Source organism: Kouleothrix sp. 19917 (genome assembly GCF_057073505.1).
In genome coordinates, this window is sequence record NZ_CP097099.1 from 980293 (window position 1) to 1095635 (window position 115343).

At 62.7% G+C, this 115343-nt stretch carries 93 protein-coding genes (2 of these 93 only partly in view); 48 read left to right on the forward strand and 45 right to left on the reverse strand.

Going from position 1 to position 115343, the window contains the following annotated elements; all coding sequences use genetic code 11:
* The 12 genes from M1P90_RS03880 to M1P90_RS03935 form a co-directional block, all read left to right on the forward strand.
* Positions 1 to 1534: the 3' portion of an efflux RND transporter periplasmic adaptor subunit gene (locus M1P90_RS03880; protein WP_483701337.1), read on the forward strand. 224 nt of this gene lie to the left of the window's left edge; 1534 of the gene's 1758 nt are visible here — the last part of the coding sequence; its start codon lies off the left edge, out of view; it ends in the stop codon at positions 1532 to 1534.
* An 88-nt stretch (positions 1535 to 1622) separates the two neighbouring features.
* Positions 1623 to 2351 (forward strand): ABC transporter ATP-binding protein, encoded by a 729-nt coding sequence (locus M1P90_RS03885; protein ID WP_483701338.1) that lies wholly within the window; start codon positions 1623 to 1625, stop codon positions 2349 to 2351.
* Positions 2352 to 2489: 138 nt separating this feature from the next.
* Positions 2490 to 3740: an ABC transporter permease gene (locus tag M1P90_RS03890; RefSeq protein ID WP_483701339.1), complete on the forward strand. Its 1251-nt coding sequence runs from the start codon at positions 2490 to 2492 to the stop codon at positions 3738 to 3740.
* A gap of 87 nt (positions 3741 to 3827) precedes the next feature.
* Positions 3828 to 5078, forward strand: a complete 1251-nt coding sequence (locus M1P90_RS03895) for an ABC transporter permease (RefSeq protein WP_483701340.1) — start codon at positions 3828 to 3830, stop codon at positions 5076 to 5078.
* Positions 5079 to 5598: 520 nt separating this feature from the next.
* A complete protein-coding gene (locus M1P90_RS03900) occupies positions 5599 to 7389 on the forward strand; it encodes an alanine--tRNA ligase (protein ID WP_483701341.1) in 1791 nt (596 codons plus the stop codon).
* A 285-nt stretch (positions 7390 to 7674) separates the two neighbouring features.
* Positions 7675 to 7887, forward strand: coding sequence for a heavy-metal-associated domain-containing protein (locus tag M1P90_RS03905; protein ID WP_483701342.1), 213 nt, complete (start codon positions 7675 to 7677; stop codon positions 7885 to 7887).
* Between the two features lie 72 nt (positions 7888 to 7959).
* A complete protein-coding gene (locus M1P90_RS03910) occupies positions 7960 to 10599 on the forward strand; it encodes a heavy metal translocating P-type ATPase (protein WP_483701343.1) in 2640 nt (879 codons plus the stop codon).
* A 96-nt stretch (positions 10600 to 10695) separates the two neighbouring features.
* A complete protein-coding gene (locus tag M1P90_RS03915) occupies positions 10696 to 11211 on the forward strand; it encodes a DinB family protein (RefSeq protein ID WP_483701344.1) in 516 nt (171 codons plus the stop codon).
* 211 nt (positions 11212 to 11422) lie between these two features.
* A complete protein-coding gene (locus M1P90_RS03920; protein WP_483701345.1) occupies positions 11423 to 11800 on the forward strand; it encodes a DUF7475 family protein in 378 nt (125 codons plus the stop codon).
* Between the two features lie 350 nt (positions 11801 to 12150).
* On the forward strand, positions 12151 to 13131 hold the full coding sequence (locus M1P90_RS03925) for a carbohydrate ABC transporter permease (protein ID WP_483701346.1): 981 nt from the start codon (positions 12151 to 12153) through the stop codon (positions 13129 to 13131).
* On the forward strand, positions 13128 to 14000 hold the full coding sequence (locus M1P90_RS03930; protein ID WP_483701347.1) for a carbohydrate ABC transporter permease: 873 nt from the start codon (positions 13128 to 13130) through the stop codon (positions 13998 to 14000). Before M1P90_RS03925 ends, M1P90_RS03930 begins: the two co-directional genes overlap by 4 nt.
* 109 nt (positions 14001 to 14109) lie before the next feature.
* Positions 14110 to 15714, forward strand: coding sequence for an ABC transporter substrate-binding protein (locus tag M1P90_RS03935; RefSeq protein WP_483701348.1), 1605 nt, complete (start codon positions 14110 to 14112; stop codon positions 15712 to 15714).
* 616 nt (positions 15715 to 16330) lie between these two features.
* Here M1P90_RS03935 and M1P90_RS03940 read toward each other — a convergent pair.
* Together M1P90_RS03940 and M1P90_RS03945 are read right to left on the reverse strand one after the other, a co-directional pair.
* Positions 16331 to 16756: a hypothetical protein gene (locus M1P90_RS03940; protein WP_483701349.1), complete on the reverse strand. Its 426-nt coding sequence runs from the start codon at positions 16754 to 16756 to the stop codon at positions 16331 to 16333.
* Positions 16757 to 17042: 286 nt separating this feature from the next.
* Positions 17043 to 18266, reverse strand: coding sequence for a glycoside hydrolase 5 family protein (locus M1P90_RS03945; RefSeq protein ID WP_483701350.1), 1224 nt, complete (start codon positions 18264 to 18266; stop codon positions 17043 to 17045).
* Between the two features lie 186 nt (positions 18267 to 18452).
* Here M1P90_RS03945 and M1P90_RS03950 point away from each other — a divergent pair, with 186 nt between their 5' ends.
* From M1P90_RS03950 to M1P90_RS03960, 3 genes are all read left to right on the forward strand, one after another.
* Entirely contained in the window at positions 18453 to 18629 is a 177-nt protein-coding gene (locus tag M1P90_RS03950) for a hypothetical protein (RefSeq protein WP_483701351.1), read from the forward strand.
* A 64-nt stretch (positions 18630 to 18693) separates the two neighbouring features.
* A complete protein-coding gene (locus M1P90_RS03955) occupies positions 18694 to 19611 on the forward strand; it encodes an NUDIX domain-containing protein (RefSeq protein ID WP_483701352.1) in 918 nt (305 codons plus the stop codon).
* Positions 19608 to 20972: a winged helix-turn-helix domain-containing protein gene (locus M1P90_RS03960; protein ID WP_483701353.1), complete on the forward strand. Its 1365-nt coding sequence runs from the start codon at positions 19608 to 19610 to the stop codon at positions 20970 to 20972. Before M1P90_RS03955 ends, M1P90_RS03960 begins: the two co-directional genes overlap by 4 nt.
* Here the strand turns inward: M1P90_RS03960 and M1P90_RS03965 are convergent.
* The 7 genes from M1P90_RS03965 to M1P90_RS03995 all read right to left on the reverse strand — a co-directional run bounded on the left by M1P90_RS03965 (position 20953) and on the right by M1P90_RS03995 (position 35954).
* Positions 20953 to 23475 carry a caspase family protein gene (locus M1P90_RS03965; protein ID WP_483701354.1) on the reverse strand — a complete coding sequence of 841 codons (2523 nt, stop codon included), beginning with the start codon at positions 23473 to 23475 and terminating at the stop codon, positions 20953 to 20955. The genes M1P90_RS03960 and M1P90_RS03965 overlap by 20 nt on opposite strands.
* Positions 23472 to 28256 (reverse strand): GAF domain-containing protein, encoded by a 4785-nt coding sequence (locus tag M1P90_RS03970; RefSeq protein ID WP_483701355.1) that lies wholly within the window; start codon positions 28254 to 28256, stop codon positions 23472 to 23474. The genes M1P90_RS03965 and M1P90_RS03970 overlap by 4 nt, the downstream gene beginning before the upstream one ends.
* Before the next feature lie 42 nt (positions 28257 to 28298).
* On the reverse strand, positions 28299 to 30509 hold the full coding sequence (locus M1P90_RS03975) for an ATP-binding protein (protein ID WP_483701356.1): 2211 nt from the start codon (positions 30507 to 30509) through the stop codon (positions 28299 to 28301).
* Between the two features lie 319 nt (positions 30510 to 30828).
* Positions 30829 to 33396 (reverse strand): DEAD/DEAH box helicase, encoded by a 2568-nt coding sequence (locus M1P90_RS03980; RefSeq protein WP_483701357.1) that lies wholly within the window; start codon positions 33394 to 33396, stop codon positions 30829 to 30831.
* 247 nt (positions 33397 to 33643) lie between these two features.
* Positions 33644 to 33922: a hypothetical protein gene (locus tag M1P90_RS03985; RefSeq protein WP_483701358.1), complete on the reverse strand. Its 279-nt coding sequence runs from the start codon at positions 33920 to 33922 to the stop codon at positions 33644 to 33646.
* Positions 33923 to 34072: 150 nt separating this feature from the next.
* Complete coding sequence (locus M1P90_RS03990; protein WP_483701359.1) at positions 34073 to 34981, reverse strand: PAS domain-containing protein; 909 nt, start codon at positions 34979 to 34981, stop codon at positions 34073 to 34075.
* A gap of 217 nt (positions 34982 to 35198) precedes the next feature.
* Complete coding sequence (locus M1P90_RS03995) at positions 35199 to 35954, reverse strand: hypothetical protein (protein ID WP_483701360.1); 756 nt, start codon at positions 35952 to 35954, stop codon at positions 35199 to 35201.
* A 489-nt stretch (positions 35955 to 36443) separates the two neighbouring features.
* On the opposite strand from M1P90_RS03995, the gene M1P90_RS04000 reads away from it, so the two are divergent.
* Positions 36444 to 36971, forward strand: a complete 528-nt coding sequence (locus M1P90_RS04000) for a VOC family protein (RefSeq protein ID WP_483701361.1) — start codon at positions 36444 to 36446, stop codon at positions 36969 to 36971.
* Between the two features lie 149 nt (positions 36972 to 37120).
* On the opposite strand, the gene M1P90_RS04005 is transcribed toward M1P90_RS04000, so the two are convergent.
* The 4 genes from M1P90_RS04005 to M1P90_RS04020 all read right to left on the reverse strand — a co-directional run bounded on the left by M1P90_RS04005 (position 37121) and on the right by M1P90_RS04020 (position 42105).
* A complete protein-coding gene (locus M1P90_RS04005) occupies positions 37121 to 38050 on the reverse strand; it encodes an HpcH/HpaI aldolase/citrate lyase family protein (protein ID WP_483701362.1) in 930 nt (309 codons plus the stop codon).
* A gap of 82 nt (positions 38051 to 38132) precedes the next feature.
* Positions 38133 to 39470, reverse strand: a complete 1338-nt coding sequence (locus M1P90_RS04010; protein WP_483701363.1) for a substrate-binding domain-containing protein — start codon at positions 39468 to 39470, stop codon at positions 38133 to 38135.
* 550 nt (positions 39471 to 40020) lie between these two features.
* The gene (locus M1P90_RS04015; RefSeq protein WP_483701364.1) at positions 40021 to 40674 is read right to left on the reverse strand and encodes an SGNH/GDSL hydrolase family protein; all 654 of its coding nucleotides are present in this window, start codon (positions 40672 to 40674) and stop codon (positions 40021 to 40023) included.
* A 123-nt stretch (positions 40675 to 40797) separates the two neighbouring features.
* Positions 40798 to 42105, reverse strand: a complete 1308-nt coding sequence (locus M1P90_RS04020) for a DUF2254 domain-containing protein (protein WP_483701365.1) — start codon at positions 42103 to 42105, stop codon at positions 40798 to 40800.
* 145 nt (positions 42106 to 42250) lie between these two features.
* On the opposite strand from M1P90_RS04020, the gene M1P90_RS04025 reads away from it, so the two are divergent.
* Both M1P90_RS04025 and M1P90_RS04030 read left to right on the forward strand, forming a co-directional pair.
* The gene (locus tag M1P90_RS04025; RefSeq protein WP_483701366.1) at positions 42251 to 42601 is read left to right on the forward strand and encodes a hypothetical protein; all 351 of its coding nucleotides are present in this window, start codon (positions 42251 to 42253) and stop codon (positions 42599 to 42601) included.
* A gap of 307 nt (positions 42602 to 42908) precedes the next feature.
* Positions 42909 to 44903 carry a DUF5054 domain-containing protein gene (locus M1P90_RS04030; protein WP_483701367.1) on the forward strand — a complete coding sequence of 665 codons (1995 nt, stop codon included), beginning with the start codon at positions 42909 to 42911 and terminating at the stop codon, positions 44901 to 44903.
* 72 nt (positions 44904 to 44975) lie between these two features.
* Here M1P90_RS04030 and M1P90_RS04035 read toward each other — a convergent pair whose 3' ends face one another.
* The 3 genes from M1P90_RS04035 to M1P90_RS04045 are packed head-to-tail and all read right to left on the reverse strand — an operon-like array spanning position 44976 to position 48746.
* Positions 44976 to 45950, reverse strand: coding sequence for an FAD binding domain-containing protein (locus M1P90_RS04035; protein ID WP_483701368.1), 975 nt, complete (start codon positions 45948 to 45950; stop codon positions 44976 to 44978).
* Between the two features lie 3 nt (positions 45951 to 45953).
* Positions 45954 to 48254, reverse strand: a complete 2301-nt coding sequence (locus tag M1P90_RS04040) for a xanthine dehydrogenase family protein molybdopterin-binding subunit (RefSeq protein ID WP_483701369.1) — start codon at positions 48252 to 48254, stop codon at positions 45954 to 45956.
* Between the two features lie 3 nt (positions 48255 to 48257).
* On the reverse strand, positions 48258 to 48746 hold the full coding sequence (locus M1P90_RS04045) for a (2Fe-2S)-binding protein (RefSeq protein WP_483701370.1): 489 nt from the start codon (positions 48744 to 48746) through the stop codon (positions 48258 to 48260).
* Between the two features lie 111 nt (positions 48747 to 48857).
* On the opposite strand from M1P90_RS04045, the gene M1P90_RS04050 reads away from it, so the two are divergent.
* Entirely contained in the window at positions 48858 to 49793 is a 936-nt protein-coding gene (locus M1P90_RS04050) for an aldo/keto reductase (RefSeq protein WP_483701371.1), read from the forward strand.
* Between the two features lie 250 nt (positions 49794 to 50043).
* Here M1P90_RS04050 and M1P90_RS04055 read toward each other — a convergent pair whose 3' ends face one another.
* Entirely contained in the window at positions 50044 to 50586 is a 543-nt protein-coding gene (locus tag M1P90_RS04055; protein WP_483701372.1) for an MOSC domain-containing protein, read from the reverse strand.
* An 86-nt stretch (positions 50587 to 50672) separates the two neighbouring features.
* Between M1P90_RS04055 and M1P90_RS04060 the strand changes: the two genes are divergently transcribed.
* Together M1P90_RS04060 and M1P90_RS04065 are read left to right on the forward strand one after the other, a co-directional pair.
* Complete coding sequence (locus M1P90_RS04060) at positions 50673 to 50942, forward strand: hypothetical protein (RefSeq protein ID WP_483701373.1); 270 nt, start codon at positions 50673 to 50675, stop codon at positions 50940 to 50942.
* A gap of 162 nt (positions 50943 to 51104) precedes the next feature.
* Positions 51105 to 51416 carry a phosphoglycerate mutase family protein gene (locus M1P90_RS04065; RefSeq protein WP_483701374.1) on the forward strand — a complete coding sequence of 104 codons (312 nt, stop codon included), beginning with the start codon at positions 51105 to 51107 and terminating at the stop codon, positions 51414 to 51416.
* A gap of 19 nt (positions 51417 to 51435) precedes the next feature.
* Here M1P90_RS04065 and M1P90_RS04070 read toward each other — a convergent pair whose 3' ends face one another.
* From M1P90_RS04070 to M1P90_RS04085, 4 genes are all read right to left on the reverse strand, one after another.
* On the reverse strand, positions 51436 to 52203 hold the full coding sequence (locus tag M1P90_RS04070; protein WP_483701375.1) for an alpha/beta fold hydrolase: 768 nt from the start codon (positions 52201 to 52203) through the stop codon (positions 51436 to 51438).
* Positions 52204 to 52409: 206 nt separating this feature from the next.
* On the reverse strand, positions 52410 to 52805 hold the full coding sequence (locus M1P90_RS04075) for an AMIN-like domain-containing (lipo)protein (protein WP_483701376.1): 396 nt from the start codon (positions 52803 to 52805) through the stop codon (positions 52410 to 52412).
* Positions 52806 to 52835: 30 nt separating this feature from the next.
* A complete protein-coding gene (locus M1P90_RS04080) occupies positions 52836 to 53099 on the reverse strand; it encodes a hypothetical protein (RefSeq protein WP_483701377.1) in 264 nt (87 codons plus the stop codon).
* 62 nt (positions 53100 to 53161) lie between these two features.
* Positions 53162 to 53653 (reverse strand): hypothetical protein, encoded by a 492-nt coding sequence (locus tag M1P90_RS04085; protein WP_483701378.1) that lies wholly within the window; start codon positions 53651 to 53653, stop codon positions 53162 to 53164.
* A gap of 668 nt (positions 53654 to 54321) precedes the next feature.
* On the opposite strand from M1P90_RS04085, the gene M1P90_RS04090 reads away from it, so the two are divergent.
* Positions 54322 to 55065, forward strand: a complete 744-nt coding sequence (locus tag M1P90_RS04090) for a sulfite exporter TauE/SafE family protein (RefSeq protein ID WP_483701379.1) — start codon at positions 54322 to 54324, stop codon at positions 55063 to 55065.
* Positions 55066 to 55171: 106 nt separating this feature from the next.
* On the opposite strand, the gene M1P90_RS04095 is transcribed toward M1P90_RS04090, so the two are convergent.
* From M1P90_RS04095 to M1P90_RS04115, 5 genes are all read right to left on the reverse strand, one after another.
* Positions 55172 to 59278 carry a DUF4011 domain-containing protein gene (locus M1P90_RS04095; RefSeq protein WP_483701380.1) on the reverse strand — a complete coding sequence of 1369 codons (4107 nt, stop codon included), beginning with the start codon at positions 59276 to 59278 and terminating at the stop codon, positions 55172 to 55174.
* A gap of 206 nt (positions 59279 to 59484) precedes the next feature.
* On the reverse strand, positions 59485 to 59577 hold the full coding sequence (locus tag M1P90_RS04100) for an LPXTG cell wall anchor domain-containing protein (protein WP_483701381.1): 93 nt from the start codon (positions 59575 to 59577) through the stop codon (positions 59485 to 59487).
* Positions 59578 to 59801: 224 nt separating this feature from the next.
* Entirely contained in the window at positions 59802 to 61418 is a 1617-nt protein-coding gene (locus M1P90_RS04105; protein WP_483701382.1) for an ATP-binding protein, read from the reverse strand.
* A gap of 359 nt (positions 61419 to 61777) precedes the next feature.
* Positions 61778 to 62695 (reverse strand): carbohydrate kinase family protein, encoded by a 918-nt coding sequence (locus tag M1P90_RS04110; RefSeq protein WP_483701383.1) that lies wholly within the window; start codon positions 62693 to 62695, stop codon positions 61778 to 61780.
* 98 nt (positions 62696 to 62793) lie between these two features.
* A complete protein-coding gene (locus M1P90_RS04115) occupies positions 62794 to 63420 on the reverse strand; it encodes a V4R domain-containing protein (protein ID WP_483701384.1) in 627 nt (208 codons plus the stop codon).
* Positions 63421 to 63747: 327 nt separating this feature from the next.
* On the opposite strand from M1P90_RS04115, the gene rsmI reads away from it, so the two are divergent.
* The 5 genes from rsmI (at position 63748) to M1P90_RS04140 (ending at position 69117) form a co-directional block, all read left to right on the forward strand.
* Positions 63748 to 64464 carry a 16S rRNA (cytidine(1402)-2'-O)-methyltransferase gene (rsmI, locus tag M1P90_RS04120; protein ID WP_483701385.1) on the forward strand — a complete coding sequence of 239 codons (717 nt, stop codon included), beginning with the start codon at positions 63748 to 63750 and terminating at the stop codon, positions 64462 to 64464.
* The gene (locus M1P90_RS04125; RefSeq protein WP_483701386.1) at positions 64457 to 65581 is read left to right on the forward strand and encodes a tRNA-ribosyltransferase family protein; all 1125 of its coding nucleotides are present in this window, start codon (positions 64457 to 64459) and stop codon (positions 65579 to 65581) included. Before rsmI ends, M1P90_RS04125 begins: the two co-directional genes overlap by 8 nt.
* A gap of 162 nt (positions 65582 to 65743) precedes the next feature.
* Entirely contained in the window at positions 65744 to 66151 is a 408-nt protein-coding gene (locus tag M1P90_RS04130; protein WP_483701388.1) for a VOC family protein, read from the forward strand.
* Positions 66152 to 66366: 215 nt separating this feature from the next.
* Positions 66367 to 67047 carry an RHS repeat-associated core domain-containing protein gene (locus M1P90_RS04135; protein WP_483701389.1) on the forward strand — a complete coding sequence of 227 codons (681 nt, stop codon included), beginning with the start codon at positions 66367 to 66369 and terminating at the stop codon, positions 67045 to 67047.
* Positions 67048 to 68742: 1695 nt separating this feature from the next.
* Entirely contained in the window at positions 68743 to 69117 is a 375-nt protein-coding gene (locus M1P90_RS04140; RefSeq protein ID WP_483701390.1) for a hypothetical protein, read from the forward strand.
* 113 nt (positions 69118 to 69230) lie between these two features.
* Here M1P90_RS04140 and M1P90_RS04145 read toward each other — a convergent pair whose 3' ends face one another.
* Together M1P90_RS04145 and M1P90_RS04150 are read right to left on the reverse strand one after the other, a co-directional pair.
* Positions 69231 to 69599 carry a transposase gene (locus M1P90_RS04145; RefSeq protein ID WP_483701391.1) on the reverse strand — a complete coding sequence of 123 codons (369 nt, stop codon included), beginning with the start codon at positions 69597 to 69599 and terminating at the stop codon, positions 69231 to 69233.
* Positions 69600 to 69816: 217 nt separating this feature from the next.
* Positions 69817 to 70092: a GlsB/YeaQ/YmgE family stress response membrane protein gene (locus M1P90_RS04150; protein WP_483701392.1), complete on the reverse strand. Its 276-nt coding sequence runs from the start codon at positions 70090 to 70092 to the stop codon at positions 69817 to 69819.
* A gap of 312 nt (positions 70093 to 70404) precedes the next feature.
* Between M1P90_RS04150 and M1P90_RS04155 the strand changes: the two genes are divergently transcribed.
* Positions 70405 to 72159 (forward strand): aldehyde dehydrogenase family protein, encoded by a 1755-nt coding sequence (locus M1P90_RS04155; RefSeq protein ID WP_483701393.1) that lies wholly within the window; start codon positions 70405 to 70407, stop codon positions 72157 to 72159.
* Positions 72160 to 72423: 264 nt separating this feature from the next.
* Here M1P90_RS04155 and M1P90_RS04160 read toward each other — a convergent pair whose 3' ends face one another.
* Both M1P90_RS04160 and M1P90_RS04165 read right to left on the reverse strand, forming a co-directional pair.
* A complete protein-coding gene (locus tag M1P90_RS04160) occupies positions 72424 to 72615 on the reverse strand; it encodes a hypothetical protein (protein ID WP_483701394.1) in 192 nt (63 codons plus the stop codon).
* Between the two features lie 1032 nt (positions 72616 to 73647).
* Positions 73648 to 74586 (reverse strand): LLM class flavin-dependent oxidoreductase, encoded by a 939-nt coding sequence (locus M1P90_RS04165; protein WP_483701395.1) that lies wholly within the window; start codon positions 74584 to 74586, stop codon positions 73648 to 73650.
* 949 nt (positions 74587 to 75535) lie between these two features.
* On the opposite strand from M1P90_RS04165, the gene M1P90_RS04170 reads away from it, so the two are divergent.
* From M1P90_RS04170 to M1P90_RS04185, 4 genes are all read left to right on the forward strand, one after another.
* Positions 75536 to 75904, forward strand: coding sequence for a hypothetical protein (locus M1P90_RS04170; RefSeq protein WP_483701396.1), 369 nt, complete (start codon positions 75536 to 75538; stop codon positions 75902 to 75904).
* A 268-nt stretch (positions 75905 to 76172) separates the two neighbouring features.
* Positions 76173 to 77381 (forward strand): type IIL restriction-modification enzyme MmeI, encoded by a 1209-nt coding sequence (locus M1P90_RS04175; protein WP_483701397.1) that lies wholly within the window; start codon positions 76173 to 76175, stop codon positions 77379 to 77381.
* A gap of 44 nt (positions 77382 to 77425) precedes the next feature.
* Positions 77426 to 78640, forward strand: coding sequence for an IS701 family transposase (locus tag M1P90_RS04180; protein WP_483696970.1), 1215 nt, complete (start codon positions 77426 to 77428; stop codon positions 78638 to 78640).
* Positions 78641 to 78692: 52 nt separating this feature from the next.
* On the forward strand, positions 78693 to 80252 hold the full coding sequence (locus M1P90_RS04185) for a class I SAM-dependent DNA methyltransferase (RefSeq protein WP_483704600.1): 1560 nt from the start codon (positions 78693 to 78695) through the stop codon (positions 80250 to 80252).
* 217 nt (positions 80253 to 80469) lie between these two features.
* On the opposite strand, the gene M1P90_RS04190 is transcribed toward M1P90_RS04185, so the two are convergent.
* The 4 genes from M1P90_RS04190 to M1P90_RS04205 form a co-directional block, all read right to left on the reverse strand.
* Positions 80470 to 81726, reverse strand: a complete 1257-nt coding sequence (locus tag M1P90_RS04190; RefSeq protein WP_483701398.1) for a cysteine desulfurase-like protein — start codon at positions 81724 to 81726, stop codon at positions 80470 to 80472.
* A 151-nt stretch (positions 81727 to 81877) separates the two neighbouring features.
* Positions 81878 to 82105 carry a DUF2630 family protein gene (locus M1P90_RS04195; protein ID WP_483701399.1) on the reverse strand — a complete coding sequence of 76 codons (228 nt, stop codon included), beginning with the start codon at positions 82103 to 82105 and terminating at the stop codon, positions 81878 to 81880.
* A gap of 413 nt (positions 82106 to 82518) precedes the next feature.
* Positions 82519 to 82716, reverse strand: coding sequence for a hypothetical protein (locus M1P90_RS04200; protein WP_483701400.1), 198 nt, complete (start codon positions 82714 to 82716; stop codon positions 82519 to 82521).
* Between the two features lie 569 nt (positions 82717 to 83285).
* Positions 83286 to 83576: a hypothetical protein gene (locus M1P90_RS04205; RefSeq protein WP_483701401.1), complete on the reverse strand. Its 291-nt coding sequence runs from the start codon at positions 83574 to 83576 to the stop codon at positions 83286 to 83288.
* Between the two features lie 322 nt (positions 83577 to 83898).
* Between M1P90_RS04205 and M1P90_RS04210 the strand changes: the two genes are divergently transcribed.
* The 3 genes from M1P90_RS04210 to M1P90_RS04220 all read left to right on the forward strand — a co-directional run bounded on the left by M1P90_RS04210 (position 83899) and on the right by M1P90_RS04220 (position 87284).
* Positions 83899 to 86031, forward strand: a complete 2133-nt coding sequence (locus M1P90_RS04210) for a M1 family metallopeptidase (protein WP_483701402.1) — start codon at positions 83899 to 83901, stop codon at positions 86029 to 86031.
* Positions 86032 to 86364: 333 nt separating this feature from the next.
* Positions 86365 to 86790: a hypothetical protein gene (locus M1P90_RS04215; protein WP_483701403.1), complete on the forward strand. Its 426-nt coding sequence runs from the start codon at positions 86365 to 86367 to the stop codon at positions 86788 to 86790.
* Between the two features lie 41 nt (positions 86791 to 86831).
* Positions 86832 to 87284 (forward strand): hypothetical protein, encoded by a 453-nt coding sequence (locus M1P90_RS04220; protein WP_483701404.1) that lies wholly within the window; start codon positions 86832 to 86834, stop codon positions 87282 to 87284.
* An 8-nt stretch (positions 87285 to 87292) separates the two neighbouring features.
* Here M1P90_RS04220 and M1P90_RS04225 read toward each other — a convergent pair whose 3' ends face one another.
* The 3 genes from M1P90_RS04225 to M1P90_RS04235 all read right to left on the reverse strand — a co-directional run bounded on the left by M1P90_RS04225 (position 87293) and on the right by M1P90_RS04235 (position 90153).
* Entirely contained in the window at positions 87293 to 87964 is a 672-nt protein-coding gene (locus M1P90_RS04225) for a CAP domain-containing protein (RefSeq protein WP_483701405.1), read from the reverse strand.
* The gene (locus M1P90_RS04230; protein ID WP_483701406.1) at positions 87961 to 89280 is read right to left on the reverse strand and encodes a sensor histidine kinase; all 1320 of its coding nucleotides are present in this window, start codon (positions 89278 to 89280) and stop codon (positions 87961 to 87963) included. Before M1P90_RS04230 ends, M1P90_RS04225 begins: the two co-directional genes overlap by 4 nt.
* Before the next feature lie 165 nt (positions 89281 to 89445).
* The gene (locus tag M1P90_RS04235) at positions 89446 to 90153 is read right to left on the reverse strand and encodes a response regulator (RefSeq protein WP_483701407.1); all 708 of its coding nucleotides are present in this window, start codon (positions 90151 to 90153) and stop codon (positions 89446 to 89448) included.
* Between the two features lie 657 nt (positions 90154 to 90810).
* On the opposite strand from M1P90_RS04235, the gene M1P90_RS04240 reads away from it, so the two are divergent.
* The 4 genes from M1P90_RS04240 (at position 90811) to M1P90_RS04255 (ending at position 95562) form a co-directional block, all read left to right on the forward strand.
* Positions 90811 to 91515 (forward strand): succinate dehydrogenase cytochrome b subunit, encoded by a 705-nt coding sequence (locus M1P90_RS04240; protein ID WP_483701408.1) that lies wholly within the window; start codon positions 90811 to 90813, stop codon positions 91513 to 91515.
* A gap of 50 nt (positions 91516 to 91565) precedes the next feature.
* Complete coding sequence (locus tag M1P90_RS04245) at positions 91566 to 93533, forward strand: fumarate reductase/succinate dehydrogenase flavoprotein subunit (protein ID WP_483701409.1); 1968 nt, start codon at positions 91566 to 91568, stop codon at positions 93531 to 93533.
* A gap of 83 nt (positions 93534 to 93616) precedes the next feature.
* The gene (locus M1P90_RS04250) at positions 93617 to 94396 is read left to right on the forward strand and encodes a succinate dehydrogenase/fumarate reductase iron-sulfur subunit (protein ID WP_483701410.1); all 780 of its coding nucleotides are present in this window, start codon (positions 93617 to 93619) and stop codon (positions 94394 to 94396) included.
* 425 nt (positions 94397 to 94821) lie between these two features.
* Positions 94822 to 95562, forward strand: a complete 741-nt coding sequence (locus M1P90_RS04255) for a DUF6585 family protein (protein WP_483701411.1) — start codon at positions 94822 to 94824, stop codon at positions 95560 to 95562.
* Here M1P90_RS04255 and M1P90_RS04260 read toward each other — a convergent pair.
* The 3 genes from M1P90_RS04260 to M1P90_RS04270 all read right to left on the reverse strand — a co-directional run bounded on the left by M1P90_RS04260 (position 95555) and on the right by M1P90_RS04270 (position 98309).
* Complete coding sequence (locus M1P90_RS04260; RefSeq protein ID WP_483701412.1) at positions 95555 to 97138, reverse strand: amidase; 1584 nt, start codon at positions 97136 to 97138, stop codon at positions 95555 to 95557. The two genes, M1P90_RS04255 and M1P90_RS04260, sit on opposite strands and share 8 nt — an antisense overlap.
* 68 nt (positions 97139 to 97206) lie before the next feature.
* Positions 97207 to 97689 carry an NUDIX hydrolase gene (locus M1P90_RS04265; RefSeq protein ID WP_483701413.1) on the reverse strand — a complete coding sequence of 161 codons (483 nt, stop codon included), beginning with the start codon at positions 97687 to 97689 and terminating at the stop codon, positions 97207 to 97209.
* Positions 97690 to 97760: 71 nt separating this feature from the next.
* Positions 97761 to 98309 carry an inorganic diphosphatase gene (locus M1P90_RS04270; RefSeq protein WP_483701414.1) on the reverse strand — a complete coding sequence of 183 codons (549 nt, stop codon included), beginning with the start codon at positions 98307 to 98309 and terminating at the stop codon, positions 97761 to 97763.
* A gap of 187 nt (positions 98310 to 98496) precedes the next feature.
* On the opposite strand from M1P90_RS04270, the gene M1P90_RS04275 reads away from it, so the two are divergent.
* Positions 98497 to 98931 (forward strand): hypothetical protein, encoded by a 435-nt coding sequence (locus M1P90_RS04275; RefSeq protein ID WP_483701415.1) that lies wholly within the window; start codon positions 98497 to 98499, stop codon positions 98929 to 98931.
* 6 nt (positions 98932 to 98937) lie between these two features.
* Here M1P90_RS04275 and M1P90_RS04280 read toward each other — a convergent pair whose 3' ends face one another.
* Entirely contained in the window at positions 98938 to 100086 is a 1149-nt protein-coding gene (locus M1P90_RS04280) for a glycosyltransferase family 9 protein (protein ID WP_483701416.1), read from the reverse strand.
* A gap of 153 nt (positions 100087 to 100239) precedes the next feature.
* Positions 100240 to 101589: a CpXC domain-containing protein gene (locus tag M1P90_RS04285; RefSeq protein ID WP_483701417.1), complete on the reverse strand. Its 1350-nt coding sequence runs from the start codon at positions 101587 to 101589 to the stop codon at positions 100240 to 100242.
* A gap of 152 nt (positions 101590 to 101741) precedes the next feature.
* Here M1P90_RS04285 and M1P90_RS04290 point away from each other — a divergent pair, with 152 nt between their 5' ends.
* Complete coding sequence (locus M1P90_RS04290) at positions 101742 to 102725, forward strand: ornithine cyclodeaminase family protein (protein WP_483701418.1); 984 nt, start codon at positions 101742 to 101744, stop codon at positions 102723 to 102725.
* A gap of 22 nt (positions 102726 to 102747) precedes the next feature.
* Positions 102748 to 103305: a hypothetical protein gene (locus M1P90_RS04295; RefSeq protein ID WP_483701419.1), complete on the forward strand. Its 558-nt coding sequence runs from the start codon at positions 102748 to 102750 to the stop codon at positions 103303 to 103305.
* Positions 103306 to 103443: 138 nt separating this feature from the next.
* Here M1P90_RS04295 and M1P90_RS04300 read toward each other — a convergent pair whose 3' ends face one another.
* From M1P90_RS04300 to M1P90_RS04310, 3 genes are all read right to left on the reverse strand, one after another.
* Positions 103444 to 104499 (reverse strand): mannonate dehydratase, encoded by a 1056-nt coding sequence (locus M1P90_RS04300; protein WP_483701420.1) that lies wholly within the window; start codon positions 104497 to 104499, stop codon positions 103444 to 103446.
* 254 nt (positions 104500 to 104753) lie between these two features.
* A complete protein-coding gene (locus M1P90_RS04305) occupies positions 104754 to 106817 on the reverse strand; it encodes a prolyl oligopeptidase family serine peptidase (RefSeq protein ID WP_483701421.1) in 2064 nt (687 codons plus the stop codon).
* Positions 106818 to 106877: 60 nt separating this feature from the next.
* Positions 106878 to 107354 (reverse strand): YDG/SRA domain-containing protein, encoded by a 477-nt coding sequence (locus tag M1P90_RS04310; protein ID WP_483701422.1) that lies wholly within the window; start codon positions 107352 to 107354, stop codon positions 106878 to 106880.
* 112 nt (positions 107355 to 107466) lie between these two features.
* On the opposite strand from M1P90_RS04310, the gene M1P90_RS04315 reads away from it, so the two are divergent.
* From M1P90_RS04315 to M1P90_RS04340, 6 genes are all read left to right on the forward strand, one after another.
* Entirely contained in the window at positions 107467 to 108906 is a 1440-nt protein-coding gene (locus M1P90_RS04315) for an ATP-binding protein (RefSeq protein ID WP_483701423.1), read from the forward strand.
* A 60-nt stretch (positions 108907 to 108966) separates the two neighbouring features.
* Positions 108967 to 109584 carry a Uma2 family endonuclease gene (locus M1P90_RS04320; RefSeq protein WP_483701424.1) on the forward strand — a complete coding sequence of 206 codons (618 nt, stop codon included), beginning with the start codon at positions 108967 to 108969 and terminating at the stop codon, positions 109582 to 109584.
* Positions 109585 to 109804: 220 nt separating this feature from the next.
* Positions 109805 to 110431, forward strand: coding sequence for a TetR/AcrR family transcriptional regulator (locus M1P90_RS04325; RefSeq protein WP_483701425.1), 627 nt, complete (start codon positions 109805 to 109807; stop codon positions 110429 to 110431).
* 51 nt (positions 110432 to 110482) lie between these two features.
* A complete protein-coding gene (locus M1P90_RS04330) occupies positions 110483 to 113161 on the forward strand; it encodes a PEP/pyruvate-binding domain-containing protein (protein WP_483701426.1) in 2679 nt (892 codons plus the stop codon).
* A 182-nt stretch (positions 113162 to 113343) separates the two neighbouring features.
* Positions 113344 to 114474 (forward strand): ABC transporter permease, encoded by a 1131-nt coding sequence (locus tag M1P90_RS04335; protein WP_483701427.1) that lies wholly within the window; start codon positions 113344 to 113346, stop codon positions 114472 to 114474.
* Positions 114475 to 114564: 90 nt separating this feature from the next.
* Positions 114565 to 115343, forward strand: the start of a protein-coding gene (locus M1P90_RS04340) for an HlyD family secretion protein (protein WP_483701428.1). The gene runs 838 nt beyond the window's last position; 779 of the gene's 1617 nt are visible here — the first part of the coding sequence; it begins with the start codon at positions 114565 to 114567; the stop codon falls past the right edge of the window.

Here is a 115343-nt window from a genome sequence, read left to right on the forward strand (position 1 = left end):
CGCCGACCTGCGCTTCGCCAACGACGGCACCGTCACCGAAATTCTGGTCAAGCCCGGCGACAAAGTCGCGGCCGGCCAGCCGCTGGCGCGCCTGGACGGCACCGATCTCCAGCTCAAGGCCGATCAGGCCGCCGCTGATCTGAAACAAGCCCAGGCCGACGCCGACAAGCTGCGCACACAGGCCACGCCGCAAGAGGTCGCTGAGGCGCAGGCGCGCGTGACCCAGGCGCAGGCGCAGGCCCAGCAAGCCCGCTCCGAGGTGTCGTCCGCCGACATCGCGGCGGCGCGGGCGCGGCTCCAGAAGGCCGAAGATCGCCTGGCCCGCCTGCAAAGCGGCAGCTCCGCCAATGGCGACGCCGACGTGATGGCCGCGCAGTCTGCCCTTGCGCAGGCGCGCACCGACCTGGCCGGCGCGAAAGAGCGCGCCCGCCTCGACATGGAAACGGCCGCCAACGATTTGCGCAACAAGCAGGACGCCTACTCGACGATCTACTGGAACAACAAGAAGCTGGCCGACCAGCTTGCGAAGTTCAATCAGGAGCTGCCGCAGGAAGACAAAGACCGCGAAGCCGCTGCCCTGCGCGACGTGCAGGATGCGGGTGACGCGCTGACCAAGGCGCAGCTTGCCTACGAAGACGCCAAAAAGAATGAGCTTGTGACCTTGCAGGCGCGCGAAGCCGACCTGCAGCGCGCGCAGAACAGCACCGGCGCCGACCTTGTCGGGGCGCGTGCCGATGTCGAAAGCGCCCGCGCCGACCTGGCCAAGCTGACGGGCGGCAACCATGCCGGCAGCGTCGCGGCAGCCCAGGCGGGCGTGGAAATCGCCCAGGCCCAGCTCGACAAGCTCAGCGCCGACCCGAACGCCAGCGATCTGGCCCGCGCCGAGGCTGGCGTGGCCCGCGCCGAAGCCGCGCTCAAGCAAGCCCAGCGCGACCTCGCCCAGGCGACCATGGCCGCGCCATTTGCCGCCACCATCGCCAGTGTCGACCTGCACGTCGGTGAGCAGGCCGGCCAGAATGGCGTGATCGCGATTGCCGACCTGAGCAGCTTCCACATCACCGTGCCGGTTGACGAGCTGGATGTGGCGCAGGTGCAGCGCGATCAGGCGGTGACGATTGTGCTCGACGCGCTGCCCGGCAAAGACATTGCCGGCACGGTTACGAACATCAACCCGCTGGCCACCAAGAGCGACAAAGGCACCAACACCTACGAAGTGACGGTTGCGATCACCTCGGCCGACGCGGCCATTCGCCCGGGCATGACGGCAGCGGTGCAGATCGTCACGCAGCGCAAGGATGGCGTGGTGCTGGTGCCGCGCCGCGCCGTGCAGTCGGAAAACGGGCAGAGCTTTGTGCTCATCCCCGCCGCCGGCCAGCCCGACCTGCAAACCCAGACGCCCGCCAGCACGCGCCGCCCGGTCACGATCGGCCTGAGCAACAGCGAGTCGGTTGAGGTCGTCGATGGCCTGAAGGCCGGCGAGCAAGTGTATCTGAAAGATGTCGTCAGCACCTTCAACCCGAACCAGCCGCAGTAATCAGCGAGCAGTTGGCAGTCGGCAGTTTGCAGTGCGCTCGATATTCCTGCCTGCTGCCAACTGCAGACTGCCAACCCGGGAGATAGATATGACTACCCTGATCGAAGTTCGCGATCTCACCAAATCGTACCAGATGGGCGATGTCGAAGTTCAGGCGCTGCGCGGCGTTTCAATCACCATTCAGGAAGGCGAGATGGTCGCAATTATGGGGCCGTCGGGCAGCGGCAAGAGCACCCTGATGAACATCATCGGCTGCCTCGACCAGCCTTCCACCGGCGAGTATCTGCTCGACGGCGTGGACGTGGGCGAGCTGAGCGACAACCAGCTGGCGGCGATTCGCAACCAGAAGATCGGCTTTGTGTTCCAGCAGTACATGCTGCTCCAGCGCACCTCGGCGCTGCGCAATGTCGAGCTGCCCATGCTCTATGGCGGCAAGGGCGACCGGCGCGCGGCGGCCGAGTCGGCGCTGCGGGCGGTGGGGATGGGCACGCGCATGCACCACAAGCCGAACGAGCTTTCCGGCGGCCAGCAGCAGCGCGTCGCAATTGCCCGCGCGCTCGTCAACTCGCCGCGCATCATCATGGCCGACGAGCCAACCGGCGCGCTCGACACGCGCACTGGCGAAGAAATCATGGGCATCTTCCAGCAGCTCAACCGCGAGCAGGGCATCACCGTCATTCTGGTGACGCACGACCCCGAGGTTGCGCGCCACGCCCGCCGGGTGATTAGCGTGCGCGATGGCGTGGTTGCGAGCGACGAAATGGTGACCGAGCCACTGGAAATTGTGCTGCCAGCGCCCGAGCTGATTGCAGCCTGAGAAGTGTTTGGAACTTTACCACCAAGGCACCAAGGCACTAAGAAATGATTCATAGTTTGACGATTTATATAAATTCAAACCTTGGTGTCTTCGTGTCTTGGTGGTTCATTGGTCTCTTCAAACGGGCCGAGGTGCGTTGTGAATCTGTTTGAGTCGATCCGCGTGGCGCTGATTGCGCTGCGAACCAATAAAATGCGCTCGCTGCTGACAATGCTTGGCATCATCATTGGCGTGGCGGCGGTGATTGGCATGCTGGCGCTGGGCAATGGCTTCCACCAGTACCTCGACAGCCAGTTCGACCAGCTTGGCATTGGCTCGTTCTATGTCTTTGCCGGCTCGACCGACCGTAAAGTCAGCGCGCAGCAGGCCCCGCAGCTCACCGCCGCCGACGCCGACGCGCTGATGCAGCCCGGCGCGGTGCCGGCCGCCACGGGCGTGGCCGCGCAGATCGGCCGCTCCGCGCAGGTGAGCGCAGGAGGACGGCAATATACCTACTCAGTCAGCGGAGCCACGCCCAACATCTTCGTCATTCTGCCGCAGAAACTGGGCGGCGGGCGCTTCTACACTGCCGACGAAGAGCGCGGCAGCGTGCGCGTGACCGTGCTGGGCGGCGAAGTTGCCAAAAAGCTGTTTGGCGAGTCCGCCGACGCGGTCGGCCAGCGCATCACCATCAATGGTGTGGGCTTCGAGGTAGTGGGCGTGCTCAACACCAAGCGCGGCATTGGCATTGGCGGCGACCCCGGGCAGGCGATCTATGTGCCTTACAGCACCGCCCGCGACCGCCTGTTCCGCAACGAGGTTTCGGCCAAAGTCGATGTCGACTTCCTGGTGATCAAGGCGCGCGACCGCGACCAGATCGACCCGGCTATTCGCCAGGTGACCGAAGCCTTGCGCGCCCGCCATCGCCTGAGCTACCAGAACAACGACTTCACCGTGCTCAACCCGCAGCAGATCGCCGACCAGGTGAATGGCATCATTACCGGCTTCAACGCCTTTCTCGGGCTGGTGGCGGGCATCTCGCTCTTGGTGGGCGGCATCGGCATCATGAACATCATGCTGGTGAGCGTAGCCGAGCGCACCCGCGAGATTGGCCTGCGCAAGGCCGTCGGCGCGCGCCGCCGCGACATCATGTTCCAGTTCCTGATCGAGGCGATTGTGCTCTGCCTTGTCGGCGGCGCGTTCGGCATCGCGCTGGGCTTTCTGTTCGCGCAGGGCGGCACCTTCGTGCTGCTGAATGTGTTTCAGGCCGAAGGCGCGCGCGCCACCGTCACCCTCGGCGCGATCATGCTGGCGACCGTGGTGTCTTCGCTGATCGGCATCGCGTTTGGCTTCTTCCCGGCGCTCGCAGCTGCGCGGCTCAGCCCGATTGTTGCGCTGCGCTCGGAGTAAGTTTTGAGTTCTCAGTTTTGAATTTTGAGTTGAGCTTGGAACAACTCAAAATTCAGAACTCAACACTGAGCACTTGTTGAGGTTGCTATGAATATTCTCGAAGCGCTGCGCGTGGCCTGGGGCGCGCTCATGATCAATAAAGTGCGGGCGCTGCTGACCATGCTCGGCATCATCATTGGCGTCGGCACGGTGATCGGCATGCTGGCAATTGGCAACGGCTACTCGAACTTTGTGGAAAGCGAGTTTGGCAAGCTCGGCGTGGGCCGGCTGACAATCTCGCCGCAGATCGACCCGGCCGCGAGCGACGAGCAGCTTGTTCCGCAGCTCACCGCCGCCGACGCCGACGCGCTGATGCAGGGCGGCGCAGCCCCGCTGGTCGAAACCGTGGTGAAGGAGTACGACAGCCGCGCAATTGTCGACGCCGGGCGCGACCGCTTCGACTACCAGGTGCTTGGCGTGACGCCCAACTATTTCACGATCAGCGAGAATGTGCTTGGGCCGGGGCGCTACTACAGCGACGCCGAGGAGTCGAGCGGCGCGCGCGTGGCCGTGATCGGCAAGACCGTGGCGCAAGATCTGTTTGGCGCGCCCGAAAGCGCGCCCGGCCAGCGCATCACGATTGGTGGCGTGGGCTTCGAGGTTGTGGGCGTGCTGTTCACCAAGCCCAACCAGGCCACGCAGCAGAACCCGGCCGAGCTGGTATACGTGCCCTACAACGCCGCGCGCAACCGCCTGTTCCGCAACCAGCTCGACGCGCGCGTGGATGTGTCGCAGCTCACCGTCAAAGTGCGCGACCGCGACCAGTCGGAGGCGGCCTTGCGCCAGGTGACGGCGGTGCTGCGCGAGCGCCATCGCCTGACCTACCAGAGCAACGATTTCGTGGTCGCAAGCTCGGAAGAGCTGATGCAGCAGTTTCGTGGCATTCTGACCGGCTTCAAGGTCTTCTTGGGTGTGATTGGCGGCATCTCGCTCTTGGTGGGCGGCATTGGCATCATGAACATCATGCTGGTGAGCGTGACGCAGCGTACGCGCGAAATTGGCCTGCGCAAAGCCGTGGGCGCGCGCGGCCGCGACATCCTGCTGCAGTTCCTGATCGAGGCGATTGTGCTGTGCCTGGTCGGCGGTGCGATTGGCATTGCCTTTGGTTACCTGCTTTCGGGCGCGGGCACCTTCCTGCTGGTGGGCGTGCTGCAGATGCAGGGCGCGCGCGCTGTTGTCTCGGCCGGCGCGCTGATCCTCGCCACCAGTGTCACGGTCGCGGTCGGGCTGTTCTTTGGCTTCTTCCCAGCCCTGCGCGCCTCGCGCCTGCGCCCAATCGTCGCGCTGCGCTACGAGTAACGAGCAGGAGTCAGGGGCTACGGATTTACCACGAAGGCACGAAGACACGAAGGACTCTGAAATTCATAAACCTTCGTGTCTTCGTGTCTTCGTGGTTCTGTTGTCGTATTGACAATTGGCAGGGCGCTGTGGTAGAGTGACGCCACAAGTGAAGACACAACAACGCCGACGGTGAAGAGTACGCGCCCAGCCGGGAACCCAGCGAGTCGAGGAGAGTGGAAGCTCGACCAGTAGGCCAGCGCCGAAGCCACACCCGAGTTGCCGCCGAGAACCTGAGAGATGGCAATTGGGCGCTAGAGTTTGGTAATGACGTACCAATCCCTACCACCCAACCCCCAACTCCCGGTAGGGAGGCTGGCCGGATAAGTCCCCCGTAACCGGGACGCGCCCTCGCGCACCAGCGTGCGCCGTGGCGGCAGAGTGGGGGCACGCGCCCCAAGCAAGGTGGTACCGCGGTTTTTCCGTCCTTGAGCATTTGGCTCAAGGGCGTTTTTTGTTGGCGAAAATAAGGAGGAAGCCCATGAATGCGAACGAACTGCGCGGCATATTTCTCGATCACCTGCGCGCCCACGGCCACGCGATCATTGGCGCGGCGCCGCTGGTGCCGGAAAACGACCCGAGCGTGCTGTTCACCACGGCGGGCATGCACCCGCTGGTTCCGTACCTGCTGGGCGAACCGCACCCGGCCGGCCGCCGCCTGGCGAACGTCCAGCCCTGCCTGCGCACCAACGACATCCTGGAAGTCGGCGACGCGCACCACCTGACCTTTTTCGAGATGCTGGGCAACTGGTCGCTGGGCGACTATGGCAAGGAAACCGCCATCCGCCAGAGCTACAGCTTCCTGACCGAGCGGCTTAGCCTTGACCCCGCGCGCCTGTATGTGACGTGTTTTGCGGGCGATGCCGACGCGCCGCGCGACGACGAGGCCGCCGAGGTCTGGCGCGCGCTGGGCATCCCCGACGAGCGCATTCTGTTCCTGCCCAAGAGCGAAAACTGGTGGGGGCCGGCGGGCACAACCGGGCCGTGCGGCCCCGACTCCGAGATGTTCTACGATATCGCGCCCGACGGCCCGCCCGGCGAAACGCCCGTGAGCGACCCGGCGCGCTTCTGGGAGGTTGGCAACAACGTGTTTATGCAGTACGACAAGCTGGCCGACGGCAGCTACCGCCCGCTGGCGCAGCGCAACATCGATCTGGGCATGGGCCTGGAGCGGCTGCTGCCGATTGTGCAGGGCGCGCGCTCGATCTACGAAACCGAGCTGTTCGCGCCGATCATGGAGAAAATTCAGGCCCTCGCAACCCGCAACGATACCTTCGCCATGCGCGTGGTCGCCGATCACACGCGGGCGGCAGTGGGCGTGCTGGCGGCGGGCATTCGCCCCGGCAATGTCGATCAGGGCTACGTAGCGCGCCGCCTGATCCGCCGCGCGGCGCGCTATGGCCGCGAGCTCGGCATCGAAGGGCCGTTCCTGAGCGGGCTGGCGAACGTCGCGATCGACACGCTGGCGGGTGCTTACCCCGCGCTGGTGCAAGCCCGCGAGTCGATCTGCGCCGCGCTGGACGAAGAAGAAGCGCGCTTTGGGCGCACGCTTGCCCGTGGCGAGGCCGAATTGCAGCGGGCGCTAGAAGGGAGCGCGGGCGCGCTTTCTGGCCCGGCGGCGTTTCGCCTGTACGAAACCTTTGGCTTCCCGCTGGAACTGACCGAAGAATTGGCTGCGCGGGAGGGCATCACGGTCGATGCGGCGGGCTTTGCCGAAGCCTTTGCCGCGCACCAGGAGCGCTCGCGCCAGGGTGGGGCAGCGCGCTTCCGTGGCGGCCTGGCCGAGCGCCGGCCCGAAACCACGCGCCTGCACACCGCCACGCACTTGCTGCAGGCCGCGCTGCGCTCGGTGCTTGGCCCGCATGTCGAGCAGCGCGGCAGCAACATCACTGCCGAGCGGCTGCGCTTTGATTTTGCGCATGGCGAGCGCATGAGCGACACGCAGCTTGCCGAGGTCGAGGCGCTGGTCAACGCGCAGATCGCGCGCGACCTGCCGGTGGCTGCGCAGGAAATGAATGTCGACGCGGCGCGGGCTTCTGGCGCGATTGGGCTGTTTGGCGAGCGCTACGGCGAGCGCGTGAATGTCTACAGCATTGGCGATTTCAGCAAGGAAATCTGTGGCGGCCCGCATGTCGCGCATACTGGCGAGCTGGGGCATTTCCGCATCGTCAAGGAAGGCGCGGCCAGCGCGGGTGTGCGGCGCATTCGCGCGGTGCTGGAAGACGGCGATGCGTCCGATCTCCGCCCCAAACCTATGTCAACTTTGGAATAAGAACGAGATCGATCCACAGATTACGCAGATGACACAGATATGAGATCCCTAATATTCTGGAAAATAAATTTCCCTGTACTCAGCCTCCAGGAAGCTTGCCCGTTGTATGAAATAACGTATTTTCCAGAATACTAATCTGCGTAATCTGCGTAATCTGTGGATAAATTTTTGAACTTTGAAATGCCCTGCCCTCCTTCTTGAGAATGATTGACAGAGGGCCGTGCTGGTGGTATAGTTTTCCCATCCCCCCTGGGAGGGGGTGGCGAAAATAAAAGGAGAACGACCATGACAACCGAACGCTTCCAGGTCCCCGGCATTTCATGCCAGCACTGCGTCAACGCCATCACCAAAGAAGTCTCGGCGGTGCCGGGCGTGCAGAAGGTCAATGTCGCGCTGGACAGCAAGCTGGTGACAGTGGAGCATGCCCCCGAGGTCAGCACCGGCACGATTGTGGCGGCGATCAACGAGGCGGGCTACGACGAAGTCGCGCAGGTCTAGGTTTGAGTGTTGAGTTTTGAGTGCTGCGTTGAGCTAATTCAGCACTCAAAACCCAAATCAGTGGAACAAGCAATGGCAACACAACAAATCACTCTCCCCGTCACCGGCATGACCTGCGCGTCGTGCGTGAACCGGGTTGAGAAAGCCTTAAAGAAAGTTCCCGGTGTGGCCGAGGCCAGCGTGAACCTTTCGACCGACCAGGCCAGCGTGAGCTTCGACCCGGCGCAGGCCGCGCCAGGCGCGCTGCTGCAGGCGGTTGAGAACGCTGGCTACGGCACCATCACCGACCAGATCGATATTCCCGTCACCGGAATGACCTGCGCCTCGTGCGTGAACCGCGTGGAAAAGGCGCTGCGCAAGGTGCCGGGCGTGCTCGACGCCAGCGTGAACCTCGCCAGCGAGCAGGCCAGCGTGAGCTACCTGCCCACGGCGGCCGGCTGGCCCGAACTCAAGGCCGCCATCGAGAATGCCGGCTATGGCGTGATCGAAACCCCAGCTGGCGCAGACGACGCCGAGGATGTCGAAGCTGCCGCCCGCGCCCGCGAGCTGGCCGACAAGCGGCGCAAGCTGATCGTCGGCGTGGCGCTGGGCGTGCCGCTGTTCGTGCTTTCGATGGCGCGAGACTTCGGCTTCATTCAGCCCTGGCTCACCGCCTTCTGGGCCGCGAACGAAGACGCCATGGGCCACGGCGGCACAATGCTGATGCACTACCCCGCCCGCGCCGACCTGCTGAACTGGCTGTTCTTCGCCCTGGCGACGCCAGTGCAGTTCTACAGCGGCTGGGATTATTACGTCCATGCCTGGAAGGCGCTCAAGGCGCGCACCGCCAATATGGACACCCTGATCGCCATGGGCTCGTCGGCGGCCTATTTCTACAGCGTCGCGCTGCTGGCCTTGGGCATGGCCGGCCACGTCTACTTCGAAACGGCTGCGCTGATCATTACGCTCATTCTGGTGGGCAAGTACCTTGAAGCGCGCGCAAAAAGCCAGACCGGCGCTGCCATCAAGGCGCTGATCGGCCTGCAGCCCAAGACCGCACGCGTGCTGCGCGGTGGCACCGAGGTCGACCTCCCGGTGGCCGAATTGCGCAAGGGCGATGTGGTGGTGGTGCGGCCGGGTGAGAAAGTGCCGGTCGATGGTGTGCTGGTCGGCGGGCATTCCAGCCTCGACGAAAGCATGATCACCGGCGAAAGCCTGCCGGTTGAGAAGAACGTAGGCGATGCCGTGATTGGCGCGACGCTCAACACCACCGGCAGCTTCCAGATGCGCGCAACACGCGTGGGCAAGGAAACGGCGCTGGCGCAGATTATTGCGCTGGTGCAGCAGGCGCAGGGCAGCCGCGCCCCGGTGCAGCGCCTGGTTGACCAAGTGGCGTCGGTGTTTGTGCCGGCCGTGATCGGCATCGCGCTGCTGACCTTCCTGGGCTGGTATTTCATTGGCGGTGTGGGCTTCACGCAGTCGCTGATCTTCGCGGTCGCGGTGCTGGTGATTGCCTGCCCGTGCGCGCTGGGCCTTGCAACGCCAACAGCCATTATGGTGGGAACTGGCACGGGCGCGGCGCACGGCATCCTGATCAAGAACGCTGAAAGCCTGGAGCGCGCTGCCGCAATCACCACGGTCGTGCTCGACAAAACCGGCACGATCACGCAGGGGAAGCCGGTGGTGACGGACATAGTTTTGAGTTCTCAATTCTTAGTGCTGAGTTCCGGCACCGAAATTTCAGCGTTGTCTCGTGACAGCGATGCTTTCGGAGAAGGCGACGGAAATAACTCCACACTCAACACTCAACACTCAACACTCTTGCGGCTTGCCGCAAGTGCAGAGAAGGGCAGTGAGCACCCGCTTGGCGCGGCGATTGTGCGCGCCGCCGAAGAGCGCGGCCTGGCGCTGGCGCAGCCCGAGTCATTTCAGGCGACGCCGGGGCGCGGCATCACGGCAGTGGTCGATGGGCGCGCGGTGCTGCTGGGCAACCTGGCGCTGCTGGCCGACTGGAGCGTCGACACGAGCGGCATTGCCAACGAGGTTGCGCGCCTGCAAGGCGAGGGCAAGACGGCTATGGCGCTGGCGGCGGATGGCGCAGCGCTGGGCGTGATCGCCGTGGCCGACACCGTGAAGCCCTCGTCGGCCGGGGCAGTGGCGGCGCTGCGCGAGCGCGGCATCGAGGTGGTGATGCTGACGGGCGACAATGCCCGCACCGCCGAGGCGATTGGCCGCGAGGTTGGCGTGGATCGCGTGGTGGCCGATGTGCTGCCCGCCGACAAAGCCGCCGAAGTGCAGCGCATCCAGGGAGGGGCGAGGCATTCGCCCACGTCGGCGAAGAATTCAGCGCAGCCCGTCGTTGCAATGGTCGGCGATGGCATCAACGACGCGCCGGCGCTGGCGCAGGCCGATGTTGGCATTGCAATCGGCACTGGCACCGACGTGGCCATTGAGGCCGCCGACATCACGCTGATGCGCGGCGACCTGCGCAGCATCGCGCAGGCAATCGAGCTGAGCAAGCGCACGCTCACGACGATTCGCTGGAACCTGTTCTGGGCGTTTATCTACAACGTGATCGGCATTCCCGTTGCGGCCGGGCTGCTCTACCCCTTCTTTGGCATTCAGCTCAGCCCAATCATTGCCGCTGGTGCGATGGCGTTTAGCTCGGTGTTTGTGGTGAGCAACTCGCTGCGGCTGCGCGGAACCCGCCTCACAACGAGCGAAGCCGCGTAACCGTTGAGTGTACGCCGATCTCGGTTTACAATAGCCCGGCGAGTATCTTCTTGAACTCGCTGGGCTATTGTTCGTTTCAAACGAAGGAGTTTTGTTATGCCCACAGATTCTACCGCACAATCACGCGCAGCGCAGGCGCGCCGGCTGGAAGCGGTGTACGAGCAGCTCAGCGCGCTGTTGCAGCGCCCCGACGTGGCCGCGCGGCTGCGCACCGCTCCCGGCGAGCAGGAATGGTCGGCGCTGGAAATCGTTGGGCATACGGTTGAAATGATTCCGTACTGGCTGGACAAGTGCCAGTTGCTGATCGCTGCCAGCGGCGAGCCACCGCAGTTTGGGCGCACCCCCGACGCGCCGGAACGGCTGGCTGGCGTGGCGCTCGGCAGCACGCGCAATGCTTCGGAGCTGCTGGGCGAGCTAAAGCAGGTGGTTGATGCGGCGTCCGAACAGATTGCGGGCATGAGCGAGGCCGACCGCGGCAAAACTGGTGTGCATTCCACGCGGGGCGCGCTCACCGTGGCCGAGCTGATCGAAAGCATGGTGGTGGGCCATGCCGAGGCGCACCTGGCGCAGGTGCAGGCGGCGCTTCAGGCCAGCGCGAACCAGCGCGCGTGAACACGCAGGGGGTTAGGGAGTGGGGTTTAGATATTGGGCATTGCGACGCGCAACGGGGCCTCTCACTGTTCTATAGCAGTTTGCAGTTGGCAGCAGGCAGAAGGCAGTGAAGATTCATCCATCGGCAATGCTTCGTATGCTTGGGTAGAGCCGCGGGGGCGGTTCCACGAAATGCGGGTGCATGTGCTTACCCATGCGAAAGGAGCAAACCATGGCGAACCTCAAGACGCAGCGAATCCTGATCGGCGTATTCACGATTGTGACGGCGCTTATTCACCTGTGGCTGTTTTCCATGGGCCTCAGCCGGGGCCGGCCGAACTACCTGTTTCTGGCAAATGGCCTGGGCTACCTGGCGCTGCTTGGCGCGTTTTACGCCACGCTTTCTTCGAAAGATCAAATGCGCAACCTGGTAAGCTATGCGCTGATGGCCTACGCCGCCGTGACGATTGTGGCGTGGGTGGTGATGAACGGCGGACGCTTCCAGCTTCCGCTCTCGATTGTTTCAAAGCTGGCCGAAGTGCTGCTGATTGTGGTGGTGTGGATGCACATGCGCGCCACGCAGCGAAACCCGCAGGTTGCGGCGGCCTGACACGACTGCGCTAGCAGGCATATGTTACGAAAGAAGCGGAGCGTATCCGCTTCTTTTCTTTTAACCCAAGGCACATCTGAAGGTATTTATGTTTTCGGCTGGACTGATGATTGTGGAATCCAGCTATCAGCGTTCGTCGGCGTTCATCTGCACCCCATGTTTTGCGCAGCACACGTTCGCGTTTGACAAAGCGCGGGCAGGTGTGCTACCGTACAAACTCTTATACAAAGCTTCAAAAACTGTAAACGTCCTCTTAACCGGCCGCGGGTAACATCGTTGTTGCCTGGGCGTACGCATGGCTAGCAATGCTGTCTCGCGCCCGGGTTATCTGAACCAATGGGGGGTTCTGAATGAGTAGCAAGCCGGGTGCGCACGAGCGGTCGCCAGTGGGCCAGCCACCACGCGCCGCCGAGGCAGCGCCGCGCGCGGCCAGAGCAAAGCACCAGTGGGTCGATTTCGGCCGGGCGCTGCTGTATATGTCGCCCGCCGTGCTGTTTCTGCTGGCCTTCACCTACATTCCCTTTCTGCGCTCGATCTGGCTGAGCTTTTTCGTCACCAACCCGCAGGGCGATACCGCGCGCTTCAATGGCGTTAAGTATTACACGCGCATTTTCAACCTCGACGGCAGCGGGCGCACCGAATACCTGCACAGCATCCTCATCACAGTTGAGTTCGCGTTGATGGTGGTGCCGCTGGGGATTGTGTGCGCGCTGGCGCTGGCGCTGCTGGCGACGGTGAATGTCAGGGGAATCGGCTTTTTCCGAACTATCTTTACCAGCAGCATCGCCATCTCGGTTGCCAGCGCCAGCGTGATCTGGTCGCTGATCTACAGCCCGACCACCCGCGCCACCCAGTGGCTGATCACCCTGCTGAACATCAACGCCGGCTCGCTGCTGCAAGACTCGCGCACGGCCCTGCTGGCGGTTGCCTTTACAACGATCTGGACGTCGTTAGGCTTCAATTTTATTGTGACGCTTTCGGGCATTCAGGCCATCCCGCAGGATATTTACGAAAGCGCGCTGATCGATGGCGCGAGCCGCTGGAAGTCGTTCCGCTATATTACGCTGCCGCTGCTCAGCCCAACGCTACTCTTCCTTGTGCTCATCACCACCATCCAGAGCTTCCAGGCCTTTACGCAGTTCAATGTGCTGATTGGCAACGAAGGGCCTTCGAGCGCGACGGATGTGTTTGTGTTCGCGATTTTCACGTCGTTCTGGAAGGATAATCGCTACGGCTTCGCGTCGGCGATGTCGGTGGTGCTGTTCCTGATCCTGCTGATTCTGACCTTTATTCAGTATCGCTTGCTCGATAGGCGGGTGCATTACCAATGAGTATTTCAAACACACAGGAACTGCGCGAGATCGGCGAGCCGCGCATGCGCCCGGCCGAGATGCTGCAAACCGCGCTGCTCTACCTTGCGCTGGCTGTCGTGGCGGTGCTGGTGCTGCTGCCGCTCTTGTTTGCGCTCTCGCTCGCATTGCAGGGCCAAACCCTTGCGCCGCGCCTGCTGCCCGATTTCAGCAACCTCGATTGGACCGCCTTTGCCGATGTGTTTCGCGCAGAGCCATTGCTGACGCGCTGGATCGTGAACTCGTTTGTCGTTTCGCTGGCGGTGACGCTGGGCCAGCTCATTACGTCGTCGCTGGCGGCCTATGCGCTGACGAACATGAACTTCCCCGGCAAGACGCTGTTTTTCTTCTTTTTCCTCGGCACGATTATGATCCCGTGGGAGTCGACGATCATCCCGAACTACCTGACGGTGACGCGCCTGGGCTGGAAGGATAGCTACCAGGGCCTGATCGCGCCGTTTCTGGCGGGCGGCTTTGGTATTTTCCTGCTGCGCCAGTACTTTCTGGTGCTCCCGCGCGATCTGTACGAGGCAGCAGTGCTCGACGGCTGCGGCCACGGGCGCTACCTGTGGTCGATTTTGCTGCCGCTTTCGCGCCCGGCGCTGGCGACGCTGGCGGTCTATACCTTCCTGAATACCTGGAACCAATATTACTGGCCCTTGCTGGTCGTCGATAACCCGGCCTGGCGAACCACCCAGATCGGCATCACGGCCTTCCGCTCGTCGGAGGTGACGGTTTACAACCTCCAGATGGCCAGCACGATTATTGTGATGCTGCCAACCCTGATCCTGCTGATCCTCGGGCAGCGCCAGCTGGTGCGCGGCCTGACGGCTGGCGCGCTGAAGGGCTAAATTGCGGAGCCAGACGCGGGCAGCGCGGACGCCGCGTTTTCGCGTGCGCCGTCTGTCTGCCCGCGCTGTCTTATTTCGGTGAGTTTTTTGGATGAGAGGAGTTCCAACGGTGAACAGAACCCACACCCTGCGCACGATCAGCATGCTGCTGATGACCAGTTTGCTGGTCGCGCTGCTGGCGGCCTGTGGCGGCAGCCCGGCCAGCACCACCGCGCCAACCGCCGGCAGTGCGGCAGCGCCAACAGCAGCCGCCGCTGAAGCACCAACTGCCGCTGCGGCCGAAGCGCCAACCGCCGCTGCTGCGGAAGCGCCAACCGCTGCCGCCGCCGAAGCACCCACTGCCCCGGCTGCCGATGCCCCCACCGCTGCCGCCGCGCCCGAGGCAACCAAGCCGCCCGCGCCGACGATCACGCCGGTGCCAGCAGTTGAGCAGCCCGCCGGCTCGACCAAAATTACTTTCTGGTATGGCCTGACCGGCGTGAACGGCAACGTCGTGCGCACGCTGGTGAACCAGTACAACAGCTCGCAGAGCAAGTACTACGTCGATGCTATTCAGCAGCCCGACTACGACGCGACGATCACCAAGTTCAATACCACCCTGGCGGGCGGCGACCTGCCGAACGTCGTGCAGATCTACGACATCGGCACGCAGCGCATGATCGACACCAAGCGCATTCTGCCCGTGCAGGATTTCATCGACAAAGAGGGCCTGAAGCTGGTGGATGACCTGGAGCCGGCGGTGGCGCGCTACTACACCATCGGCGGCAAGCTGTACTCCATGCCGTTCAACAGCTCCGCGCCGGTGATGTATTTCGACAAGAACGCCTTCAAAGAGGTCGGCCTCGACCCCGAGAAGAAAATTTGGACCTACGACGAAATTCTCGACGCGGCCAAGAAGCTGACCAAGAAGGACGCGAGCGGAAAAGTCGAGCGCAGCGGCGTGGTGTTTACGCTCTACAGCTGGATCTTCGAGCAGGAGCAGGCCACGCAGGGCGCGCTGTTCGCCGACCCGAACAACGGCCGCGAGACACGCGCTACCAAGGTTGTGTTCAACAACGAGGCCGGCGCGAACTGGCTGAACTTCCTCAAGCAGCTGGTTGATGAGGGCGTGGGCATGAATGTGGGCCGCGACAGCGGCACGACCAACGGCTCGGTGCGCGATGCTGCCTTCACCACCGGCGAGGCGTCGATCACCTTCAACAGTATCGCGGCGCTGCGCGGCTACATCAACAACGCTGCCAAGGGCGGCAAAGTTGATGTTGGCGTGGCCTACCTGCCGCGTCCGACTGGCGCGAAGGGCGGCGTGATCATTGGCGGCGCGTCGCTGTGGATCACCGACCAGGGTACGGCCGAACAGCAGGCCGGCGCGTGGGACTTCGTGAAGTGGACCTCGAACCCCGAGGTGCAGGCTGCATGGTCGTCGGGCACGGGCTACTACCCGGTGCGCAAAGCCGCCTACGACGTGCAGGAAATGAAGGACACGCTGGCGAAGTACCCACAGTTCAACGTGGCGGTTGAGCAGCTCCGCGCAACTGAGGAAAGCTTCCCGACGCAGGGCGCGGTGTTTGGCACCTTCCTGGAAACCCGCCTGAATATCGAGGCGGCGATGGAAGAATTTATGAGCGGCACCGCCGCCGATGCGAAGGCCGCACTCGACGACGCTGCCAACAAGTCGAACGATAACCTCGAAGAGTATAACTCGACGCAGGAGTAGTTCGCCCCGCAAAATACACAAAGCGCGCCGGAGTGGCTTGCCACTCCGGCGCGCTTTGTGTATTTTTAGGAGTTACGCAGTTGCGCTGTTTCTCATTCCAACGGCGTGCTTTTTGCCTGCGGCAGCAAGGTGTTTTCTATGCTTCGCGCGGAAAACTGCACATAAGAAAAAGATAGTACCGTGTAAGGTTCCAGGGCAGTGAAGGGCTTCGTTGCGCATCGCAATCCCCAAACCCTAACCCCTAACCCCTGTGCGTTCACGCGCACTAGCACTTCGGGCAGTCGTCGTCGACGTAGGGGCCGTGGTCGGGGCAGTCGGCGCTGTTGTCGGTATAGTTGGTGTGGTTCATTGCAGTGCTCCTGTGTTGTTTGCGTTTCGTGCCAGGAGCATAGCACAGCGCCTCTGCGGCAGGGCTGCGGGGCGACTGCGGTGAGACTGCGGTGGGGCAAATTGGGTGAACTTCGCACAAAACAGGCCCGCGCAGGGCCATATCAACGTCCCAGAATTCATCCACAGATGACGCAGATTTCACAGATACGAAGGTTTCTTATCTGCGTCATCTGTGGCTAGATCGCATCCTTGCTGATTTCTGAAACCTGACCACTGGCCAAAATGTCTACCAGAGCCCCCAGTCTTCGTCTTCGTCGGGGGTGCAGCAAGCGCCACGCGGCTGCCAGCCAGCCAGGGCGTAGCCCAGGTCGGCGCGGCTGCTGATCGGCGGGCTGGCGTGGGCGGTGAGCCCGCACTCGACGCAGGCGCGCAGAATAGTCAGCTCGCCGCCCTGGAGCTGGAAGCGCACGCCATCCACCACAACGCGGGCGGTTTTGCTTGCGCGGGCAACGACGATTGCCTCGGGCGCGATTGGCTGGCCGGTGAGCGCGGCAACACGCGCCGCCAGATCGACGCGCAGGGCGGCAAGGTCGTCGTGCTCGCCGTGAATAAAGGCGTCGATCGCCTGGGTGCGCCAGCTATTCGATGTATCGCGGGCGGCCATGCGCATGCTGGTGTGGCGCTGGACGCTGTTAATCAGGTGGGTTGCCATTGCTGTGCCTCATCTATGTCTACGTTGGCCCGGCGCGCAATGCGCTCAGGCACTTCTTGCAGATACAGACGTGTGAGCGCGGGCAAAGGTGTCGGCGCTGGCGGCGGGGTTTTGCGTGCGGCTGATGTTTGGCTGGTGAAGCGGACGCTGGTGTGCTGGCGCGTTCTTTTTCCCAACACGAGCCGAGGGCAAAACGAAAGCGCCACAGAGCGCACCGAGAGCACCGAGAGATAGAATCATCTCGGTGCTCTCGGTGCGCTCTGTGGCTCAACGTACGTGGTTACGTCTAAAATCCTTGCTCCAGAAACAGGCCGTAGAGCCGGGTGGCGTGCTCATCTGGCGCCTGGTAGTATTCCTCGGGCGAGACGCCGAGCGTGACGGTGCGGCGGGCCGGCTGCACGATGGGCTGCGTGGCGGCAAACTGGCGAACAACCTCGGCATGTGGCTTCAGCGTGCCGTCGGGGCGCACCAGCCCGAAAAAACGTTCGTGGTGCGCTTCGTCGCAGGGCGGCAGCGACCACAGCTCGGGCGCGTAGTCGGCGTAGCACCACAGCATCGCGCCGGTTGCGCCCACCTCTACCAGTTTGGGCAGCACCTCGGCCAGGTAGCCTGCCATTTCCTCTTCCGACGCCATGAACTGCTCGCGTGGCTGGCCGTAGGCCGTCCAGCTCCAGCTTGTCGAGGGCATGCCCGGCGCTTCGGTGCAGCCGCCAAACTCTTCCATCAGCGTGGGCTTGCCGCACAGGGCGCTGGTGAGCGCGCACAGAAACGGCACAAAATCGCTGTCGAGCGGGCCAGTCGACCAGTCGGCGTACATTGGGTAGCCGTGAATGGCGGGAATATCGACCTCGGCAAAAATATCGCTGGCGCGCAAACCCAGGTCTTCGGTCAGGTCGGGCACGTGCAAGCCGCAGGTAATTGGCGTGTGCGGGTCGTGCGCGCGAATCGCGCCGGCCATGCGGCGTGCCCAGGCGCGGCCAGCCTCGGCGCTGGGCGGCTTGGCGAACAGATCGGGCTCGTTGCCCAGGTTCCACAGGCCAATGGCGGGGTGGCCGGCGTAGCGCCCAACCACGGTGCGCAGCAGCAGCTCCTCGGCGGCCAGCGCAACACCGTCGGTGTAGGGGTTGAGGTGCCCGCAGTTCACGATTTCGCCCTGGCTGACCACCTGGCGCACGCCCGGCAGCATGGGCTGGTCGCGCAGCAGCATCCAGCCCGGTGCCCACGACGGCCCGCTCATATGCCCGGTGAAGAAGGTCACATCGAGCTGCAAACCGTGCTCGGCGGCGATCTCACACACCGTGCCGAGGTTGTCGAGCGCCTGCGGGTCGACGCTGTCGGGCGTGGGCTGCCAGTCTTCCCACAGCAGAAAAATGCGCACCAGCGACATGCCCAGGCCCTTGATCACGCCGAATTCCTCGCGCACCTCGGCCGCCTCGAAGTTGCGCCACCAGTACATGGCCTTGCGGCGCGGCCAGTAATTGACGCCCAGAATAAATGGTTGTGCGGGCATGCTGTGTTCTCCCTGCTCAAAGCGATTGGGCAGAGTATACCGCCATTAGCGAAATTCTGCCGCTGTCAGCAAGTTGCCGGCTTCTTACCATTTACCTGCCCGCTGATGATCAGGTTTGTGCGTGCAGGTTCCGCTATTCTGTTCCCAAGCGAAACGCTCGCTTGCAGTACCGAGAGGAGGCCCGACATGCTTGACGGAATGTTGTATGTGCTCTTGATCGCCGTATTGCTGGTAACCGCTCGCTGGACACTGCTCTTCCTGGTTCAGGCGCTTGTGCGGCTGGTGCAGGTGCTGGTCAGCCTGGCGGGAACGGTTGTTGTCGCTGGCATGTTCCTTCTGCTGCTCGTCAATATTTTGCGCTGATAGCGCGTAGCGGTATGCTGCCACGTTCGGCGCGTGGCAGCAGCATTATCACAGGAGTAAAGCCATGTTTCAGCAAATGCCCGAACGCTCACTCGACCTCGGCCTGCGCGCCCACCGGCTCTTAGTGCTGCGCGATCTGCTAAGCTGCCTCGACCGGGCTGCACCCACCGAAGATGGCGCGCCGGGGCGGGCCCTGCATCTCGAGCTGGATGATCCCTCGGTGCAAGCCTATGCGCTGGGCCTGTGCGATATGCTGGAATTGCTCGGTGCCTTGCGCTGGCAGGGTGAGGAGCTGCACCTGGTTTCGCCGCTGGCCGGCCCCCTGATGCGCGAATTGCGCGCACACAGCATTGCCGGCGCGACACTGGTGCGCGACTGGGATCGCACCGGCGTGCGCGGCGACGCCAGCGCGGCCCTGGACAGCGCCGTGAATCTGCTGGCGGCGCTGGAGCACCAGCGGCTCAGCCGCGACCCGAATGCCCTGCCACTGCGCGAAACCACTGCCGCGCTCGGCGTAATATCGCGCGGCGAAGATGGCGCGCGCGATCTGCTGATGGTGTGGGATGCGCCCGCCAATGCCTGGCAGCTTCCCGGTGGCCGCACGTTGTACAGCGATGGGTCGCTGCGTGCCACCTTGCTGCGCGAGCTTGCCGAAGAGCTGGAATGTGCCGCGCTGGCCGAAGGCCGCGACCTTGAGCTGGCCGCGCTCGGCGAGCCGCTTGCGTGCACGCGCCTCTCGCCCAGCTATGGCCTGCTGACGCGCACCAGTTTTCAGCTCTTTGCGGTGCGCTGGTTGACGGATTTGCCCGCCTTGCCGCACAATGTACAATGGTTGAGCGAGCGCGAGCTGCTGGCCGGCTGCTCCAACGCAGGCCTGCCAATTGCCGCCCAGCCGTTTCTGCAACTGCTGGGAGCGCCGGCTCGCGGCCACGCTGCGGCACTGGGGGCAGCGCGCCTGGCCAGCCTGGAGAACCTTGCATGAACACCCGTGATCAGCTGCTGCCGCTGCACTATCGCGCCGAGCTGCTCGAACAAGTCATGCCAATGCTGCGCGCCGGCGAATGCTGTTCGCTGGTTGGCCCGAGTGGCGTGGGCAAATCGAACCTGGTGCAGTTTATGATGCGCCACGACGTGCAGGCACACTACTGGGACACCAGCCGTATGTGGATGGTGCTCATCGATACGCACGGCCTGGTGCTGGGCGAGCAGCCCGACGAGTTTGCGGTAGCCGAGCTGATTATTCACCGCCTGATTATTGAGGCCGAGCGCCGCGCAATGCCGCCTGAGCTGCTAAGCTGGGCGCTCGATCTGCACAACCAGGTGTGCGCCCAGCCCAGCGCCTACCTGGCGATACGCTCGCTTGAGCGCCTGTGCCTGCGCCTGCGCGATGCGGGCGCGCAGCTGGTGCTGATGTTCGATCAGTTCGAAGATCTGTGGCGGCGCGCGCCCGAGCGATTATTTCTCAACCTGCGCTACCTGCGCGACCAGCTTAAATACCAGCTTGTGTACCTGGTGATGACACGCGCGGCACTGCCCGACCTGCACCATAATGCGCCCGCAACCGAGGCGTTTTGGGAATTGTTCACCGCGCACACGTATAGCCTGGGCGTTTACAGCCCGGCCGATGCCCGCACGATGCTGGAGCGCATGGCGGCGCGGCGCGGCATTGCGCTCGATGAGCGGGTGGCGCAGCGCGCGCTTGAGCAGAGCGGCCGCCACCCCGGCCTGCTGCGCGCGGCTTTCTGGGCCTTGCAGGAAACCCCCGCCCTGCTCGAGCCTGATGCAACGCTCTTGGCGGTGCCGGCAGTGGCGGCCGAGTGTGGCAAGCTGTGGCAGCACTGCGGCCCCGAAGAGCAGCACTATGCCTATATTCTTGCCGCTGGCCTGCCGCTGCAAGACACTGCCGCGCCTGCGCTCGGGCGTTTGCGGCTCGCCGGGCTGGTGCGCGGCACTCCGCCCGCCCTGTTCGCGCCCCTGTTCAGCGCCTATGTGCTGCGCCAATCGGGCTTCGATGTGGTTGGCGTGGTTGTGGATGCCGGGCTGCGTCAGGTCTGGCTCGATGGCCAGCTTTTGCAGAAATCGTTCGCCCCGCTTGAATTCGATCTGCTGCTCTACCTGGCCCGTCATGCGGGCATCGTCTGCCGGCGCGACGATATCATGCGCGAATTGTACGGGGAAGAGTTTTATAACGCTGGCGACGACCGGCTCGATACCTTGCTGCGGCGGCTGCGCGAAGCGCTCAACGAAAGCGCGCGCACGCCACGCTACCTGATCACGCACCGCGGTGTGGGCGTCCAGCTTATGCACGCCCACGTTCAGTCGGCTACGCTGGCCGGAGCGTAATCGCAAAATCCTGGCCGAATGAGCGCGTGTAGAGCTCGGGATGCTGCTCGAGCGGCGCATTGGTAGCCGGGTCGTCGATGCTTTGGGCGTCGAGCGGAACTTCCTGGCTCAAAAAGCGGAAAAGATCGAACAGCATCACATACTCGCCTGTGCCTGGTGCCCCGCCGCGCAGCCCGGCCAGCAGCTGCGCGCCAAAAACGCTGTGGAGCGGGTCGTGGCCCGATTCTGCGCCGGCGCGCTCGCCCGGCCGGGCCGAGCTGATCACCACCCGCCCGCTTCCGTCGGCTAGTGGCGTCGAAAAGGCAACCGGCGGCGCGCCATCGCCCAGCGTGGGATCGAGCACGCCATCGCCAACCCCACCCGAGTAGCAGCAGTTCAGCAGCACCACCACTTTTTGCGCGTTGCGGGCAATTGCGTCCAGCTTCTGCTTCAGCGTGCCGGCGTCGATGGTGGTGGCAATTGGGTCGCCGGGATCGTAATCGGCCGGGAGCAGCACATAGCGCCCGTCGAGCTGCTTGCCATGCCCGCCAAACAGGAACAGAACCGTGGCCTGGGGCGTTTCGCGTACCTGGGTTGCAAGCGCGTCGAGGGCGCGCAGCACGGCGCTTCGCGTAGCGTGCGCGCCTGTGAGCTTTTGCACCTGCGCGGGCGGGTAGCCGGCCAGTGCCCCATCGGTGAGCACTGCCGCCATATCATCCGCATCCTGGGCAATTGGCTCGAGCACATGTTGCAGGCGCGCGTATTCGCTCACGCCGATCAGCAGGGCGTGGCCCACAGTAAATTGCTGATGCCGAACCGGCGGAGCAGGCGCAATGGGCGCGGCAGAAACTGGCTCGCCAGTGCTGGGCCAGCTGACCGGCGGCCAATCGGGCGGCGGCCAGGCGCTATCGTCCCAGTGATCCAGCCGCCCACAGATCACGCTGGCAAGCAGCAGGGTTTTGCGGTAGCGGCCACGATCTTCGGGCACAACCGTGGAAACAAACAGACTGTTGAGCAGCAAGCCCCACAGCAGCTCACGCTGATCGGAATAGCTGGTACGCTCGACGGCCAGCTGCTGAATGCGCTCGATCACCTGCAGTGCTTTCAGCGTGCGTGGATCGCTGGCAATAAGCGCGGTGGGGCGAAGCGGCTGGTTGGGCCGGCGCGGTTCGCAGATTGCAACCGCCAGCTCGTAGAGCAAAGGCAGCTCTTCTTTTTTGATCTGCGAAAGGTGGGTCGCAATATCGTGGATCAGCTCGACGAAATCGCGCAGAATCGGCCCGTGGCCGGTACGCTCGAAATCGATCGGCCAGGCATTGCCGCGATCGTCGACAAACAGGTTTTCGCCCTGCAGATCGCCATGGCTCACCGCCAGCCGCGAGCGTATGGCCGCGCTGTCGCGATAGTGGTTCGCCAGCCAGGCGGTTGGGTTGGGCAATTCGGCGGCAAGGCCCTGGTACGAGCGGAACTGCTCGCGTTCGCGCCAGGCCGGCAGGGCCTCGGTGAGATGGTTGTTCCAGTGCCGATCATACAGGGCGAACAGGCTTTCCCTGGTGCGCTGCACATCGGTTTGAAACCAGCCGCCCCAGTTTGTATCACTAAAAAAGTGCTGAATCGGCGCCATGATTTCATCGACTGAATTGCTAAGCCGGTAGAACACGCGAAATGTCAGCGGGCCATTTGGATCGTCGGGGTTGATGTTGCCGATAAAGCGGTAGGCCACTGCGCCTATGTCCCACAGCACCTGGTGCCTGTGCATGACTGGGACAAATTGGCTGCGCAGCTGCAGTTCGACATGCTTCTGGTAGTTTGCAATTTCGCGCTCGACGCGGTCTTTGCGGCCGATTTTTACCACCAGAAAGGCCTGGTTGTCATCGCGCAGCATTTTACACACCAGCGAGTGCCGGCGAATGGCCGAGCCGCGTTCGCGCAATAGCTGCGGGCCAGTGATTGTTTCGAGAATGATCTGCCGGGCATCGGGAAACATGCGGCTGAGCAGTTCGTTGGCTTCGTCGCCTGGGGCCGCTGGGTCGCTGATCAGCATACTCATCAGCTCGGCCGAGCCCAGGTTTGAAGGCCAGAGGATCTCGGCATGGTGCCGGCAGGCGCAGACATTGCGGGCGGCCTCTTCGATTGCGGCCTGCAGCGGCTCGGGCCCATCCTGCTTGCCAACGAAATCGAACGCACCATATTGCTTGAGCGCCTGAACTGCCTGCTTGCGATCGTTGACGCCGCTCACAATGATCGACACAGTGGGGGCCAGCTGTGGCACAAGCTCCAGCCCGCTGATATCGGTTGTATCGTAATCATCGCGCAGGCGCATGTCGATGAGCGCGACCTGGCAGCGGTGGCGGCGCGCCTTGCGCGAGGCGTCTTCCAGCAGCTCTGGGCCAACGCCCTGTGCTAGCACGGGCAGGTAACTCCACAGCTCCAGCAGTTGGCGATGATCGGCGCGCTGCCCGGGGTTATTTTCAACGACCAACACGCGAACGGTGCATTCGGGCGCAGAATTGGCTGTGTTCATACGGTCCGATCCTTTTCTTGCTGGGTGGTGGCAACCGGCAGCAGCATGACAAAGCTCGCGCCCTGGCCTTCAACCTGTGGCAGCAGCGTGATGTTGCCGCCAATATGCCGAATGGCCGATTGAGCATAGAGTAAGCCCATGCCGCCGTTTGCCCCTTTGGTGCTCACCGTGTCGGCGAACAGGCGCAGGCGCACATCCTCCGAAACGCCTGGCCCAGTATCGCTGATTAGAATTTCGACAAACTCATCGGTGCGGTGGCGCGAAGCGACGATTAGCCGGCCACTCGAGTTCATCGCTTCGATGGCGTTGCGTACCAGGTGCCGAACCGCGCGCCCAACCACCACTGCCGAGGCACTCACCAGGATGCCTGGGCAATTGAGGCCACTGAGATCGAGGGTGGTGGCGACTCCGCGCTCGCTGAGCATGTCGGGCAGCCAGCGGCGCAGCCAGTCGTCGATCGCAAGCGTTTCGTCGCTGGCGTTGTTACTGGCATTGGCAACATCCGCCAGCCGCCCGGCCGATTCATCAATATCCTGGGCAATCGCGTACACCGAGGCGTTGAGCTGTGGTGTGTGCTTGAGCAGGTAGGCGCGCTGGCGAATGCGCGAAATTTCGCGGTTGGTGTCGTGCGCAATTTCGGCGGCCCAGGCGGTATGCGTCGCAACAATCGTGCGCACGCGCAATTCGTCCTTCTGGTAGGTGCGTTCGATCGCCAGGCTGATCTGCCGGCTGATGCTGAGAATCAGCGGGCTGTCGTCGTCGTTGAAGGCATTGCGGTACGGCCATTCCAGCACCAGCACGCCCAGCAGCTTTTCGTTGCCCATCAGCGTGACGCTGACCTGCGAGCATGTGGCCTTGATCGCGGGCAGGTAGTCGGCGTTGTTCGCAACGTCGGGCTCGTTGAGCAGTTCGACCTGCCCGCTTGCGAGCGCATTGCGCGCCAGCCTGGCGGCAATACTTTTGCCGGCAAGCGGGATGCTGTTCTGCTGCAGCTTGCCGGTGTTGTAGTAGTCGAGCGAGGGCGGGGTAAACTCGAGGCGCTCACTATCGGCTTTGTAGAGCAGCACGCCTACGGTTGCGTTATGGAACTGCGCGCGCAGGTGGCCAAGAATATTGTGCAGCGTCTCGTTCAGATCCAGCGATGCGCCAACCGCTTCGGTGATTGCAATTGCCGCGTCAAGCCGGTCGCGCTCTTTGCGCGTGGCTTCCAGGCGCAGCGCGTCGCGGATGCTGGTGGCCGCAAAGGTGGCAATAATAGGGAAGAGGATCTTTTCCTCGTCGTTCCAGCTGTGCGTTTCCCGGTAGTTGAAGAACAGCGCGCCAACGCTTTCGTTGTCGGTGCGAAGCGGGAATGCGGCAGTGGAATGAATCTTTTCGGCCCCAACAAAACGCCGGGTCATTTGCTTGTTATTCCGCACATCGATTTCCCACAGCGGCTCGTCGCGCTGCGTCACATACGCCACAATGCTGGTGGCGTCGGGCAGGCTTTGCTCCATGCCAGCCGGGTCGTTGACGCCGAAATATGGGCCCAGGCGGATGCTGCCAGTGATCGGTTCTTTGTACCAGATCGTCAGGGCCGAAACATCGGGCGCGGCCTTGCGGGCGGCATTCAGCACGGCGCGCAGCGTTTCCTGCGGGGCAGTTGGCTGGATCACAACCTGCGCCGCGTCGAGCACATTGCGCAGGTGCTCCTGGCGCGACACATTGTCGAGCGCCAGGGCGGCCGCGCCCGCCAGCCGTTCGAGAATATGGCGGTGTGCGTGTGTGAAGGCGTCGAGCTGGCTCGATTCGACATTGAAAACGCCAATGACTTTGCCGTTCAGCTTGATCGGCACATCCAGCTCGCTTTGTGTCGTCATCATTTGCACATCGAAGAAGAGCTTGGCAAATTCACCGGCGTGCACATTCGGCACGAGCTGGCTGCGCCCGGTTTGAAAAACACGGCCCGTGATTCCGCTTTCGAGGAAGTCGTCGCAGCGCTCGACAAGCTGCTCGAGGGTGGCAGGGTCTTGTGGCGAGCCTGGTGGCAGCAAAAACATGCGCCGCTGTTCGCGCGGGCTGTCGGTTTCGGTGGTGTTCGACCACTGGCGCAGCAGCAGGCCAATACGCACATCGGCCTGGCCAAGCAGCTCGCGCACGGCGGTAAGCAGCGCCAAAGCCATGCGTTTATGGTCGGGGCTGGGCGAAAGCGCCTGGAGCACTTTGCGCAGCCGTTCCAGCTCTTTGCCGCGCTCCTGGCTCAGCTCGATCATCTGATCGAGCCGTTCGCGGGCATAGGTGCTGCGGATGGCCATGTTCGCCAGCCGCACAAACGACTCGATCTTGAACTGATCGTGGCTGCTGGCGTTTGGCTGTGCCCGGTAGCCCAGCAGCAGGCCACCCACCACCTGGCCGCTGGCATCGTCGGTGATTGGGCGGCAGACCAGCGCCTGAATGCGTTCGCGGCTAAAAACAGTTTGTGCCCCCGCTACCGTGAACCATTCCGGCATTGACTCGTGGATGTATTCAAGCACTTCGCCGCGCTCCAGTGCGCCAAGCACTTCGGCGGGAAGATCGCTCCCGGCATGCCCGCCCGCCGCCAGGCCAGCTGCCCCCGTATGCTCGTATGCAAAGGCAATTTCCGCAGCCGGCGGCAAGTGCTTGCAGGGCAGAATAATCGCACAATCGGCACCAACCGAAGCGATTGCCGCTTCGCAAACTTCGGTCAGGGTTTGGCGAAGATTTTGCACTTCGGCCTGCACCAGCACCGTATGATTGAGTGTAATCAGCTGATCGCGGGCGCGGCGCTGGTGAATGTTGTCGTAGATCAGGGTCGCCTGGGTCAGCAGTTGTTCAAGCTGTTCAAGCAGGCGTTTATCCAGCTTGCTGCGGTTGAAAACGTTATCGACCACCAGTACGCCAAATGGTTTATCCTGCAGCTGAAGTGGCAAGATCGCATAATCGGCCACGCCAAATTGCTTCAGGAATGCGGCGGGCATGCGCTGCTGGGCCCGGCCCGCGCTCACTTTCAGGCGCCGATTACGCTGCAGCACCATCGAAAAGGCGTCGCCGCCGTCGGCATCGATCAGGATGCCCTCCATGCGCTTTTCAACCGATGTGGGCTGCAGCGTGCCCTCGCGCCGCTGGCGCAAATAGCGCTCGAAAGTGGCGCGCTCGCGCCGGTCGCGTTCCCAGCTTGCTTCTGCCTCGGCGCGTGTTAGCTGGCCAATGCCCAGGCTGCCCCGGAAACGCTGCCCATTTTGCTCGGCCAGAAAGAGCATGGCCCGGTTGAATTGCAATGCATAGTCGGCGGTTGCGAGCGTCAGCACCAGGTGCCACAGCCATTGCTCATGTTCCTGGGCCAGCTTGAGCATAGACTCGCTGGCGTTGTGCAGCACCGCCAGGCGGCGGCCATTATCGCGCTCCTGCTCTTTTTGCTGCAGAATTTCGATCGGCGCGGCGATCTGGCGTGCCACGAGCTCGAGCAGCCGCTGATCTTGCGGCGAAAAGCGGCCGTTCTGCTGGTAATCCTGCACCACAATCGCGCCAATCACACGATTGTCGATGGCCAGCGGCACGCCCAGCCAGCAGCGCGATGGCGGACCCACCAGTGGGATCTGGTGGCTGGCACGGTAGTCGTGGCTGCCGGTTGGCAGCAGCAGCGATTCGTTCTTGTCCATCAGGTGCGGCGTCAGGCCGCGGCGGGGCAGGTCGCGCTGCGGGCGCAGCTGGTTGTTTTCGTACTCCAGGCACACTTCTACTTGCCGGTCGTCGTGCCGGCGCAGGGCCACCAGGAAATTGCGCGTATCGATCACCCTGGCCAGCTGGTTGCGCACTTCGCGCAGCAGCCGTTTCATGCCAACGCGTGTGGCGCGGTTTGCCACATACTTGCCAATCTCATTCAGCACCTGCAGCTCGCGGGTTTTGCGCGCATCTTCGGCTTGCAGCCGCGCGCGCTCCAGGGCGGCGGCCACCTGGCGGCCAAACAAGCGCAGAATTGTGCGCTGATCCTGCTGGATCGGGCGCTCGATGTCGGCATTGTCGAGGATGAGAATGCCCTGGCAGCGTTTGTCTGACCAGAGCGGAATGACGACCCAGTCGCCGCGCGGCCCTTTGTATGCCGGCGCGAAATGCCCATGCAAATAGGTTTCGCCCCGATCTTCGCCATGAAAGAACTGCGGCTCGTTCTGGGTGAGCAGATCCTGGGTATAGGGCGATTCGTCGACCTCCATGCGAATATGCTCGAAGGGCTCGATCGCCTGCTCACCGGCCTGGCTGATGCCCACCAGCAGGTTGCTGTCGTCCTGAAGAATCCACAATCGCGCGCGCTCAAAGCCAAGCTCAAGCGCGCCATTCACCACAATATCGGCCACTTCGCGTTCCGACATGGCGCGCTGCGCTGCTTCAACCACTTGTGTCATCACCCGCAGGTACACAAACGAGCGAATGACAAGCACAAGCTCGCGCAGAATGATCGGTTTGATCAGGTAGCGGTAGGCACCGGCTTCGTAGGCCAGCATGCCGGCAACCGGGTCGTTGTTGCCGGTCAGGATGATCGCTTCGGTTTGCGGGCTCAGGCGGCGAAAATCGCGCATCACATCAATGCCATCGACCCCGGTGCCAAGCAGGTGATCGATCAGAAACACATCGAATGGCTCGCTGGCCTGCTCGATGGCGCGAATTGCTTCTTCAACAGTGGTAGCAGTGGTTGGCGCGATGTCCAGATCATGAGTGTTGCGCAAGCTGCGTGCAAACGTCGAAACAAAAAGCTCGTCGTCATCGAGGATGAGGATGCGGATCATACGAACCCTCCACGTTACAGCGCTTGCCATTCAGGCCGAGAACTACTCGGTTGGCAGTTCGATCATGAAAGTGGTGCCCCATAACATAATGCTGTCGGAAATATAAACGCGGCCGCCTAACGCTTCAACCAGACTGCGTGTGATATACAGGCCAAGGCCGCTGCCGCCTTCGCTGCGGGTTGTGAAGCCAAGCTCGAAAATGCGCTCCCACAGCTCGCGGTGAACGCCGGCTGCATCGTCCTCAACACCGATCTGCAAAAGGTTGTTTGGCAGGGCTTGCAATGTTGCGCGGATCAGTACGCGCCCGCCTTCGCGCCCGCGCGCCAGCTCGATCTGCTGGATGGCATTCAGCACCACATTCAGCAAAATCTGCTGAAGCTGCACGGCCTGGCTGCGCACAGTTGGCAGGGCTGCGTCGATCTGGGTGTGAAGCTGAATGTTCGCGCGCCTGGCCATGTCCTGCATCAGGCGCACAACTTCGCTCACAATGCTTTCAATAGAAATATTCTGTTCGCGGCTCTGGATGGTAACGCGCCCAAACATTCGCGCCGTGCCAGTGAGCCGCTCGACCCCTTTGATCAAATCGCTGAGGATTTCGTGCGCTTCATGAATATCGTGAGAGAGCGCGCTTGGCCGGTTTGCGAGTGTGTCGGCAATCGTGCTGCACTGGCGCTCAAGGTCCTTCAGCGCAAAGTTGATCGGGCTGAGCTGATGGTTGATCTCGTGCACCAGCGCGCTGCTGAGCTGGCCCAGCAGGGCAAGCCGCTGCATTTCCCAGGCGTGGTCGGCAAAATCGCCGCGCTCGATCAGCGCGCCAGCCACCAGCGCGATCATGGCGGCGTGCTGCTCTGCTGCGCTGTCGCGAAAGGCGCCAGGCTGCGGGCTGAAAAGAAACAGCGCGTAGCTGTCGCGCAGGCTGTGCTGGAGCGGCACGCCCAGGCAGGCGCGGAAATCGAGCAATGGGCGCAGGTAGCGCACGCGCCCTTCGGCCTGTTGTGCGTCGTCGAGGCGCATGATCTGCTGATCGGCGGCGACATCGCGCACCGGGCTGTACAACAAGTCGGGCAGGGCGGCGCGCTGGAGCTGGGCACTGCCAGCTTCGGCGGCAATGCTGATAGCGCGCTGCGCCCGATCGAATTGAAACAGCACCGCGTGGCTGGCCCCGGTTACCTGCCGCAGCCGCTTGAGCACATCGGCAAGCAAGTGCTGCTGGCGCTGGCGCTGGTTGAGCAGCTGGCTGGTTGTGGTGCGCTCAATGGCGTTGGTGGCGGTGTCGCCGTCGTGCGCTTCGGGGATCTCTGGCGCATCGGTGAGCACGCTGGCCAGGTCGCTTGGTAGCAGTGGCTTGATCAGGAGCTGCGCGCCACTGTCGAGCAATTGGTCGATCTCAACTGGGTGCTCGCCGGTGAGCGTCCAGTCGGTCATGAGCACCCGGCGCGTAGCAGGCCAGCGCGCGCTGATCTGCTGGAGTGCCTGGAGACCGCTCATCCCCGGCAGATTGAAGTCCATGAGTACCATGTCGAATGGCTGCTTTTCCAGCGCTGCCAGCCCCTGCTCGGCCGATTCGGCGGCCACAACGCGCTGCAGTGCCTGGCCAAGCCACCCCGCCACAGCGTCGCGCTGCATCTGGTCATCTTCTACAACCAGCACATTCCAGGCAACCGCCGGGAATGTGGGCTTGGCCGGCAGCGGCTCGGGTGCTGGCAGGGCGCGCGCCTCGCCTTCGGGCGTGTGCTTCCAGCGCCCAGGCATCACGCGCTGCATCGTCAGCCCGATTTTGCGGTGCAGCGGGTCGAGGTGCTCAAGCGCAACATGGATTCGGTCGCCGGGCCAGAGCAATTTCTCGATCGGCAGTGATTGCGCCCAGGCCGGCAGGCGGCTTTGGTGCAGCAGGCCGGTGATACCCGGCTCAATGTCAATAAATGCGCCATAGGGCTTGACGGCCTCAACTGTGCCGAGCACAACCTGCCCAAGCTGGTAGCGCTCAGTCAGGCTTTGCCAGGGGTCGTTTTCGGCCAGCCGCAGGCTCAGCTCAAGCCGCTCGTCGTGGCCCATCCCCAGCACCACGGCGCGATGCGTATCGCCACGCTTGAATTGCCGTCGCCAGTTTCGCCGCTGCCGCGCGTCCCATGCAATCTCGCGCTCGCGAACAATACCAACGCGATCATCGGGCAGGCGCACCAGCAGGCCAAACGGCAACAAACGCAGCACTGTCACTTCGGCAAGGGAGGTATTTTCGGTTTGGGTGCTCATAAGCCAGCGCTCCTTCACCTGGGATTGCGAGGCGCGGCAAGGAGGAGATGTGAGCGGGATGTCGGCGTGACCTCGTATCTACTTATAGAAACGTTGTAACCGGCATTTTTCGTGGGTCATCGTGGCTTTATTGTGCTTATGCTTACTGTAATGCCTTTTGGAATTCTGTGTCAGCGCGAGTTTCTGTCATTTGCTTGGGAAACGGGCCAGATAGCTGGCGGCAAACCGATATTTTGCCGTCACCGATTTCGGCGTTGCGAAATGCTTGGGTGTGTATAAAATAGTGGGCTGCTGTGAAGAGGTTCAGACGAGCTTGCGGCTACAAGCCCAGCGCCTCGGCCTCGATTGCGCTGATCGCCGCGCGGTCGTCGGCGCTGGCGAGCTTGTCGCGCTCGACATTGATGCGGTAGCGCAAGGCCACCAGCAGCGCGGCGCGGCGCGGGCCGGCTGGCGTGGCGCGGGCGCGCTCCAGGCGGCCACGCAGGTCTTCCAGCAGCGATTGCGGGGTGGCTGTGCCGTCGGCTGGCGCGGCGCGATTGCGCGAGGGGAGGGTGCTGGCGCTGGGCGCAGATTTGCCGAGCAGCAAGGAGGCGAGCGTTGCCGCGCCAAGCTTGGAAAGGTGCTGGTTGCCATTGCCGCACTTGGGCGACTGGATGCAGGCCGGGCAGCCTTCGGCGCACGGGCAGTCGAGCAGCAGCGTGCGCGTTTGTTCCCACCACGGCTCGGCCTGCTCGAAACCAAGCTGCGCAATGCCCACGCCGCCCGGCACGCCATCGTACACAAACACCGTCGCCGCGCCTGTGTCGGGGTGCAGCGCCTGCGAAAGCCCGCCAATGTCGGCGCGGTCGCACTGGGCGAACAGCGGCAGCAGCCCGATGCTGGCGTGCTCCATGGCGTGCAGACCATCGGCCACGTCGCCGCACACATCCTCGACGCGCCGGCAGATTGTGTCGGGCACCGTCCACCACACCGCGATCGTGCGGAAAGTTTGTGGCGGCAGCGTCAGGTCATGCTCGCTCAGCACGGCGTCGCTGTAATGTTCCTTGCGCTTGTAGCCGGTTACCTGTCGAGTCACTTCCACCACGCCAACAAACAGCTTGGCGCTGCCCAGGTCGCGCTCTTGCTGCACCCGCTCGATCCGAATCGAGGTTTCGTCGGCGGGCTGCGTGTAGTAGTTGACCTGGCTGCGCCGCGCGCTGGCGGTGCGGCCCTGCAGCTCGCTCACCAGATAGGAATCGCCCTGGTGCAGGTAGATCGCGCCGGGGTAGACCTCGAAGGGCGCGCGGGTGGCCGCGACCTGCTCGATCGTGCGCCCGCTTTCGGCGTCGCGCAGCGCAACCGGGTCGCCGTCGGCGCTGCGAATGTTCACCTGCGCGGCCGGGTGGCGCCCGCCAAATACCGCGCCGCCATCGTCGAGCGGCACAAGGTCGCCGTGGCGCAGCAGCCAGTCGCGCAGCCCAGGAAATGTTGGGCCGAACCACAGCGCATCGGCCTCGTGCAACGGTAACTCGGCCGCCGCGCAGCGCAGCTGGTCGGTCAGGATAAACGGGTTTTCCAGCGCCACGCGCGCGTGCTCGTGCGAGCGGCTAAAGAACTGCTCGGGGTGGCGCATATAAAACTGGTCGAGCGGATCATCCTGCGCGACCAGCGCGGCCATGCTGTGGCCCTGGCTGCGGCCCGCCCGCCCAGCCTGCTGCCATGCGCTGGCGACAGTGCCGGGAAAGCCGCCAATAATCACCGCATCGACGCCGCCAATATCCACGCCCAGCTCAAGCGCGTTGGTGCTGACCATGCCCAGCAGCTCGCCATCCATAAATGCCTGCTCCAGGCGGCGGCGGTCGTCCATGGTGTAGCCGGCGCGGTAGGAAGCCACGCGCTGCGCCAGGCCAGCGTGGCCATTTTCCAGCGCCTCGCGGGTGTAGCGCAGCACCAGCTCGGCGCCGCGTCGCGTGCGGGTGAAAGCGAGAGTCTTTACGTTTGCGCGCACCAGCGTGGCCAGCAGCGTGGCGGTTTCGATGTTGGTCGAGCGGCGGCGGCCATTTTCGGCAGTGCGCGCCGCAAACGAGTTGCGGGCGTTGTCGCCCCAGCTCTTGCGCCGTTCTTCGATCAGCGGCGGGTTCCACAGCACAAAGGCGCGTTCGCCCTGCGGCGCGCCATCGCCCTCGATCAGCGCCACCGGGTCGCCAACCAGCGCCTGCAGGTGTTCCTGCGGGTTGGCGCTGGTGGCCGAGCAGCAGATGAACTGCGGGGCGCTGCCATAGTGCGCGCACAGCCGCCGCAGCCGCCGCATAATCAGCGCGACGTGCGTGCCAAACACGCCCCGATAAATATGCGACTCATCCAGCACGACATAACGCAGGTTCGCAAGCAGCCGCGCCCAGCGCTGGTGGTCGGGCAGCAGGGTGCGGTGCAGCATGTCGGGGTTGGAAAGGATCATCTGGGCGCTGGCGCGCAGGGCGTCGCGCTCGGGGCGGGGCGTGTCGCCGTCGAGTGTGGCCACGCGCACGCCCAGCGGTTCGGCCAGGGTGCGCAGCGCGCGCAACTGATCGTGTGCGAGCGCCTTGGTGGGGAAGAGAAACAGCGCGCGGCTGTGCGGTTCGGCCAGAGCCGTTTCCAGCGCAGGCAGCTGGTAGCACAGGGTTTTGCCGCTGGCCGTGGCCGTCACAACGCCCAGGTGCGCGCCCGCCCGCGCTGCGTCGATGGCGGCGGCCTGGTGGGCGTAGAGCTGAGTGATGCCGCGCCGGGCTAGTGCTTCGGCCAGGGGCGCGGGCAGCGGGTGCTGTGGCGCGGCAAAGCTGGCGGCGCGCGGCGGCAGCGGCTGCACGTGGGCGATCTGGTTGGCGTAGCCGGGCATGCGACGCAGCAGAGCGGCGAAATCAGTGGTCATGGCGTGCATTGTAGCACAGGGGTGCGCCTCGCGCCAAAAGCGAAGGCGCAGCGGGTGAACTTCACGCTACGCCTGTGTATCCAAAAATTCGTCGATGCGCAACCTGAGAATACATCAACGCACGACACACTACAACCGTGGCTGATAATGCGTCGTGCGTAGCGCAAATGATGAAGTTCTACAAACCACGGCATCTATGATCTTCGTGCCTTCCTGCCTTCGTGGTGCGTCGTTCTATTCCACGCTGCTAGCGACTGCGGTAGTTGCGATTCTCGTGCAGGAACGCATCGACGGCGCGCTGCGCAGCAGCGATGGCATTGCTCGCAGCGGTATACTCATCCTCAACCGAACGGTAGGCTTTGTCGGACATTTTGCCCGCGTCGGTGTCGCGCTCGGCCTGGCGCTGGCGGCTGCCAATTGGTTCGCGGGCGTGCTCGGCGTCGCGAACGCGCTGCACCAGCTTCTCGAATTCCGCCTGAACGTAAGGGTCGTCGTAATAAAGATCGCGATATGCCCGGTCGCTCATGGGGTGCTCCTTTCTGCCGTTCCTTGCCACGTCGCCGCCCGCATCGGGGGCGATTGCGTGCCAGCCACCCTGCTGCATGATACGCGCCCGGCGCGCTGCTGTCGAGTGCTGGTTCTGCGGTTTCTATGGCAAGTTGCGCGCCGCCAGGGGCTAGCTGCGCGGCCGGCCAAGCGGTGCCGCGCCCGTGCGCCGATCAACTTCGGCCAGGCCGCGCTGGAGCGTGCTGTAGGTGATCATTGCGGTAAGCTCGACGCCCAGGCCCACCAGCGCCTGCGCGATTTCGGGGCGAATGCCGGTGAGGATCATGCGCGCGCCCAGCAGCTGCACGGCCTGCCCGGTGCGGATGAGCGTGTGCGCCACCTGCGTGTCGATCACTGGCACGCCCGTGATATCGAGCAGCACCACCCGCGCTTGTGTTTCGGTCAGTCGCTCCAGCACAATCGAAAGCACCTGCTGAGCGCGGTAGGAATCGATTGCACCGACGAGAGGCAGCACCAGCACATCATCGCTCACAGGTATGACGGGCGTGGAAAGCTCTTTCAGCAGGGTCGCCTGAAATTGCACTGTTGCCTCGGCCTGCTTGCGCGCCGAAATATTGTTGTAGGTTGCGAGCAGGCCAATCGGCGTGCCATCGGCAGTTTGCAGTGGAATTTTGTAGGTTTCAAACCATTCTTGCAGGCCATTCGGGAAGATCACGGTTTCGTTGTCGTCGTATTCCTGGCGCTGGCTTTCCAGCACGCGACGGTCAATCGCCTCGAACTGCGCAGCCTCGCCCGCCTGCCAGGCCAGGCTGGCATCGGTGCGGCCAATGACCTCCTCCACCGAGCTGAGCCCAAGGTCGGAGGCGAAGCGCCGATTGCACCCACGGTACACCAGATCCATGTCTTTCCAGTAGATCGCGTAGGGAAGATGATCGATCACGGCCTGCATCAGGGCGTGCTGGTCGCGCAGGTCTGCAATTGCCGTTTCGCGCGCGGCCAGCGCCGCTTCGAGGCGGGCGATATGCGCCTGGAGTTCGGCCGTTTCGCTGCTGGTCTGCTCAGTAACATCTGGAGCCATGCGTATCTCTCATGCGTTTGGCACGTGTGAGGCGTGCCAAAACCGCGCTGGGGTGGATGCCTAACGATTGCGCTGTGCAATTACGCGTCAGTATAGGCGCTGAGGGAATGTGCAATCGGTTCAATGGCGTAATGAAATCGGATCGAAACGCGCAAAAAAGCCGCCCCGTACGAACGTGCATCGTTCAGCGCGGGGCGGCTTTGTGGAGGATGAAATTTTACGAGCGGGTGCGGCGCTTGCCGTCGCCGCGCGATCGGCCATTCGGGCCGGCCGGGCGCTCGCCTTCGCGCATCCAGCGCGGCAGCATATCGTCGTAGCGGCTGTTGCCGGGCCGCCGTTCGTCGCTCTTGCGGCGGTTGTCGGTGGTATTGCGGCGGTTGCTGGTGGCGCGTTGTTCGGGCCCGCGTGTGCCGCGCTCAGGCGACCGTTGGGCGCGCTGCTGCTGGGGGCGCGGGCGGTTCGTGTCGGGCGCGGGGGCCGCTTGCTGCGCAGGAGGTGGCGCGCTTGCCTGGCTGGGTTCGGCTGTTTGCTGCGGGGCAGGCCGTTGGGCGGCAGCTGGCGCGGGTTTGCGTGGCCGCACAGGCTTGTGGGGCGCATCGGCGGGCCGTTCTGGCGCGGCCATTGCCGTTGCTGGCGCAACCGCTTCGGCGGGTGCCGGCGCGGCCGTTTCCACAGGCGCTACAGCTGTGCTCGCTGATCGTTGGGCCGCGCGTTTGGCAGGTTTTTGCAAGGCTGCCACCTGAAATGTGAGCGGGCCGCGCCCGCGCCGGAAGGTAAGCTGCAAACCACGCCGTTGGGCGGCAGCCTGAAGCATCTCGCGCACAGCTACGCGATCTTCTCCCGCGCCAAGTTCGACGCGACCGTGCTCGCCGGCAGCGAAATGAGCCATAAGCGCGTCGTACTCGTGATTCGTGGTGTCATTGGTTGTGCGCGAATCGGGCGCACTGGGGCGTTGGGTGCGTGCAAGGGGCATCGTGGCCTCTCCCGTAGAAATAAACTATGATCCAATAGCGAACCGGATGGCAAGCGCCCGGCCAGCGTGAGTGAGGCAGAGCGCAAAAGCAAGGGTATACCGAATCATGCTGCCTGGCTGGGCCAAGCTGCACGCGAGCCAGCACTAGCAAAAGCGTATGCATCAAAGGCAGCGCGCAGGGCGAGCCTGCTTCATGGGTGCCTTGAACACGAATATGTACGCCCAGGAGATCGGTGCCGTGTCGGTACAATTTCTATTATAATCGATTTTTGTGTTCTGCGCGACAGCATTTGCCCCGTTTTTGCGGGCAAAATGGCAGCAATTTCGCCGCCGCAGCAATTATGGATAAAAGATTAGGCGATTTTTTCCATTCTCAGCTGCTAACATTCGTACTATTCTATTGGATGAAACGATTCAAATCCTGCTGGTGGTTTTGCTGCCGCTGGTGTTGCGAATGTTTCCAGTTTCTTCACCATGGAGTGTAAAGCAATGGCATACGAACCTTTACCAGCCGAAACGCGCATTGGGCACGTGCATTTGAAAGTTGCGAACCTTGAACGCGCGATCGAGTTTTACCGCGACCGCATGGGCTTTGATCTGCTGGTGAACTTTGGCACGGCGGCATTTCTTTCGGCCGGCGGCTACCATCACCATATTGGCCTGAACACCTGGGAAAGCCAGAACGGTGCGCCGCCGCCGGCTGGCACCACCGGGCTGTACCACTTTGCGATCAACTATCCCAGGCGGCGCGATCTGGCCGCCGCGCTGGCGCGCCTGCTCGACACGGGCTGGGGCATCGATGGCGCGTCCGACCATGGTACGCACGAGGCGATCTACTTGCACGATCCTGATTTCAATGGGATTGAGCTGGCCTGGGATCGGCAGCCGAGCGAGTGGCCGCGCCGCAATGGCCAGATTGTGTTTGACCGCAAGCCGCTTGATTTCGCAAGCCTGCTGGCCGAGCTGGGTGGCCCCGAGCGCAGCGAGCAGCTGGCCGGTCTGGCGGCCTACACATAGCGCCAAGCGGGGAAATAGAGGATAGGGAATGGTGATTACAATGCCGAAACTATTTCCTGATTCCGCAGTGCATTTCTGACAGCTCACTAACGGCTACGCACCACGCACTATCTATAGGTAGTGCGTGGTGCGTAGCCGTTCGATTTGTTTTATGTCCGCGCGTCAATAATCGCCTGGCGGCGCACCAGCGTCTGCGCCATGCGCACATTTGCCGCGTCGATCATGGTGCCGTTCAGGCTGATTGCGCCGCGCCCGGCCGCAGTTGCTTCTTCGTAGGCGGCTACCACCGCGCGCGCCCAGGCCAGCTCCTCGGCGTTGGGCGCGAAGATGCTGTTGGCCATGGCGAGCTGCGCTGGGTGAATGCACTGCTTGCCGTCGAAACCAAGTGCCAGCGCCACGCGGCAGGCGCGCTCGAAGCTCGCAGCATCCCTGAAGTTAGCCGACGGCCCATCCATGCAGCGCAGGCCATTCGCGCGTGCCGCCGCAACGATTGTGTGCATGACAGCGTGCCAGCGGTGGCCGGGATAGAGCGCGTCGTGCGCGTCGGCTTCACCGATGTTGGCGAGTGGCATGCGCATCGAGGCGGCGTAATCGCCCGGGCCGAAGATCAGCGCTTCCAGGCGCGGCGAGCTGTGTGCGATTTCGCGCGCCCACAAAAAGCCGCTGGCGGTTTCGATCTGCGCCTCGATGCCAATCCGCCGCGTAAAACCCTGGCGCATTTCTACCTGCGTCAGCAGCGTGTCGAGAAATTCGACATCGCGCGCGCCGCTGGCTTTGGGCAGCATAATCAGGTCGAGCTGCGCGCCGGCTGCTTCCACCACGTCAATGACATCGCGATAGGCGAAGGGCGTGTCGAGCGCGTTGATGCGCAGCATGCGCGTGCGCGGCCCGAAGTCGAGCGTGCCGAGCGCTTCGATGATGTTGGCGCGGCTCGCTTCTTTCTGGTCGGGGGCAACCGAGTCTTCCAGATCGAGGCAGACGCTGTCGGCGGCGCTCTGCGCGGCCTTGGCGATCATGTCGGGGCGCGCGCCGGGCACAAACAACATGCTGCGCGCTAATCGCGGGGGGATTTCGTGCATATGCGCCTCATAAGCCGAACCGAGAACCAAAGCTGAACCGAGAACCAAGAACCAAGAACCGGGCGGGCACAGTGTCGCTGCCCTATTTCGTGCCACGCGCCGCGTTGCGCCGGGCCAGGGAGCTTTGCGCAAAGGCCAGCCCGGTTTGCAGGGTGGCGTGCGTGATCATGCTGCTGAAGTCGATCCCAAGCCCGATCATTGTTTGGGCAACTTCGGGGCTAATGCCCACCAGAATGATCTGCGCGCCCAGCAGCTGAATCGCGCGCGCCGTCTGGATCAGGTGGTGCGCCACAGCCGTATCGACCACGGCAATGCCGGTAATGTCGATGATCATAAACTGCGCGCCGCGCTCGGCAATCGCTTCGAGCAGCGATTCCATCACCTGCATGGCGCGCGTGCTGTCGATTGCGCCAACCAGCGGCATGATCAGGATGTCGTCGCTGATCGGGATGATCGGCGTGGAAAGCTCGCGAATAAGTGTGCGTTGGGCGGTGATTGTTTCTTGCTGCATGTGCCGCTGGGTGCGGCTGGCCTGCACCAGGTCGCGTAGCAGGCCCGGCAGCAGATAAACCGTGTCCAGCGTGGCTTCGACCAGGTTTTCGAGCGTAATGAGCTTTACTGGCACAACAATATCGGGCTGGGAGGTTGCGCCAGCCGCCGCGCTCAGCGCAGCATCGACGGCGGCGCGGCCAATGCCATACAATGCGCGATAGATCGTCGCGGCCATGCGCCCTTCGTGAATGGCGATCAAGCCCTCGGGGTCGGCGTCGAAGCCCACCACAGTGATCTCCCCGGCGCGGCCAAGCCCGGCAATTGCGCTAAGCGCGCCAACAGCCATCTGGTCGTTGTGCGCGAACACGCCACGAATCGCAGGATCGGCGGCCAGCGCCGCGCGCATGAGTTGCTCGCCATCCGCCTGCGTCCACATACCCTCGCGCTCGTAGGCCAGCACGATGTTCGGATGGCGCGTGAGCGCTTCGGCAAAGGCGCTGCCACGATACGAGGTGCTGGTTGCGCCGCGAATATGCGCGACCTTGCCGCGCCCGCCGATCTGGGCAAACAGGTACTCGGCCGCCAGAGCGGCACCCTGGACTTCGTCGGCGCGCACAAGCGCAGCGAATGCCGGGTTGGGTTCGGCTTCCGCGCCAATGATCGGGATGCCTGCGTTGCGAAAAAGCTGAATCGTTTCGGGATAGGTGTTGATCACCACGTTGGTCAGGATCACGGCAGCCGGGCGCTGGCGCAGCATCTCGCTGACCGCGCCATCCAGATCTTCTTCGGGGTCGGTTGCCGGCAAAACGAGATCGGCACCGCGCTCAGCGGCGCGTGCGTTGATGCCCTGGGCCAGCGTGGCCCAGTAGGGAAAGAAGACCTGGTAATGGATACAGCCAATGCGCAGCGCGCGCTGAGAGTTAGGCATGCCGGTGTCCTTCAGGCTGGGTTGACGGCGAATGCGGAAAGCGTTCAGACGTTCTGCCTGTAAGCATACCATAGAGGAGTGCGCGCGTGTGAACAATCACAAATCGGCTTGTTTCTCTTTCTGAAGCCGTCTTGCGATATCAGCACCATATAATGAGGGGTGCGCTAAACATAACGAATCCTAAATCGTACTACTTTCGGGTGAGCGAAAAGCGACGCGAAACATAATGAAGGCCATTTTGATGGTTGAATCCCTCTGGCCAAGCGACGCGAAACATAATCGGTCAAGTTGTTGCTTGCTCCGCAACCGGTGTATCCAGACGCCAATTCGTCAATCGGCCTGGCGCTACCTCAAAAGAAGTAGTTTTACATTATGTTTAGCGCACCCCTCTATAATAGTACTGAAAAGCGTTTGCAGCACCGCGTGCGTGGCATCTGCATGCCCTGCCGGCACCTGCGGGGGCATGGGCCATTGGTTCGGCTTTCGCGCTCGTGCCGTTTCTCTTCTTTCGTACCTGCATGCTTTGGTGGTTTTCGCGCGCTTTCGCCGGCTACCACGCATAGCCAAGCGCGTCGAGCAAGGCGCGCGCCAGCACCATGTGGCCCACCTGCGTCGGGTGGATGCGATCCCACGCCAGCGCCATGGGGTGCAGGTGCTCGAGCACCGCATCAAAGGCGGCCTGGGTATCGACAAATACCGCGTCGTGGCGGGCGGCCAGCTCGCGCACCACGGCGGCGTAGCGCTCCATTGTGGCGCGCATCGGGTCGGCGCGGTTCGGCTCGACCATGTAGGGCGTGAGCAGCACCATGCCTTTCAGGCGCGGTCGCGTCTGCGCCACCAGCTCGCCCAGCGTGGCGGTGTATTCTTCCAGCAGCACATGCTGTTCGCGCTGCCAGGGCGAATCGAACTGGCGCCACACGTCGTTGATGCCGATCATGATCGAAAGCCAGTCGGGCTGAAGATCGAGCACGTCGGTTTGCCAGCGCGCCTTGAGATCGCGCACGGTGTTGCCGCTGGTGCCCATATTCACCACGCGAATGCGCGCTTCCGGGGCGGTTGCCTGCAAAAGACTATCGGCGAGTCCGGCGTAGCCCCTGCCGAGCGCGCCAAACAGCCCTTCGCCCACCGGGCGGGCGCGCTCGCAGTCGGTGATCGAGTCGCCTATCATCACGAATTTGCTGCCGGGTTCGAGCAGGAGTGGCATGGGTTCTCCTTACAGTATCGTGGCGCGCAAGCACAGAGCAAGAGAGCCTGCTTTAATTTACATAAAACTATTTTTGAGTGAGCAGAAACGCGGCAATTGTACCACCATTGCCGGCGGGGGAGGCTACGATTGCGCGGCGAGGATGGCCGCCACCTCGGCAAAGCGCTGGGCGATCGCCGCGCGGGTGGCGGCTTCGGGCAGTCCGTCGCGGCTGCCCTGCTCGATCAGCTGGGCGTGGCGCAGCAGGTGGGCGCGCTGCTCGGCGCTGCGGGCGCATTCGGCAACGACGGCAATGGTGTGGAGCAGGTGGAGGGTCACAGATGCGCTGCCGCGCCCATACTCGCGGATCTGGTTGAAGGCGGCATCGGTGGCCTGCCCAAAGGTGAGAGGATTGCTCGCCAGGCGCACGGTTCCGTCGCCGCTGCACCGGCAGGGCGCGGGCAGCTGGCGCATGGCAAGCTGGCAGAGCGCAGCGCCCAGCCAGTCGGTGCAGGTCATGGCGGTGAAGGGGTCGTTGATCGCGGGCGAAAGCGCGCGCAGGGCTACTTCAACCAGCTCGTTGATGCCGAACTCAATATCCTGCACCAGCGTGCGCTGCGCTTCCAGCACAAACGCGCCATTGATTTCCTCGCTGACGCTGGGCGGCGCAGCGGAAGGCCACACCCGCGCCAGCGGCGCGCCGGCTGTGACAAACGCGCCCGGCTCGCGCAAAAGCTGGATGGTGAGATTATGCGTTTCGGCCAGGCGAAACATGTCGTTGTCGTCGCGCGCCTGGATGTAGCCATTACGCTGGGCCAGCACCGTCAGCGCGGGCGCGGCGGGTGGGACAAACGGCGGCGCGGCTGCGGCCGGCGCGCTGGCGGGCGGGAAAGTCGCCTTGATCGCCGCTTGCAGCTCGTCGCTCACTGCCGCGACGACGACTGGCGCCTGCATAGAGACGGCGATGTGATTGATGAAGTAGACCAGCATGCCCAGGCTCAGCAGCGCCAGCGCCAGCCCAACCGAGAGCGAAAGCTGCGGCAGCGAGGCGGTGGTTTCGTCGCGCATGCGCAGCAGCACCAGCATGCAGAAAATAAATGTGGCCGTGAATGTGCCAAGCACAAACTGCGTGCCGGTGTCGCGCAGAAACATGCGCAGCAGGCGCGGGCCAAACTGCGAGGCGGCGATCGTGAGCGGCACCGTGGTGATCGAGAAGACCACGCCGATGATGCCGATCATCGCGCCGGCCACGGCAAACATCAGTGTGCGCGCCGAGTCGATTGTGTCGTAGTAGAGCCACGGCAGGTGCACAACCCCAGAGTCATACAGCGCCTGGTCGGCTGCGCCAAGCGCGCCCCACAGCAGCGTCGCGCCAATGATCATCAGGGTTGGCACAAACCAGTAGCTGCCCCGCAGCTCGTCCCAGCGCTCGCGCAGCCGCACGTCCATCATGCTCGCTCCTGTTGCAGCGTCTGCGGCATTGTAATGCAATTTTCGCGCCAGTGCGAGTTTCTAACAGTTCGCCAACACTGCGCTAACGCCCCACTAGTATTGCGCTGCTACCATACATATAACACGATTGCGAAGGAGCCACCTGATGATACATGCGGAAATTCCACAGCGCCGACCCTGGGGCGCGATTGGTCTGCTGGCGGCGCTGGCGTTTGGCACGCTGCTGGCGGTATTCAACCTGTACGCGGGCCTGGCCCTGATTGGGGTGGCAATTCTGACGGTGCTTGCAATGGCGCTGCCGGCAGGGGCGCGGGCGCGGCGCGCACCGTTGCTGTGGCGCGCAAGCGTGCGGCGCAGCCTCGTCACTGCCGAGCAGGAGCCGCAAATGGCCTTTGTGATTCCGGCGGAGAGCGTGCCCGGCTACACGCCCATGCTTACGCGTGAGGGCGTTGTGCTGGTGAACGACGAGGGCACGATCGTCTACCGTATGAAATAGATTGCTTCGGGCGCGCGGCGGGCATCCTTGCCCGCCGCGTTTTTTGTTGGCGCGAAAGGGGTATAATCGGCGCACTCTGATCCGCACGTGCCGTGATGTACGGCCGCGAGCAAAAGGTTGAGCCACAGAGGGCACAGAGGCCACGGAGTATCGAACTTATCACTCGGTGTTCTCCTGTTTTTCGTAGCCAACTACTTTTGCACTTCGCTTTTTCTGCTTGTTGCTATACGGGAACACTGCCATACAACCTTGGTGTCTTGGTGCCTTGGTGGTGATTTCATACGGTATCGTTTTAGGGGAGCACGCCATGACTGCGCCGCAAACCATTCACCTCGTCTTCAAAACCCACCTCGACATTGGCTTCACCGACCTGGCCCGCAATGTCGCCGCCCGCTACTTCAACGACTTCATTCCGCGCGCGCTCGACGTGGCGGCCGAACTGCGGCGCACTGGCGACGACCGGTTCCGCTGGACAACTGGCGCGTGGCTGATCTACGAGTTTCTTGAGCGCGCCAGCCCGGCCGAGCGCGCGCAGATGGAGCAGGCCATCGCGGCGGGCGACATCCACTGGCACGCGCTGCCCTTCACCACCCACAGCGAGCTGATGGACGCCGAGCTATTTGCGTTTGGGCTGAGCCTCGCGCAGCGGCTGGACGAGCGTTTTGGCCGGCGCACCATCGCCGCGAAAATGACCGACGTGCCGGGCCATACGCGGGCGATTGTCCCGCTGCTGGCGCGGGCTGGCGTGCAGTTCCTGCACCTGGGCGTGAATGGCGCGTCGACGCCGCCCGACGTGCCGCCCGCCTTTCTGTGGCGCGACCCAAGTGGCGCGGAAGTGATTGTGATGTACCAGCGCGGCGGCTATGGCGATTTTGGCGCGCTGCCCGGCCTGGGCCATGCGCTGGCATTTGCGCATACCGAAGACAATATCGGCCCGCAGACGGCCGAGCAGGCACGCGTGAGTTTCGCCCGGCTGCGCGAACGCTTCCCCGACGCGCAGGTCATCGGCTCGACACTGGATGCCTTTGCCGAGCAGGCAATACACGCAAAGGCGCAGTTGCCGGTGGTAACGAGCGAAATTGGCGACACCTGGATTCATGGCGTTGGCAGCGACCCGCAGAAAGTTGCGCGTTTTCGCGCATGGAGCCGCTTGCGTAATCGTTGGGCGGCGAACGGCGCGGCGCAGCAATACGAACGGGAAGTTGATGCATTCAGTCGCGCGCTGCTGATGATGCCCGAGCACACCTGGGGCATGGACATCAAAATGCACCTGAACGAGTACACCTCCTATGCCCGCGCACCTTTCGCCGCCGCCCGCTCGCAGGCCAATTTCCGCGCTTTCGAGTCGTCGTGGGCCGAGCAGCGCGCCTACCTCGATACGGCGCGGGCCGCGCTGGCGGGCACGCCGCTGGCTGCCGAGGCCGATGCCGCTGTGCAGGAGCTCGCGCCCCAGCGCCCCGCAACCAATGGCATGCGCCCGCTGGCAGCGGGTGAAACAGTGACCGGCGCGCATTTCACGCTCGCACTCGACGCGGCGACCGGCGCGGTTGCCCGGCTCACCGATGTGCACAGCGGGCGTGTGTGGGCGGGGTCGCAGCATGTTCTCGGTTTGCTGCGCTACCAGACCTTTGCGCAAAGCGATTACGACCGCTTCCACCGCCAGTACAACATCAACAAGCGCACAACGTCGCACTGGTCGGTGCCCGACTTTACCAAGCCGGGAATTGCCCATGCCGGTGCGGAATCGCGCTGGTGGGAACCGCGCCTGGTGGGCGCATGGCACCGCCGCGACGACGGGGGCGATTACCTGCTGGCGGAGCTTGAATTCCCGCCTGAGGCGGTTGCGCGCTACGGCTGCCCCGGCGCAGCGACGCTTGAGATTGCGCTGCCCGCCGACGTGTGCGCGATTCGCTGGCAGGTGCAATGGTTTGAGAAAGTGGCCTGCCGCCTGCCCGAGGCGCTGTGGTTTTCATTCGTGCCGGCCGGGGTTGCTGCGCACGGCTGGGAATTGCAGAAGATGGGCCAATTCATCGCGCCCAACGATGTGGTGCGCGACGGCAATCGGCACCTCCACGCCGTCGAGGCCGTGCGCTATGCCGACGCGCGCGGCACCCTGCGCCTCGACACGCCCGACGCGCCGCTGGTTGCCCCCGGCGAGCCCGCGCTGCTGAACTTCACGAACCGCTTTGCGTCGCTGCGCGGCGGCGTTCACGTCAACCTGTACAATAATGTGTGGGGCACGAACTTCCCGATGTGGTATGAGGATGATGCGCGCTTTCGCTTCACACTCTCGGTGAGTTAAATTTTACAACCAAGACACCAAGACACCAAGATCCCCGAAATTCAGAATCTTGATGTCTTGGTGTCTTGGTGGTTACGCTAACGCGGCCAGCGCGCGGCGTATGAGTGCCTTCGCCAGCGGGAATTTGTAGCTGTTCTGCTCCAGCGGAGCGGCGTCGGCCAGCGCGGCGTCTGCCGCCTGCGCGAAAAGCTCCTTGCTGGGTTTGGCCCCACGGAGAAGCTTTTCCGCAGCGGTGGCGCGATGCGGAGTGTTGGCGACGCCGCTGAGTACCACGCTCGCCGCCGCAATTTTCCCATCCTCCACGTGTATCATTCCGGCAACGCCCACCAGCGCGAATGCCCAGACCTTGCGATCCATTGCTTTCAAGTAGGTGCTGCGCGCGCCGTTTGGCAGCGCCGGAATTTCGACCGACAACACGAGTTCGTCGGGCGCGAGCGTATTCTCGGTGCGGCGCGCATCGTCGGGCGGCGCGAAGAACGCGTCGAGCGGCACGGTGCGCTCGCCGTTGCGCCCACGCAGCCGCACGCTCGCACCGAGCGCCAGCAGCGCCGCCGCCGGGTCGGACGGGTGCACGGCAACGCATGGGCTCGCGTCGAAGATCGCATGGAGCTGGTTTTCGCCTTCGCGCGCCGGGCAGGCGTCGCCGCCTTTTAGCCAGCAGTTGAACTGCGCATTGCGGAAATACCAGCAGCGCGGGCGCTGCAACAGGTTGCCGCCCAGCGTTGCCATGTTGCGCAACTGCGGCGTTGCTGCAAGGCCGGCAGCTTCCGCCAGGGCCGCAAAGCGCTTCCTGATCACGTCGCTGGTTTCGATCTCGGCCAGGGTGGTGAGCGCGCCAATGCTCAGGCCGCCGTCGGTTTCCTCGATGCTGCGCGGCAGGTCTGCAAGCTGCTTGAGATTGACGAGATGCTCGGGTGCGGCCAGGTCGGCTTTCATCAGCGTCAGCAGGTCGGTGCCGCCGGCCAGCGGCCGCACATTCGCGTTCGCGTCGAGCAGCTCGATCACATCGGCGACGGCGGCGGGGGCGGTGTATTCAAACGGTCGCATTGCTTAGTGTCCCTTCTTCTCGGCCAGCGCCGCCAGCAGCCGCCGCCGCGTGAATGGCGCGTCGGGGAGCCGCACGCCCACCGCGTCGAAAATTGCGTTGGCGATTGCGGGCGCGGTTGGCACCAGCGGCGGCTCGCCAATGCCCTTTGCGCCAAGCGTGTTTGCGGCACTGTCGGGCAGGCTCAGCGCGGCGTGCGTGATCGCCGGGATGTCGCGCACGGTCGGCACTTTGTATTCTTCCAGGTTTGCGTTCAGCACAATGCCGGTGGGCGCATCGACCACGCGCTCCTCGGTCAGCGCGAAGCCCACGCCCTGCGTCACGCCGCCGATGATCTGGCTGTCGACCATCGTCGGGTTGACGATCCGCCCGGCGTCGTGCGTAGCGACAATCCGCAGCACAGTCACTTCGCCGGTTTCGGTATCGACCTCGACCTCGGCGAATTGCGCGCCAAAGGTGTGGGCAGTCTTTTTCTTCGGGCCGGCGCCGCGCGAACCCTGGCCCTGGATCATGTGCGGCGCGATGCGCCCGCATACCTCTTTGATGCTGACCGAGCTTTTCGGGTCTTTGGCAACGACGACCTTGCCGTCGCGCACCGTCAGCTTCTCGGGCTCTTCTTCCAGAATTGGCGCGGCGGCTTCGAGCAGCTGGCGCTTGGCATCCATGGCGGCGCTGCGCACGGCTGGCCCGATTGAAGAAAGCGTGGAGCTGCCCGCGCTGGCAGGCGAGTAGGGGCCATTTGCGGTGTCGCCCAGGTGCAGCGCCACGCATTCGAGCGGGATGCACAACTCCTCGGCGGCGACCTGCGCCAGCGCCACGCGTGTGCCGGTGCCAATGTCCTGCGTGCCGGTGACGACGTCGGCAGTGCCGTCGGTGTTGAGCTTGACCCAGGCATAGCCGGGGGCATTCCCGCCGCCGCCGATCCAGTCGTGCGCGGCGAAGCCGACGCCGCGGCGCCTGGTGCCGCTGCTGGCCTTGTTCGCCGGTTTGCCCCAGCCGAACTCGGCGGCGGCGCGCTCGATGCACAGGCGCAGCGCGTCGGGCGAGGTGTAAGGCTGTTCTTTCTTCTGATCCTGCTTCGAGTAGTTCTTCATGCGCAGCGCAACCGGGTCCATGCCCAGCTCGCGTGCCAGCTCATCCATCGCCGACTCAAGCGCAAACGCGCCCTCGACATAGCCGGGCGCGCGGAAGGCGACTGCCGGGCCGGTGTTGGTGTAGACGCCGACCTGCTCGGTGGTGACGTTCTCGCAGCGATACAGCGTCTGGTAAATGCCAGCCACGTCGCTGGCCTCGCCGCCAACCTGATATGCGCCGGTTTGCAGCTCCACCCGCGCTTCGATCGCGGTCAGCGTGCCGTTCTTTTTCGCGCCAATGCGCACGTGCTGGCGCGTGGCGTTGCGGTTGCCAACCGCCAGGTTTTCGCCTGCGCGGTCGAGCATGAGCTGCACGGGCTTGCCGGCAGCTTGCGCCAGCAGCGCCGCGATCACATCCTGCTTCCAGGCGATCTGTTTTGCGCCAAAGCCGCCGCCCATATATTGCTTGATCACACGGACGCGATGCTCGGGAAGTTCCAGCTTCTCGGCCACGTCGGCGCGCACCGCCCACACACCCTGCGTCGAAGAATAAAGTGTAAGCTGCTCGCCTTCCCAGACGGCAGTGCAGCCGTGCGGCTCCAGGCTGTTGTGAACGGCGGTCTGCGTGGTGAACTCGCGCTCGATGATGATATCGGCCGCTTTGAAGCCAGCCGCTGGCGCGCCGCGCTTGTATTTCTGCGTTTCGCCAGCGATGTTGCCCTTCTTGTAAAGCGCGGGCGCGTTCTTTGCGAGCGCGGCGGCGATGTCGGTCACAAATGGCAGCGGGTGGTATTCGACCTCAATCAGGCGAAGCGCGTCTTCTGCAATTTCCTCGCTGTCGGCCGCAACCGCCGCCACTTCGTCGCCCACAAAGCGCACGGTTCGGTCGAACAGTTTGCTTTCTTCATACCACGCGATGTTGGGCGCATTCTGGTGCGTCAGAATGGCGCGCACGCCGGGCAGCGCCTCGGCCCGGCTGGTGTCGATGCGCGTAATGCGGGCGTGCGGGTGCGGGCTGCGCAGCACACGGGCGTAGAGCTGGCCGGTCAATTGAATATCGTAGCTGTAGCGCGCGCGGCCGGTTACTTTTTCCGCGCCTTCGACACGCGCGTGCCGCTTGCCCACATACGTAAATGTGGCGTCGTCGGTCCAAGCCTGCTCGCGCCCGGTTTCGACGACGGTGAGCTTGGTTTTGCCCTTGCTCTTTTCTTTATCGACATGCTGAATCGGCATGGCTCACTCCGTCCCATCTGCGGCGCGACCGGCGGCAATGCGCCCGGCCCGCACGATATTCTGGTAGGCCCCGCAGCGGCACAAATTGCCACTCACTGCCCGCATGATCTCGTCGTCGCTTGGGTGCGGCGTGGCGTCGAGCAGGGCGCGCAGACTCATGATCTGGCCGGGCGTGCAGAACCCGCACTGGAATGCGTCGGCCTCGATAAATGCGCGCTGGATGGGGTCGAGCTCGCCGGCCTCGGCCAATCCCTCGACGGTGGTGATCTCCGCGCCCACGCAATCGACTGCCAGACGCAGGCAGGCATACTGCGCGCGCCCGTCGAGCAGCACAGTGCAGGCGCCGCAATCGCCCATATCGCAGACTTTTTTCGCGCCAGTGAGCCCAAGGTTGTGGCGCAGCGCGTCGAGCAGCGTGCGGCGTGGCTCGAGCGCAAGCTGATGCGGCGTGTGGTTGACGTTCAAGGTAACGTCGGCATGGTTGCCTGGCATGGTCTCCCCTTCTCTCCTTCAATGCGAGCTGGGTGCCCAAAAGGACGATTTCGCATCGGCAAGGGCCGTGCCACCGGCGGTATAATGGGCGCACAGCAGAAGGAGGACACTGTGGAGTATGTGACACTGGGGCGCACCGGGCTGCGCGCAAGCGTGCTGGGGCTGGGCGGCGGCGGGCACAGCCGGCTGGGGCAGAATACCGGCGCGAGCAGCGATACGTCGAGCGCGATTGTGCGGCGGGCGCTGGAGCTGGGGGTGAACTTCATCGACACGGCTGAGGCCTATGGCACCGAGGCGCTGATCGGCGCGGCGCTGCGGGGCGTGGCGCGGCAGGACGTGATTCTTTCCACCAAGAAGTCGCCGGTGGCCAATGGCCAGCCGATCAGTGCAGACGCATTAGTGGCGGCGCTCGACGCAAGCCTGGCGCGGCTGGGCACCGACTATGTGGATATCTACCACCTGCACGGTGTGTGGCCCGAGCACTACGCGCGCGCCGCCGAGGAGCTGGTGCCGGTGATGAAGCGGCTGCGCGACGCAGGCAAGATTCGCTTTCTGGGCATCACCGAAGTGTTCGGCAGCGACACCGGGCATGCCATGCTTGCGCGCGCCCTGCACGATCCGTGCTGGGATGTGATGATGGTGGGCTTCAATATGCTCAACCAGTCGGCGCGCGAGCGCGTGCTGGCCGAAACGCAGCGGCGCGGCATTGGCACGCTGTGCATGTTTGCCGTGCGCGACGCGCTCAGCCGGCCGGTCAAGCTGCGCGAAGTAGTGGCGGGCCTCGTGGCGCAGGGCGCGCTCGACCCGGCCAAAATCGACCCAGACGACGCGTTCGGGTTCTTGCTGGAAGCGGCTGAGAGCCTGCCCGAGGCGGCATATCGTTTCTGCCGCGCCGAGCCGGGGCTGGATGTGATTCTGAGCGGAACCGGCAACCCGCAGCATCTTGAAGAGAATGTCGCGGCGATTTTGCGCCCGCCGCTGCCCGAGCCGCTGCGCCAGCGCGTGATCGATCTGTTTGGCGCGGTCGATAGCGTGTCGGGGCAGTAGGTTCTGAGGCACCAAACCACGAAGCGAAAGAATCATCCGCAGATTACGCAGATGGCGCAGATTGCGTTTCGCTTTATCACTTTTAAGTGTCATGCTGAGCGTAGCGAAGCATCTCTGGCTGTTGTGAATAGAAGATTCTTCACTTCGCTAACGCTTCGTTCAGAATGACAAAGGAAAAGTTTTCGCCCGAAATTAGTGTAATCTGCGTAATCTGCGTAATCTGTGGATTGTATTTCATGCTCAGGCTGGTTTACACCCGCTCCAGCGCTTCGTGCGGAAGTGGCGGCAGCTCGGCGCGGATCACGTCGCCGGGGTGAATTGTGCCGCCCGCCAGCACCACGCCCATGATGCCCGCTTTGCGAACGAGCTTGCCCTGCGTGTCGCGGTCGAGCACGGCGCTGAGCAAGCCATCCTGAAACTGGTCGAGCTGTCCGCACGGGTTGCGCAGCCCGGTCACTTCGACCACGGCCTGCGCGCCGATATAGAGGCGCGTGCCGCGCGGCAGCCCCAGCAGGTCGATGCCGCGAGTCGTAATATTCTCGCCCATGTCGCCGGCTGCCACGCGAAACCCGGCCGCGCGCAGCTCGTCGTGCAGCTCGCCGTGGATGAGATGCACCTGCCGCAGGTTGGGCTGCGTGGGGTCGGCGGCGACGCGCGAGCGGTGCTGCACCGTGACACCCGAATGTGTGTCGCCCGCCACGCCCAGCCCGGCCAGCAATTCGATGCTCGGCTCGCTGGGCTTGCTGAACGAGTGTGTGGCGCTGCGGCTGACGGCTTCGACGGTGGCGCTCATACCTGCTTCCTTCCGTTTCTTTCAGGACGAGCGCATTATAGCAGCCTTCTTGCGTTCTGACCTGATTATTGAATTAACCCATTCTGATGCCAAAAATGCACAGGGCGGCAATTCCCGAAGATCTGCGCGGCAAGGTGCACTACGACGGCCAGATCTGGTCGCGCGCGCTGTGGGATATTCGCAACAAGCTCGGCCATGTCCAGGCCGATACGATCATTCTGGAAGGCCAGTTCGACTTCCCCGGCACCAGCATGCCCGACCTGGCGCGCTCGGCGGTAGCGGCGGCGCAGCGCCTGTATGGCAAGAACGCGGCGAAGGCAGTGCAGTCGGCCTTCGAGGATTGCGGCATTCTCTAGCGCCATGCTCTTCAACTAGGCCATCTGGAACGTTTACCACGAAGGCACGAAGGGCTTTCGGAAGAACGCTATAAGCTCGAGTCTTTGCGCCTTGCTCGTTTCGCACACAACTGCCGCCCCAGCAAGCCCGGGGCGGCAGTTGTATGTTTGAAAAGGAACCATATGCGCCTGTTGCTGATCCGCCACGCCGACTCGATTCATTCACGTGAAGGGCGTATTGCCGATGTGGGCGGCTGTCGTGGCCTGACGGAAACCGGCGTCGCGCAGTCACAGGCACTACAGCAGCGCTTCGCCGCCAGCGGTGAATTGAGCGACTGTCGTGTGCTGCTGTCCAGCCCGGTGCGGCGGGCGCGTTTCGAACCGCGCCACACGGCCCTGACCGTTTGGGAGCACGATGGCGCGGGCTGGCGGCTGGAGCGCTACAACGACGCCTGGCATCTTGATGCTGCGGCGGGCCAGCCAGGGGAACGGTAGAGCTTCCCCGTTTCCCTCGCTATGCCACCGGAAAGAACTCGTCGATGGCGCGCGCAACTTCGCCGGCGCGTGTCATGGTGGGCACGTGGCCCGTGCCTTCCAGACGCACAAAGCGGTTGTGTGGAATTTGCGTGGCCAGCCACTCCGCGCCTGCGAATGGCACAATGGCGTCCTCAGTGCCGTGGATGATCAGCGTGGGCTGGCTGATCTGCCCAACCTGCGCGCGCAGATCGATGCCCTCCACGCATTCATACAGGCGAATTGCCGCTTCCTGCTCGGCGCGATACACGATCTGGCGGCCCCAGTGCCGAATCGCGTCGCTGTCGGGCTCGGGCACGCAGGCGTTGACGAAACCGGCCAGCGTGGCGCGGTAGTTGGCGCGCAGGCTGGCGACAAAGGGGTCGGGGCCAGCCGATGCAGGGCGGTGGTACACGCCCGACACGCAGACCAGGCCGGTGAAGCGCTCGGGATGCGCCAGCGCCGCCTGCAATGCCACCGCCACGCCCGATGACTCAGCCGCCAGCACACACTGTCCAATACCCATTGCATCGGCCACTGCCAGCACATCCGCCACCATATTGGGCATTGTGATCGTATCAACTGGCGCAATGGCCGCCCCGCAGCCGCGATGGTCGAAGCCCACGGTGCGCCACGATTGGCTCAGAGCCGCGAACGGCGGCGCCCACAGCTCCCAGCTGCCAACCCAGCCGCCCAGCGCCAGCAGCGTGCGCGCCCCGCCGCCAAACGACACCGTGAAAATCTGCGCGCCGTTATGTGTGATAAACATACCGCTTCCCCTCCACACGCGCGATCATCAGCATGCCAGAAAGTGTAGCCGGCCACAGAGAACAGAGAGAGCACTGAGCTGCTTAACGTATAAGCAAATCTGCCAGAACTGAGAACCGAGAACCAAGAACCTGTTAGCGTAACAGCGTCTTCTCAGTTTACAAGGCAGTTGGGATTGCTACATTTTATGGCATATCGTGACGCTTTTTACATAACGTCAATCACCAGGCGCGAAGCATTCTCCATTGTCAGGATGCGGGTGATGGCGCGCCGCCGCAGCCCGATGCCGTAGGTCACCACTGCTTCGAAATCACCGGCCTGCGCGATTTCGCGTACCAGCGGCAAGCGTGGCGCAAGGCGGCTGGGCGCGGTTGCCCCGGCGTCATTGTGGGCCAGCGCGGGCGAGAACTGCACCAGCAGAATTGCGCGCCCCGCCAGCGCAACGGGCAGGCCCGAGCCGTCGCTGATTAGCTGCGGCACATACTCGATGCGCATGGGCGGCAGCGCGCCGCGAAACTCAAATACCACCCGGTCGTAAAATGGCGTGGCCTCGGCGTGGTGGGCGGCGCGAATCGCAACCAGCACAGGCGTCTCATTCGGCATTGCAAACCTCTCCTTCTCCACAGCAGCTCGCTACACCACCCGGTTGCGCAGCTCGAGCACAAGTGCAGTAATTGTCAGCACGGCAGCGATGATCGGCAAAATCATGGTGTGGGCCGTAATCGGCTGAATCAGCATGGTTGCGCCAAATAATATTTCGGAAACAGGCATCAGCACCCGCCCGATCAGAATGCGCGGCGGCTGGCCGACTGGCGGGCGGCGGATGAGCCAGAACAGCCAGAATGCCCCTAATCCAAGCACGATCCAGGCAGAAATTGTTTGTACCAGCGGCGACATTGCGGGCTCCTGCAAGCGTTTTCCTGTATAAACGCTTTGCCCGGAGTCTTTTCGCAATCGCGTTATTGCTCAATTGGCGCGAATGCGGCGGGAGCAGCCGCGAGGCGCATGATTTCTACGCGCTGTCGCTGGTCTTCCGAAGCCTGCACCAGGCGCTCGTAATCGGGGCCACGCAGCGCGGCGTCGTTTTCCGCCAGCTCGCCCAGCACAATCCATAATGCGCGCTTGCCGTGAATGCCGAGGGTCAGGGCTTCCAGCCCTTCAAACAGGCGCAGCGCGCCAGTGGCCTTGTCGTCGATCTGCAATTTGAGCTGGGCAACCTTGCCACCCAGCCAGGTGCCAAGCTGGCGCGGCAGGCTTTCCCCAAGCTCCAGCCGATCGATCAGCTGCTCAAGCTCGGCCCGCTCGGCACTGATCTCCGCATGAATCTGCAAAAGGCTGGCGCTTTCTGGCGTGCCCGCGTGTGCTTCGGCAAGCTGCTTCATTAAATCCAGCGCCCCGGTCGACGCGGCCAGGTGGTCGTTCAGGTAAATGCCGAGGTGTGTGTTCGCCACGGGGTTTCTCCTTTCTGGTAAAGCTCGGTTGAAATTCATTGCTCGTTGCTGAGACGAAGGACGAAGCCACCGTGGTCATTCGTCTTTCGTCAGAAGCAGGAAGGATTTGTGAAAGCTGTACTTGTAGCTGCCAGCAATATGCTTAGTATTCTGGAGGAAAGTTTTTTGTACAGCGGGCAAGCTTCCAGGAAGCTCATCTGGCTACCATGTTGAAGCAAGACTGGCCTCAGCTTCCTGGAAGCTGAGTGTAAGGGAATTTATTTCCCAGGGTACTTCGGTTTGGGCTTGCTATCGCTGGCATTTCAGCAATTTTCACACCAGCGGGTGTGACGGATATTTCTGCAGGGCGGGCTGAAGCCACTGGAAACAAGCCGCCACGCTCCATTCACCAGCTCACCCGACCGTTCACGGTCGGGCTGAAGCGACCAAGCCCTTGCAGGGCTGCTGCTCGCCAGCCTCGCAGAGGCTTTGTACGATCAGACCGGTCGTTTACGGCCGGGCAGTGCGTCAAACAAGCTGTGTGCAGAACTTTCCGTCACACCCCACACCAGCGACGGCGTTTAACTGCCACGCTGGATGCGGTATACTGTGCGCCGACCGTGCCTCGTCGCATCGTGGATTGCAGTGTGCGCCTGGCGAAAAGCAAACTGCGATCTGGAACGTGCGCGATGCATCTCGAACTCTGGCAGTGGGCGCTGGGTGCGCTCGGTGCCTTCCTCGTCGGCCTCTCGAAAACTGGCATTCCTGGCCTGGGCATCCTGAATGTGGCGATTTTCGCGCTGGTCTTTCCGGCACGCGAGTCGGTTGGGCTGGTATTGGTGATTTTGATCTTTGGCGATCTGGTAGCGGTGTCGTCGTACCGGCGCGACGCAAGCTGGCCGCACCTGCTGAAATTATTTCCGTGGGCGGCGGCGGGCGTGGTGTTAGGGTTCTTCGCGCTTGGCCGCATCGACGACGTGCAGATGCGCCATATCATCGGCATTATTCTGCTGGCGCTGGTGGTGTTTCAATACATCCGCTCGCGCCGCCCGGCAGGCACCGAGGAAGATGCGCTCCTGTCGCGGCCGTGGGTTGCGCCGCTCACCGGCATTACCGCCGGCTTCACGACCATGGTGGCGAACGCGGCCGGCCCGGTGATGGTGATCTATCTGCTAGCCACGCGCCTGCCGAAGATTCTGTTTGTTGGCACGGCGGCCTGGTACTTCCTGATCATCAATCTGTTCAAGGTGCCGTTTAGCGCGTCGCTCGGGCTGATCAACCCCAGCTCGTTGGGCGTCTCGCTGTGGCTTGCGCCCTTTGCCGTGGTCGGCGCGCTGATCGGGCGGCCAATTGTCGAGCGGCTGAACCAGCGCGTGTTCGAGCTGATCGCGCTGGCGCTGACCTTTGTGGCGGCACTGGGGATGCTGCGTTAGGCAGCGCGATTACTTCCCAATCCACAGATTACGCAGATTACGCAGAATGAATTCCCCAAAAGGTAGTTCATCTGTGGCATCTGTGTAATCTGTGAATGATTTCGTATTATGCGGTTTGGGCTGCGCCAGTGGCTTCTTCCAGCGCTGCCAGCACCTGATCGACCACTGCCTCGGGGTCGTGCGCCCACTCGGCCGACCATGCACGGTGAATGCGCCAGCCAAGCGTGCCAAGCACCTGCTCGCGCAGGCGCTCGCGGTCGCGGGCGGTTGGCGCGGTGCGGAAATCTTCGCCGTCGCACTCAATGCCCAGGCGAAATTGCTGCGGGCTGTGCGGGTCGCGCACGGCAATGTCGATGCGGAAGTCGGAATGGCCGATCTGGCGGGCCAGCTGCAGGCCGCGTTTCGCCAGCGCCACGGCCAGCCGATCCTCAAAGCGCGGGTCGAGCGATTGCGACAGCGGGCGCGGCGGTGCGGCCGGGCGTGCTGCGCCATTGCTGTTTTCGAGCGGGTTGGCCGGGCCGCCGTGGCGCGCATACTCCAGGTACTCGCGCAGCAGGCGCGGGCCGGGGTTCTGCACACGCTTCAGGTCGATATCCTCGGGCACGAGCGAGCTCACCAGCGTTACGCGGTCGCGCGCGCGCGTGATCGCCACGTTCAGGCGGCGCTCGCCGCCGGCCTGGTTGAGCGGGCCGAAGTTCATCAGCAGGCGGCCAGCCGAGTCGCGGCCATAGCCCACGCTGATGATCATGGCATCGCGCTCGTCGCCCTGCACGTTTTCCAGGTTTTTCACAAAAAACGCCTCGGGCCGGTTTTCGTCGAACAATGGCGCAAGCGACTCATCCTCGGCGCGGCGGCGCTCCAGCGCATGCAGCACGGCCAGCTGCTGCGGCTGGCTGAAGGTCACCACGCCCAGCGATTGCTCGGGATTTGCGCGCCAGTGCGCGATCACCAGCTCGGCCACGCGCTGCGCCTCGACCGCGTTGGTGCGGCTGCCCTGCCGGTCGTACACGCCGTCGGGCACGTGCTCAAGGCGCACACCGCGATTGGGCGCGGCAAGGGCATTTGGGAAGGTTGCCAGCCGCGCATTATAGAACTGCTGGTTCGAAAAGGTGATTAGCGTTTCGTCGCGGCTGCGGTAGTGCCAGCGCAGGAGGCGCGTGGGCAGGCCGGCCGCGCCGGCTGCGTCGAGAATGCTCTCGTAGATCTCGCCCGCCGCGTCGTCGTCCTCGTCGGGCTCGTCGTCGGTGGCGAAAAAGCTGGTTGGCGGCAGCTGGCGGTTGTCGCCCACCACAATCAGCGATTGCCCGCGCATAATCGCGCCAATTGCGTCCTCAGTGCGAATCTGCGAGGCTTCGTCAAAAATCACCAGATCGAACGGCGGCAGCGCTGGGTCGAGAAACTGGCTGATCGACAGCGGGCTCATCAGCATGCAGGGCTTGAGCTGGCCGAGCAGCTGCGGCATTTCGCGAAACAGCTGGCGGATGGGCTTGTGGCGGCGCTGTTTCTGAAGTTCGCGGCGCAGGGTCGCCAGTTCGCTGCCGGGCGCGGCCACGCTGCTCAGGTCGGGGCGGCGGCCAGCCAGCAGGCGGCGCAGGCGCGCCTGGGTCGCGGGCATCTGCTCGCGGTCGAGCCGGCGGAAGCGTTCGATCAGCGCCTCGTGGCCGCTGCGCGTAAAGCGCCGCAGCACCGGCATCTGCTCGTAGGCGCGGTCGAGCCAGCGCTGGCACAGGCGTTTGTAGAAGGCGCGGCGCGGCTGTGCGGCGGCCTGCGCGTCGCGGCTGATCGCGTCGACAAATGCGCCCATGCCAATCGGCTCGGCGGCGGCGCGCAGCTCGCAGTATTCCCACCACTGGTCGAGCTCGCCCATGCGCTCAAGCAGTTGGGTCAGCTGGGTGTGCAGCAGCGGGGAGGAAGCGCGCTCCAGGGCGTCGGGCTGCAATTCGGCGCGCTCCAGTTGCAGTTCGCGCACAAATTGCAGCTCGGCGTCAACCGGGGCGAGTGCGCGGGCCAGGCGCTCGGCGGCGGCCAGCAGGGCGGCACGGGCGGCTGGTGCCTGAGTGGCGGCCTGAATGATTGGCGCGGGCAGCGGCTGCGGCAGGTCGAGCGCCAGCAGCCGCGCGGCCCAGCCGGCGCTGGCCGCGAGCTGCGCCCAGCTGGTGCTGGTGCCGGCAAACAGTGGCGCAAGCTGCGCACGTAAGTCTGCTTCGTTCGCGCCCGCCCACTGGCGCGCATCGCGCACAGCAATTGCAAGCTGCAAGTCGGCGGCGGCGCTGTCGGGCGAAACCTCTGCGCCGGGGCGGGCCTGAGCGCGCAGCGCGCCAATGTCGCGGTGAAACTGCGGGCGCAGTGCGCGCGACCAGTCGGTGTACTGCGTGGCAAAACGATCGCGCAGCCCGTCCAGCTCCAGGTCGAGCACGCCTTCGGTGTAGCGCTGGAACAAGCGCGCCTCGGCGTCGGCCTGGGCAGCGTAGCGCGGCGCGGCCTCGGCAATCAGCGCCTGGCGGTGGGCGGCATTGGCGTCGTCGAGCCACTCGGTTGGCGCAGATTGCGACTCGCGCAGGAGCGTTGCCACACCCAGCAGGGCGCGTGTGTTCGCCAGCGACTGGGGTGGAGGCGCGCCAAGCAGCGCGGCGAATGCGCCGGCCTCGCGCTCAAGCTCGCCCAGCGCGGCCAGCAAGGCGCGCAGCCGCGCCCGCACGCGCCCGCGCTGCTCGAACGAGCTATTCGTAATTGCACAGCCACGCCAGATATTGTCGGGCATGGCTTGCAGCAAAGTGGCGTGCGCGTCGAGACGCGTCAGCAGGGCGTCGGCCGCGCCCAGCCGCTCGGCGGTGTAGCTTTCTAATTCGCCAAGGGGCGCGCTGGTGTCGGGCGCGTCGGCAAGCACTGCCAGCCGGCCATGCACGCTGAAGGGCGTCCAGCCCAGCGCCGGGTCGGGCGTATGGAGCGCCTGCGCGTACATGTTCAATTGATCGCGCGCCTGGCTGAGTTCGGCGTAGGGAAAGGCCGGGTCGGCTGGCGGCGGTGCGGCGGACAATGCCGCGTCGAGGGTTTGCAGCACGGCGCGCTTGCTGGCCTTGTGGCTGTGCAGCTCCAGGCAGAAATCGCCCAGGCCGGATTGTTCCAGCCGCTCGTACACCACCTGCAAGGCGGCCATTTTCTCGCTGACAAACAGCACGCGCTTGCCATCGGCCAGCAGCTCGGCAATGATGTTCGTGATCGTCTGGCTTTTGCCAGTGCCGGGCGGCCCTTGCAGCACGAAACTCGCGCCCGTGCGCGCCGCCGCCACCGCCGATGCCTGGCTGGAATCGGCGTCGAGCACCTGGTAGCAATACTCGGGCGGGCGCGCGTCAAGCGCATACTGCGCGTCGGGCGGGGCAATCTGCGCTTCCAGCGGGTCGCTTGGCGTGGCCAGCCCGGCCGCGCTCGATGTGCCGGCCAGCAACCCGACCAGCGGGTGCTGCTCGGCTGTGGCGGCGGCGTGGTCGAGGTCGTTGTACATCAGCAGCTTGAGGAAGGAGAACAGCCCCAGCGCGCACTCACGCGTCACCTGCCAGCCATCGTGCCCAGCCACCAGCGCCTCGATCTGCGCAAGAAACGGCTCCAGCGCGAAATCGTCGTCGTCGGGCAGATCGGGCAGTGTTAGGCCGAACTCCTTGCGCAGTTTGTACACCAGCGTCGGGTTGAGCGTGACCTCGTCGTCGGTCATACGCAGGCTGTAGCGCCCGCCGGGCACGCTGCGCGTCAGCTCCACCGGCACCAGCAGCAAGGGCGAACGCCAGAAGGTTTCGCCCGCGCCGGGCGTGAGCCATTCCAGAAAACCCACCGCCACATACAGCACGTTGATGCCCTGCTCGCCCAGGACGGTGCGGGCGCGCAGCCGCAGCGTGTACAGCGCGCGCTCCTGATCGGCTGGCGCGCGGTCGGTGGCGAGCTGGTCGGCTTTGGGCCGGGGCGGGGTGATGCGGTCGAGGCGCGTGGTTGTGCCGGTGGCGGGCGCGTCCCAGCCGAGCGCGTCGAGGCGCTGATCGGGCGTGAGCGCGTCGGCGAACTCCAGCTTGCGATTGCGCGTCAGCAGGCCAAACAGCTCGGCGGCGGGCGGGTTCGTCAGCGCGATCACACCGCTTGCGCCAGCGCGCAGATGCAACAGGCGGTTGCGCCGGCTTAGATCCAGCAGGCGATTTTTCCAGATGTCAATTGATGTTGTGGGCATGGCGCGATTGTAGCGCGCCCGGGGCCGGATCGTCAAATTGGGCAGGTGCAGAAAATGGGACGCTGATGGACGCGGATGGACGCAGACAAGCAGTTCAGACTGTTCTGCGTGCGTCTGTGTCCAATACACTCACAATCAAGCCCAAAAAAGCGCCGGGCCGCGCAGTGTTCGTGCGCGGCCCGGTGGGAGGAAGGATGCGGAGCGAGCTACTTGGGGTTTTTGGAATTGCGGCGCTTCCAGCTGTACCAGAATGCGGTGCAACCAACCGCCGCCCCTGCCAGCAAAAGCCATGTCGTCATGTGAACGTTCCTCCTTGGTAGTAGGGCGACCTGCCAAAGCACAGCCGAGCAGAGAGGCAATACGTGTGGCGGCTGTGCGCAGGAGTGTAGCAGCTTTCGGGCAGGAAAATATAAGCGGTTCGGGCGCAGTTTGGTGGCGGGCGCGCAAAGGGCGGCCGTGCTGGCCGCCCCGCAAGAAGTGTGTCGATCTGCGCCCCACGCCCGGGTTGCGCACGGCCTGGCTTTTACAAATCCAGCCGCACTTTTGCGCCGAAGTTCTTTTTCTCCTTGCTGGTGAAGTACGTGGCACATGCAGCGTCGAGCAGGTCGGCATTGAGCGTGACGGTTTCCATGTTGTATTTTGCAATCGCCATGGCCTGCAAGAGAATGTCGCGCGGCTGGCACATGCGCAGCGGGCGCTCGTCGGGCTTGTACCACTTCTCAAGCAGGTAATCGAGGCCGCGGTCGTCGTAGGGCACCTTATACATGCGGCACATAATCCGCCAGATCTCGCGCCACTGCTCCTCGGTCGGGTCGATAATTTCGAACTTGAACTTGATGCGCCGCAGCAGCGCATCGTCGCCGAGGTCGTTCGGGTCGAGGTTGGTCGAGAACATGATCAGCTGGTCGAAGGGGATTTGCAGCTTTTTGCCGGTGACGGTGGTGAGGAAGTCGTAGCGCTTTTCCAGCGGCACGATCCAGCGGTTCAGCAGGTCGAACACGCGCACCTGCTGGCGGCCAAAGTCGTCGATCAGGAAGATGCCGCAGTTGGCCTTCATCTGGAAGGGCGCTTCGTACATGCGCGATTCTTTGTTGTAGATCAGCCCGAGCCCTTCCAGCGTCAGCTCGCCGCCGACGATCACGACCGGGCGGCTGACGCGCACCCAGCGCTGGTCGTACTCCAGCGTGTCGGGCAGTGCGCGCTTGGGCGCTTCGTGCACGATGGCGTCGTACATTTTGATTACCGCGCCGTCGGCGTAGATCGTGTAGGGGATGAAGATGTCGTCGCCCATGAGGTGCGTGATGCGCTCGGCGATGGTGGTTTTGCCGTTGCCGGGGAAGCCAAACAGCATCACCGACGAGGCCGAGTTCACGGCCGGGCCAACCTGGTTGAGAATTGATTCGTCGATCACCAGGCCCTGGAATGCCTCGCGAATGTTTTTGCGCGTCACAACAACGTTCTTCACCGTCTGCGCCTTGACCGAGTCGATCCATGTGTCGAGTGGAACCGGGCAGGGGCCGGAGTACATGGTTTTGAGCAGCGCGTCGGCGGCGGCCTGATTGCCTCTCGGGGTAAGGACGTACTCATAATTCACATCGCCATACCCGCGCTGCCCGGCAATATCAACCAGCTCCTGGCCGCGCAGCTCCTTCAGGATCACATCAATGATGCCATACGGCAGCTTCATGTCATCCACCAGCTCCAGCCCCGTCACGCGCCCCTTGTTATAAATAATCCGGGTCATGTGCTCATACAGGAAGGTGCGGTTCAAGCCGGTTTCCTCGACGGTCTGCGGCTCGGGCGGGTTGAACGAGTTCGACAGCTTGGGCATGGATATGTCGTCGGTGGGCGGCGGGTCGCCAATTGCGCGCGTGCTTGCGAGGTTGACGCCCTTGGCGCGCGCCTCGGCCACCACTTTTTCCAGCTCTTCTTTGTGGAACAGCAGGTGCAGCAGGGCTTCCTGGTCGTCGGCTTCCTGTGCGCGCTTGATGCCATCGTACACGGCGCGCGCCACCAGGTATTTCACGCCGTCGACATACAGGTGGTGCAGGTATTCGGTGTTGCGCACGTAGCAGTCGCGCGAGTGCGACGGCTTGCTTTGCATTTCTTCAAACGAGCGCTGGTCGATCAGAATGCGCATACTGGCTAACCCCTCTGGTACAACGGTGGTTCAACGTCGCCCTAGTATAGGCGCGGCGCGGCCCCCAAGAGAATAGGCCGATAGTCATCTCGCGGGGGCGTACCAAAGGCGCGGGGGCGAAATAGTTCACCACGGAGGCACAGAGGCATGGAGGGGCGCGGGTGTGGGTTGCGGGTTTGCAGGTTATTGTATACGCCGATTCTGGCGGGCCTATGCAATATGCCCGTTCTTCTCTGGCGGGCATATGCAATATGCCCGTTCTTCTCTGGCGGGCATATGCAATATGCCCGTTCTTCGGTCTGGGCGTATAGTAATACGCCCTTCATCGGCTCTCTGCGCTTCTCTGCGCTCTTTGCGGTTTATTCTTCTTGGTGCTGGTTCGCCACATGCAGGGCTTCGAGCTCGGCGGCGGAGAGGAAGCCTTCGGCGGCGCCGGTTGCGCCAATTTTGTAAGAAGCGAAAGTGATTGCGCGGCGCAGCGCCTCGTGCGGATCGCCGGTAGTGGCGTAGCCGTGCACAAACGCGGCGAACAAGGCGTCGCCCGCGCCGACCGTATTGACGACCGGGCGGGTCTGTACGGCGGGGAAGCGGCCGAGGAAGCCATCGGCGCGCACACCCAGCAGCGCGCCCGCGCCGCCCAGCCCAACCACGCAGATCGGTGTGGCGTAGCGCTCCTGCACGGCGCGCACCCAGTCTTCCGGCGCGAAAGGCAGGCGTTCGTGGCTCATGAAAAGGATGTCGGCGGCGGCCATGAAATCGTGATTGTATGCATCATCCAGCTCACTGATTGCGTGCACGTCGGTGGCGACAGGCAGGCCGCGCCGTTTTGCGTGCGCCAGCAGCGGGCGCGAGAAGTTGATGTTGCACAGCGCAGCCAGCGCGCAGCCCTCGATTGCTTGCTCGAACAGCGCGGGCGGGTATTGCTGCTCCTGAATGTCCTTCAGATCGCTATTGATCTGGCGGCGGCCGCCTGGGTCGTAGAGAACGGCCGACTGTGGGGTGGCGGCGAGGCGCGGCAGCACGAACTCGCCCGGCAGCGCATCGGCGCGCAGTTGGGCGGCTACCATCGCGCCCGGCAGGTCGTTGCCGACAAGCGCGGCCAGCCGCACCTGGTTGCCGAGCGTATGGAGCGCCCGCGCAATGTTGTAGCCCACGCCCGCCACGGTGCTGCGCACGCCAAAGAATGGGTAGCGCACAGGAGTGTAGCCGATCGGGAAGCCCTCGACCTGCACGGTCGTTTCGATGTTGATCAGGCCGGAAATGAAGATGTTGGGCATAGGGTTGCAGGTTGCAGGTTGGAAGGTTGCAGGTTCACGCAAGGGCAAGCCTTGTGTTCGCCTGATTATGGCGTAAGCCCGTCGTCGGTCGTCGTATTTTACGCCCCCGCTGGCGCGCGGCCGATCCGCACCAGGCAGTGCTGGTCGCCTTTCGCGATGCACGCAATTTCCTCGACCGGGTAGGTTTCGCCGGTGGCCCAGCGCAGCGCCTCGCCATAGAAGCCCACCGGGAAAAAGCAGATTGCCCGCTCGGACTGGTTGCCGGCGCAGTAGGGGCAGGCGCTGATCTCAACAAAGAAGCCGTCCGCTGTGTCGTAGGTGCGGTGTGGGGCGTGCAGCAGTTCTTCGGCAATTTTTGCCGAGCGCGAAAGCACCAGCTTGATTTTGGCGTCGGTGGGCAGCACTTTGAAGGCCGCGCCAGCCAGCGCCGCCAGGCCCTTGTTGGTTTCGCGGAAATGCTTGAGCGAGTTGCGGCCCGCGCGCAGCAGAATCGGGCGCATGCCTTTGTCGCCGAAAATGCGGAAGGCGGTGGCGAAGAGATGGCTCAGCTCGGTGAGCGTCGCGGAGGGCGAGTCGTCGTCGGGTGGGAGCGCGCCGCCGCTGTAGTACTGCTGCATCCCGGCCTGGGCGAACAAGAGGCGCAGGCTGCGCTCGCCAAGGTTGTCGATCACGCTGTCGCACACCTGCCGGAGCACCTGCGAAGGAATGTGCTGCTCGTCGGTCATCGCTGCCACCTCACTCGTTCTCGTGCGGCGAATACGGCATTGCGACGGGCGCGGTCGCTGCGCAGAGTATAGCATAGTTTGCCGGGCCGTCGCATCACCTGTTCACCCGACCGTGAACGGTCGGGCTGAAAAAACGAAGCCCTTGCAGGGCTACTCACCAGTCTCGCAGAGGCTTTGTACCATCAGCCCGGTCGTTTACGGCCGGGCAGTGGTTTCCATCGGGTCGGCACATAGGTCGGCCAGAACTGCGTGGAGTGGCTGAGCGATGGCAGGGGAGGCGCGTGCTATAATGGCGGGGTTGTTTCCGCACGAACGAGGCCGTTTCCCATGCTGTATCTTGTCGCCACGCCGATAGGCAACCTGGGCGATATTACCCTGCGCGCGCTCGAAATCCTGCGCTCGGTCGATCTGGTGGCCAGCGAGGATACGCGCAAAACCGGCGTGCTGCTCAAGCATTTCGATATTCATAAGCCGCAGCTCGCCTTTCACGAGCATAACGAAGGGGAAGCTGGCGCGCGGATCATTGGCATGCTCAAGCGCGGGCAGTCGGTGGCGCTGGTGAGCGATGCCGGCACGCCGGGCATTTCCGACCCGGGTTTTACGCTGGTGCGGCGCGCAATCGAGGAAGACCTCGAGGTGACAATGGCGCCCGGGCCGACGGGCCTGATCATGGCGCTGGTGCTTTCGGGGCTGGCGCTGCACAGCTTCACGTTTCGCGGCTTTGCGCCGCGCAAGCCCGGCCCGCGCCGCCGCTTCATGGCCGTCGATCTGCACGCGCCGCACACCCTGATCTTCTATGAAAGCACCTACCGCATCGCGGCCTTTCTGAAAGATGCGCTGGAAGTGTTTGGCGACCGGCCGGCGGCGCTGGCGAACGACCTGACCAAGATGTTCGAGCGCGTCGAACGCGGCACGATCTCCGAGCTGCTGCAGTCCGAACTGGTCACCAAGCCCAAGGGCGAGTATATCGTGGTGATCAGCGGGCTCGACCGCAAGCTGCGCGCGGCAGAAGAGCAGGACGACCCTGACGACGCCGATGATTGACCGAACGACCCTTGCGCTGCCGCATGGCGACCTTGCGCTGCCGGCGTTTTTGCCCGACGCGACCCTGGGCGTGGTGCGCGCGGTCGACACCGACGACCTGCGCGGCGCGGGCATTCACGCGCTGGTGATGAACGTCTTCCACCTGATGCAGAAGCCCGGCAGCTCGACCATCCAGGCGCTGGGCGGCCTGCACCGCATGGCCGACTGGCCCGGCCCGATTATTACCGACTCGGGCGGCTTTCAGGCCTACTCGCTGATCCGCCAGAACCCGCGCTTTGGCACGCTGACCGACTCGGGCATTCGTTTCACGCCCGAAGGCGCCGACCGACCCTTCCAGCTTACGCCCGAGAAGAGCGTGCAGCTGCAGCTGGCCTATGGCGCAGATATTGTGGTGTGCCTGGACGACTGCACGCATGTCGACGACTCGCTCGACGAGCAGCGCGCATCGGTGGGGCGCACGATCCGCTGGGCGCGGCGCTGCAAAGACGAATTCGAGCGCCTGCTGGCCGAGCGGCGTGGCGGGCGGCGGGCGCGCGCTGCGGCAGCCGAAACGCGCCGCCCGCTCTTGTTTGCGGTGGTGCAGGGCGGCGGCGTGCACGAGCTGCGGCGCGAGTGCGCCGAGGCGCTGCTGGCAATAGGCTTTGATGGCTATGGCTTTGGCGGCTGGCCGCTGGATGCCAAGGGCCAGCTCCTGCACGACATTCTGGCCTACACGCGCGCGCTCATCCCGCCCGAATTCCCGATGCACGCGCTGGGCGTGGGCCAGCCCGGCAATGTCGCGGCCTGCGCCGCGCTCGGCTATGGCCTGTTCGACAGCGCCATGCCCACGCGGGATGCGCGCCACGGTCGGCTGTACAGCTTCGCCGCCGACCCGCGCGCCCCGGGTTTTGCCTTGCGCGGCAGCTGGTACAGCTATACCTACATCGAAGACAAAAAGCATATCAAAACCGCCGAGCCGATCTCGCCCGTGTGCGATTGCCTGACCTGCCGGAAATACACGCTCGGCTACCTCCACCACCTCCACAAAGCCGGCGACACGCTCTACCTGCGGCTTGCGACCATCCACAACCTGCGCTTCATGGCTATGCTGGCCGAGCACCTGCGCAGCGCGGCTTAACAACCATTGACGAAGGACGAAAGACGAAGGAACTGAGGCGCTGTCGTGTTTTCGTCCTTCGTCTTTTGTCCTTCGTCCGTTGTGCCTGTCGCAAATTTCCAATACACAATGGCACGTTTGTGCTATTCTATGCGGGTATTGTGTTTGTGAGGAGGAACTGGTATGCAGACCAAGCTTGGCCACCTGGTATTCAGCATCGACACCGAGAATATGGGCTTCTACCGCGACATGTTTGCGTTTCTGGGGTGGCAGACCATCTACGATGGCGAAGGCATGCTGGGCGTTGGCGACAGCAATGGCGTGAGCCTGTGGTTCGGCAGCGCCACCACGAGCGCCGCGAACGACTACGACGGGCCGGGCCTGAACCATTTTGCCGTCAGCACGGCCACGCAGGCGGATGTTGATGCGGCAGTGACGTACCTGGCTGAAGGGGGCATTGCGCCCTTGTTCGAAACGCCGCGCCACCGGCCCGATTTCACCTTTGACGAGACTTCCACCTACTATCAGGTCATGTTCGAAACCCCCGACCGCATCCTGGTCGAGATCGTCTACACCGGCCCGAAGTCGTAGGCTGCGCGCCCGTTGCCGTTCGGGCCACGTGCCGGCCTGGGCGGCAACAGGCACTACGCTGTTGCGCTGAGCTGCACGATGCTTCCGGCGCCTGCTTGGTCGTTCCGTCAGCCTGCTTGATGCTTCCGTCGGCTTACAGAGTTATTCCGACGACCTGCTGCGTGCTTCCGACGACCTGCTGGGTCGTGCCGCACCCCTGCGCAGTGCTTTTACGAATGTACAGCGTGCCCCTGCGTGAGCAGGGCAAGCAACTGCGCGCCGGCGGTAGCGCGTGCTTTGCGACATCGCCAGCTGCCGCTCCGGCACACCGGCTGGGTCGAGCTCGGCAAGCAAAATGTGTGCAGAGGTTTCGCCCTGCTGCGCCAGCAGCGACAGCGCGGGCAGCAGCATCGCGCGCCAATACTTCGACCCGTGGGGCCAGATCAAATCCGGCGCGATCAGCGCAAACCACACTGAACTACACCGGCCAGCGGCTGGACGGCACCGGCTTGTTGTATTACCATGCCCGCATGGAGAACCCCGTGCTGGCACGGTTCGTGAGCGCCGACAGCGTGGTGCCGGGCGCAAGCGCCATGACTATGGGGCCGAATAAGGCCAGCAATGACCCCGCCGATCCGCAGCAGCTCAACCGCTATACATACGTCAATAATAATCCGGTCAATACCGCTGACCCAACCGGACACTGCCCGATGTGTATTGGGACAGTGGTGGGAGTGGTAGTCGGCGCTGGCATCGCCTGTGGATCGCAAGTTGCTGGAAACATGCAAAGTGGTATGGATTTCCAGCAGGCCTTAACTACAAATATCAATGGAGCTGCGATTGTTACGGGCGCAGTTGCTGGCTTGGCGGTTTCTTTGGTGGAATTGCCTCAAATATTAATTATGAGCCTGCCTTAGGAGCACAATAAAATGTGGATACTTGGGCCCTGGCAACGCTTTGCAATTGTGTTTGGTGGGGGATTAGTATTATTCTATTTAGGAATACTGCCTATATTACCAAGATACCGAGAAGTGCGCAAAGAAGACCCGTCGCACCCCATTTCCTATATTGGCAGCACACTTTTAGGTATTGGAATTATGGTTTGGGCATGCATACAATATTTTAGCAAGTAACGCAGTAGGCCTGACAACAAATGCGAATGGTTGGCCGCCTTTTTTGGCACAACGGAGGCATGGCACAAAGACATTGTAGAAGCCAACCACATCAAATTTGGGGTTCGGGGCGGAAGCCCCGACGCCGGGCGGGTACCCACGAAGTGGGTGGGGCGGCGCGAGCCCCGGCGGCCCTGCGGCCCGAGCAAACTGGCTTGAAATGTATATGTGTTTTTATCGGGGCGCTTCGCCCCCGTGCCCCCGACCGGTGGAACCCTTGCCGGTTCCCCCGGACCCCCTCTGGCAATGAGTGTCGGTATCAAGCGCAATGCTCGTGATCATGCCTCCGTTGCGGGGCGCGCTGGCATCGCACGGTGCAGGACGCGCCAGCTTGAATGCTTCCATAACCAACGATGCTTCTTTCGTCCGTTGCCAGCTTTTGGCACAACGGGGGCCTGACACACCGGCACTATTGAAGCCAACCACATCAGATTTGGGATTCTTTTGCACTAGAAAAGACAAATTTTAGTTATGAACGTGATTTGGTCAATGGTGGTAGCGGGTATAAGGCATCTTATGATGGTAGACTTACTGCAAAGTAGGTAGGTCCAAATGGAGTTGGATCAGTACCAGATCATAATGTATCGCGTAGTTTCTATGATCGTCTTGCAGGAACAAGTCTTACACGGGAAGGCTGGTATCGATGGACACGATAATGAACAATAGTATAGATATCTGAATAATGTAAATTTGTGTAGATATAATTAAATTCTATAATGCGCTGTTTACATGTAAGTTGGAAACAGAGCAGGGAGGGTACATATATGGAAGAAAATGATCTAATCGAGATTTTTGTAATTGCTAGTTTTTTTCTACTCAGTATAATCCTTGCGACGTGGTTTAGTAGAAGCATTTTGTGGGCTTTTTTTGTTTGCGCTATGCTAATTCCGGCTGCTATATGGGTAAAACGAAGGAGACATAAAGAACGACTATTTAAAACTAGTCGCCTTGAGTTCTACGCTATCCCTAGTATTATTCTATTTATAACAGTATTATCTGTGTGGTGGAATAACGATATACTTTGGTATAGTTTAGTATTACTTGTTCTGATACAAATTATTATTTTTTGGCGAAGAGTCCGACAGTAGTAACTATTATTGCTATTTGCTATAGCAATCCTGCTGGAGTTCTAAATCTCGCAGATACGTATGGAGTTTTTCAAAGTCAAAGAAGATCGTATTGAGGGCTTCTTCCAACTCCGATGCGGGCGCGTCGGCATCTGACGATGTAGTGCGTGCCAGATTGAATGCTTCATAAACAACGATGCTTTCTTCGTCCGTTGCCAGCTTTTGGCACAACGGAGGCATGGCACAAAGACATTGTAGAAGCCAACCACATCAAATTTGGGGTTCGGGGCGAAAGCCCCGACGCCGGGTGCCGGGGCGGCGCGAGCCCTGGCGGCCCTGCGGCCCGAGCAAACTGCGCTGAAGCTGGCACTGCTTGCGGCACGCGCAAACAGAGCGGGGGCGGACACACAGGTCCGCCCAGACAATCTTCGGCCCTGCGGCCCAAGCCATCAGCGGCAGCCTCGACGGCATTGCACTCAAGCCGCTGACCGTCGACTTCCACGAAGTCGGCTTTGGCGCGACGCTGAATGGCGAGAACGGCCAGCCCTTCTGGTTCCGGCTTTCGGACGACGAGAAGCAGAAAGTTGGTAATCCGTGGGAGCTGGACAACCCGCAGGCGCTCAATCGCTACAGCTATGTGCTCAATGGGCCGGTGCGGTGGACAGATCCGACGGGGCACCTTCCACATGTACTTCGCGCTTGGAGAGCATGGTGGCGTACTGTCTTCCCCGCCAGGTTATACCTGTGACGAGCACAGCTGTAAACTCTCCGGTGGTTAAATAGCACTAACTTTAATGAGTATTGAACTGATGAGACCTTTGAACTTTCAGCTAGTACAGCTCTGCGGAAATGCGTTTCTGGTTATATCGTCAATGGACGACCAGCATACGTCCATCTGAACGGCTTGGCTGTTTGATTAACGGAGGCAATAAACGCGAGAATGCGCTCGCGCAACGCCTCGACTGAACTGAAGTTGCCGCGCTTGAGCACCCGTCGCACCAAAATGCTGAACCAGATCTCGATCTGATTGAGCCAGGACGTATGTTTCGGCACATAGACAAACTGGATCCGATGGCTCGGCTCGCTCAAGAAGGCGGGGCGCGTGCGGGCGGCACTGTACTGGCCGGCAATCACAGCGATGCGATGCAGCGAGGTGTTCCAGACGTTTGCCGCGCGGCTGGCGGCGCGCGGCAAGCCGAAAGGCGTGATTATCGGAGCAGTGATGCGCAAGTTGGTGCACATCATCTATGGTGTACTCAGGCATAAGACAGCTTTTGATCCCAGCAAAGTGCTTGGTCCGACCCGTCCTTCAATGTACTATCTCTGTGCCTCCGTGTCTCTGTGGTTCATCTTTTCGGCCCTCGGTAGGTGCTTGTCATTCGTCGCGCACAGCAAAACGCCCCGTGCCACAATGGCGCAGGGCGTTTTTCGAGCGGAAAAGCGTGCGTTAGCGAACCGAGCCGCGGCGCACCAGGTTCACAATGCCCAGCAGCACAACCGCGCCAATGAACGACACGAGCAGCGCACCCAGGCTGAAGTTGTTGTTGTTGATGGTCGAGCCGCCGATGCCCAGCAGGTTGAACAGGAAGCCGCCCAGGAATGCGCCGACAATGCCGACGACGATGTTCAGGATCGCGCCCTGCTGCGCATCCGTGCGCATCACGATGCTTGCCAGCCAGCCTACCAGCGCGCCGAACAGTAGCCACAGAATGAAGTTGATCATGGTATCCTCTCCTGTCATCTTTGTGTGTCCGCGCCGGTCGCTCGTGCGCCCGGCCTATGCCATGCTATAAAGCAAACTGCGTGCCACGAATTCTTCGCCGCCGTTTGCGACAAGCGTTGGTACGCTTATTGCTCTTTCTGATGCTGATCATGGTTCTCTCCAAGTAGTGCCGGTGTGGCTGGGCCGCGCCGGCACTGCCGTGTCTTCCGGGCGATTTTGTAAGCAGTGGCGATCGGTTTATAATAGCGGGGCCGCAGCATTGGCCCGGTAGTTTGCCCGGTGCCCTGCGGCCAAAGCACTGCGAGGTTTCTGATGAGCGATACTGCTGCGACGCTGCCGCCGCCCGCTCGGCCGCTGCCGCCAAACCACGGGCAGCTCGATGCATGGGTGGATGCGCTGGCCATGCAGAAGGCCGCCTGGGCGAACTTGCCAGTTGGCGCGAAGATTGGCTTGTTGCGCGAAACGCTACCCCTGCTCGACGAAAATGCGCAGGCGTGGGTGGATGCTTCGGTGCGCGGCAAGCAGATCGACACGCGCTCGCAGTGGGCCGGCGAAGAATGGGTGAGCGGGCCGTGGGCGCTGGCCGCCGCACTGAACGGCTACATTCACACCCTCGAAGCGGTTGCCGCTGGCAGCACGCCCGCCTTGCCGGCGGTACACACCCGCCCGAGCGGCCAGGTGGTGGCGCGCGTGTTTCCGTGGAACTGGTCGCAGAACCTGCTGCTGAATGGCGTGACCACCGAGGTGTGGATGCAGCCCGGCGTGACGGAAGCGAGCCTCCATGAGCACATCGCGGCCTTCTATCACAAAGCTGGCCCGCACGCTGGCAGCGTGGCGCTGGTGCTGGGCGCGGGTAACATCAACTCCATCCCCGCGCTCGATACGCTGTACAAACTTATTGCCGATGGCGAAGTGGTGCTGCTGAAGTTCAACCCGGTGAACGACTACCTCGCGCCGATCTTCGAGCGGATTTTTGCGCCGTTTGTGAATGCAGGCTTTCTGCGCATCACTGCGGGTGGGGCCGATGTGGGCGCGTACCTCACGCAGCACCCCAGCATTGATACGATCCACATCACCGGCAGCGAGCGCACGCACGACGCGATTGTGTATGGCGCTGGAGATGAGGGCGCGGCGCGCAAATCCCGCGACCAGCGCCTGATCAGCAAGCCGATCACCAGTGAGCTTGGCGGCGTGGGCGCGGTGATCGTGGTGCCGGGGCCGTGGAGCGATGCCGACATTCGCTACCAGGCCGAGCAGATCGTGACGATGAAGTTCCACAACTCGGGCTGCAACTGTGTGGCTGCGCAGGTGCTGGTGCTGCCGCAAAACTGGACGCGCAGCGGCGACCTGATGGATGCCATTCGCGAGGTAATTCGCAGCCTGCCGCCGCGCATGGCCTACTACCCCGGCGCGGCCGAGCGTCAGCGCGCCTTGTTGGCTGCCCACCCCGAGGCCGAGCTGTTTGGCGGTGGCGCGGCCCCGCGCACGCTGGTGGCGAACCTCGACGCGAGCAATGCCGACGAGTATTGCTTCCGCGAAGAGTTCTTTGGCCCCATCCTGGCGCAAACCAGCCTGCCCGGGGCGACGCCCGCCGAGTATCTGAGCAATGCTGTGCGCTTCGCGAATGAGCAGCTGCGCGGCACGCTTGGCGCGAACATCCTCATCCACCCGCGCACCGAGCGCGCACTCGGTGCCAACTTCGACGCGGCGATTGCGGCGCTGCGCTTTGGCGCGATTGGCATCAACATCTGGAGCGCGGCGGCCTTTCTTGCAGCCGAGGCGGCCTGGGGCGCATACCCTGGCCACACCTACACCGATGTCCAGAGCGGCATTGGCGTCGTTCACAACACTTTCCTGCTCGACAGCACCGAGAAGAATGTGTCGCGTGGCCCGTTCTATCCCTTCCCGCGCGGTGTCTTGCACGGCAGTTTCCGCCTCTTGCCGCGCCCGCCCTGGCTGGTGACGAACCGCACCGCGCGCGCGACCGCCGAGCGCATCACGCACTTCACGGTTGCGCCGCGCTTGCGCCAGTTGCCGGGCATTTTCATCTCGGCGCTGCGCGGATAACTGTTGTAGCGCCAGCCCCTCTCGCATACAGTGGCCAGGAACGCTTGCCACGAAGACTCGAAGGCACGAAGAGTATCAGGATGCTATACCATCTTGGTGTCTTCGGGTCTTTGTGGCTATAGCGCAGTGCAGAAATAGTGAGCCACAGAGAAGACGGAGAACACCGAGCTTTTGAATATCATCCTCAGTCGCCCCTGTGGCACAGCCATTTTGTTCTCTGCTACAGGAGTGCAGTGCAAAGCCGCGTCTCGCACCGCGTTCTGCCTAGCGCGCAAGCTCCCCGTTCACCAACACAACCACCAGCGCCACGGCGAGCAGCAGCAGCAGCGGCAAGCACCCTAGCCCACCCCGCGCTTCTGCTACCTCAACTGGCACAAGCACCATGCGCGTGCGTGGTGCCGGGCGAAACCACCAGATCAACGCGGCGACGCCGACGATCAAAAGAATTGCGTTCATGCTGGCCTCCTTGTTGCAACGCCTCACAACTGTAGTACACACCATCTTCGTGCAACAATGATCGCAATCACACAAGGGAAATCCCGTTGGGAAAGTGCGGAAATTTCCGCATTGTTTACAGGGAGATTGCCGGTTGCAATCACCGGCCCTTCGACAAGCTCAGGGCAGGCCGACCACTGACGAAGGGGGAGTTCACCGCAAAGAGCGCGAAGGACGCAGAGGGTTGCAGGTTTGAAGGTTGCAGGTTTGAAGGTTGCCGCAATAGTTCATCACAGAGGCACGGAGTTCTGGTCGGGCTTTCTGTGTTTCTTGCTTCTCGGCTGTTTGGATCTATCACTGCGGCACCCTTCGATACGCGCTACGCGCTACTCAGGATGCCGCTTGTCATTCACGGCTCTCGGTTCTTGGTTGCCAGTTCTCGGTTCCGTAGTTCAGCAGTTCTGTGTTTCTTGCTTCTCGGCTGTTTGGATCTATCACTGCGGCACCCTTCGATACGCGCTACGCGCTACTCAGGATGCCGCTTGTCATTCACGGCTCTCGGTTCTTGGTTCTCAGTTCTCGGTTCCGTAGTTCAGCAGTTCTGTGTTTCTTGCTTCTCGGCTGTTTGGATCTATCACTGCGGCACCCTTCGATACGCGCTACGCGCTACTCAGGATGCCGCTTGTCATTCACGTCTCTCGGTTCTTGGTTGCCAGTTCTCGGTTCTGTAGTTCCGCAGTTCTGTGTTTCTTGCTTCTCGGCTGTTTGGATCTATCACTGCGGCACCCTTCGATACGCGCTACGCGCTACTCAGGATGCCGCTTGTCATTCACGGCTCTCGGTTCTTGGTTGCCAGTTCTCGGTTCTGTAGTTCCGCAGTTCTGTGTTTCTTGCTTCTCGGTTCTCGGTTCTGTTTCGACACAAAGAGCGCAGCGCGAGTGTGCTGCCGACTGCCGACTGCCGACTGCCGACTGCATACTGCCGACTGCTGCCCGCTCACTCGCTCTGCGCTCACTCAACATTCAACACTCAGCACTCAAAACTTCCCGCCTGCTACGCGCCCCGCAAACGCGGAATGACTTCGCTGACAAACAGATCGATGCCGGTGGGGGCGGGGAAATCCAGCACGCGCACAATCAGGTGCTCCACGCCCATGTCGACAAAGGTTTGGAGCTGCGCGGCCACCTGCGCGGGCGTGCCAACAATCGGGTGGTTGGTGTAGGGCGAGGCCGCCGCAATGCGCTGGGCCTCGGCTTCGGTGCTGGCCACTGCCACTGCCTCGGCCGACCACGTTTTGGCAATGCTGTCGTAGTCGCGGCCAATGTCGGCGCAGTGCTGGCGCAGCACACCAAGCTTGTGGGCGTAGTTCTCGGCCGTGCCGCCAGGGATGTTCCACGCGTCGGCGTACTTCGCCACCAGCCGCAGCGTCACGCGCTCGCCGCCACCGCCGATCAGGATGGGCGGAACCGGGTTCGGGCGCGGCTCGCAGAAGGCATTCTCGACGCAGTAGTGCTTGCCGTGGAACGTGGCGGGCGCTTCGGTCCACAGCTTTTTGACGATCAGGATCGTTTCTTCGAGCTGCTCGAGCCGCACTGCCGCCGAAGGGAAGTCGTAGTTGTAGGCGCGATACTCTGGCTCCATCCAGCCCGCCCCAATACCGAAGATAAAGCGCCCGCCGCTCAGCAGCTGCAGGTTCGCGGCCATTTTGGCCAGCAGGCCGGGGTTGCGGTACGACTGACAGAGCACGCTGGCGCCAACGTGCAGGTTCGGGTAGGCCGCCGCAAAGTAGGCCAGCGTCGTCATGCACTCCAGGTAGGGTGTATCGGCCGATTGCCAGGTTGCCCACGGCATCAGGTGGTCATCGACCCACACCGAGTCGATCTGGGTGTGGATGCGCTGCAGCGTGGCGTGGATCTGCTCGGTAAATGCTGGCGCGCTGCTGCCATCCACCGGAAACGAATGCATGTGCCAGCCGAATTGAAGCTTCCGCATTGCCCATCTCCATTCACATAGCTACCAAGACACGAAAACACCGAGATTGTATAGTACTCTAAAACTCTTCGCGTTTTGTGTTTTCGGCGTGGCGCGAAACCATCGTTGCAAAAGGTTGCGTCACTTCCCTTGCACCCGTTCGCCCGACCGTAAACGGTCGGGCTGAAGCCACGAAGCCCTTGCAGGGCTGCTGCTCGCCAGTCTCGCAGAGGCTTTGTACCATCAGCCTGGCCGTTTACGGCCGGGTATGGCGCAGAACAATCGTTGCGCAGAAAGCTCATCACTCCCTCAGAAGCGCTGGTTTTGCTCTTGCGCGCCACACACGTCTAGCGATGCATCATAAATGCAACTTCCAGGAAGGTGCAGGGCAGTGAAAGGCATTGTTGCGCATCGCAATCACCAAACCCTAAACCCTGAACCCTGCGCTGAAAGCGCAATACGCTTCTTACGATGCATCACAACCTTCTTAGGGTCGACCATAAGCTTCTTATGGTGCGTCACAACCTTCTTACGATGCGTCACAACCTTCTTAGGGTCGACCATAAGAAGCTTATGGTGCGTCACAACCTTCTTAGGGTCGACCATAAGAAGCTTATGGTGCGTCATAACCTTCTTAGGGTCGACCATAAGCTTCTTATGGTGCGTCATAAAAAGCCTGCACAGCGCCCCATGCCTCGTTGTGCGGCAATCGGGGAAGCATAAGAGTAGTGCAATCTCCAGCTTCTAACCCCCTAATCCCTAAACCCCAGCCCCTACACCCCTGCGCGTTCAGCGCAACGAGCATTACGCGCCACGGTAGTACTTTTGGCTTGGCCGTGCTGACCCGTGTGGGTATGTGCTGGTTAGGAACAGAAGGCCATAGCGTTTTGGCGGGCGTTGGGCTATGCTTGCGCCACGTACTGCAAACGTGTGGTACGAAACCACCATAATCACGAAAGGAAACGGCCCAATGACCTACCGACGCAGCACTCTCTTCTCTGCATCGCAGCTCGCTGCAAATCGCGCAATCCTGCGCGCCCTGAAGCTCCTGGCCGATTACAGCCCACCGAACCGCGCGTTCAGCAAAGATGCGCTCCTTGCGATTGATGCTGAGATTAGCGAAGTCGAGCAGCGCGAGTTCGAGCTGGAAACCACGCTCGCCGCGGTGCGGGCCACGCGCAACGACCTGAGCAGCAAGCTGCATGAGGCCGTGCTGGGCGCGAAGGCGGCGGTAATCAGCCAGTATGGGGCGGATTCGGATGCGATTGCGTCGCTGGGCCTGAAGAAGAAGAGCGACTACCGCCGCCCGGGCGTGCGCCGCGCAAAGCCACAGGAGTAGGCGGGCGATAGAGAGCGAAGGCGAGGCTACCGTGTTGCGCGGTAGCCTCGCTTTTTGTGTTGAGTTATTCCAGAAAATCATTTAATGACACAAACCAATTACTGTCCTTTTAGAGCATTAGTACAACGCATCTCAATAAAGTCGTTTGGCGTTACATGTATACAGACCGTAGTGAGCAGTTGATGGTGTATAATTCTGGAGTGGCTGTGTAATTGACCTGGCCGGGCATGAGGGGTGCATTGTAGCCACCATCAAAAGGAAGTACTTTATGCCGCTTAGTTGGAATGAGATTCGCCGCAGGGCTATTGAATTTTCCAAAGAATATCACGACGCCACCCGCGAGAATGCAGAGACTCAATCTTTTTACAATGATTTCTTCAATGTGTTTGGTATTACCCGCCGACGAGTAGCCTCATTTGAAGAGCCAGTTAAAAAGCTGGGAGCAAAGCACGGCCGAATTGATCTCTTCTGGAAAGGCACGCTGCTTGTTGAGCAAAAGTCCGGGGGGCGCGACCTCGACGCTGCTTACTCACAGGCGCTCGACTATTTCCCAAATCTCAAAGAAGAAGAACTTCCCCGTTATATTCTGGTCTCTGATTTTCAGCGATTTGAACTCTATGATCTGGATACAAAGGCGGAACACCGCTTTACCCTTGCCGAGCTGCACAAGAATGTTGAGTTGTTTGGATTTATTGCTGGATACCAGAAGCGAGAGTTTAGAGATCAGGATCCAGTTAATATTGAAGCGTCTGAGCGGATGGGGAAGCTTTATGACGCATTAAAAGAAGAGGGGTATGACGCGCTTCATCTGGAGCTATTTCTGGTTCGCATACTCTTCTGCCTCTTTGCTGATGACACCGGCATTTTTGAGAAAGACACCTTTCGCTTTTACCTGGAAGAGAACACCCGGGAAGATGGCAGCGATACCGGGCCGCGCATCAGCCATCTTTTTCAGGTATTGAATACTCCCCAGGAGCGACGCGGCAAGAACCTCAACGAAGCCCTGGCTCTGTTTCCATATATTAACGGTAGCCTGTTCGCGGATACCTTACCCATACCAGACTTCAACAGCACGATGCGCCAGGCCCTTATTAGCGCGTGCTACTTCAATTGGAGCCAGATTTCACCAGCAATCTTTGGTTCGCTTTTTCAATCTGTTATGGACAAAGAGAAGCGGCGTGGTGTTGGAGCGCACTACACCAGTGAGAAGAACATTCTCAAAATCATCAAGCCCTTATTTCTGGATGAACTGCGCGCCGAGTTTGAGCGGATAAAGCATGATCGTCGGCGGGTGCAGGTATTCCACGACAAGATCGCCAAACTCACCTTTCTTGACCCAGCCTGTGGGTGTGGCAACTTCCTGATTTTAGCCTACCGCGAGTTGCGTCTGCTGGAAATTGAGGTTTTGAAAGTACTCTACCCTGAACAGCTTTTTTTAGATCTGGACTTTTGCAGATTTGCGGCAACAAGCTTCTGAGCATATGATCAGGCGAGCGTTGGTCTACCAGTTGGGAGGCACAGGTGCCAGCAATTGTCGCGATACCACAGGTGGTCGAGGAACTGCTGGTCCAGTTCGCCGACCTGTTTCCAAATGAGCCTTCACGCCGCCACTTTGCCGAATACCTGACCGGGCTGTTTGTAGCGGAGCACAAGACCGTGAGCGGTATCACGCGAGAGTTTGCCGCCCCACCCGACCAATCCACTCTCAATCGATGGTTGACTGAAGCGCCCTGGGATGTCCAGCGCATCAACGCGCACCGGCTCGAATGGCTTCAACAGGACGCTGCAACGCGCTATCGTCACGACGGCGTTATCGCGATCGATAACACTTTGATAGATCATGACGGCAAACTGATAGAGGATGTCGGCTATTTCTGGGACCATGCCGACAAACGCCACCTGATCGCCCACGATTACCTGTTTGCCAACTACGTCAACCCGAGTGGGAAGCATTATCCGCTCGATTTCCGGCGCTTCCGCAAGCGCGAGCAGTGCGACGACGAGCGCCCGTTCAAGAATCACACCGACCTCGCTAAGGAACTGATCGATTGGGTTGTCGCTGAGGACATACCGGGCGACTTCACCTTCGACAGTTACTTCACCAACGCGCCAATTATGAACACCCTCCACGCCAAAGGTCGCAGCTACATCGGTGATTTGAAAGCCAACCGAGTGATTGTAGTCAGCGGGAAGCAGACCAGCGTGACTGAGTGGGTCAAAACGCTCACGCCGCTTGTTCGCACCAAGTTTACGGTCGGCGGTCACACGCAATGGTACTTCACCAAGTCCGTTCGTCTGCCCAATGTCAACCACCCAGTGCGTATTCTGGTGTTGTGGTCAGAAGCAGAAGCTGCGACGCCACGCAAGATCCTGATCAGCAACCGAACCCAGTGGGAAGCTCATCGCATTTTGAAGGTCTACAAAAAGCGCTGGACAGGGACGGAGACCTTTCATCGGGACGGGAAGCAGCATTTGGGCATGGGCGAGTGTCAGCTCAGGGACGGGATGGGCCAGACCAGGCACATGCACCTCGTCGTCCTGGCGTACACGGCTCTGATGCGCCAATTGAAGCATGATCGTGCCTTCGAATGGGCTCACACACGCCTGATGACCATTGGCGAGTCCTGTCGCACCATCGCTCGCGAGACCTTGGGCAAAACGCTTGCTTGGGCCATCGAACAATCGCACCAAGGCATGACTCTGTCCGATATCAAGCTCCGTTTGGCTTTACCCTGAGCTTTCGCCTATTTCTGCAAAACCTTAGTTAGATGTCACAGAGTTCTCGCGTATTAATGTTGATGCTTTCTATGGCATTGAGATTGAGGAATTCCCGGCCCGTATTGCCGAAGTCGCGCTATGGCTGACTGACCATCAGATGAATATGCGCTTGTCTGAAGCTTTCGGCCTGTACTACGTGCGTATTCCCCTGAAGGCATCTGCGCATATCATCCACGGCAATGCATTAAAAATAGATTGGGAAGCTTTAATTTCAAAGACAAAGCTTTCCTATATCTTGGGCAACCCTCCCTATATCGGAAAGCATTACCAAACCAAGGCGCAGAAAAGCGACTTAGTTAATGTTCTCGGTGAATACAAGAATACAGGTGATTTGGACTATATAGCTGGCTGGTTTTACAAGGCAGCAGAATACATCCAAGGTACGGCAATCCCGGTTGCATTTGTAACAACCAATTCAATAACACAAGGCGAACAGGTTTCGCTAATTTGGCCACTTCTCTTTGAGAAGTTCAATGTTAAGATTCATTTTGCCCATCGCACATTTCCGTGGGCGAGCGAAGCAAGAGGAAGAGCGCGAGTTCACGTGGTTATCATTGGTTTTGCGACAGTTGATACAAATACTAAATATCTCTTTGACCAAGGAACAGACGAGGCTCATGTCACAATATCAAAGGTTTCCAATATTAGCCCTTACCTTACAGATGGCCCAGATTTCGTGGTAACCAAAAAACAGAAATCAATCAGCAGTATGCCCGAGATGAGGTGTGGAAGTAAGCCATCTGATGGTGGTAATCTAATACTTTCCCTCGAAGAAAAGAATGCGCTTGTCGGAAAGTATCCCCAAGCTCAGCAGTATATCCGTGATTATATTGGGGCAGAGGAATTTTTGAATGGTACAATGCGTTGGTGTCTTTGGCTTGTTAATGCGTCTCCTTCAGAATTACGAGGTATTCCAGAAATCATGGAAAGAATTGAGAAGGTTCGTGGATTTAGGGAACAAAGTAATGCAAAACCAACCAGGGAAGCAGCTAGATTCTCATCGCGATTCTTCTATATTTCTCAACCGAATACAGATTACCTACTTATACCCGAAGTTTCATCTGAAAAGCGGCATTATATTCCAATTGGCATCATATCTAAAGAGATAATTTGCAGTAATAAAGGTTATATAATTGCTGATAGTAATCTCTATATGCTTGGCGTACTTTCTTCAATCATGCACATGGCTTGGACTCGTCAAGTTGCTGGTCGTCTAGAAAGCCGGTACCAATATTCAGGTACGGTTGTCTACAACACATTCCCTTGGCCACAGCCAACAGAGGCACAAGTGCAAGCAATCGAGAAGGCTGCGCAAGGAATATTAGATGCTCGTGCCTTATTTCCAAGCAGTACACTTGCAGACTTGTACGATCCACTCATCATGCCTCCTGAACTATTGAAGGCACATCAGGTATTGGATAAAGCGGTGGATGCTGCGTATCGTAAACAGGCATTCGATACGGAACGCCAGCGAGTAGAGTATCTTTTTGGGCTGTATCAACAATTGACATCGCCACTCATAAGCGCAATTAGCAAAGATAGTCGCAAACGAAAAGATAAGACTTCTTGAATTGGAGAGATGCAAATAGCAAACGATGCCTTTACTATTCGCATGTTCGTGTAAAATAGCGAACACGAAGGAGCATGCATAGCTCTAGTTGCTTCTGTGAACCAACTGGAGCATCATAAGCTCTGACGAAATCCACCCATCCCCTCAAAAACAAAGGCGCGAAGCCTTGCGACTCGCGCCTTGTAAATGCTATTTCCCCGTTTGGCTTCGCGCAGGATTATGCGCCGGCCGCAATCTCGCGCAGCGCGCTCAGCAAACGCTCAACTTCCTCGCTGGTGTTGTAGTGCGCCAGGCCAATGCGCACCATGCCGCCGCTGTCTTCCACGCCCAGGCGCTCGGTCAGGCTCAGCGCGTAGTAGTTGCCATCCCACACAAAGAAGCCACGCTCGCCCAGCCGCGCCGCAAGCTCGCTCGGCGTGACATTTGCAAGGCGGATCGACACGGTTGGCGTGCGCTGGCCGAAGCGCTCGGGCTCGCGAATGCCATAGAAGGTCAGGCCGGGCACGTCGAGCAAGCCAGCGATCAGCTGCTCGATCAGCACGCGCTCATAGGAACGAATTGCGTCCATCGCAGCGTGCAGAGCCTCGCGGCGCGACGCATTGGCAGCAAGCCCACCAGCGCTGCGGCCAAGCTCGGCAAGGTAATCGATAGCCGCCGCGACACCAGCCAGCCCCTCGTGGTTCTTCGTGCCAGTTTCCCAGCGGTCGGGCGTGGCGTTAGCAGCCGGGCGCACCTTGTAGGGCTGCAAACGCTCCAGGTGTTCGCGCTTGCCATACAGCGCACCCATATGCGGCGCAAAGAACTTATAGGGCGAGCACGCCAGGAAATCGCAATCGAGCGCGCGCACATCGATCGGGCCGTGCGGCGCGTAGTGAACGGCATCCACATAGGCCAGCGCGCCAACCGCATGCGCCATGCGCACCACCTCGGCCACGTCGTTGATTGTGCCGACGGCGTTGGACGCGTAGCCAATCGCCACCAGCCTGGTGTTGGGCGTAATCGCCCGCGCCATGTCGGCCATGTCGAGCGTGCAGTCTTCGACATCGACATCAACGGCGCGCACCGTCACGCCGCGCTCTTCCAGCGCGCGCCACGGGGCCACGTTCGCGTCGTGATCGAGCCGTGTGACGACGATCTCATCGCCGGGGCCAAGCTCGCGGCCGATTGCGCGACTGATCGCAAAGGTCAGCGTGGTCATGTTTGGCCCGAACACAACCTCGTCGGGGTCGCAGCCCAGCAGGTCGGCCATGGCAGCATGTGCGTCGGCAATGGTTGCGTCGGTGCGGGCGCTGGTGGCGAATGCGCCGTGGGTGTTGGCGTTGGCGCTGATCAGGTAGTTGCTGATCGCGTCAATCACGCGCTGGGGCACCTGCGTGCCGCCCGGGCCATCGAAGAACACGGCGGGCTGGCCGTTGACAGTTTGTGCAAGCGCGGGGAACTGCGCGCGAATCCAGCTCAGGTCGAGCGGCGGCATAGGGTGCTCCTTGGCAGTGTGCGTATTGAAAATCCCAAATTCATCCACAGATGACACAGATTGCGCAGAGTATTGACCTCATATCTGCGTCATCTGTGCCATCTGTGGAAAGGTCTCGTTTCCATTCCAGCCTGACCATGGCCCTGGGTTCTTACCCGATCATCTTGCTGGGGTCGTCGGGCGGGGGAACCGGGATGTTGCTCAGGCCAGCAGCCTTAGCGGCCTCCAGGCGGCGGCGCAGATCCCAGAGCTTGGGCAGCTCGGCCTCAAGAAACGCCAGGCGCGGGTGCTCCTCGGGCGTCACTTTCGAGTCCTCGTAGATGGCTTCGCGCTCTTGTTCATACGCGACAATCGTGGTAATGATTTCGTCCAGATCCATGGCGCACCTCGTGGTAATGGAAGATTCGCGCACAGTATAGCGTAGGATGGGGCGATTGCAAATGCGGGCATTGCCGTGCAAACAATCGTGCTGGGAACGTTTACCACCAAGACACCAAGACACCAAGAGCTTCAACAATGCCATAGTACCAAGTTCGGGTAAAGACGTACATTTTGTCATTCTGAGCCCTTCGCTTCGCTCAAGGGTAAACTCCGCGCCAGCGGAGTGAAGAATCTCCTATTCACAGCGACGAGAGATGCTGAGCGCAGCGAAGCATGACAATTCAGAAGTAATCATCCATATTTGGATAACATCTTGGTGCCTTGGTGTCTTGGTGGTTATTCAAAAGGTACTGGCACAAAAAAGCGAGGGCGGTTGTGCCACCCTCGCCTGTATAGCATATTGCGCCTGTGTCAGGGCTTGCCGCCGCCCTCGACGCGCCGGCGCTGCTTGTGGAACTTACTGATCTCCCGGCCAAACGCCTTCGCTTCCTGCTTGCGCGCGTCTTTCACGGTTTGTTGCTTGCCGGTTTGCTTGCGCACGCGCTGGAACTGCGGCTCGTCGGCTTCGTCCCAGCTATCGTCGTCGCGATCGTAGTGATTGTTGCTCATTGGTGAGCGTGTTCCTTTCAATGATGGAAACTGGACAAACGGCGGTGCGAACAGTCGGGGCGGCAATGCCGGCCCGCCCGGCGGCGCCCACCGATAGCGTTGTTGCTTTATCCATTATTCCCTCCCATTGAAATAAATCGCGGCTTCGCGGCTGAGTATAGCAGAAACGCCCGCATCGTCAATCGGCAATTGGGCGGAAGCAGGCCCTCTCAAAGACCGAATTCATCCGCAGATTACGCAGATTAGTGCGCTTTCAGCGCAGGGGTTTAGGGTATAGGGAATAGGGTTTTATGTTGGCAGTGCAGAACCTCTGCTTTGATTTCTGCACCGCTTTCTTGATAATGCAGCAGGTACCGCATATATGTCTCATCTGCGGCTCTCGGTTCTGTGGTTCTGTGGTTCTGTGGTTCTCGCCCTTCGATACGGTCTTCGGCCGGGGCACCCTATGGGTCCAGGACGCGGTTCTGTGGTTCTGTGGTTCTCGATCTGGGCGTATAGCAATACGCCCTTCGCTGGTTCTGCGGTTCTGTCCAACCCCAACCCCCAACCCCTAATCCCTAACCCCCAGGCTAGGCTCGCCCCAGCATCAGGCGCGCAACGCCCCGCCAGTGCGGCGTGATCTTCGCGCCAGCGCGGCGCAGGTGCACCGAGCGCGAACGACGCAGCGCGCGCACGCCGCGCCGGCCCTGCAGCATTGCCAGCCGCAGCGTGCGGTCGCGTGGGCCAAGCAGCCGCCCGCCCAGCACAAAGAATGGCAGGCCAGGGATGAGCGGCAGGATGCAGCCGGCAATGCCCAGCCCAAAGCAGGCGAACGCCAGCGCGCGGCGGATGGTGTGGCGGTGGTTCAGCTGGCGTTGCATAGTCATGTCCTCAGTACGCTCGAAACAATTCCTGCGTGTATCGTAGCCCATGGCGGCGGGCGTGTGGCTTGTGGCGGGCTGAACCCTGCCTGATACAGTGCTCAGGGGCGTATCAGATTATGGCATTGCGCAAACGCGCCTATTGACACGGGACTGTATGATAGATGCAGCGTTTCCCCTCTGCCCAGTTTATTCATACGCCTCGCGCGGCTACCGCAGCGGGCGCAGTTTCCCTGTTGGTGTGCATGTGCATCGTCGCTTCTCGCATCGCCCCTGGGAGCCTGCCCGCATGTGCTACTCGCCGTTTATTGAAGGAGGCCGTATGACTCGGAACATTGCCCTGCTGATCTGCCTGCTGCTTGCCGTTACACTCGTGCCACGCGGCGCGCTTGCCGCCGACACGCGCTTCTCCCCTGGTGCGCCTGGCGTTGGCGACAGCTACTTCCCGCTGGCCGGCAATGGCGGCTACGATGCCCAGCACTACGATCTCGATCTGCGCTACACACCCGCCACCGACGAGCTGGACGGCACAGCGACGATCACCGCGCGCGCCACAAAAAACCTTTCGCGCTTCAACCTCGACTTCGAAGGCATGACCATCCGCTCGCTGAAGGTCGATGGCCGCAGCGCGCGCTGGAGCCGCGACGGCGGCGAGCTTGTGATTACCCCGCCCAAAGGTCTGCGCGAAGGCAGCACCTTTACGGTGGCGGTGCGCTACCGAGGCGTGCCCGCGCCCATTCTCGACAGCCTGGGCATTTCGGGCTTTCTGCACACCGACGATGGCGCAATCATTGCGGGCGAGCCGCGCGTGGCCGCCACCTGGTTCCCGGTGAACGACCACCCCAGCGACAAGGCCTCCTATACGATCACCTTCACCGTGCCACGCGGGCTGGAAGTGATCTCGAACGGCGTGCTGGCCGATCATCGCACGCGCGGCGACTGGACGACCTGGACGTGGGATGCGAAAGAGCCAATGGCTTCGTACCTCGTCACGGCGGCGATTGGCAACTACGAGGTGAACAAATATAGCGCCAATGGCATTCGCTACTGGGACGCAATCGACACCGCGCTGTTCGACCCAGTTGCCGCGCCGCGCACCGGCACGCAGCTCGCGATCTCGCAGGTGGCGAATAGCTCGTACAAGCGGCTGGCCCGCACGATCAGTGTGCCGGCTGGCGGGGCTACGCTCAGCTTCTGGGTCACGCGCGACACCGAGCCGAACTGGGATTATGTGTTTGTCGAGGCGCACACCCCCGGCCAGGACGACTGGACGACCCTGCCCGACACGAATAGTCACACCACGCAGGATACGGGCTTCTCCTGCCCGTCGTGGCTCGAGTATCATCCCTTCCTGGCGCACTACCAGAGCGTTGCTGCCGACGGCAGCTGCGCGCCAGGCGGCAGCAGCGGCGCGTGGTGGGCTGCCTCGGGCAAGAGCAACGGCTACGAGCAGTGGTCGGTTGATCTGGGCGCGTGGGCAGGCAAGGATGTTGAGGTGTCGATCAGCTACGCGAGCGATAATGCCGTGCAGCTGAGCGGCGCATTCGTGGATGATATTGTGGTTTCGGCCGGCGCAGGATCGACCTCGTTCGAGGCCGATGGCGACGTGCTGGATGGCTGGTCGGTGCCCGGTGGCCCGGAAGGCAGCCCGCCGAACGAAAACGACTGGATTGCCGGGACTGTGGCCGACCTGCCGCCGCCAATTGGCGAAACCGTGCGCCGCTCGTTCGCCCGCGAGCCCGAGATCATCGGCTTCCTGTCGGATACCTTTGGCCCCTACCCCTTCTCTGCGGCGGGCGGCATTGTCGATGGGATCGACGGCCTGAGCTTTGCGCTCGAAACCCAGACCCGCCCGATCTACTCCAAGGACTTCTTCCGCGACCCGCTGGGCGGCGATAGTGTGGTGGTGCACGAGCTTTCGCACCAGTGGTTTGGCGATAGTGTGGCGGTGGCGCGCTGGAAGCACATCTGGCTGAACGAGGGCTTTGCAACCTATGCCGAGTGGCTGTGGAGCGAGCACGAGGATCTGGGCAGCGCGCAGGACATTTTCGATTTCTACTACAATGTCATCCCCGCCGATGATCCCTTCTGGAGCGTGGAAATTGGCAACCCCGGCCCCGACAAGCTGTTTGACTTTGCGGTGTATGCGCGCGGCGCAATGACCCTGCACCAGCTGCGCCTGGCGGTTGGCGACGATACCTTCTTCACGATCCTGCGCGAGTGGGCGCGTAAACGCGCAGGCGGCAACGTCTCCACCCGCCAGTTCATTCGCCTGGCCGAGCAGATTTCGGGCCAGCAGCTCGACGATCTGTTCAACACATGGCTGTTCACCACCACCAAGCCCGAGCTGACGCCAGCCGAGCTGGCCCGCGCCGAGAGCGCCCGGCTGCGCGCCGCGCCCGCTACGGCGCTGACGCAGCTTAAGCACCTGCGGCCGGCAACAGCGCGCCGCTAGTCGCGTGAACGCGCAGGGGTACGCGACGCCGGGGGCGTGGCTGGGCGCAAGCCTAACCACGCCCCCGGCTGTTTCTTGGCTTGCGATTTGCAGGTTGCAGGTTCGCAGGTTGCAGGTTACAGGTTCGCAGGTTGCAGGTTCGCAGGTTGCAGGTTTGAAGGTTTGAAGGTTCCGTGTTTCTCGGTTCTGTGGTTCTTGGTTCTTGGTTCCGCGGTTCCGTGGTTCCGTGGTTCTCGGTTCTCGGTTCTCGCTTCCCCAAATCACCTATCGCCTTTTCAGCAAAATTCCGTTATACTGGCCCTACCCAACCGTCCGCAGCTGAGGAGCGACCTGATGTATGTGCGCTGGGTTGTTCGTAAGCACAAAAACGCCGACACGGCGAATGTAACTTTCCACGACGCCTACCTCGTCGAAAGCTACCGCGACGGCGACAATACCCCGCGCCAGCGCACCATCTGCTACCTCGGCAACATCCGCCAGATCGACGACGAATTCCCCACCATCGAGCGCGAGCTGTTTCTGCTGCGCGCCGAGCGCATTCTCGCCAGCACGCCCGCCGTGCCCGCCGACGAGCGCGCCCCAATCATCGCCATGCTGCGCGCCAAAGTGCCCGCCCTCACCGAAGCCGAAGTGGCCGAAGCCTTTCGCAACAACATGCGCTGGTACTATCAGTGGTGGCGCTCGCGTGGCGGCAAGCCCTCGCGCGAAGAGCTGCTGCGCATGCTCGAAAGCTTCGACGAACGGATCGGCCCGCTCTAGCTGTGCTACCATAGGGAATCGTATAGTCAGGTGGGGTGCTTATGATGCGATCATATGTGCGGCCGGCGCAGCTTGGCCCGGCCGGGTGGACAATTGCGGTGTTTGGGGCATTGGCGCTGCTGCTGGGCGCGGTGGGCCTGATCGCGCCGCACGTGCTGCTTGCGCTGCTGGGGTTCGCCGTGGTGCCGGCTGCCCAACGCCCCGCCGGCGACTACACGCTTGTCTTTCTCACGGCTTCGTCAATGGCCTCGGTGAACATGGGCATCTACTACCTGCTGGCCGCATTCACCGGGATGCGCCAGTTTTTTGGTTGGACCGTGCCCTTCCGCATCCTGACCTTCTGTGTGTTTAGCCTGGCGGTAGTGTCGGGCTATGCCCCGCCGCGATTCTTTGGGGTGGGCGCGTGGGAACTGGCGGGCGCGCTGGCCACAGGCGTGGCGCTGGCCTACGAGCAGCGGCGCGGCCAGCCACAGCAGGCGTCGGCACGAGGATAGCGCCCTGCTTAGCAGGCGCGAATTGTGCCAAGCGGGTCGGCAAGCTGCCCAAACCACAGCACCGCATAGCCGTTGAAAACACCTGTGCCCATCGCCTGCCAGTTGCTGCCCGCCCAGATGCCGCGCTCGAGGATCACATCGGCGTGCGGCGGGTCGTCCAGCCACAACGCCACGGCATGCGCTGCGATCTGCGGGTCGCTGGCGGGGCCACTATACGCATTCTCGTAGCCATTCGCGCTGTATGCGCCCGCGCTGATCTCGCGTGGCTTGCTCCACATGCCATTGGCATAGAAATGGTCGCTGGTGTAGCACACGGGCGACCAGATCCCTTTGTTCGACCAGCTGTGCAGGTTGCACGGCATGCCACGCGGGTCGGTGCCGCTGGCGGGGTGGTTGGTGAACATGTCGATCACATGCCACTGCGCAACCGTGCAGAGCGATGTGCTGAGTGGCACTGCTGGCAGGTTGCTGGCGGCGCGGGCCGCATTCACCCGCGCGCCCATGTCGGCCTCGGCGGCGGTGAGGCATGAGCCCGGCGTGGGGTGCCCGGCAACGCCCGACACTTTGCGCGCAACCGGCACAAATACCTTGTAGGTGGCCGCCGTGTTTGCCGCAAGGGCGGTGCCGCCGCCGCCCAGGAGCGTAAGCAGCGCCGCGCGCCGCGAAAGGTTTCTGCTCATACTTCTCTCGGTTGTATCGTGCTGCCTGCGTGCCTGCGTGGCTCAGGTATCTCTTCGGGCGGGTAGGGCAGCGTGAAGCGCACCAGTGCCCCACGCTCGGCGCGCTCGGCCCAGATGCGCCCGCCATGCGCCTCGACGATGCCGCGCGCGATTGCCAGGCCCAGGCCCGCGCCGCCGGTCGCCCGCGAGCGCGACTTCTCGCCGCGATAGAAGCGCTCGAAGATGTAGGGCAGGTCTTCTGGCGCAATGCCCTCGCCGGTGTCGGCAACCTCCACCAGCACGGCGCGGCGGGCGCTGAGTTCAGCCGGCGCGGGGCTTGCCGAAACCGCGACCTGCCCGCCAGCGGGGGTGTGGCGAATGGCGTTGCCAAGCAGGTTGGCCAGCACGCGCCCGATCTTCTGCGGGGCGAGCAGCGTTGGCGCGAGGTCGTTCGCCGCGCTGCCGCTCAGCTGCACGCCCTTGGCGGCGGCCTGTGGGTGCAAGCCATCCACCGCGTCGTCGATCAATTCCGCAACGGAGGTGCGCTGCAAGTCGAGCGTGAGCGCGCCCGCGTCGAGCTGCGCCAGCTCGAACAGATCGTCGATCAAGCCGCTGAGCTGCCCAATCTGCGAGCGCATGGTCGCCAGGTAGCGCGCCGTCGTGGCCGGGTCGTCGACCATGCCATCGGACAGCGCCTCGGTCATCACGCGCAGGGAAGCGAGCGGCGTGCGCAGGTCGTGCGAGATCGCGGCGATCAGGTCGCGGCGGGTGCTTTCCTGGCGGGCGCGCTCGGCTTCTGCGGCGCTAAGCTGCTCGGCCATGCGGTTGAACTGCTCGGCCAGCATGGCCAGCTCATCATTGCCGCCCGCGTCCACGCGCGCGCGCAGATCGCCGTTGGCAATCGCCTGCGCGCCGCGCCCGAGCGCGCTGACGCGGCCAGCCAGCGCGCGCGCCAGCGCATAGCCCAGCGCCAGCGACACCACGGCGGCGAAGAGCATCAGCAGAATCAGCAGCGGCAGGTCGTGATCGCTGGAGATAAACATCAGCCGTGCCGTCAGGAAGATATTCAGGATGGCGACGCCCGTGCCAAGCATGTAGGTGAGCGTGATCTGGAGCCAGAGCTGCACCAGCCCGCGCCGAAACCACAGCAGGGCCAGCACGCCCAAGCCAATCGAAAGCCCGCCCGAGATCGCGAGGTAGAGCGTGAGGTCGGCCATGTCGCGGCCGCGCACGCCCATCCACCCGATGGCGAGCAGCACAGCCAGGCCAAGCGCGGCCAGCAGGCCAAAGCCAAGCGGCGCGAGCGAGCGGCGAAGTTGTATGGTTGGGCTTGTCATATGCTTGTATGAATATGCGTGTATGAAAAGGCGTATCGCATACGCCGCACTGTATACGCCGCACTGTATACGCCGCACTGTATACACCGCACTGTATACGCCGCACTGTATACGCCGCACTGTATACGCCGCACTGTATACGCCGTGCTGTATACGCGGCGCTGCTTACGAAGCCGGCCGTTCGAGCTTGTAGCCAACGCCCCAGATGGTTTGCAGAAACACCGGGTTGGCCGGGTCGGGCTCGATCTTTTCGCGCAGGCGGCGAATGTGCACCGTCACGGTGCCCATGTCGCTGGCGAAGGTATAGCCCCACACCTGGTCGAGCAATTGCTCGCGGGTGAAGACCTGGCCGGGGTTGCGCATCAGGAAGTGCAGCAGATCGAACTCGCGCACGGTCAGGTTGATCGCCTGCCCGTCGAGCATAACCGTGCGCGCCGCCGGGTCGAGCCGCAGGCCGCCAATGGCGAGTGCGCTGGATGGCGGGGCGACTTCGGCGGCGGGGGCAGGCTGGGTGCGGCGCAGCACGGCCTTCACTCGCGCCACCAGCTCGCGCGGGCTAAATGGCTTGGTGACATAATCATCTGCGCCGAGCTCTAGCCCTACTACGCGGTCAGTTTCTTCGCTGCGCGATGTTAACATAATAATTGGAAGTGAACTTTTTGCGCGCAGCTGGCGGGCCACGTCCAAGCCGCTCATACCGGGCAGCATCAGGTCGAGGATGAGCAGGGCGGGCTGCTCGCTCTGGGCGATCTGCACGGCAGACACGCCATCGCCCGCCGTGAGCACGCGAAAGCCCTCGCGCTGAAGGTAGAGCGCCACAACCTCGACAATGGGCGCTTCGTCGTCGACAATCAGGATGGTTTCACCGCTCATGGGCTGGCCTTTGTTGTGCGGGGCGTGGAAGCATGCTGCCATTCTACCCGACCGGGCGGCGCGCGACAAGTATCTTCGCAGTATAGGCATGGCCATGTCAAGGTTGGAATGGGAAGGCGATCTATCCACAGATGACGCAGATGACGCAGATTATAGAATTCAAATCTGTGTAATCTGCGTCATCTGCGGATAAATTTTGGGATTTTGACACAGCCCTATCATCATGCGAGGCAACGCTTACCCCACGCTAACAGCCCGCTTACGAAAGTATAACGCCGGCACTGGCAGGGCATGCGGCAACCACCTACCTATAACACCAGCGTTATGAATTCCATAAAAAATCAATCTTGGACACGCCCAATGAGCTTTGCTACACTATGGGGTATGTGTCGTATGGGCCTCCATAGCATCCGTTGCAGCCGCCCCGGCGCGGCTAGATGGCTGTGCAGCCGGCGTGCATCGCTGCGCGGAGGTTCGACACTGCCGGGCGATTGCGTTATAATGCGCTGCATCACACTTGCACATCTATAACTCGGGCGGTTCCTGGCGCCAGCGGCGCACGGGCATGGGCGGTTTGTTTCCTGGCCTGAAACCGCGCTGAAACTTTGGATACGTAGACTGTTGGCAACGGTTTTTTACGGTTAGAAAGGTTCGCATATGGCTACAGCGCTCACGTTGTACCGCTCCTCGATCGGCAAAAAGGCGATCATGGCGGTTTCCGGCCTGATCGGCATTGGCTTCCTGATCGTTCATGCGTATGGCAATTTGAAGATTTTCTACGGGCCGGAGTACTTCAACGAATATGCTGCTGGCCTGCGCGAGCTGGGCGCGCCGATCTTCGGGCACACCCACCTCCTGTGGATCGCGCGCGTGGTGCTGCTCGGCGCGGTGCTGGCCCACATCTGGTCGGCCTACGAGCTGACGCGGCAGGACCTGGCTGGCCGCCCGCGCAGCAACCGCTACGGCCAGAAGAAAAGCATCGCCGCCACCTATGCCTCGCGCACCATGCGCTGGGGCGGCGTGATCCTGCTGCTGTTCATCATCTTCCACATCATGCACTTCACGCTGGGCCTGGTGGGCTTTGCGAACGGCTACCAGCCCGAGGCCAACGGCCAGTATCACGCCTACGAGAATGTGATCTCGGGCTTCAACTTCTGGCCGGCCACGCTGTTCTACCTTGTGGCGATGGTGCTGCTGGGCCTGCATCTCTACCACGGCTTCTGGAGCGCCTTCCAAACCCTGGGCATCAACAGCTACAAGACCAACACGATTCTGCGCGCGCTGGCGCTGCTGGTGTCGGTGGGGCTGACGATTGGCTTTGTGATTGTGCCGCTGGCGGTGATGTTCGGGATTGTGCAGTAGAACGAGGCCGCGCTTCAGTGCGCTGATGCCCGCCTTGCAGGGAGATAACCATGACCGTTGAGACCAAACCCGATGTGCTGACGCGGCCCGCCACCGAATTTACGGTCGCGCTGAACGCTAAGTCGCCGGAAGGCCCGCTGGAAAAGAAGTGGGACAATGCCAAGTTCCAGTACAAGCTGGTGAACCCCGCCAACAAGCGCAAATACACCGTTCTGGTGGTTGGCTCGGGGCTGGCGGGTGGCTCGGCTGCGGCGACACTGGCCGAGCTGGGCTATAACGTCAAGTGCTTTTGCTACCAGGACAGCCCGCGCCGCGCGCACTCGATCGCCGCGCAGGGCGGCATCAACGCCGCCAAGAACTACCGCAACGACGGCGACAGCATCTACCGCCTGTTTTACGACACGGTCAAGGGCGGCGACTACCGCTCGCGCGAGGCGAATGTCTACCGCCTGGCGCAGATCAGCGTGAATATTATCGACCAGTGCGTGGCGCAGGGCGTGCCGTTTGCGCGCGAGTACGGCGGCCTGCTCGACAATCGCTCGTTCGGCGGCGCGCAGGTGTCGCGCACTTTCTACGCGCGCGGCCAGACCGGCCAGCAGCTGCTGCTTGGCGCCTACCAGGCGCTCAGCCGCCAGATCGGCCTGGGCAAAGTCGCGATGTACTCGCGCCACGAAATGCTTGAGCTGATCACGATTGGCGGGCACGCCAAGGGCATTGTGACGCGCGACATGGTCACGGGCAAGATCGAATCGCACGTGGCCGACGCGGTGGTGCTGGCGACCGGCGGCTATGGCAATGTCTTCTACCTTTCGACCAACGCGAAGGGCTGTAATACCAGCGCGATCTGGCGCGCGCACAAGAAGGGCGCCTTCTTCGCCAACCCGTGCTTCACGCAGATCCACCCGACCTGCATCCCAGTGCATGGCGACTACCAGAGCAAGCTCACGCTGATGTCGGAATCGCTGCGCAACGACGGGCGCATCTGGGTGCCGAAGAAGCAGGGCGATAACCGCGCGCCCGGCCAGATCCCCGAAGCTGAGCGCGACTACTACCTGGAGCGCAAGTACCCGAGCTTTGGCAACCTGGTGCCGCGCGACGTGGCTTCGCGCAATGCCAAAGAAGTGTGCGACGAAGGGCGCGGCGTTGGGCCGGGCGGCCTGGGTGTCTACCTCGACTTTGGCGACGCGATCAAGCGCCTGGGTGCCGACGCGATTCGCGAAAAGTATGGCAACCTGTTCGATATGTACGAGCGCATCACCGCCGAGAACCCGTATGAAGTGCCAATGCGTATCTACCCGGCCATCCACTACACCATGGGCGGCCTGTGGGTCGATTACGACCTGCAAAGCACCATCCCGGGCCTGTTTGTGATCGGCGAGGCCAACTTCTCCGACCATGGCGCGAACCGCCTGGGCGCAAGCGCGCTGATGCAGGGCCTTGCCGACGGCTACTTCATTCTGCCCTACACGATTGGCGATTACCTGGCGCAGCAGAAAGCCGGCGCGTACGACACGAATAATGCTGCCGTTGCTGAAGCCGAGTTCGATGTCAAGCAGCGCAACAAGCGCCTGCTCGGCATCAAGGGCAAGCGCACAGTCGACTCGTTCCACCGCGAGCTGGGCAAGCTGATGTGGGATAAGTGCGGCATGGCGCGCAACGCAGCGGGCTTGCGCGAGGCGCTGGCGAAAATCCCCGAAATTCGCGCCGAGTTCTGGGAAAACGTGAATGTGCCGGGCAGCGCCGATGAGCTGAATCAGGCGCTCGAAAAGGCTGGCCGCGTTTCCGACTTTATGGAGCTGGCCGAGCTGATGTGCCGCGACGCGCTGGAACGCAGCGAATCGTGTGGCGGGCATTTCCGCGAAGAAAGCCAGACGCCCGAAGGCGAGGCGCTGCGCGACGACGAGCATTTCGCGTATGCAGCCGCCTGGCAGTACGACGGCGCCGGCCGCCCGGAGATTGTGAACAAGGAAATGCTGGATTTCGAGTACGTGCACCTGGCCCAGCGAAGCTATAAGTAGATTTACGATTTTAGATTTACGATTTACGATTTGAGCGACCCAATCGTAAATCGCAAATCGTCAATCGTAAATGGAGATAGAAGATGAACCTGACACTACACGTTTGGCGGCAGAAGGACGCTGGCGCCGAGGGGCGATTTGTCGATTACCCGGCGGTCGATATCAGCCCGGATATGTCGTTTCTTGAGATGCTCGATGTCGTGAACGAGGGCTTGATCGAAAACGGCGACGAGCCGATTGCCTTCGACCACGACTGCCGCGAGGGCATTTGCGGCACCTGCGGCATGATGATCAATGGCGTGGCGCACGGCCCGCAGGCGGCCACGACCACCTGCCAGCTGCATATGCGCCACTTCCACGACGGCGACGAGATCACGATCGAGCCGTGGCGCGCAAAAGCCTTCCCCGTGCTGCGCGACCTGGTGGTGGATCGCGGCGCCTTCGACCGGATCATTCAGGCGGGCGGCTTTGTGTCGGTCTCGACCGGCAGCGCGCCCGATGCCAACGCCATCCCGGTGGCGAAAGAAAGCGCCGACCTGGCGATGGATGCAGCTGCGTGCATTGGCTGTGGCGCGTGCGTGGCGGCTTGCCCGAATGCCTCGGCCATGCTGTTCACTGCTGCAAAAGTCTCGCACCTGGGCGTGCTGCCGCAGGGCCAGACCGAGCGCTTCGAGCGCGTGATCAAAATGGTCGATACGATGGACGAAGAAGGCTTCGGCGGCTGCACAAACATTGGCGAGTGCTCGGCGGTCTGCCCGAAAGAGATCAGCATGGACTTCATTGCCCAGATGAATCGCGATCTGCTGCGCGCTTCGCTGTTCAGCGGGCGCAAATCGCGCAACAAGGCGGGCGGCGCGGGCTAAAAACTCTTTCGGCAAAAGAAGAAAAGAAGCGCGGGTGGCATTGCTGCCCGCGCTTTGTTGTGCGAAATACAATACCATTCAAATAGGATTGTTGGGAGCGGTTACCACCAAGACACCAAGACACCAAGGGTGTCAGTACTCTGGAAAATAAATTCCTTTGTACTCAGCTTCCAGGAAGCTCAAGCCAGTTTTCTTTTAATCTGGCAGCCATATGAGCTTCCTGGAAGCTTGCCCGTTGTATGGAATAACGTATTTTCCAGAGTAATCAGGACGTCATGAAATCTTGGAGTCTTCGAGTCTTTGTGGTTATTTGAAAGGTATTGGTGATAGAGGTGTGTTACTCGGCGCGGTTTGCAACGTTTATTGAATAGAGCAATTTTGCGCCGCCTGCGCGCCACTGATTTCAGCCGAAAGGAGCCGCCGCCATGATCCAACCCATGAACCCCGAGGTCTACCAGCTTGGGACGCCCAGCGCAACCTACCAGCCGAGCGCGCGCCGCCAGACAATCGGTAAAATCGCTGGCATCGTGCTGGCAGTGGTGGGCGTGGCAATCGTGTTTCTTGATATGGCGCAGTATCGGCCATCGGGCTTTTTTGTGCTGGGCGGCCTGCTGCTTGCGCTGGGCTTGTGGGCGTTCTGGACGAACCACCGCAACACCGGCATGATGGTGCAGGTCTTCCCCGACGGCCTGGCCTCCACCGCGCGCGGCACCACCGAGATCGTGCGCTGGGATGAGGTCACCGAGGTCTTGCAGCAGGTGACCAAGCACTACACGAATGGCGTCTACACGGGCACCACACACATCTACACCGTGCGGCGCGCCGGCAAGCCCGAGCTGAAGTTCAACGACGCCTTGCAGAATGTCGAGGCGCTGGGCAATACCATTCAGGAGCAAAGCTACAAGCGCCTCCTGCCGCGCGCAATCGAGTCGTACAATGCCGGCGCGGTGCTGCATTTCGGCAAGCTGAGCGTCAGCAAGCAGGGCCTGAGCAATGGCAAGGAAACGCTGGCCTGGCCCGAGGTCAAGGGCGTCAAGCTCGACAAAGGCGTGATTGCAGTGAGCAAAGAAGGCAAGTGGCTCAACTGGGCCAGCGTCACCGTCGCGCAGACGCCCAACATTTTTGTATTCACCGCGCTGGTAGACGCGATTACTGGCATCAAGTAGCGGTTTTTTCCGCGCCAAAGCCCGGTGGCCGGCGCAGGTGGAAGTCGGTGGCCTGCTGGTATGCGCCCGCCGCTGCAAGCAATTTCGCTTCGCCAAACAGCTGCCCGGTGAAGGTGATGCTGGTGGGCTGGCCCGCTGCGGTGAAGCCGTTGGGCAGCACCACTGCCGGGTGGCCGGTCAGGTTCGTGAGCAGCAGGTTGTCTTCATCGAACGACGGCGCGACATACAGGTCGACGCCGCGCAGTTGCGCTTCCAGCGCCTCGAAGGCCAGCGTGCGCAGGCGATTGGCCTGAATGTATTCGACCGCCGGGATGAAACGCGCAGCGCGCAGGCGATTCGGCCAGGCATCTTCGACCTGGCGCACCAGCTCGTCGTCGCGGTTGCTGCGGGTGAGCGTGTCGAATGCCGCCGCCGCCTCGGCCATGAGAATGAAACTCATGGATTGGATGGGAAGGTCTGGCAGCGCGACCGGCACCAGCTCTGCGCCAAGCTGCTCCAGCACGGCCAGCGTGCGCATGTCGTGCTCACGGTTGTCGTAGCTTTCCGCAAAGGCGCGCTCAAGCATGCCGATCCGCACGCCATGGAGGCTCGCGCGTGGCTGCCATGCAAATGGCGCGCTGGCGCTGGTGTCGCGCCCGTCGGGGCCGTGGATGGCGTGAAACACCAGCGCGCAATCCTCCACCGAGCGGCAGATCGGCCCGAGCTTGTCCATGCTCCAGCTCAGCGCCATTGCGCCGGCGCGGCTCACGCGGCCAAACGTTGGGCGCAGGCCCGTCGCTCCGCAGCGCGTCGAAGGCGACACAATCGAACCCCAGGTTTCGCTGCCAATCGTGAAGCCCACCAGCCCAGCCACCACCGCCGACGCCGAGCCCGCCGACGAACCGCTTGAGCCGTCGGCCAGGTTCCACGGGTTGCGTGTCATTTCGCCAAACCAGACATCGCCCCACGCCAGCTCGCCCATGGTGAGCTTGGCAGCCAGCACCGCGCCAGCCGCCTCCAGACGGCGCACCACCTCGGCGTCCTCTTCAGGCACCTGATTGCGATATGGCCCCGCGCCCCAGGTTGTGGGTATCTTTCGCGTTGCCAGCAGGTCTTTCGCGCCCCAGGGAATGCCGTGGAGCGCGCCGCGATCTGTGCCGGCCGCCAGCTCGGCGTCGGCGCGCTGGGCCTGGGCGCGCGCAAGCTCGGCCGTGCGGGTGATCACGCAGTGCAGCGCGGGGTCGTAGCGCTCCAGCCGCGCCAGGTACATGTCGGCCAGCTCAAGCGCGCTGATCTGGCGGTTGCGCAGCAGCACCGCCTGCGTGGCGATCGAGGCGAAGGGCAGCTCGCCTTCGGTGGGGGTTGCAATTGCGGGCAGGGTGGGGCTGGCGGGCGCGGGCGCGCTGATGCTGGGCGGTGCGGGCGGGTGGAAATCAAGCGCGGGCGGCACGCTGTTCGCAATCTCGACCTCGCGCAGGGCGGCGTAGTCGGCATGCTGCTGGGCCAGCGCGGCGCGCATCAGGGCGCATTCTTCCGGGGTGAATGACAGGCCGGCCAGCTGCGCCGCCGCCGCAATCTGCTCGTCGCTGAACTCCATACCCTCCCCTTTCATGCAACAACGAGCCGCCCGGCTCGCTGCTGATTGGTTATGAGTTGTTGCGGGCGCTAGTGAACCACAAGCTCGCCAGCGTCGGCCATGCGCTGCACCTGAATGAGCACATCGCGCTCGCGGTCGAAGCTGGCCAGGCGCAGTGCTTCTTCAAGCGCAAACCACTGCGCATCATCGACCTCGGTTTGCTGGGGCACCAGCGCGCCATCGACATAGCGCATCAGGAAGAAATCGACGTACTTGTGAATGCGTGTCGAGCCGGCGCGAAACCAGTACTCGATCGTCGCCAGATGGCGCTCGACCAGCCCGTTCAGGCCGGTTTCTTCGGCCACCTCGCGAATGGCGGCGGCCTCGGCTGCCTCGCCCCGGCGGACATGCCCCTTCGGCAAGCCCCAGCGCCGCCGCTCGTTGGTCGCGATCAGCGCCACCTCGAAGCCCGCGCCCTGGCTGCGGTAGATCACCCCGCCGGCCGAGTAGGCGGTGCGCCGGTCGCGCGATGAGCCATTGTCGTCGATAGGAAGCTTGCTTGAATGTTCCAACGAAACTCCTGCCTGCCCCGCGCTGCACGGCCACGCTGCCGTGGAGCTGCAAGAGGCGTAGTGGCGGCGGGCTAGGCGCGCTTGGGCAGCCGGCCGGCGCGCATATCCCAGTAATGGTTGACGGAAAAATGAATTCGTTCTTTGGCAGTGGCGGCGTTGTCCCAGCCGATCGGCTCGACGCGCGCGCCTTCCAGGTCTTTATACACCGTAAAGAAGTGCTCGACCTCTTTCAGGTAGTGTGCCGGCAGGTCGGAAAAATCGGACACATCGGTGAAAAAGGGGTCGTAGTGCAGCACGGCCAGCACCTTGTCGTCGGCCTCGCCTTTGTCTTTCATGCGGAACAAGCCGACGGGCCGCGCCTCGACGATGCAGCCGGTGAAAGTGGGCAGATTGGTGACCACCAGCACGTCGAGCGGATCGCCGTCGTCGTAATAGGTCTGGGGGATGAAACCGTAATCGCCGGGGTAGTGAACGGGCGAATACAGCACGCGATCGAGCTTGAAGGCGCCGGTTTGCTTGTGGTACTCGTACTTATTGCGCGAGCCTTTGGGGATTTCGACGATCACGTGTATGACGTCGGGCACGCTGGGGCCGGGTTCCAGATCATGCCACAGGTTCATGCGGTGCGCCTTTCACATACAAAGCCGGCCGCGCGGTGCCGGCCACATCTTCTTCTTAAACTATTATAACATGTTGGCGGCTCCGTGGCTCTATATACAACTGCGATGCTGTATGGTATGCTAATCGCATGCAAGCCCCGGAAATGCTTTACGGATGTTTCACTGCTGAACTGAGAAGAGGACGGTTATGGGCCTTACTGATCGCATGTTGATTGGCGCAATCGCGAACAACCCCGCAGCTTTCGCGGGCACGGGCGAGTATCGCTGCTGCCGCACATGTGAGACGATTTATTTTACGTCGGCCAAGCAGCCCGACACCACGCACGACAGCCATGACTGGTTTGCGCTGCCGGCGCTCAACCCCGATAACAGTAAGGTGCTCGAACGCGCATTTCAGCGCTTTATCAAGCGCTGGACGCCCGAGCGGCAGGATCAGCTTGAGCTGTTTGCCTCGCGCAAGGGCTGGGATATGGCGATGGAGCTGAAGTATGGCGGCGGCGCGCTGGAGGAAAGCGAAGTGGCCGAGTGGCAGGAGATTATCAACGGCCGGCTCGACCAGCTGCTGCGCCAGGCGCGTGATCTGCTGCACAATACTGCGCCAGCCGTGCCCGCCGACGAGTAGCGCCGATCAGGCGCGCAGGGCTTCTGCTGCCGCCAGCACGCGCGCAATGCCAAGCTTGTCCATGCACTCGGGGCGGGCCAGGCCACGCGGGCAGGCGCTAAACACGCCGCACGGGCTGCACCAGAGTTCTTCGCGCAGCACGACGTGGCGCGCCAGGCTGCCCCACGGCCTGAAGCGCGAAGGGTCGCCCGGGCCATACAGGTGAATGCTGCGCGTGCCTTGCGCCGCCGCCAAGTGCAGTGGCCCGCTATCCACCCCCAGCACCAGCCGCGCCCGCCCAAGCAGCGCGGCCAGCTGCCCGACGCTGGTTTTCCCCGCCAGCTGCACCGAGTTCGCCCGCATTGCCCCGGCCACATCCGCCACCAGCGTTTCTTCGCCCGGCCCGCCGGTGAGCACCAGCTGTGCGCCACCCCTGCCGAGCGCATCGGCAATCGCCGCCCAGCGATCTGCGAACCAGAGCTTGTCGGGGCCAGCGGTGCCAGGGTGAATGACCACCAGCCGCTCGGGCGCGATGCCGGTGTCGCGCAGCCACTCCGACGCCCAGCTCACATCCTCGGGCGCGGGGTCGAAGCGCGCCGCAAACGCTCCCGCGTCGAGCGGCTGCCCAACAAGCGCGCCAACCATCGCCAGGCCCTGCGCGGTGACATGGTCGCGTGGGTTCCAGTCGAGCGCGCGCGAAAGAAACGGGCGGCATTCCGGCACGGCAATGCCGACGCGCACCGGGATGCCCGCCAGCAGCGCCAGCGCCGCGCCCCACCAGTGGTCGTCGCGCCCGATGATCGCGGCATCGTAGCTGGCGCGGCGCAGCAAGCCCGCGTAGTGGAACAACAGTCCATACGGCCGCAGCCGGCGCGCCAGCCAGCTTCCGCCGGGCGCCTGCCGCTCGAAGCCGGGGAAAGGGCAGGTTTGCAGCGTGCTGATGTCGGGGTTGCGGGCGAGGATCATCGATGCCCACGGCCCGACCAGCGCGGTGATCTGCGCATTGGGAAGCTGCGCGCGCAGGGCAGCCAGCACCGGCGTGGCCAGCAGCAGATCGCCCAGGTGGTCGGGCTTGAGGTAGAGCACGCGGCGCAGCGTGGACGCGGGCCGGCGCACAAATGGCCGGGCAACGAGCGCAAGCAGGCGCAGGAGTATCAGGCGAAGGAAACGTTTCATAGTTCGTCGCAGTCGTCAGGGATCAGGAGTCTGGGCGTATAGCAATCCGCCCTTCTCTCAGTCTGGGTGTATAGCAATCCGCCCTTTATACAAAGAGTCAGGAGCAGTGTTGTCCGCTCCTGACTCTTCAGTTCTGGCTTCTGACCTCTGGGTTTAGAACAGCATCGCGCCGGCCTCACGGCCAAGCTGGCGCAGGCGGTCGCTCACCGGCTGGCGGCCCTCGGCGGCCATTTTGTCGGCCAGCTCGTTCAGCTGTTTCACAAAGGCCGACGTAATCATGGCCGGGTTCTGGCGCAGCAGCTTGGTGGCGTCCTGCGGCTTCTCAGCGCCCAGCAGCTGGTTGATAAAGCGATCCTCGGGCGAAAGCGCCTCTTCCAGCACCTGCGCGGCCAGCTGCTCCAGCGCGCTGAGCTGCTCCAGCGCGGCAGTGTTGCCAGCGCGCTCGGCCGCGACCATGTTGGCCTGCAGCACCAGGAAGAAGGCCTCGTCGATCTGCTCGCGGTGGGCGCGCATGGCCTCGGCCGGGTCGGCTGCGCCGAGCACCTCGCGCAACACGGTCGAGCCAGCCTCGAACAATTCCTGCGCCTGCTTGTCCATCCGCTCAACCGTATCGACGATCAGCGTGCGGCGGGCGGCGAGCTGCTCGGCGGCGGCGGCGTCGCCAGCCTGCTCGGCCTGCTCGATGCGCTCAGTCCACGCCGCGAAGAAGCCGTAGTCGATGATCGGGCGGAACTCGGCGATCATCTGCTCGAGCGCGTCTTCCGGCGCGGCGGCAAGCTGGTCGATGATCTGGTTCAGCTCGTCGTCGCCAAACTCGGGCATGTCCTCGCCCTCGTCCGGCGCGCCAAACTGCTCAAGGTCGAAGTTCACCATTTCGGCGAGCTTGTCGCGCAGCGCCAGCAGGATCTGGCCCGAGTCGTCGCGCCCGGCCTGGATGCTCGATTGCACAAACATCGTCAGCGTGGCGAAGAACTCGTAGTCGAGCGCGTCTTTGTTCTGGCTGGCAACCGCCTGAAGCTGGCTTTCGCCCCCTTCAAACGCCTCAACGAGCTGGCCGATCAGGCCTACGCGCTTGCGCTGCGCCTCGATCGTTTCGCGCGAAATGCCGTCGGCTTCGAGCACCGTGTCAACCAGCGAGTTGAGCGTCAGGAAGCGCTTGGGCGCGAGCATGTAGCCTTTGGGGGCATTTTGCGGCAGCGAGCGCATCAGCGCGCTGGCGGCGTCGCCAATAAAGCGTTCTTCTTCGTCGGGGCGGGCGTTGAGCTGCTGCGGGAAGTGCACCAAGAGCAGCTGCTTCTCGGGGTCGTGGTAGATCAGCGGCGCGGCGATCATTGCCGGCGTGCCGCAGTTCGGGCAAACCGCCATATTAAGCTGGCCGGCCAGCAGGTAGTTTTTCAGCTCGGGCTGCAGGCCGACATCCACGAGCGTAAACACCTGGGCGCGCATGGGCGTGCGGCAGTTGGGGCAGCTCAGCTGGATTACCTGGGGCGCGGGGGCGGACATGGCTGGTCCTTTCTCAACGAAACGCGCCGGGATGGCCGGCGCGGAAAAATCTGGTTCCTCGCGCCGTATTATAGCATACTGCATCAGAAAGCTGTGCTATACTGGCGCAATCTAACAGTTCTCCAATACTTCCGAGCGCAAAGGAGCCGCGCATGCTGATTCTTTCCGCGGCCGATGTGCGCCGCGCTGCGCCTATGCCTGCGGCAATCGACGCCGTGGCGGATGCGTTTGCCCAATTGTCCGTCGGGCGGGCCGATGTGCCGCTGCGCGTGCCGATCGGCCAGGCCCAGCACGACTCGCACACCTTTTTCATGCCGGCGCTGCTGGCGAACAGCGGCGCGCTGGGTTTGAAGGTCGTGTCGGTGTTTCCGCACAACCAGGAGCGCCACGCCCTGCCGAGCATTCATGCGCTGGTGGTGCTGATCGATGCCGAAACGGGGCAGCCGCTCGCCGCGATGGACGGCACCTACCTGACGGCGCTGCGCACTGGCGCGTCGTCGGGCGTGGCGACGCGGGCGCTGGCGCGGCCCGATTCGCGCGTGCTGGCAATGTTTGGCGCGGGCGCGCAGTCGCCCTACCAGGTGCAGGCGGTCTGCGCGGTGCGGCCGATTGAGCGCGTGCTGATTGTGAACCGCAGCCGCGCCCGCGCCGAGCAGCTGATCGCGACGTTGGGCGAGCTTGGTATTGGCGCGGAGTGCACGATTGCCGACAGCGCGCGCGCGGCGCTGGCCGAGGCCGATGTGGTCTGCTGCGCCACCAGCGCGGCCACGCCCCTGTTCGACGACGCGGATGTGCGGCCCGGCACGCATATCAATGGTGTGGGCGCGTTTACGCCCGCGCTGGCCGAGGTGCCGCCCGCGACGATTGCGCGCGCCTACGTGGCAGTCGATCAGGTGGCGGCAGCGTGGGCCGAGGCTGGCGATCTCATTCAGGCGCGCGATGCTGGCGCGCTCGACCCGGCGCGCATTGTCGAGCTGGGCGCGATTGTGGCGGGCCATGCGCCCGGCCGCAGCGACGCCGCACAGATCACGTTCTTCAAGTCGGTGGGCAACGCTGTGCAGGATATGGCGGTTGGGCAGCTGGCGCTGGCCGAGGCGCGCCGGCTCGGTCTGGGTACTGAGGTAGCGCTGCGCTAGTTCGCAGGCGCGGGGAGAATCTATGCCAGAAGGTGCTGTTGAGTTTCTGACTCACTGGGAAAGCTTTAATGTCATTACAGGCTCGGCGGCGGCGGTGCTGATTGGCCTGCAGTTTGTGGTGATTGTGCTTGGGGCCGAGATGAATCGCGGCACCAACGAAACCACGCGCGCGTTTGGTACGCCAACCATCGTGCATTTCTGCTCGGTGCTGCTGATCGCCACGGTGCTGTGCGCGCCGTGGTCGTCGCTGACGCCAATAGCGGTGCTGCTGGGCGTGCTTGGCGCGCTCGGCGTTGTGTATGGCGCGGTGCTGGTGCGGGCGGCGCGCAGCCAGAGCGCCTACACGCCGGTGCTGGAAGACTGGATCTGCCATTTCACGCTGCCGCCGCTGGCCTATGCTGCGCTGCTGCTGGCGGGCACCATGCTGCCGAGCGCCCCGGACACGGCGCTTTTCATTTTGGCGGCGGCGGTGCTGGTGCTCTTGTTCGATGGCATCCACAACGCCTGGGACGCCGTGACGTTTATTGCCGTCTCGCAGCGCCGCGCCGAGGAAAAGCCGCAAGAACAAGCTGGGAAATAACATCATCCACAGATTGCGCAGATTACACAGATTTGAGCGAAATAACGACGCACTATGCTGCTAAAAACATAGTGCGTCGTGCGTAGTTCAGAAAGCCAGGAACACGCTGAATATTGACTCCTCGCTTCTGAATACTGTTTATGCCATTTCTGCTTCGCTATTGACCGCCTGGATCAGCGCGCGCATGTAGGCGATTGAGTAGGCCGTGCCGACACGCGGCCCGCCAATCATCGCCGGGATGTGGTCGGGGATCACGCAGCCGTCGAAGTTGACCGTGCGCAGCGCCTTCATCACCTCGTACATGTTCTGGTAGCCATTGTCGATCAGGGTTTCGACCCACGGCTCGGGCATGGGGTTCGAGACGTTGCGGAAGTGCACTTTGAACAGCTGGTTTTGCGCCGCGAAGTGCCTGATCGCATCGACCACGCCCACGCCCATGCCAACCTCGCCGCCTTCCAGCCAGCAGCCCACGCACAGGCACACGCCAATGTTCGGGCTGTCTGCGATCTCCATCGCCTTCTTGTAGCCCGCAAAATTGCCGAACATGCAGCGCGGAATGCCGCCCAGCGCGTAGACGGGCGGGTCGTCGGGGTGGATGCCAATGCGCACGCCGGCGTCTTCTGCCACTGGCGCGATTTCGTGCACCAGATGCGCGTAGTTCTCCCACAGCTCGTCTTCGCTGAAGGTGCGGCCGTGAGTCGTGTCGCCGGTAAACCGCTCGCCGTGCCAGTGGCCGATCGCGTCCTGCAAATCGAGCCGGCGCGCTTTCATCCCGCCGCGCCCGGTGGTCGGCTCCGACGACCAGATGCCATTGCCCATGTGGGCGTAGGTGTTGTAGTAAATCCCCGCCGCGCCCAGGTTGCGGATGAAGCGCTTCATCTCCTCGATCTTTTCGTCGCGGCCGGGCAGGTTGAGCGTGATCGCGGGCACATTGTGGACGAAGGGGTTGGCGATGCGGTAAATTTTCAGCCCGTGGTCGGCAAAGCGCCTGACCAGGCTCTGGTAGAACTCAAGCGTGTGCAGCTCGGCCTGGTTGATGCCAACCATTGCCCACTCGACGCCAAGCTGCTCGAAGAACTGCAGGTCTTCGTCGCTGGCGTGCGCGTCGGTCTGGATGGCGATCTGGATGCCCTGGGTGCTTGAGTAGTAGCCGGGCACGGCGCGCATGGGAATCGTGGATGCGGGAGCGCTCATTGGGCTTGCCTCCATGAAGTTGGTGAAAGCGGATGCAGCGACTGTGGAAGTGTGGGGTTTGCAGCGGACGGATGTGAGTGCGTATTATCGCGCAGAAACGCGAAAATGCAAGCCGCGAAAGAATGGTTACACGGCCAGCTCAACCTGGAATAGGAAGCGAGATATATCCACAGATTATGCAGATATGAAGATCTTTCATCTGCGTAATCTGCGTAATCTGTGGATGGATATAAGATGCTCTGTGCGCTCTGTAGCTACTCATGTGTCTCGATGCCAAGCGCCCAGCAGTAGAAGCACAGCTCGTCGGTATCCTGCTCGATCAGCGCGCTGAGCGTGGTGCCGCCGCCATGCCCCGAGTCGTGCAGTGGCAGCAGCAGAAACGGCCCGCCGTCGGTCGCTTCGGCCTGCAGGCGCGCAACCATCTTGAGTGGGCCGTAGGGCGGCGCGATGCGGTCGTTCAGCGCCGACGCAAAGAGCATGATTGGGTAGGCGCGCCCGGCGCGGACGTTGTGGTAGGGCGAGTAGCCTGCCAGGTAGGCGGCCTCATCGGGGTCGTTGGGCGATCCGAACTCCACCACCGCGCCGCTCTGGTTGCCGAACAGATGGAAGCGCAGCATGTCGAACATTCCCGCGCGGCTAAACACCGCGCCAAAGGCATCGGGCGCTTGCAGCGCGGCCACCGCCACGAGCAGGCCGCCGTTGCTGTTGCCGCGCGCGACCAGCCGCGCCGGGGTGGTGTAGCCAGCCGCAACCAGCCAGCGCGCCGCAGCAACGAAATCGTCGAAAGCGTTCTGGCGCCTGGTTTTGGTGGCGGCAGCGTGCCATTCGCGTCCGTACTCGCCGCCGCCGCGAATGTTTGCGAAGGCTAGCACACCGCCCATGCGCAGCCATGCCGCCTGCACAGCGGTGAAGCGCGGCTCGACCGAGATGTTGAAGCCGCCATAGCCGTTCAGTCGCACCGGCAGCTCGCCGTTGGGCGTGATGTCGCGCTGGTGTATCAGGAACATCGACACAGGCGTGCCATCGCGCGATTCATACCAGACCTGTTGCGTTGTGTATTCTGCCGGATCGAGCCCGACATCGGGCACGAAGAAGGGCGTGAGCCGGTCGGCCTCGTAGTCGTAGCGGTAGAGCGAGGGCGCCTGCACAAACGATTGAAAGTTCACCCACACCTCGTCGCCCGCCCAGCCGCCGCCGATACCGCTCACCACGCCTTCGCCTGTGTTGCTGTTCACCGCGCCGAGCGCTGGCAGTTCGATTTCGCGCAATGGCTCGCCGCGCGCGCTAAATACCTGCACGCGATGCGAGGCCGCCCGCGAGTACACAGCGTACAGCCGCCCGCCCACGCCAGTGACGGTTTGCAGCGTATCTGCGCCTTCGGGAATGATCGTTTCCCAGGCGGTTGGCGCATCCAGCGGCGCGATGCACGCCCGCCCGCGTGGCGCGTCGCGGTCGGTATGGATCAACAGCGCGTCGCCAATCACCTGCACCTGGTTGACGGCGCGCATCTCGGGCGCAACCGGGATGAGCACATCGTCGGCCAGGCGTAGCAGAAAGACGGTGTTGGCGTGCACAAAATCCCAGGCGTACAGCACGGCAAAGCGCCCGCACTCGCTGACGCGCACGGCGCACCAGTCGTCGGCATTTTCCGCACCAAACACGCGCCGCGCCGCTTCCGCCGAGCCAAGCCGGTGCTCGTAAACGCCGTGATAGGTTGGCGTGTCGCCGGGCGCGGGATAGGCCGCGTAGAAAAAGCCGCTGCTATCGGGCCGCCATGCCGGCGTTTCGTGGGCGGTGCCGTAGGGCTGGTCGGGCAGAACCTCACCCGTCGCGACATCGAGAATGTGAATGATTGTGTCGTGGGCGTTGCCGACCGAGCGACCAAACGCCACCAGCGCGCCATTGGGCGAGGGCACGGCAAAAACCAGTGCGGCGTTGCCCGGCCACTCGTTCGGGTCGATCACGGCCTCGGGCGCGGCGTCGGCGCTCCTTTGCATCATCAGGCGCGGCTTGTCGTCGGCGGCGCCCGCCTGCCAGAAGAACACGCGCCCGGCGATATTTGTGCGGATCGGTGGCGACTGCCGGGCGTAGCGCGTGGATTGCGCCACTGCTGCGCGCAGCGAATCGCGCCTCGGAACGGCATCAAGCGCCGCGCGTGTAACGGCTTCCTGTGCGGCGATCCAGTCGCGTGTTTCCGCGCTGTCGAGCTGTTCCATCCAGCCGAACGGGTCGGCGTACCACTGACTGTGCAGCCAGTGGCCGTGTTCTGCTTCGGCGCGGGTCGCGGGTACGGGAAGGGGGTACGCTCGCTGTGGCATAGTTGCTCCTGCTGTAAGGCGGCAGAACGCCGAGTATAGCGCGGCGCGGGCCGCGCAGCATCAGCCTGAGGAATGAGCCTCTGCTGGGAGCGCAACGAGCCGAAAGCGCCAGATCACAAAGCCCGAGCGGCCCAGCTCGCGCCAGTGGCGCTCGATTCGGTACAGGCCATCGTAGCGGTAGCCAGCGGGCGGCGCGTAGGGCGAGCGCGGGTTAGCCCCGCGAATCACGCGCACGGGCAGATGCTCGTCGCAGCTGCGCGCCAGCGCAAGGTTGCTGCCGCGCATGAGCTGGTCGCCGGCCTGCCGCCCGCTGACGCGATCGCGCGCGCCCTGCCCAGTGTAGAGAATCACATCGCCCGCGTCTTCGTCGTCCTCATATGCGCCCGACAGAATGATCGACGCGGCACCACTCGCCGCCGTGCCCGACACACCCACGCGGATGGGCGGGTGCACGCCCGCGCGCGCCAGCTCCAGCCGCGTCGCAAAGACACTGCCGGGCGGAAAGCCGGGGATGTCGCCAAAAATGCGGTCGGGCACGCTTCACCCTTTCCAGTGCGCTGCGCTGCATTCTACCAGATTGCGACCGCTATTCGCACCGGCACATTCGTGCTACAATGCGGGCGAATCGCAGCGCCAGCAGGAGGAGCCTATGCCCGCATTTCCCACCGACATCGCGGCCGTTCTCGCCGAGCCCGAGGGCCAGCAGCTCGCCTTTGTGCGCCGCGCCTTCCGCACCGACGAGCTGGCCGAGACGCTGGCGGCGCTGGCGAATGCGCAGGGCGGGCTGGTGCTGGTGGGCGTGAGCGGGCGCGGCAAGAAGCTCGAAGGCGTGGCCGATGCTGCGGCAGCGCGCCTGGCCGCGCTCGATGCCGCGCTGGCCTGCACACCGCCGCTGGTGCTGCCGCTGCCCGAAAGCGCACCAGTCGGTGACGTCATGGTGCTGGCACTGGCGGTGCCGGCCGGCCTGCCGCACGTCTACAGCGTCCACGGGAAATACTTGCGCCGCGCCGGTTCGACCAACCAGCCCATTCCGCCCGACGCCCTGCGCAAGCTGCTGCTTGAGCGCGGCGAAACCAGCTGGGAGCGGCTGGTGCCCGAAGGCGCGACCCTGGCCGACCTCGACCAGCACAAGCTGGCCGCCTATGTGCGCCGCGCTAGCACCGCCGCCGAAACCGACCCGCTGGCCTTTCTGTTTCGGCGCGGGTGTCTGGCGCGTGGCGCTGGGGTTAACACTAGCTCACCAACCCCCAATCCCCAACTCCCAACCTCCACGTATGTCCCCACCAACGCTGGCCTGCTGCTGTTCGGCAAAGACGTCGACCGCTTCTTTCCGCAGTGCGAAGTGACGCTGGTGCGCTACCGTGGCCGCGAGATGAGCGACGAATTTCTGCGCGAAGACATTCGCGACACCCTGGCCGAAACCGTGCGTCGTGCCGAGATCTGGCTTTCTGAACACATGCGCCGTGGCAGCAAAATGGTTGGGCTCGAACGGCAGGACTGGGTGCAGTTCCCGCAGGGCGCGGTGCGCGAGGCACTGGTAAATGCCGTGGCCCATCGGGACTACACAATTCGTGGCGAGGGCATTCGCATTGCGCTGTTTGGCGACCGGCTGGAGTGCTACTCGCCGGGGCGGCTGCCCGGCCATATGACCGTCGAAAATATTGTGGAAGAGCGTTTTTCGCGCAACGAAACGCTGGTGCAGGTGCTGGCCGACTTCGGCCTGATCGAGCGACTGGGCTATGGCATCGACCGCATGCTGCGCCAAATGGACGAAGCCGGTCTGCCGCCGCCCGAGTTCCGCGACACCGCCGCCGGCTTTCTGGTCACACTGCGTGGCCGCGCCGACGACCTGCCCGCCGAGGCATCCGCCGCCGACACGCGCGAGTGGCGGCGCATGGGCCTGAACGAGCGCCAGATCGCCGCGCTGGTGCACCTGACCGAGCAGCGCCGGATCAGCAACAGCGACATGCAGGAGCTCGCGCCCGACGTTTCGGCAGAAACATTGCGCCGCGACCTGGCCGACCTTGTGGAGCGCGGCCTGCTACTGAAAATTGGCGAAAAGCGCGGCGCGTACTATATTCTGAAATAGCTGCGTTGCGCGGCGGCCAGCCGCAAGGTATACTGGCAGGAGCAGTGAAACGGAGCAGCCATGACAGCCGAGCTACAAACGCCAATTTTGCGCCTGGGCCGCCGCAGCGGCAGCCCCGAGATCGACCTTGCGCCACTCCAGGGCCTCTGGTCGGTCGAGATGTACCTGAAGCTGACTGAGCAGACGAGCCAGCTCATTGAGTTTACCGATGGAGAGGTGGAGATTCTGCCCAGGCCAACCAAATATCACCAGGCCATGTCGCTCTTGCTGCTGCTGAAATTTTTGGCCCGGGTGCGGCCTAACGGTGGCGTGGTATTTTATGCCCCGCTGCGCCTCCAGATCCGCCCCGGCAAGTTCCGCGAGCCCGACCTGCTGTTGCTGCGCGACGCGAACGACCCGCGCAACCAGGATGCCTTCTGGCTCGGCGCTGACCTTGTGGTCGAAATTGTGAGCCCCGACGACCCCGAGCGCGATACAGTGACCAAGCGCGCCGACTATGCCGAAGCCGGCATTCCCGAATACTGGATTGTGAACCCGCTCGACGCGACGATCACGGTGCTGGCGCTCGACGGCGCGGCCTACGCCGAGCACGGCGTGTTTGCGCGCGGCGCACTCGCCACCTCGCGCCTGCTCGACGGCTTCGGGGTGAGCGTGGACGAGGTGTTTGACGCCGCGTAAACTTATCCACAGATTACACAGATTACACAGAATTTCCTCTATTTGCGCTGTCGAGGCGCGCCCAACTGCTCCACCGCTGCCGCCATCAGGGCGGCATTATTGTGCGCGGCGCTGCCATTGGGCTGGTCAGCTTGTTTTCTCCACCAAAAGTCCTGATTGACTCGTCAATCAAGTAGCGCTATAATCCTAATTGACTAGTCAATCAAGAAAGAAAATGTGTATGACCAGCAACGACGAGCAGGAAAACAGCGACCGCCGCCAGCAGATAATCGAAGCTGCGTTGCGAGTCTTTAGCACGAAAGGCTTCCACAAGGCGACGAACAAAGATATTGCGCAGGAAGCGGGCGGCATTTCGCCGGGGCTGATCTACTGGTATTTCAAAGACAAAGAAGATTTGTTTCTTTCAATAATTCGCGAGCGGGCAGGCGTGTTTGCCATGGCCGATCACCCCGAGCGCCTGATGGAGCTGCCGCCGCGCGAAGGTCTGGCGCTGGTGGGCCGCACCTACATGTCGATCTTCCATGTGCCCGGCAATGTCGCGATCTTCCGCATTCTGATCGGCGAAGCGACGCGCTTCCCACAAATTGGCGAGATGTTTTTCCGCGTGGCGGGCCGGCGCTTTCTGGGCCTGATCAGCCAGTACTTGCAGCACCATGTCGATCTTGGCAACCTGCGCCCGCACGACACATCAATTTCGGCGCGCAGCTTCCTGGGCATGTTTATCGTCAATGTGCTGGCGCGCGAAATTATGCGCCAGCCCGAGGCGATTGCGACGACCGACGAGCAGATTATTGCAACGAATATCGATATTTTTGTCACTGGTTTGGAGCCACGCGCCGGGCAATAGGAGCGTGCCATGTCGCTTACGGCTGTTTCGTTTTCTGTTTCAAAGGAGACAATGATGTCTGAGTATATTTTGCAGCTCGACTCACCCGACGCCACGCTGGCGCGCGTGGGCGGCAAGGGCGCGAACCTGGCCGAGCTGGCGCGCGCGGGTTTTGCCGTGCCACCCGGCTTTCTGGTCACCACCGACGCCTACCACGCTTTTGTGGCCGCGAATGGTCTGGCCGAACAGATCGTCGCGCTGGCGCGCAAGGTTGCTGGCGACGACCCGCTGGCGCTGGAGCATGCGTCCGAGCAGATCCGTGGCTTGTTCGCGCAGGGCGAGGTACCCGCCGCGCTTGCCGAGACGATTGTGGCCGCCTATCAGCAGCTTTCCAGCAACGCCCCTAATCTGCCCGTCGCAGTGCGCTCGTCGGCCACGGCCGAAGATTTGCCGGGCCTGTCGTTTGCCGGCCAGCAGGATACCTACCTGAATATTGTGGGCGACAATTCGCTGCTCGACGCGGTGCGGCGCTGCTGGGGCAGCCTGTGGACCGCCCGCGCCCTGGGCTACCGCGCGCGCAATGGCATCGCGCCCGACGACGTGGCGCTGGCGGTGGTGGTGCAGGAGCTGATCCCTTCCGAGGTTTCGGGCGTGCTGTTCACCGCCAACCCGCTGAGCGGGCGGCGGGCCGAAATTGTGATCGACGCGAGCTATGGCCTGGGCGAGGCGATTGTGTCGGGTCAGGTCGAACCCGACCACTATGTGGTCGACCCGGCGAGCTGGCAGATTACGAGCTGCAAGCTGGGCGCGAAGGCGCTGGCGATTGTGCCGCGCGCTGGCGGCGGAACCGACGAGGTGGCGCGCACAGCCGGCGAGCAAGCCCTGCCCGATGCGCAGATCCGCGACCTGGCGCGCACCGCCGCGCGGGTAGCGGCGCATTTCGGCTCGCCGCAGGATATCGAGTGGGCCTGGGCGAATGGCCGCATGATGCTCCTGCAATCGCGGCCGATTACCTCGCTCTACCCGCTGCCCGACGCGGCACTGGCGGCCAAAACGCCACGGGTGTATTTCAGCTTCAACTCGGTGCAGGGCGTGCTCGATCCATTCACGCCGCTGGGCCTCGACCTGCTGCAACTGCTGGCGGGCGGCTTTCCGCAGTTTCTGCATGCCGACCTGCCGCTGCGCGAGGTCATTCCTACAGCCGGTGGGCGCATCTTCATCGATGTCACTGCGATCACCCGGCCCTGGATGGTGGCGCTCAAGCGCATCGACCCGGGCGCGCGCCGCACGCTGGAGCAGCTGGTGGCGCAGGGGAAAGTCGAGCTGCGCGCGCCGAAGCCGCTGCCCACGGTGCTGCGCCTTGCGCCAACGCTCGCGCCCATTCTGTTGCAGATTGTGGGCGCATTGCGCGCGCCGGCCTTTGCCCGCGCCCGCGCAATTGGCGGGGCCGAGCGCTTTCTGGCCGCGGTGCGCAGCAATGCCGCGCGCGCTCGCACGCTGCCCGCGCTGCTCGACGCGGTTGAGAATGATGTGTCGCGGGCGATCCCGACGGTGCTGCCGCTAGTGGCTCCGGTGGTTGCGCCCGGCCTGGTGCTCATGAGTATGGTTGACACATGGCTGGAGCGCTGGCTCGGCAAAGCGCCCGGCGCGGTTTTTCAGCTGCTGCGCGGCTTGCCAAACAATGTCACGACCGAGATGGACCTGCGGCTGTGGGCGCTGGCGCAAACCATTCGTGCCAACGACGCGGCGCGTGCCGCTCTGCTTGACCTGCCGGTTGAGGAGCAAGCTGCCGCTTACGCGCATGGCACGCTGCCGCCGGCTGCGCAGCATGGCATCGCGCAGTTTCTGCAGCAGTATGGCATGCGCGGCGTTGCTGAAATCGATATTGGCCGCCCGCGCTGGCGCGATGATCCCACACCCATCCTGCAAACGCTGCACGGCTACCTGCAGCTGAACGACCCTTCGCTCGCGCCCGATGCGCAATTTGCGCGCGGCGCGAGCGAGGCCGCGCAGCTCACCGAGGAATGGGCGAGTGAGCTGGCGCGCACGCCGCTGGGCGCGCTGCGAGCGCGCGTGCTGCGCTTTGCGGTCGGGCGAATGCGCGAACTGTTAGGACTGCGCGAAACACCCAAATTCTACCTGATCCAGACGCTGGGCATCTACCGCGACGCCCTGCTGGCGCATGGCCGCGAGCTGGTGGCGCGTGGTGCGCTCGACGATGCGGGCGACATCTTTTTCCTGTCGCTGGATGAGTTGCGGGCGGCGGCACGCAATCGCACGCCCGACCTGCGCGGGCAGGTGGCGGCGAACCGCGCCGAGTACGAGCACAACCGCACCGCGCGGCGCATGCCCCGCCTGCTGCTCAGCACGGGCGAAACCTTCTATGAGGGCTTGAGCGAGGCTGGCGCGAACGATCTGGTTGGCGACCCGGTGTCGCCCGGCGTGGCCGAGGGCGTGGCGCATGTCGTGCGCGACCCGCGCGGCGTGCGCCTGCAGCCCGGCGAGATTCTGGTTTGCCCGGCCACTGACCCCGGCTGGACGCCGCTGTTCCTGACGGCGGGCGGCCTGGTGATGGAGGTGGGCGGCATGGTGACGCACGGCTCGGTGGTGGCGCGCGAGTATGGCATTCCCGCCGTGGTGGGCGTGCACGAGGCCACCGAGCGCATCCACACCGGTCAGCGCATTCGCGTTGACGGCGCGGCCGGGCGCATTACGCTGCTGGAAGACGTACCCGAACTGGCGGTGAACTAACACGCGCTTATTGTTCACCACGAAGGCACGAAGATACGTGAATAAAGTACATAACTCCGTGGCCTCTGTGCGCTCTGTGGCTCAACCGTCTCGCTTTTGGTTCTCGGTTCTACGGTTCTCGGTTCTTGGTCTGGACGTATAGCAATGCGCCCTTCAATCGCTCCGCATACGAGGAGAACGGTATGCTTTCCCGATTGCTGCCGATTATTCGCAAAGAATTCATTCATATCATCCGCGACCCGCGCACGCTGGGGGTGATGTTCATCCAGCCGCTCTTGCAGCTCATTCTGCTGGGCTACGCGGCAACATCGGATGTGCGCAACACACCTCTGGCTGTGCAGGATCAGAGTCGCACGCCCGAAAGCCGCCACCTTGTCGAGGCGTTCACCCAGTCGGGGCAGTTTGCGGTGGCGCAGCTTGTGAGCAGCGAGCACGAGCTGGCCGCGCTGATCGACAATGGTAGCGTGCGCGCCGGGCTGATCATTCCGCCTTCCTACGCCGCCGACCTGAACGGCGGGCGCGGCGCGCAGGTGGCGTTTGTGCTCGATGGCTCCGACCCCTCGGTCGCGGCGTCGGCGCTCTCGTCGGCGCAACTGATTGGGCAGGTCGAAGCGACCAGCATCCAGCAGCAAACCCTGGCCCGGCGCGGAACCAGTGTGGCGCTCGCGCCGCCAGTCGAAGTGCGCCCGCGCGTCTGGTACAACCCCGACATGGCCAGCGCGGTGTTTATGGTGCCGGCGCTGATCGGCCTGATTTTACAGATGCAGGCCACGCTGCTCACCGCCTCGGCGATTGTGCGCGAGCGCGAGCGCGGCACCATCGAGCAATTGATCGTCACGCCCATCCGCCCGCTGGAGCTAATCCTGGGCAAAATTCTGCCCTACGCTTTTGTGGCGCTGATGATCACGCTGGAAATTCTGGTGATCGGCACTTTCTGGTTTGGCGTCGCAATCAAAGGCAGCATCCTGCTGCTGATTGGCATTGCCTGCCTGTTCCTGATCTCGTCGCTCAGCCTGGGCTTGCTGATCTCGACCATCGCGCAGACGCAGCAGGAAGCCTTTCTGCTGACGTTTCTGACCATCCTGCCGTCGGTGTTTCTGTCGGGCTTTATCTACCCAATTGCTGCGCTGCCGCGCGTGCTGCAAATAATCAGCGGGGTTGTGCCGCTCAGCTATTTCCTGGTGGTGGTGCGCGGCATTGTGATTAAGGGCGTGGGCGTGCCGGCGCTGGGCAGCCAGATCGTGGCGCTGGCGCTGTTTGGCGCAGTGCTGATTGTGCTGGCCTCCACACGCTTCCGCAAGCGGCTTGATTAGGGTGCAGGTTGACGAATTACACGTGGCAGGGTACAGCCGTTGGCGTAGCGCATACGCCCATTGACCATTCGAACTCTACGGAGGAACAATATGCACGCACGTGCACGAATAATCGCGCCGATCCTGGTGCTGGCGCTGATTGCAGGGGGCGGCTACTACTGGTGGAACGCGCGCAACGCCACGGCCAGCGCGCAGGATCTCAGCGGCTCGGGCACGATTGAGGCCGAGGACGTGGTGGTGACGAGCGAGGTCGCTGGCCGCGTGCAGGCGCTGATGGTGGACGAGGGCCAGGAAGTGCAGGCCGGCCAGCTGCTGCTGCGGCTCGACCCGGCCCTGCTTGAAGCGCAGCGCGACCAGGCCGCCGCCGCCGTTGGCGTGGCCGAGGCGAACCTTGCGCTGTTGCGCGCAGGCAGCCGGCCCGAGGACATTGCCGCTGCGCAGGCGCAGCTCGATCAGGCGCAGGCCGTGCGCGATGGCGCGGCGCAGGCGGTGGCGAACGCCCAGAAAGCGCTCGACGATCCGCAGCAGCTGCAGGCGCAGGTCGTGAGTGCCCAGGCCCAGCGCGACGCCGCCCAGCAGGCGCTCAACCAGCTGCGCGCCGGCACTCGCCCGGAAGACCTGGCGGCGGCCGAAGCCGCATTGCAGCAGGCCAATGCCGGCGCGCAAACCGCGCGCGACCAGCTCTCGCTGGCGAAGACGCAGGCCGAAATGGGCGTGCAGCAGGCCGCGCTGGCCCTCACCCAGGCGCAGGCGCGCTACGCCCAGGCGCAGACCAACTGGCAGTATGTACAGGAAACGGGCAACGACCCGATTGTGCCGAATGTGACCGACGCGAAGACGGGCAAGAAAGTGGCGAACAAGGTCAGCGA

Excerpts from the sequence above, each read along its gene's own strand:
- M1P90_RS04055 (WP_483701372.1), bottom strand. The coding sequence starts at position 50,586 with ATGAGCGCCACCGTCGAAGCCGTCAGCCGCAGCGCCACACACTCGTTC.
- M1P90_RS04125 (WP_483701386.1), top strand. The coding sequence starts at position 64,457 with ATGATTGACCGAACGACCCTTGCGCTGCCGCATGGCGACCTTGCGCTG.
- M1P90_RS04190 (WP_483701398.1), bottom strand. The coding sequence starts at position 81,726 with ATGCCGCCGCTCGACCTGAGCTGGATTCGCGCGCAGTTCCCCGCGCTT.
- M1P90_RS03965 (WP_483701354.1), bottom strand. The coding sequence starts at position 23,475 with ATGAACACAGCCAATTCTGCGCCCGAATGCACCGTTCGCGTGTTGGTC.
- M1P90_RS03970 (WP_483701355.1), bottom strand. The coding sequence starts at position 28,256 with ATGATCCGCATCCTCATCCTCGATGACGACGAGCTTTTTGTTTCGACG.
- M1P90_RS04200 (WP_483701400.1), bottom strand. The coding sequence starts at position 82,716 with ATGAGCAACAATCACTACGATCGCGACGACGATAGCTGGGACGAAGCC.
- M1P90_RS03995 (WP_483701360.1), bottom strand. The coding sequence starts at position 35,954 with ATGCCCCTTGCACGCACCCAACGCCCCAGTGCGCCCGATTCGCGCACA.
- M1P90_RS04215 (WP_483701403.1), top strand. The coding sequence starts at position 86,365 with ATGTATGTGCGCTGGGTTGTTCGTAAGCACAAAAACGCCGACACGGCG.
- M1P90_RS04150 (WP_483701392.1), bottom strand. The coding sequence starts at position 70,092 with ATGATCAACTTCATTCTGTGGCTACTGTTCGGCGCGCTGGTAGGCTGG.
- M1P90_RS03900 (WP_483701341.1), top strand. The coding sequence starts at position 5,599 with ATGAATGCGAACGAACTGCGCGGCATATTTCTCGATCACCTGCGCGCC.
- M1P90_RS03915 (WP_483701344.1), top strand. The coding sequence starts at position 10,696 with ATGCCCACAGATTCTACCGCACAATCACGCGCAGCGCAGGCGCGCCGG.
- M1P90_RS03990 (WP_483701359.1), bottom strand. The coding sequence starts at position 34,981 with ATGGCTCCAGATGTTACTGAGCAGACCAGCAGCGAAACGGCCGAACTC.
- M1P90_RS04110 (WP_483701383.1), bottom strand. The coding sequence starts at position 62,695 with ATGCCCAACATCTTCATTTCCGGCCTGATCAACATCGAAACGACCGTG.
- M1P90_RS04105 (WP_483701382.1), bottom strand. The coding sequence starts at position 61,418 with ATGCGCATTCTGATCGACCAGCGCTCGTTTGAAGAAATGCAAAGCAAG.
- M1P90_RS04285 (WP_483701417.1), bottom strand. The coding sequence starts at position 101,589 with ATGTCCGCCCCCGCGCCCCAGGTAATCCAGCTGAGCTGCCCCAACTGC.
- M1P90_RS03925 (WP_483701346.1), top strand. The coding sequence starts at position 12,151 with ATGAGTAGCAAGCCGGGTGCGCACGAGCGGTCGCCAGTGGGCCAGCCA.
- M1P90_RS03950 (WP_483701351.1), top strand. The coding sequence starts at position 18,453 with ATGCTTGACGGAATGTTGTATGTGCTCTTGATCGCCGTATTGCTGGTA.
- rsmI (WP_483701385.1), top strand. The coding sequence starts at position 63,748 with ATGCTGTATCTTGTCGCCACGCCGATAGGCAACCTGGGCGATATTACC.
- M1P90_RS04250 (WP_483701410.1), top strand. The coding sequence starts at position 93,617 with ATGAACCTGACACTACACGTTTGGCGGCAGAAGGACGCTGGCGCCGAG.
- M1P90_RS04255 (WP_483701411.1), top strand. The coding sequence starts at position 94,822 with ATGATCCAACCCATGAACCCCGAGGTCTACCAGCTTGGGACGCCCAGC.
- M1P90_RS04195 (WP_483701399.1), bottom strand. The coding sequence starts at position 82,105 with ATGGATCTGGACGAAATCATTACCACGATTGTCGCGTATGAACAAGAG.
- M1P90_RS04330 (WP_483701426.1), top strand. The coding sequence starts at position 110,483 with ATGATGTCTGAGTATATTTTGCAGCTCGACTCACCCGACGCCACGCTG.
- M1P90_RS03895 (WP_483701340.1), top strand. The coding sequence starts at position 3,828 with ATGAATATTCTCGAAGCGCTGCGCGTGGCCTGGGGCGCGCTCATGATC.
- M1P90_RS04320 (WP_483701424.1), top strand. The coding sequence starts at position 108,967 with ATGACAGCCGAGCTACAAACGCCAATTTTGCGCCTGGGCCGCCGCAGC.
- M1P90_RS04235 (WP_483701407.1), bottom strand. The coding sequence starts at position 90,153 with ATGAGCGGTGAAACCATCCTGATTGTCGACGACGAAGCGCCCATTGTC.
- M1P90_RS04240 (WP_483701408.1), top strand. The coding sequence starts at position 90,811 with ATGGCTACAGCGCTCACGTTGTACCGCTCCTCGATCGGCAAAAAGGCG.
- M1P90_RS04070 (WP_483701375.1), bottom strand. The coding sequence starts at position 52,203 with ATGTTTATCACACATAACGGCGCGCAGATTTTCACGGTGTCGTTTGGC.
- M1P90_RS04000 (WP_483701361.1), top strand. The coding sequence starts at position 36,444 with ATGGCATACGAACCTTTACCAGCCGAAACGCGCATTGGGCACGTGCAT.
- M1P90_RS04095 (WP_483701380.1), bottom strand. The coding sequence starts at position 59,278 with ATGCCCACAACATCAATTGACATCTGGAAAAATCGCCTGCTGGATCTA.
- M1P90_RS04025 (WP_483701366.1), top strand. The coding sequence starts at position 42,251 with ATGATACATGCGGAAATTCCACAGCGCCGACCCTGGGGCGCGATTGGT.
- M1P90_RS04100 (WP_483701381.1), bottom strand. The coding sequence starts at position 59,577 with ATGACGACATGGCTTTTGCTGGCAGGGGCGGCGGTTGGTTGCACCGCA.
- M1P90_RS04030 (WP_483701367.1), top strand. The coding sequence starts at position 42,909 with ATGACTGCGCCGCAAACCATTCACCTCGTCTTCAAAACCCACCTCGAC.
- M1P90_RS04175 (WP_483701397.1), top strand. The coding sequence starts at position 76,173 with ATGCCGCTTAGTTGGAATGAGATTCGCCGCAGGGCTATTGAATTTTCC.
- M1P90_RS04060 (WP_483701373.1), top strand. The coding sequence starts at position 50,673 with ATGCCAAAAATGCACAGGGCGGCAATTCCCGAAGATCTGCGCGGCAAG.
- M1P90_RS04305 (WP_483701421.1), bottom strand. The coding sequence starts at position 106,817 with ATGCCACAGCGAGCGTACCCCCTTCCCGTACCCGCGACCCGCGCCGAA.
- M1P90_RS04210 (WP_483701402.1), top strand. The coding sequence starts at position 83,899 with ATGACTCGGAACATTGCCCTGCTGATCTGCCTGCTGCTTGCCGTTACA.
- M1P90_RS04230 (WP_483701406.1), bottom strand. The coding sequence starts at position 89,280 with ATGACAAGCCCAACCATACAACTTCGCCGCTCGCTCGCGCCGCTTGGC.
- M1P90_RS04115 (WP_483701384.1), bottom strand. The coding sequence starts at position 63,420 with ATGACCGACGAGCAGCACATTCCTTCGCAGGTGCTCCGGCAGGTGTGC.
- M1P90_RS04065 (WP_483701374.1), top strand. The coding sequence starts at position 51,105 with ATGCGCCTGTTGCTGATCCGCCACGCCGACTCGATTCATTCACGTGAA.
- M1P90_RS04315 (WP_483701423.1), top strand. The coding sequence starts at position 107,467 with ATGCCCGCATTTCCCACCGACATCGCGGCCGTTCTCGCCGAGCCCGAG.
- M1P90_RS04290 (WP_483701418.1), top strand. The coding sequence starts at position 101,742 with ATGCTGATTCTTTCCGCGGCCGATGTGCGCCGCGCTGCGCCTATGCCT.
- M1P90_RS03980 (WP_483701357.1), bottom strand. The coding sequence starts at position 33,396 with ATGACCACTGATTTCGCCGCTCTGCTGCGTCGCATGCCCGGCTACGCC.
- M1P90_RS04275 (WP_483701415.1), top strand. The coding sequence starts at position 98,497 with ATGGGCCTTACTGATCGCATGTTGATTGGCGCAATCGCGAACAACCCC.
- M1P90_RS04335 (WP_483701427.1), top strand. The coding sequence starts at position 113,344 with ATGCTTTCCCGATTGCTGCCGATTATTCGCAAAGAATTCATTCATATC.
- M1P90_RS04225 (WP_483701405.1), bottom strand. The coding sequence starts at position 87,964 with ATGAGCAGAAACCTTTCGCGGCGCGCGGCGCTGCTTACGCTCCTGGGC.
- M1P90_RS04045 (WP_483701370.1), bottom strand. The coding sequence starts at position 48,746 with ATGCCAGGCAACCATGCCGACGTTACCTTGAACGTCAACCACACGCCG.
- M1P90_RS04245 (WP_483701409.1), top strand. The coding sequence starts at position 91,566 with ATGACCGTTGAGACCAAACCCGATGTGCTGACGCGGCCCGCCACCGAA.
- M1P90_RS04260 (WP_483701412.1), bottom strand. The coding sequence starts at position 97,138 with ATGGAGTTCAGCGACGAGCAGATTGCGGCGGCGGCGCAGCTGGCCGGC.
- M1P90_RS04135 (WP_483701389.1), top strand. The coding sequence starts at position 66,367 with ATGTACAGCGTGCCCCTGCGTGAGCAGGGCAAGCAACTGCGCGCCGGC.
- M1P90_RS03920 (WP_483701345.1), top strand. The coding sequence starts at position 11,423 with ATGGCGAACCTCAAGACGCAGCGAATCCTGATCGGCGTATTCACGATT.
- M1P90_RS04010 (WP_483701363.1), bottom strand. The coding sequence starts at position 39,470 with ATGCCTAACTCTCAGCGCGCGCTGCGCATTGGCTGTATCCATTACCAG.
- M1P90_RS03960 (WP_483701353.1), top strand. The coding sequence starts at position 19,608 with ATGAACACCCGTGATCAGCTGCTGCCGCTGCACTATCGCGCCGAGCTG.
- M1P90_RS03885 (WP_483701338.1), top strand. The coding sequence starts at position 1,623 with ATGACTACCCTGATCGAAGTTCGCGATCTCACCAAATCGTACCAGATG.
- M1P90_RS04015 (WP_483701364.1), bottom strand. The coding sequence starts at position 40,674 with ATGCCACTCCTGCTCGAACCCGGCAGCAAATTCGTGATGATAGGCGAC.
- M1P90_RS04035 (WP_483701368.1), bottom strand. The coding sequence starts at position 45,950 with ATGCGACCGTTTGAATACACCGCCCCCGCCGCCGTCGCCGATGTGATC.
- M1P90_RS04205 (WP_483701401.1), bottom strand. The coding sequence starts at position 83,576 with ATGCAACGCCAGCTGAACCACCGCCACACCATCCGCCGCGCGCTGGCG.
- M1P90_RS04170 (WP_483701396.1), top strand. The coding sequence starts at position 75,536 with ATGACCTACCGACGCAGCACTCTCTTCTCTGCATCGCAGCTCGCTGCA.
- M1P90_RS04300 (WP_483701420.1), bottom strand. The coding sequence starts at position 104,499 with ATGAGCGCTCCCGCATCCACGATTCCCATGCGCGCCGTGCCCGGCTAC.
- M1P90_RS04130 (WP_483701388.1), top strand. The coding sequence starts at position 65,744 with ATGCAGACCAAGCTTGGCCACCTGGTATTCAGCATCGACACCGAGAAT.
- M1P90_RS04220 (WP_483701404.1), top strand. The coding sequence starts at position 86,832 with ATGATGCGATCATATGTGCGGCCGGCGCAGCTTGGCCCGGCCGGGTGG.
- M1P90_RS03975 (WP_483701356.1), bottom strand. The coding sequence starts at position 30,509 with ATGAGCACCCAAACCGAAAATACCTCCCTTGCCGAAGTGACAGTGCTG.
- M1P90_RS04295 (WP_483701419.1), top strand. The coding sequence starts at position 102,748 with ATGCCAGAAGGTGCTGTTGAGTTTCTGACTCACTGGGAAAGCTTTAAT.
- M1P90_RS04020 (WP_483701365.1), bottom strand. The coding sequence starts at position 42,105 with ATGATGGACGTGCGGCTGCGCGAGCGCTGGGACGAGCTGCGGGGCAGC.
- M1P90_RS03905 (WP_483701342.1), top strand. The coding sequence starts at position 7,675 with ATGACAACCGAACGCTTCCAGGTCCCCGGCATTTCATGCCAGCACTGC.
- M1P90_RS04280 (WP_483701416.1), bottom strand. The coding sequence starts at position 100,086 with ATGAAACGTTTCCTTCGCCTGATACTCCTGCGCCTGCTTGCGCTCGTT.
- M1P90_RS04090 (WP_483701379.1), top strand. The coding sequence starts at position 54,322 with ATGCATCTCGAACTCTGGCAGTGGGCGCTGGGTGCGCTCGGTGCCTTC.
- M1P90_RS03940 (WP_483701349.1), bottom strand. The coding sequence starts at position 16,756 with ATGGCAACCCACCTGATTAACAGCGTCCAGCGCCACACCAGCATGCGC.
- M1P90_RS04155 (WP_483701393.1), top strand. The coding sequence starts at position 70,405 with ATGAGCGATACTGCTGCGACGCTGCCGCCGCCCGCTCGGCCGCTGCCG.
- M1P90_RS04080 (WP_483701377.1), bottom strand. The coding sequence starts at position 53,099 with ATGTCGCCGCTGGTACAAACAATTTCTGCCTGGATCGTGCTTGGATTA.
- M1P90_RS04005 (WP_483701362.1), bottom strand. The coding sequence starts at position 38,050 with ATGCACGAAATCCCCCCGCGATTAGCGCGCAGCATGTTGTTTGTGCCC.
- M1P90_RS03910 (WP_483701343.1), top strand. The coding sequence starts at position 7,960 with ATGGCAACACAACAAATCACTCTCCCCGTCACCGGCATGACCTGCGCG.
- M1P90_RS04160 (WP_483701394.1), bottom strand. The coding sequence starts at position 72,615 with ATGAACGCAATTCTTTTGATCGTCGGCGTCGCCGCGTTGATCTGGTGG.
- M1P90_RS03945 (WP_483701350.1), bottom strand. The coding sequence starts at position 18,266 with ATGCCCGCACAACCATTTATTCTGGGCGTCAATTACTGGCCGCGCCGC.
- M1P90_RS03930 (WP_483701347.1), top strand. The coding sequence starts at position 13,128 with ATGAGTATTTCAAACACACAGGAACTGCGCGAGATCGGCGAGCCGCGC.
- M1P90_RS03955 (WP_483701352.1), top strand. The coding sequence starts at position 18,694 with ATGTTTCAGCAAATGCCCGAACGCTCACTCGACCTCGGCCTGCGCGCC.
- M1P90_RS04325 (WP_483701425.1), top strand. The coding sequence starts at position 109,805 with ATGACCAGCAACGACGAGCAGGAAAACAGCGACCGCCGCCAGCAGATA.
- M1P90_RS03985 (WP_483701358.1), bottom strand. The coding sequence starts at position 33,922 with ATGAGCGACCGGGCATATCGCGATCTTTATTACGACGACCCTTACGTT.
- M1P90_RS04075 (WP_483701376.1), bottom strand. The coding sequence starts at position 52,805 with ATGCCGAATGAGACGCCTGTGCTGGTTGCGATTCGCGCCGCCCACCAC.
- M1P90_RS04270 (WP_483701414.1), bottom strand. The coding sequence starts at position 98,309 with ATGAACCTGTGGCATGATCTGGAACCCGGCCCCAGCGTGCCCGACGTC.
- M1P90_RS04165 (WP_483701395.1), bottom strand. The coding sequence starts at position 74,586 with ATGCGGAAGCTTCAATTCGGCTGGCACATGCATTCGTTTCCGGTGGAT.
- M1P90_RS04040 (WP_483701369.1), bottom strand. The coding sequence starts at position 48,254 with ATGCCGATTCAGCATGTCGATAAAGAAAAGAGCAAGGGCAAAACCAAG.